Origin of the sequence: Paenibacillus sp. 23TSA30-6, from assembly GCF_014858585.1 — a bacterium.
Classification (GTDB): domain Bacteria; phylum Bacillota; class Bacilli; order Paenibacillales; family Paenibacillaceae; genus Paenibacillus.
The window spans coordinates 57,672-173,014 of record NZ_SLTL01000002.1 but is presented as its reverse complement, the minus strand read 5'-3'; the positions used below and the strand labels follow the sequence as shown (position 1 = coordinate 173,014).

Genomic DNA, 115,343 nt, shown 5'->3' with positions numbered 1-115,343 from the left:
AATAACCTGGAATACGCTCATACCACTTCATGGGGAACAAGCACGCGTCTGATTGGTGCGCTGATTATGGTTCATGGGGATGACCGTGGTTTGGCTTTGCCTCCTAAGGTTGCGCCTACACAGGTCATTATGGTGCCTATCGGGCCACCTAAGAAGCGTGAAGCAGTTATTGCCCGTGCAGATGAACTGTTCGCTGAACTGAAACAGGTGGGCGTACGTGTGAAAATGGACGATCGCAGTGATGTGAGTCCTGGTTGGAAGTTTAACGAATATGAAATGCGCGGTGTACCGGTGCGTCTGGAAATCGGACCTCGTGATATGGAAAATGGTGTTTGCGTGCTCGTATCCCGTATCAGTGGCGAGAAAAAGATTGTACAGCAGGATAACCTTGTTGAGGAAGTCCATGCGATGCTGGCACAGGTACAGCAGGAAATGTTTGATCGTGCCAAGAGCTTTATGGATGAAAACTTCTATTTCGTAGATACGCTGGATGAAATGAAGGCGCTCATGGAAGAGAAACGCGGCTTTACTTTGGCAGGCTGGTGCGGATCTGAAGAATGTGAAGACAAGGTCAAAGAAGTGACAGGCGCTACAAGCCGCAATATACCTTTTAAAACTACTGAGCAAAAGACCACATGTCTGTGCTGCGGCAAACCAGCCAAGCATACTGTAGTGTTCGCACGGGCGTACTAATAAAGAAGTAAAGCTATACCACTATACTCACTTCATTCTCTCCGCCAACGAGCATAACCGAAAGGGGTTGCTATGGTGGAGGATTGAGGGGGTTACGAAAAGCTTTTGCGGTCGGAGATGTTTTAGACGCAGAAGCTTTTCATGTTTTCAGAATTGCAGATTTGGAACCGAGGTACGATTAAAGTTGTTAAGTCAATGGAAAACGGGGGGAGAGCCATGGGCGGAGCTGAAGAAAAGAGAAAACGGCTGGAACTGCTGATGAAGCAGGTGGTGATGCCGGAGGGAGTGGTGGAGCCTTATTTCCTAGACGGTTGGATTGAGCAGGTGGAAATAAGCCGTACCAACAAGGATTGGAATATTATCATCGCCAAGGAAACACTGGTTCCCGCTCAGGTATATCGGGCCTTCTGTATTCAAGTGCAGGAGAAAATGAACCACATCGCTAAAATCACCTTTCGGTTTCGGTATAGTGAGCAAGTTCAGTCTGCGGATATCATCAGTGAATACTGGAAACTTTTTCTGGAATGGGTGCACCGTGAAATCCCATCCGTGAACGGCTGGATGACCCGGGCTGTACATGAGTGGGAGGACGGCCTGTTATTGTTGACGATGAGCGATAGCATGTCACTGGAGCTGGCACGTAAAAAGCAGATTGACCAAGCAATCATCAAATTCTACGATAAATATTTTGGTCTCTCGATGCGTATTAAAATCCAGGTGGGTGAAAGTAATAAGGAGGCTTTGCAGCAGTTTCAAGAGAAAAAGATGCAGGAAGAACGTGAAGTTATTCAGCAGATGATGGAAAGCATGGAATCGGAAATGCCGCCAGTGGATGAAGAAGAGGGAGATGTAAGGCTTCAATTTGGCTATGACATCAAGGAACCGCCTGTTCCGATGCAGGACATTCAGGATGAAGAGAAGAAAGTCACATTACAAGGGACGATCTTCGGTCTGGATAGCAAAGAACTACGTAACGGAAGTACGTTGTTTACGTATTATTTGACTGACTTTAGTGATTCGCTGCAAATGAAAATGTTTGCCAAAACAAAAGAAGATCTAAAAATTCTCAGCTTGCTGGCTAACGGTAAATGGGTTAAAGTCCGTGGTCGCGTCGAATATGATCGTTTTATGCAAATTCCTGAGCTGGTTATGATTCCTTCTGATCTGGTAGAGGTGCAGGCTCCTCCTTCCCGTAAAGATAATGCAGAGGAAAAACGGGTTGAGTTTCATCTTCATACGAAGATGAGCGCGATGGATGCTGTAAGCTCCATTGACCAGTATGTTAAAACAGCCGCCAAGTGGGGGCACAAGGCGATTGCGGTCACCGATCATGGTGGAGTGCAATGTTATCCCGATGCCGCTAAGACCGCCAAGAAAAACGGAATTAAAATGATCTACGGTATCGAGGCCAATGTGGTCAACGATGCGGTTGAGGTTGTAATGCAGTCACAGCCGCTTAATTTGAAAACAGCGACTTATGTCGTTTTTGATATTGAAACCACCGGGCTATCAGTTACACAAAATAGAATTATTGAGATTGCCGCTGTTAAAATGCATGAAGGCAAAGAGGTTGACCGTTATGCTACCTTTGTAAATCCACATGAGCGTATTCCTTACAATATCCAGCAATTGACCAACATTAACGATGAAATGGTCAAGGATGCACCTGATGTGGAGCCCGTTATGAAGGAATTCGTGGCTTTTGCAGGCGATGCTGTATTAGTTGCTCATAATGCGCGATTTGATGTCGGCTTTATCCAGGCTACGCTTAGGAACATGGGATTGCCTGAGATGACGAACCCAGTACTCGATACACTGGAATTGGCTCGCTTGTTGTTCCCGACAATGAAGAATCATCGTCTGAACACACTGACCACCAAATATAAGGTTGCGCTCGAAAGTCATCACCGGGCCATTGATGATACAGTTGCGCTAACGGAAGTGCTGAATGGACTTTTGAATGATGCAGAACAAATTAAAGGCTTAAAAATGCTCGACCGCTTGAACGACTATGTGGGTAAGGATTTATCGACCGTTCGTCCTTTCCACTGCTGCATTTATGCGCTTAATCCGATTGGCAAAAAAAATCTGTACAAGCTGGTTTCAATGTCACATACCGAATATTTTAAGCGTGTCCCTTGTATTCCTAAATCGAAATTGTCAGAGATGAGAGACGGGCTGCTTATTATTTCAGGTTGCGAAAAGGGAGAGTTTTTCGAGGCTGTGCTGAACAAGTCGGAGGAGGAAGCCGAGGAAATCGCCCAGTTTTATGATGTGCTGGAGATCCAGCCTTTAACTATGTACATGCATCTGGTGGAAAAACAACTGGTAAGTGGCCCTGATGCTCTGAAAACGGCAGTTCGTAAAGTATGCGAAATTGGGCGGCGGCTTGATAAGCCCGTTATTGCTACAGGCAATGTTCACTATTTGGAAACGCGTGATAAGCTGTACCGAGATATCACGATACATGGAATTACTGGCTTTAGCCCGTTAAAAGATATCCGGAAACCGGATGCGCATTTGCGCACGACAGACGAAATGCTGGCAGAATTCGAGTTTCTGGGCGAGGAGAAAGCCTATGAAGTCGTTGTGAAGAATACCAGCGAGCTGGCGGATCGGTTTGAGGAATTGGAGCTGTTCCCTGACAAGCTGTTTACACCGTTGCTGGATGGGGCAGACGAGGAAATCCGCAATACTTGCTACGAGACGGCTAAATCCATTTATGGTGAGGAATTGCCCGAGGTGGTCGTAGCCCGTCTGGAGAAAGAACTGGAGCCGATTATTAAATACGGTTTCTCTGCCAACTATCTCATTTCCGAGCGTCTGGTTAAAAAGTCCAATCAGGATGGATACCTGGTAGGTTCACGGGGTTCTGTTGGATCTTCTGTGGTCGCTACCTTCCTCGGTATTTCCGAGGTTAATCCACTGCCTGCCCATTATATTTGCGGTAATCCTGAATGCAGACATAGCGAATGGATTTTGGATGGTAGTGTGCCAAGCGGATTTGACTTGCCTGACAAAAACTGCCCGCAATGCGGTGGCAAGCTGAAGGGTGAAGGACAGGATATTCCGTTTGAAACGTTCCTTGGGTTTAAGGGAGATAAAGTTCCCGATATTGACTTGAACTTCTCCGGGGAATATCAGCCAGTCGCACATAATTATACGAAAGTACTGTTTGGAGAGAAAAGCGTATTCCGTGCTGGAACCATTGGTACGGTTGCCGAGAAAACGGCCTTTGGCTTTGCGAAGAAATTTGAAGAGGCGCATCATAAAAAATGGCGCGGGGCCGAACTGAACAGGCTGGCTTCCGGCTGTACGGGCGTCAAACGCAGCACCGGACAGCATCCGGGCGGGATCGTCGTCGTTCCCGATTATATTGAGGTTGAGGACATTACGCCGGTACAATTCCCGGCTGATGATACAAGCTCGGAATGGAAAACGACGCATTTTGATTATCATGCTTTTGACGCGAACTTGCTCAAGCTCGATATTCTGGGCCATGATGATCCGACCATGATGAGAATGCTTCAGGATTTGACCGGTGTCGACCCAACAACGATTCCGATGAATGATCCGAAGGTCATGAGCATGTTTAATTCCACGGAGGCGCTTGGTGTAACGCCGCAGCAAATCCGTACTCCTGTCGCAACCTATGGGGTACCCGAGATGGGAACCAAGTTTGTACGCCAAATGCTAGTGGAATCACAGCCGACTTCCTTTGCCGATTTGCTGCAAATTTCCGGTTTGTCCCACGGTACGGGCGTATGGCTGGGTAACGCGCAGGATTTGATCAAGAACAATACCTGCAACATCAAGACCGTAATCGGTTGCCGGGATGATATCATGCTATTCCTGATCTACAAGGCGGGGATGGATGCAAGTCTGGCCTTTAAAATTACGGAGAGCGTGCGTAAAGGTAAGGGGCTCAGTGCGGAATGGATCGAGGAAATGAAAAAATGCAAGGTGCCACAATGGTACATTGATTCCTGTCTCAAGATCCAGTATATGTTTCCAAAGGCGCATGCCGCAGCCTATGTTATTTCAGCAGTGCGGACCGCCTATTTCAAGCTGTATTATCCGATTGAATATTATGCGACCTATTTCTCGGTACGCGCAGCCGATTTTGATATTGAGCTGTGTTGTCAGGGGTATGATGCCATCGCGCGGAAAATTGTCGAAATCGAGCAGCTCGGTTTTCAGGCTCCGCCTAAGGAAAAAGGGATGCTTCCGATCCTGGAAATGGCGTTGGAAATGACAGCACGCGGTTTCAGTTTCAAGACGATTGATTTGTATCGTTCTGAAGCTACGCGCTTCAAGGTAGACGGAGATTCGCTCATTCCTCCGTTCGGGGCGCTTCAGGGGATTGGTGACAACGCGGCGCGTAACATCGCAGCCTCCCGTGAGCAGGGTGAATTTTTGTCTGTCGAAGATTTTCAGCAAAAATCGAAGGCCAGTAAAACGATTGTCGAAATGCTGTCCCAGATGGGCTGTTTCCGCGGACTGCCAGAGAGCAATCAGTTGTCTCTGTTTTAAATGTAATCCTAGTAGTCAAGCTCTGGCACTTGTCACATAACTACGGTTATGTTATAATTTTTTTGGTAATCATGGAGATAAAACCGTTGCTTAAAGAGTGGGGAAACCCACTCTTTACTGTTTGATATACAGTTACAACGTGAAAAGACGATTTTTGGGCAGGAACCGGTACGCCGGTTTATTTGCAGTGAGCCCAAAATGAACATTACATCAAATGAAAATGGAAAATGCCGGTGATGGAGAAGCATTGTCCATGGCAATGGGGCGTCTCTTTTTCACCACAGGAAAGTTTACTTTTGGAGGTTATAATCTTTGAGCACACCAAAGATCAAGTCAGTAGTAGAAGAAATAGCCCAACCTTACCTCGATGAGCATGGTTTTGAACTGGTCGATGTCGAGTATGTCAAAGAGGGCAGCAATTGGTTTCTTCGCGTTTTTGTAGACAAAGACGGGGGAATTGATCTGGACGACTGTAGTATGATCAGTGAATACCTGGGTCAAAAGCTGGACGAAAATGACCCTGTTTCTACAGCATATTTTCTGGAAGTGTCTTCACCAGGCGCTGAAAGACCGCTGAAAAAAGCGGAAGACGTAACCAAAGCGGTAGGCAAAAATGTATTCGTTACTACATACGAGCCGATCAACGGTCTGAAGGAATTTGAAGGTCGTTTGCTTTCTTTTGAAGATGGGGAACTTACCGTTCAGAGCGGACAAAAGAAGCACGCCATACCTTATGACAAGGTTGCTGGAGCCAGGCTCGCGATCATATTTTAATTCGGATTTGACCGTTGCTGTTTGACATGTGCTTCATGTTTTTTTGCCTCGTGTGCCGACCAGGACGCAGGTGCATCATTTGAAAGGGGGAGCAGTAATCCATGAGTATGGATTTTATTGAAGCAATGAACGAGTTGGAACGGGAAAAGGGGATCAGCAAGGATGTGCTGTTTGAGGCCATTGAAGCAGCCTTGATTTCCAGCTACAAACGGAATTTCAACACCGCACAAAACGTGCGTGTCGATATGAACCGCAACTCGGGTGTCATTAAGGTATATGCCCGCAAGCTGATCGTTGAGGAGGTATTGGATCCTCGCACCGAGATTTCGTTGCCAGCGGCCCGTGAGATTAACCCGCATTTTCAGCTGGAGGATATTGCTGAAATTGAAGTTACTCCTCGTGATTTTGGACGGATTGCCGCACAAACAGCGAAGCAGGTCGTAACCCAACGTATCCGTGAAGCGGAGCGGGGATTGATCTACAACAAGTTTGTGGACAAGGAAGAGGATATTGTAACAGGGACCGTACAACGTCAGGACCCGCGTAATATTTATATTGACCTGGGTAAGGTGGAGGCGGTTCTCCCGTTGGGCGAGTTGATGCCTAATGAGAAATTCAGCCATCTGGACCGGATTAAGGCTTATATTACCAAGGTAGAGAATACGACCAAAGGGCCGCAAATCATGTTGTCCCGCTCACATCCAGGTCTGCTTAAGCGTTTGTTCGAACTCGAGGTGCCGGAAATTTTTGACGGTGTCGTTGAGATTCGTTCTGTAGCGCGTGAAGCAGGCTTCCGTTCTAAAATCGCAGTTCATTCTCGCAATGCCGAGGTAGATCCGGTCGGTTCTTGTGTAGGACCGAGAGGAACGCGGGTGCAGACGATTGTGAATGAGTTGCGTGGTGAAAAAATCGACATTGTGCGTTATTCCGATAATGTTGACGAGTATGTGGCTAATGCGCTGAGCCCGTCTAAGGTGCTTGAGGTGCAGGTGTTTGAAGAAGAAAAAATGGCGCGTGTCATCGTGCCGGATTATCAGCTTTCTCTGGCCATTGGTATCAAAGGGCAAAATGCCCGCCTTGCTGCCAAGCTTACTGGCTGGAAAATTGATATCAAGAGCGAAACGCAGGCGGAGGAAGAACTCGGCAGACCGAGAACATCCACCGATGAAATGCATCAGGATTCCGTTTCTGTAGATTAAACGGAGTGTAGGGGGGTTAATGCATGAAACAGAGAAAGATACCTTTGCGCAAGTGTGTGGCCTGTCATGAAATGATGCCTAAGAAGCAGTTGATCCGTGTCGTCAAAACCCCTGAAGACGAAGTGCTGATTGACTTGACTGGCAAAAAGTCGGGACGCGGCGCTTACTTGTGCGGCAAAGCCGCCTGCTTCAAGCTTGCTCAAAAAAGCAAGGCACTGGATCGGGCATTGAAGCACTCGGTTCATGCTGATATTTATGAGCAGCTAAGTCGTGATTTTGCTGCCGTCGAGGAAGAATTCCTGGCGGCACAAGGCAGCGTGCAGGATGAATAAGGCGCTGTCTGGATTGGGCCTTGCTATGAGAGCGGGCAAGCTGCTAACAGGTGATGAGATCGTTTATAAAGCGATCAGGTCTTCAGAAGCCAAGCTGGTCATTCTTGCGAAAGATGCTTCAATGAATACTCAAAAGAAATTCCGCGACAAATGCGGGACGTACAAAATCCCCTTATTGATAGGATTTGACCGGGAAAGCTTGGGAAGCAGCATCGGCAAGCCTGAACGGGTTGTGCTGGCTGTGACGGATCAAGGATTCGCGAAATTGATCAAGAAACATGCGGGGATAATGTCGGAGGTGGAGTATATTGAGTAAACAAGAAAGCAAAGACAAAGTGCGGGTATACGAATACGCCAAATCGTTGAACATGAGCAGCAAAGAAATTATCACCATTCTTAAACGGCTGGATATTCCCGTGAACAACCATATGAGCGTCATGGAACACGATGCCGTGGGTAAAGTGGAAAAATTTTTTAAGGATATTAAATCCAATGCTGCGGCCAAGCAAGGCGGAGCAGGCACGGCGCAAGTAAGCTCGAACCAGGCCGGTTCAAGCCAGAATATTAATCATTCAACTGAGCAAACCAAAAATCAACAGGAAAAGCAGGTAAGTATGAATAGGACAAACAACAACCAAAACAGTAACCGAAGCAGCGCTCCAAAAGCGCAAGGCAGTCAGCAGGGCGGTCAAAACCGCAGTCAACAGAGTACAAGCAGACCAAGTGGACAACAAGGCAGCCAGAACCGCAGTGGCGGCCAGCAACAGGGAGGACAACAGCGCCCAAGCACTAACACGGGTTCACGTCCTCAAGGCAGCCAAAGCACCAACTCACGTCCACAAGGGAGCAGTCAAGGTGGTACGGCAGTAAGAACGGCATCATCCACGGGAGGCAGTAATGCAAACCGTAGCGGTGGTGGCAACCGTACAGGCAGCAATTCCAATAACGGCACTAACCGTTCCGGTCAAGGTCGTTTTGACGATAACCGTCAAGGCGGAGGACGCGGAGGTAACGGTGGTCGTGGTGGCAATAACCGCGGTGGTAGCAATCGTGGTGGGAAATTCAACAATCGTGGCAGAGGTCAGCAACAGGAGCGCCGCGAGAAGATCGACAATACGCCTAAGAAGATCATTGTGCGCGGTGAGATGACAGTAGGCGAAACAGCGAAGCTTCTCCACAAGGATGCATCGGAAGTTATCAAAAAGCTGATCACACTCGGAACGATGGCGACCATTAACCAGGAACTGGATATGGATACTATCCTTCTGCTTGCCGGAGATTTCGGTGTAGAAGTAGAAGTGAAAATTCCGGTCGAAGAGGATCGCTTTGAAACAGTGGAAGAAAACGATGATCCAGAGCTTCTGAAAGCACGTCCACCTGTTGTTACCATTATGGGTCACGTCGATCATGGTAAAACAACTTTGTTGGATGCTATTCGCTCCACTAATGTAACGGGCGGCGAAGCTGGTGGTATTACACAGCATATCGGTGCATACCAAGTTGAAATCAACAGCAAAAAAATCACTTTCCTGGATACACCGGGTCACGAAGCATTTACGGCTATGCGTGCTCGTGGTGCTCAAGTTACGGATATGACGATCATTGTTGTTGCGGCTGACGACGGCGTTATGCCACAGACAGTTGAAGCTATTAACCACGCGAAGGCAGCAGGCCTGCCGATTATCGTGGCTGTGAACAAGATCGACAAACCGGATGCAAATCCGGATAAAGTGAAGCAAGAACTGACCGAGTATGAATTGGTTCCTGAAGAGTGGGGCGGCGATACGATTTTCGTTAACGTTTCCGCGAAACAGAGAATGGGACTTGAAGATCTGCTCGAAATGATCCTGCTCGTAGCTGAAGTGAATGAGTACAAAGCGAACCCGGACAAACGGGCACGTGGTACGATAATCGAGGCTGAGCTGGATAAAGGCCGCGGTTCCGTAGCTCGTATCCTTGTTCAGAACGGTACCCTGAAAGTCGGCGATGCTTTCGTAGCAGGTAACTGTTTCGGACGTGTACGTGCCATGGTTAACGACAAAGGCCGCCGTCTTAAGGAAGCGGGCCCTTCCACACCGGTTGAAATCACTGGTTTGACAGAAGTGCCACTTGCTGGTGATCCGTTCATGGTGTTCGAAGATGAGCGCAAAGCTCGTGCTATCGCTGATAGACGTGCGATTACGCAACGTCAGTCCGATCTGGGCAGCAACACCCGCGTAACGCTGGATGACCTGTTCCAGCACATCAAGGATGGCGAGATGAAAGATCTGAACGTCATTATCAAGGGTGATGTGCAAGGTTCCGTCGAAGCGCTGAAAGGTTCCTTGAACAAGATTGAAGTTGAAGGTGTACGCGTTAAAATTCTTCACAGCGGTGCAGGTGCAATTACCGAATCCGATATTATTTTGGCTGCGGCTTCCAATGCCATTGTGATTGGTTTTAACGTTCGTCCGGATAATCAGGCGAAATCTACAGCTGAAGCAGAAAAAGTGGACATTCGTCTGCACCGCGTCATTTACAATGTCATTGAAGAAATCGAGCAAGCCATGAAAGGCATGTTGGATCCTGAATATAAAGAAAATGTAATTGGGCATGCTGAAGTTCGTAACGTGTTTAAAGTAACTAAGGTTGGTACGATTGCCGGTTGTATGGTGACGTCCGGTAAAATTGCCCGTTCAGCAGAAGCACGCCTGATACGTGATGGCATTGTTATTTTTGAAGGTAAAATCGACTCACTGAAACGCTTTAAGGACGACGCAAAAGAAGTTGCCCAAGGTTACGAATGCGGTATTACCCTTGATGGCTATAATGATGTTAAGGAACTCGACATTATTGAAGCGTTCGTCATGGAAACAGTGGAGCGCTAACGGCAGAGAGGTGAGCATCCATGGCTAAAATACGTACAGGTCGGGTTGGCGAGCAGATTAAGAAAGAGCTGAGCCAACTCATACAGACCGAATTAAAAGATCCCCGTATCGGTTTTATTACGGTAACGGGTGTCGATCTGACAAACGATTTGTCCCAAGCGAAAATCTACTTGAGCGTGCTTGGGGATGAGGAGCAAAAAACTTCTTCCCTGAAAGCATTGGACAAAGCGAACGGTTATCTTCGTTCTGAACTTGGCAAACGAATACGGCTCCGCCATATTCCCGAGCTGATCTTCAAAATTGACGAATCTATCGCTTATGGCAGCCGGATTGAAAAGCTGTTAAGTGATATCGACAAGGATGAAAAATAGCAAGAGCCAGTTTATCCGAAGGAACCATGAACTGAATGTAAAGGAGACGGCAATGCATACCTATGAACAGGCGCTTCAACAAGCGAAGGAATTTATTCTGGAGCATGATGATTACCTGATCGTATCGCATGTACAGCCGGACGGAGACGCAGTCAGCTCCACCGTAACGGTGGGCTGGCTTCTCTCATGTCTGGGGAAGAAATTTACCATGCTGAATGAGGGGCCTATCCCGAAGCGCATGGATTTTTTATGGCATGCCGATGAGATTATGGATATGAGCCAGCAACCGCCGGAACGAAAATACAACCGGATTATTTGCGTCGATTGTGCAGATTTCCGTCGTGTTGGTCTGACAGAGCAGTTTTTTGCGGAAGATGCTATCATTTTGAATATTGATCATCATCCAACGAATGATGCGTATGGCACAGTTAATGTGATTAAGTCGGATGCTGCGGCAACAGCAGAAATTCTTTTTGATTTACTGGAAAAGTTTGCGATCAACTGGGACGTTGAAGTGGCGACGGCTGTATATACCGGGCTGCTGACGGACACAGGAGGCTTCAGGTATTCGAACACTTCACCCAAGGTTATGTCTACGGTGTCACGACTGCTCGCTTATGGTGTAGACGGTCCTTATCTCTCCGAGAGTCTGCTGGAAGAAATGACCTTCCCGCAAATGAAGGTGCTGACCAAAGCGTTGCAAACGCTTGAAATTTCGAAGGATGGTAAAATCGCCTGGGTGGTTGTAACCCCTGACGATATGAAGGATTGCGGAGCTGTTAATGAGGATTTGGAAGGTATCGTCAATTATCCGAGAAATATTCGCGGCGTTGAAGTAGGCATTTTCTTTAAAGTGATTAGTGATCAAGCGGTCAAAGCCAGCATGAGATCGGCAGGTAACGTTAACGTAGCTGCGCTTGCCCAGTCATTTGGGGGCGGGGGACATGTACGTGCTGCCGGTTGCCGTCTGGAGGGTAAGTTGGAGGATATTATTGAGATCGTTGTAGGGCGGGTGAAGGCCGAGCTATGAAGCCGATGAAGCAGGAACAGGCAAATTGGGAAGGTGTACTACCCGTTTACAAACCCGCTGGATTCACCTCCCACGATGTGGTGGCCAAGGCTCGCCGTTTGCTGGGAATGAAGCGAATCGGACATACCGGAACACTTGATCCTCAGGTGACGGGCGTGCTGCCGTTGTGTCTGGGACGTGCTACCCGTGTAGTTGAATACATGCAGGAGCTACCTAAGGAATACCATGCAACGTTACGCTTGGGGATTGCCACGGATACGGAGGACCTTACGGGTACGATTACTGAAGAGTGTGACCGTCCGGTAGAGGTTACAGAAGAGGAAGCGAAAGCGGTTCTGGAGCGTTTTGTCGGTACGATTTCCCAAGTGCCGCCAATGTACTCTGCGCTCAAAGTGGATGGAAAACGTCTATACGAGCTGGCCCGTGAAGGCAAAACCGTGGAGCGTAAAAGCCGTGAAGTGACCATTTACGAGCTGGAAATGACGGGATTCGCAGATACGGGATCCCATGTGGATATTTCTTTTCGTGCATTATGCTCCAAAGGAACTTATATTCGCACGCTATGCGTCGATATCGGCCGCACCTTGGGATATCCTTCGACGATGGTCAAGCTGGAACGTACCATGTCTGCGGGGATTCCTGCAGATCGTTGTTTAACATTTGAAGAAATTGAACGCTACGTAGCGGATGGTAGCCTGAGTGAGCGGCTTATTGCCACTGATGAGGCCATTGACTATATGCCTGATCATACGGTAGCCGAAGTGAAGGCTGCTGCTGCTCTTCAAGGTCAGCGTTTGTCACTAAGCATGATTTCACCGCCTGTGACGGACAGCCAGCCCTTCCGTTTGTATAAAGAGGATCGAACGTTTTTGGGCATATATGGACAGGATGAATCAGGGGCTATCGCGCCAATTAAAGTTTTTTTACCTTGAATTGTGCTATAATTTTGACGAAGTTAGTCAAATGATGTGAAATGCAGGTGAAATAATATGATTACCGTATCGTTATCTTATCCATTGAGCGATGAGCTTTTGCACCAATGGGGACGTTCACAGGTCACGGCGATCGGTCAGTTTGACGGTCTTCATCTTGGACACGCAAGTGTCATACGAAAGGCTGTCGAGCTGGCTCGGGAACAGAAAGTGCCGGTATCTGTTATGACATTTCATCCTCACCCGAAGGAAGTCATGAAAAAAGGCGACTATGAAGGCTATTTGACCCCGCTTGTGGACAAGCAGGATATTTTGGCCGATATGGGTGTGGACGTGCTTTATATTTTGAGTTTTGACGAGGACTTTTCCAAAGTTAGCCCTGAGGCGTTTATCACGGACATCCTGCTTCCACTGCAGATTCAAACAGCAGTAGTGGGCTTTGATTTCCGGTTTGGCTACCGGGGAGCCGGACATGAGCATACACTTCGGGAGCTGGGAGGAGAACGAATGTCCGTCCACACCGTACCGCCATTCGAGCTGGATGGGGAAAAAGTGAGTAGCTCCGGCATCCGCCGTGCCTTGCATACAGGAGATTTAACGCATGCCTCTCGCTGGCTGGGACGCCCATATCGCATTCGGGGCACCGTAATGGATGGAGAGAAGCGAGGACGTACCATCGGCTTCCCGACAGCCAATCTCAAGCTGGATGATACTTACGTGATTCCAGTCAAAGGCGTATACGCTGTGAGGGCACTGGTAGGTGATCGTTGGGTATGCGGGGTAATGAATGTAGGAGTTAAGCCTACTTTTCATGAAGGTGTGCTGAATCCGTCGTTTGAGGTTCATCTGTTTGATTTTGATCAGCAGATTTATGGTGAGCCTGTGCTTGTTGAGCTTCATCATTACATTCGTCCTGAGCGCAAATTCTCTTCAGTGGACGAGTTGATTACCCAGATTGGCAATGACGTACAAACGGCTAAAAAGCTGTTAGGCTAATTTATTTACATAAGACAGGTGCTGTGTTATACTGACTTATGTTGTGTAAACAACGATGAACCTTGGCTTGGTTGTCTGCTTTCACCGGCGGCTACGAGGCTAATGGCGATTATAATGAAGGAGGTGAACAGGATGGCATTGACTCAAGAGCGTAAACAGCAATTGATCGAGGAGTACAAAACTCATGAATCCGATACAGGATCTGCTGAGGTACAAATCGCTATCCTTACTGAAAACATCGTTAACTTGCAAAGCCACTTTCGTTCGCATAAGAAAGACCATCACTCCCGCCGCGGGTTGTTGAAAATGGTCGGTCAGCGTCGTAAACTTTTGGCTTACCTGAAGAAGACTGATGTTAAACGTTACAGTGCGTTGATCGAGCGTCTCGGACTGCGTCGTTAATTTTCAGACATGTAATGAGAAAAGAAGCCTGGTTGTTCACCGCTTGTCCCTGCTAAGGCGACGGCGGACAGCAGCCGGGTTCTTTTTTGAAGTAAGGAATTATTTTTGACGTACAGATCCTTTAGAAGTGCGAGTCTAGTAAGGTTCTGGTGCTTATAATGCATAGGGCTTCTTATGAATTAGGCCCGCGCAGGAAATACTGGATATGTATAGAACTTTTACAATGGAATGAAATGGAGGGATACCATGGAGCAACGTGTGGAAATGCAGCTCGGCGGAAGAAAGCTGGTGCTGGAAACAGGACGTCTTGCGAAACAGGCCAATGCGGCAGTTAAAGTAAGCTATGGCGAAACGGTTGTTCTCTGTACCGTGACCGCTTCCAATGCGCCGAAAGATTTGGACTTTTTCCCGCTGACGGTGAACTATGAAGAAAGATTGTATGCTGTGGGAAAAATTCCAGGCGGATTTATTAAACGGGAAGGACGCCCGAGTCAAAAAGCGATTTTGTCCAGCCGTCTGACAGACCGTCCGATTCGCCCATTGTTCCCGGAAGGCTTCCGGAATGATGTACAGGTATTAAACCTGGTGATGAGTGTCGATCAGGATTGTGAGCCGGAAATTGCAGCGATGATCGGAACCTCGGCAGCGCTTAGCATTTCGGATGTACCTTTTAATGGACCGATTGGCGGAGTCGCTGTAGGACGTGTGGACGGACAATTCGTGATTAACCCGGACATTGCGCAGCAGGATGCAAGCGATCTGTACCTGGTTGTAGCCGGAACAAAAGATGCTATCATGATGGTAGAAGCGGAAGGTAACGAAATTCCGGAAGAAGCCATGCTGGAAGCAATCATGTTTGGACATGACGAGATCAAGAACATTGTGGCAGTCATTGAGCAACTGGTTCAAGTGGCAGGTAAAGAAAAAATGCAGGTTAAACTGCATGCTGTCGATGAAAAAGTGAACAGCGAAGTTCGTGCTTATGCAGCCGAACGTTTGGTGGAAGCCGTCAAAATTGTAGAAAAACATGCCCGTCAAGAGGCGATTGATGCAGTCAACGAAGAGACGGTTGCACACTTTGAAGCACAATACATAGAGACGCCTGAGCTTTTGAAAGACGTGAGCGAAGTTCTCTATGATATCGTTAAAGAAGAAGTCCGTCGTCTGATTACGCATGATAAAGTGCGTCCTGACGGTCGTAAGCTTGACGAGATTCGTCCGATCGAAAGCGACACGAGCATTCTGCCGCGTACGCATGGCTCGGGTTTGTTCACACGCGGTCAAACGCAAGCGCTTAGCGTTTGTACACTTGGCGCATTGGGTGATGTACAAATTTTGGACGGCATTGATTTGGAAGAAACGAAGCGTTTCATGCATCATTACAATTTCCCTCCATTCAGTGTAGGCGAGGCTCGTCCTTTGCGTGCGCCGGGTCGTCGTGAAATTGGACATGGTGCTCTTGGTGAGCGTGCGCTTTCCAAAGTCATTCCTTCTGAAACTGAATTTCCATATACGATTCGTCTCGTTTCCGAAGTGCTGGAATCGAATGGCTCGACTTCCCAGGCTAGTATTTGCGCGAGCACACTGGCTATGATGGATGCGGGTGTACCGATCAAGGCTCCGGTTGCAGGTGTAGCGATGGGATTGATCAAGGACGGGGATCATGTTTCTGTGTTGACCGATATCCAGGGCATGGAAGATCACCTGGGTGATATGGACTTTAAAGTGGCTGGTACAGCAAAAGGCGTAACTGCTATTCAAATGGATATCAAGATTAACGGTATCGACCGTAACATTTTGCAGGATGCGCTCAATCAAGCCAGAGAAGGACGTCTGTTCATTCTTAGCAAAATGATGGAAGCCATCCAGACGCCGCGTGAGCAATTGTCTCCGTATGCGCCGAAAATTATGACGATGCACATTAACCCGGATAAAATCCGTGATGTTATTGGTGCGGGTGGTAAAATCATTAACAAAATCATCGAAGAAACCGGCGTAAAAATTGATATCGAACAAGATGGTCGTGTATTCATCGCTTCCACAAACCAAGAGATGAATGAAAAGGCGCGTTCCATTATTGAAGGTATCGTGAAAGAAGTCGTGATCGGAGAGATTTACATCGGCACAGTGAAACGGATTGAAAAATTCGGTGCGTTCGTCGAAATTTTACCGGGCAAGGACGGTCTGGTTCATATTTCCCAACTGTCTACTGAACGTGTAGCCAAAGTTGAGGATGTAGTTGCTATTGGAGATACGATTACGGTGAAAGTAACCGAAATTGATCAACAAGGCCGTGTCAATTTGTCCCGCAAAGCGGTTCTGACGGCTGAGGCTCCTGCAAAGTCCTAGTACCTGCGTACAGCGGATCGCTATAACAGGAGTGCTGTTCGTTTTTTACAGAACACTCGGGATTAGAAATAGCATCGTTTAAGCTTTTGGAAAGAGGCAGAGCTACGTTTCTGGCTCTTTTTTCATACATAATCACAAGCTGTGTCGAAGTGGGCTTTCAGGCGCTTGCTGCGTCATAGTTCTTTTCCTCCCCGCATACAATGTGGACAAACGGGCGGGAGGATGAAGGGATCATGAGAAAGGCAGAGAGAGCAGCGTGGGTTGTAGCCAGTCTGGCCATTACGCTGGTGATTGGACAGTTTAGCGGGGTACGTGAGTATGTAAGCCAACTACGCGCCGGATACAGCACGGAAACGAGTGAGCCCGAGGCTACAACAACGATGGCGGTCGCGGCTTTACCTGATAATGCACTCATGCAGCGACTGCGATCAGAGGCTGCCCGGCAAAGACGGGAGCCGGTTGATGCCAAAGTCGATCGGGTATGGAAGGCTATTCCTGGCTATAACGGCTTGGAGGTTGACCTGGATGCGACTTATCGTAAAGCAATTGCGGCTCCAGATCGACCCATACAGTACGTATATCGGCAGCTTGCGCCCAAAGTACATTTGAATCAGCTTGGTAATGTCCCGATTTACCGGGGAAATCCCGAGAAGCCGATGGTTTCTTTCATGATCAATGTGGCTTGGGGAAACGAGTATATCATGCCTATACTGGATACGCTGGATCAGGAAAAGGTCAAGGCTACGTTTTTTTTCGATGGTAGCTGGCTGAAAAAAAATCCTGAACTCGCTAAAGAAATTCAAAAAAGAGGACATGAGCTTTCGAACCATGCATACTCCCATCCGAATATGAGCCGTCTGAGCAGGGAAAGGGCTACACAGGAAATAGAGAAGACACAAGTGCTTCTTCAGGAAATTTTAGGTGTGAAAAATAGCTGGTTTGCACCGCCGTCTGGCGATTTTAATCAGGAAACTGTCGATTTAGCAGCAGGTATGGGGCTTAAAACAGTTCTGTGGACACTGGATACAGTGGACTGGAGGCATCCTTCACCGGAATCGGTAATTGCTAAAATCAGTAGCAAGGTCGAATCGGGATCACTGATTTTGATGCATCCGACAGATTCTTCATCGGCAGCTCTCAAAGGTATGATTCGTGCCATTCGCAGCAAGGGACTGGTACCTGGAACCGTCAGTCAGACGCTTTCCCCTGATCGGCAGCTACCTGCTCCGGTTGAGTGAACGTCTTTTTTCTGTTAGGATTGAACATTATGGCAAAGTTTGCAATTCAGTTTAGGAGGGCCAATCATGGAAAGAATTCAACTCAAAAACGGCCTAAGAGTGGTCATTGAAAAAATTCCAACCGTGCGTTCCGTTTCTTTCGGCATATGGGTTAAAACCGGCTCCCGAAATGAAACCCCGGACAATAACGGTATTTCTCATTTTATTGAACACATGCTTTTCAAAGGAACAGAGCGTTTTGACGCGAAGGAAATTGCCGAGCAATTTGACGCCATCGGAGGAAATGTTAATGCATTCACTTCGAAGGAATATACGTGCTATTATGCAAAAGTGCTGGATGAGCATCTGCCGATTGCGGTTGATGTACTGTCCGATATGTTTTTTAATTCTAAATTAGATCATGAAGAGCTGGCAAAAGAGAAGAACGTGATCCTGGAGGAAATCTCTATGTACGAGGACACACCGGACGATATGGTGCATGATCTCTTATCACGCGCAGCCTATGGCAACCATCCGCTGGCTTACCCCATTCTCGGTACCGAAAAGCATTTATTAGCTATGGACAGCTCCCATCTCAGCAATTATATGAAAGAACACTATACAATCGACAATACGGTCATCAGTGTGGCTGGTAATATTGATGATAGTCTGGTAGAGCTACTGGAGCGTCACTTTGGGCACTTTGATAACCATGGAACAGCTTTGCCCCTGACGGTGCCTGCGTTTAACGGTGAGCTGTTGTATCATGAAAAGGCAACGGAGCAGAATCATATTTGCTTGTCCCTGCCTGGATTTGCAACAGGTGACGATCTACAGTATGCTATGGTATTGCTGAACAACGCGATCGGCGGCGGTATGAGCTCACGTCTGTTTCAGGAAATTCGGGAAAAGCGCGGGCTGGCTTATTCGGTCTATTCCTACCATAGCTCCCACGCGGACAGTGGTATGTTTACCCTTTATGCCGGTACAGCTCCCAAGCAGACGAAGGATGTGCTGGATCTGACGCTTGAACTGCTACGTGATGTGGCTGTCAAGGGACTGGACGATAACGAGCTTCGTAAGGGCAAGGAGCAGTTAAAAGGAAGCCTGATTTTAAGCCTTGAGGGCACAGGAAGCCGGATGAATCGTCTTGGGAAAAATGAGTTGATGCTAGGGCAGCATTACACGCTGGATCAAATGATCGAACACATTGAGCAAGTGACAGCCGATGATGTGAACAAGGTACTGGACCGGATGTTCTCGGAGCCGTTTGCCCTGTCGATGGTTGGAGCGAGTGATTCAGCGGTTAAGGATATGAGGAGGGACTATTTTGTTAACTTACGTGGAAATTAACAGACTTGGGGGCAATGAGGATATTGAGCTGCCCCGTAAAATGTCAGAGCTTGCATCCGGGTTTGACCTGTATGCTGCGGTGCAAGAGGACTTAGTTCTGGAACCAGGCAAGCGTTGTCTTGTTCCAACCGGATTCGCTATAGCAATGCCGGCAGGACTGGAGGCACAAATCCGTCCGCGCAGCGGACTGGCTCTCAAGCATGGTATTACCTGTCTCAACACACCGGGAACCATTGATGCGGATTATCGTGGGGAGATTAAGGTACTGCTTATCAATTTGGGCGAGGAACCATTCACGATTACGCGTAATGAGCGAATTGCACAAATGGTATTTCAGGCTGTACCTGAGGTAGAGCTGAAGCAGGTAGAACATTTGTCTGAAACGGTGCGTGGTGCTGGAGGCTTTGGTCATACCGGTCGCTAAGTTCACAATTTCTTTTTAAACGGTAGAATGTCACGGTTATTAATCAGCATTTTGTGAATGTAACGGAATTGTCGATTTTAAAGCTGGAGCATAAATAACATATGAAAATGGATACACATGAAAGCCGTCCCGAATAGGGCGGTTTTTTTGTGTTTCTTCACCTATCTATGGGTGTCTGCATAGACTAAAAGCATATCGTGTCTCGGAAAGGAGTGATCCGGATGCTAACAGGAATACGCATCGTTGTCTTGGGTGGCGATGCGAGGCAGCTTGAGGTAATCCGCAAATGTGTAGACATGGATGCTACCGTCAGCGTGGTCGGCTTTGACCAGCTTGAAGAGCCGCTCAGAGGAGCATCACGGGAGTCGTTGTCTGTCAAGCTGCTGGAATCGGCAGATGCGCTAGTGTTGCCAGTGGTGGGATGCGATGAGGAAGGCAATGTGAATGCACTTTTCGGAGCGCAAAAGCTGCAGTTTCTGAATGAGCACGCCGCTGCTCTTCCGCCACACTGCGTCGTATATACGGGGATGGCGCGGACGTACTTAAAAGAAATTTGTGCCAGACATGATTTAAAACTGGTGGAGCTGTTGGAAAGAGACGATGTGGCCATATATAACTCAATACCTACGGCGGAAGGCGCACTGATGATGGCGATTCAGCATACGGATTTTACGATTCATGGTGCAAATTGTGTGGTTCTGGGCATGGGACGGACTGGATTTACCATGGCAAGGGCGCTACAAGGATTGGGAGCCAGAGTGAAGGTCGGGGTGCGTCGGGCGGAGGATGCGGCAAGAGCGGTGGAAATGGGCTGGAAGCCTTTTATGACAAGGGATTTGGCGGATGAGACTCAGGGAGTTGACTTGATTTTTAATACGATACCCTCTATGATTATCACAGCGCAAATCCTGTCTAAATTGCCACAGAGCACCGTGATTATTGACCTTGCTTCCGCCCCGGGCGGATGTGATTTCCGTTTTGCGGAAAAGCGTGGAATCAAGGCAATGCTCGCCCCCGGCCTTCCCGGTATTGTCGCTCCCAAAACTGCTGGTGCCATTATAGCCAATACGCTGGTGCAGTTGTTAATGGAAGATAATCCTGATCGGGGGGATGCGTAATGAGTTGGCAAGGGAAAACGGTAGGTTATGCAATTACAGGCTCACACTGCACATTTGAAGAGGTTATGCCTGTGATACAGCGTTTTGTTGACGAGGGTGCGAAGGTCGTTCCCATTATATCCAATACGGTATTAACAACGGATACCCGCTTCGGTACTTCGCAAAGTTGGCAAAAACAGTTGAAAGATATAACAGGGAATGATATCATTTCTACAATTGTGGAGGCTGAGCCACTGGGTCCCTCCCAAATACTCGATGTACTGGTGATTGCGCCCTTGACGGGGAATTCGATGAGTAAGCTGGCGAACGCCATGACAGACAGTCCGGTTCTGATGGCCGCCAAGGCGCAATTGCGCAACGGTCGTCCGCTTCTTTTGGCCATATCAACCAATGATGGGCTTGGCTTGAATGCTGCGAATATCGCCAAGTTACTGGTAGCCAAAAATATATTTTTTGTGCCGTTCGGACAGGACAATCCAGTTAAAAAGCCCAATTCACTTGTGGCTGACATGGAGCTGATTCCGGAAGCCGCTTACGCTGCTATGCAGGGCAAACAGCTTCAACCGATGATTGTGGAACGCAAGACCCCATGATGTACTATAGTTAACTGCTGAGCATCCCTCGCCTAGAAGATGATTCGATGATGCATCGGGTCTGATTTCTTGTTGGCAGTGGATGCTTTCAGAATAAAAAATGGTTTTTTAGTCGAGAAGGGGAGATACACCAGATGAGCAATAGAAAGTTTAATGTAGCTGTCGTTGGAGCGACAGGCGCTGTAGGAGAACAAATCGTAAGTCTGCTGGAAAAACGGGATTTTCCTGTGGATAAAATTAAATTTCTTTCTTCGCCTCGTTCTGCCGGCACTTTAATTAGCTTTAAAGGTCAGCAAATTCCAGTAGAAATTGCAACCCCCGACAGCTTTGAAGGAATCGACATTGCCTTGTTCAGCGCAGGCGGAGACGTAAGTAAGGAACTGGCACCACATGCTGTTCGTCATGGTGCGGTTTGCATTGACAACACAAACGCCTTCCGCATGGACCCTACAGCTCCTCTTGTCGTTCCTGAGGTGAACAGCGACAAAATTGCCGAGCATCAGGGGATTATTGCCAACCCGAACTGCTCCACCATCCAGATGGTAGCTGCTTTGAAACCATTATATGATCAGTATGGCATTTCCCGTATCATCGTATCCACATATCAAGCGGTGTCCGGGGCTGGAAGTCGTGCCATTGATGAACTGAATCGTCAAAGTGCAGCGATCCTTAACGGTGAAGAAGTACAGCCTGATCTGCTGCCAGTCGGCTCATTGCCGGTGAAGCATCAGATCGCTTTCAATGCTATCCCGCAAATCGACAAATTCCAGGACAACGGCTATACACTGGAAGAAATGAAAATGGTTCGTGAAACGAAAAAAATATTAGATGATGAATCCGTGGACGTAACAGCAACGTGTGTCCGTATTCCTGTCGTATACGGACACTCCGAATCCGTCTATGTAGAGCTTAAAAAAGATTATGATTTGGAAGAAATCCGCAATCTGCTTGCTTCGGCACCGGGTGTAACACTGGTAGACGATCCTGCTGCGCAACTCTATCCGCTGGCATCCGAAGCCGCAGGGAAACCTGATGTATTCGTAGGACGTGTACGCCGTGATTTGGGCAACAGCCGTGGATTGAATCTGTGGGTTGTATCCGACAACCTGCTCAAGGGAGCGGCATGGAACGCGGTGCAAATCGCCGAGATTATTGCTGCAAATGCGGAGTAAAGTTCCTGAAGCAGGGAGTAAGATGGGGGAAAAACAATGAGTATTTTAGTTCAGAAATTTGGGGGCACCTCGCTGTCCACACCCGAAGCGCGTCAACTGGTGTTGGGACATGTCAAGCGGGAGCTGGAACAAAATGTTCAACTGGTTGTCGTTGTGTCGGCCATGGGGCGGAAAGGAGAGCCTTATGCCACCGACACGCTGCTTGATTGGGCTGCGTCTAACGGCGACAGTCTTCCTAGGCGCGAACGGGATTTACTGCTGTGCTGTGGTGAAATCATTTCTGCCGCTACATTATGCAGCCTGATGGAAAATGAAGGTATTCCTGCTACGGTGCTGACCGGGGCACAAGCGGGCTTTATTACGGATAATCAATACGGCAATGCTCGTATTTTGGATATAAAGCCAGACCGTATCGTGGAAGAGCTGAACCAGGGTCGTGTTGTCATTGTGACAGGCTTCCAGGGACAGACTGCAAACGGTGATATGACCACCTTGGGTCGTGGAGGCAGCGATACTTCCGCTACCGCTCTGGGTGCTGCTCTACATGCGGATATGGTAGATATATATACAGATGTGAACGGCATCTTGACCGCCGATCCGCGCATTGTAGAAAATGCAAAGCCGCTTGCCCATGTCAGCTATACGGAGATTTGTAATATGGCTCATCAGGGGGCTAAGGTTATCCACCCCCGTGCCGTTGAAATCGCCATGCAGGCGAATATTCCGGTTCGGGTTCGTTCTACCTTTTCCGAAGGGGAAGGAACGCTGGTCACCCATCCGGAGGGCTTTAAGGACGTACAGGCAGACATCGTTGACCGTTTCGTGACCGGTATTGCGTATGTCGGCAACGTCACACAAATTACCGTAGAATTAAAGCATGGCTCGGAGCATTTGCAATTACAAGTATTCAAATCGATGGCTGAGCATGGAATCAGCGTCGATTTTATTAATGTAACTCCATCCGGGGCAGTTTATACCGTGTTCGATAATGATGGAAGCAAAGCGGTTGAAGTATTGAACGGACTGGGCCTGGAGCCTAAAATTTTGGCAGGATGCGCTAAAGTATCCGTCATAGGCGGCGGTATCAATGGGGTACCGGGCATTATGGCCACGATTGTAGAGGCATTGGCAGAATCAGACGTACAGATTCTTCAATCGGCAGATTCCAACACAACAATTTGGGTACTCGTAAAAAAAGAAGATATGGTGCAGGCTGTACGCGCATTGCATAATAAATTTGAACTCCATCAATAGGCGCAATGTCCGTGCTCGGACTTGCAAAAAAGGAGGCAGCATGGTGAACTTCGGCAGACTGATTACCGCAATGGTGACACCTTTTGATCAGCAAGGAGAGATTGACTGGACTGCATTGTCCTCGTTGATTGATTATTTAATAGAAGAACAACATTCGGAGTCTCTTGTCGTATCAGGAACGACGGGCGAGTCTCCAACCCTGAGCGATGATGAAAAAATCAAGTTGTTTGCATTTACTGTAGAAAAAGCAGCCGGACGATGTAAAATCATTGCCGGTACCGGTAGCAACAATACACGTCACTCCATTCATCTGACCCGTGCTGCGGAGCAGGCGGGGGTAGACGGTATTTTGCTGGTAGTGCCTTATTACAATAAACCGAATCAGGAAGGGATGTATCAGCATTTTGAAAGTATTGCAAATTCCACATCCCTTCCAGTTATACTGTATAATGTACCAAGCCGTACCGCAGCCAGCCTGACCGTAGAAACGACGCTGCGTCTTGCGCAAATCCCTAACATTGTAGGAACCAAAGAATGCGCGTCGCTGGCGCAGGTCACACAGATTGCAGCCGCAGCTCCGGAGGGATTCTTCATTTATTCGGGGGATGACGCTTCCGGGTTGCCTGCTATGGCTGTAGGGGCTTATGGTATTATCAGCGTGGCGAGTCATGTAGTAGGCGCAGAAATGAAGCAGATGATTGATGCACTTGTAGGGGGAAACGCACAGCAGGCAGCAAAATTGCATCAGCAGTTGTTTCCGGTTTTCAAGGGTTTGTTCGGCTGTCCTCATCCGCTGCCTAATCCGGTGGCTGTAAAATATGCGTTGGAGTTACGGAATGTTTCGGTCGGTTCTGTCCGGTTGCCGCTTATTCCTCCGACCGAAGAGGAAGCGGAATTTATTAAAAAGTTATTTGCCCGCTAATCGGCAAAAATGACTTTGAAATATTAAATGAATATGGGAAATCATCCTTGTTAAAGGTAGCCGGGAGTAAAAAAACGGAGGATTTGTATAGTCTGACAAGGTACTTCGGCATGAGGGCGTTCTTATAGGGCGCCCTTTTTGTCGTACCTTTTAACCATGCATAAAGATAATTGAACAGGGAGTAATGGTTTTAGACGGGAGCGGGAAACCTATGCGTAACGAACAGGATGACTTGTTTTTTCTTATTTTAATCATGTATAATGGGGTCAAGTGACTGGGTGCGGTATTCTTTTGAAAATTAAATAAATAAATCAAGGTACGACGTCCAACTACCATAGGAGGTTTAGATTCATTTGTCTAAAAAAACAAACAACGATAAATTGATGATTTTCGCTTTGGGCGGCGTCGGTGAAATCGGGAAAAATATGTATGTCATTCAATACGGCAATGACATTGTCGTGGTGGATTCGGGTCTGAAATTCCCGGAAGAGGACATGCTTGGTATTGATATCGTTATTCCTGATATTTCCTACCTTACGGAGAACCGCGACAAAGTAAGAGGCATAGTGCTGACTCATGGTCATGAGGACCATATCGGCGGTTTGCCTTACGTGCTGAAACATTTGAACGTACCGGTATACGGTACCAAATTGACGCTGGGACTGGTGGAAAACAAGCTGAAGGAAGCGAATCTGCTTGGCGAAACCAAACGTATTTTGATCAATGCTGATTCCGAAATCAAACTGGGTTCCACGCTGAAAGCAACATTCTTCAGAACTAACCACAGTATTCCGGATTCGGTGGGTGTATGTATTGATACTCCTGAGGGCGCTGTTGTTCATACAGGTGACTTCAAGTTTGATCATACTCCGGTTAACGGACAATATGCAGATTTGCAGCGTATGGCTGAAATCGGCACACGTGGCGTACTGGCTCTTTTGTCAGACAGCACCAATGCGGAAAAACCTGGCTTTACTCCATCGGAAAAGAGCGTCGGCATCGTGCTGGAAGACATTTTCCGTAAGTCGAAACAGCGTGTAGTTGTAGCTACTTTTGCTTCCAACGTACACCGTATTCAGCAGGTCATTAATGCTGCGGAATCGACAGGACGTAAAGTGACGGTTATCGGTCGCAGTATGGTTAATGTCGTAGGGATTGCTTCCGATTTAGGCTATTTGGAAATTCCGGATGGAATGCTGATTGAGCCTGAGGAAGTTGGCAAAATGTCAGCGGATCGCGTAGTTATTCTCTGCACAGGTAGCCAAGGCGAACCGATGTCCGCTTTGACAAGAATGGCACGTTCCACACATCGTAAGGTGGATATTCTTCCTGGAGATTCGGTCATCATTGCTGCTACACCGGTACCGGGTAATGAAAAATATGTCGGTCGCACGATTGATGAATTGTTCCGTTTAGGTGCCAATGTTTATTACAGCGCAGCTAATCCGGGAATTCACGTTTCCGGACACGGAAGCCAGGAAGAACTCAAACTGATGCTGAATCTGATGAAACCCAAATTCTTCTTGCCAATTCATGGTGAGTTCAGAATGCAACGTCGTCATGCCCTCCTTGCCGAATCGGTAGGTGTAGAGCCAGACAACATTTTCATCACGGATATCGGTGAAGTTATTGAAATTCAGAACGGTGGAGCACGCAGAGCTGGTAAGGTTACAGCGGGCAACGTGTTAATCGACGGACTGGGTGTAGGAGATGTAGGGAATATCGTATTACGCGACCGTAAATTGCTGTCACAGGACGGTATTTTGGTTGTTGTTGTCACCCTGAGCAAGCAGGACGGCACGATCAAGTCCGGACCGGATATTATTTCCCGCGGTTTCGTATATGTCCGCGAATCGGAAGGATTGCTGGATGAAGCGAATCGCATTGTCTCAAGCACACTGCATAAGCTCATGAGCGAGAATGTAAATGAATGGGCTTCCCTTAAAACAAACGTCAAGGATGCGCTGGGTCGCTTCTTGTATGAGCAAACTCGTCGCAGACCGATGATTTTGCCAATCATTATGGAAGTGTGAGTCAATTGAAATTTGCTCGAAAACCTGAATTAAAAACTTAAGTCACAGGCACACAGTCGCCTCTCTTCCCGCAGGAAATATTGGACGGTTTCCGCGGGAGGGGAGGCTTTTTTGGCTTTTCCGGGTGAGGAAATAAGGGAAGCCATGGGGGCGGGTATAAAATATTCCATTTCCATCCCATACTATAGGGTGAATACGGGTCACAAAGACGCGTAAAGCGAAAGGAAGATTACCCACATGGAACAATACAGCAACCTATCATCCGGCAGACAGGAAACGGAAGCACCGGATCAACCTATGCCTGAAGTCGGGCAAAGACCCATTTCTCCCGCTATGGAGGCCTTGCAGCAACTGGGACAAACCTCCATGCCCGGAAGCGAATCGAATATTTTTTGCATGACAATTATCGGTCAGATTGAAGGACATTTGATTTTGCCACCCCAAAACAAAACGACCAAATACGAGCACATTATTCCCCAACTGGTGGCAGCAGAACAAAACCCCCGTATTGAAGGCTTAATGATACTGCTGAATACAGTAGGCGGGGATGTAGAGGCCGGACTGGCTATTGCTGAAATGATCGCTTCAATGAGTAAACCGACGGTAACGATTGTCATTGGAGGAGGGCATAGCATCGGTGTACCTATCGCTGTCTCTTCCACCTATTCTTATATTGCCGAGAGCGCGACAATGACCATTCACCCGATTCGTATGAACGGCTTGGTCATTGGGGTGCCACAAACGTTTGAATATATGGAAAAAATGCAGGAGCGTGTTGTGCGTTTTGTGGTTTCCCACTCGCGAATTACCGAGGAGCGGTTTAAGGAGCTTATGTTTAAAACCGGTGAACTGAATCGGGATATTGGTACCGCGGTTGGAGGAGCCGATGCAGTGAAGTATGGCTTAATGGACGCCGTTGGTGGCATCGGAGAAGCGTTGAAACAACTGAACACCATTATTGAATCGCGTCGTCAGCAAAACGGAATTACAGGGACTCAGCAGCAGGCTCCGTTCGTACCTTTTCCCCCCAATGCTACAGGGAATCCGACTGGAACGCTCCCAAATGAGCATAATGGGGAGTTGCCCCAATGACATTATATACGGTAATGCCAATGGAAATGGTGTGGGAGGGCATGTGGAAGGAGACGGAGACGTTCGCGGAGGTTCGGGTTGACGGTTTACTCATGCAGGTACAGCCGCTCGAAAGTCGCAGGGGGATTATCGTCCGATTGCTGGACTGTCCACTGGAAACTTACCTTAATCCGCGTTATGAGCCTGGACAAGTCATCGAATGGTCGTAGAAGGTGTCGAGTAGGACGAAAATAGGTCGTTTAATGTCGAAAAAGAACATATGTGCGGATACCCAGTGACGTGGTATAATATTCTTCTGGGGGGTGACCTTGAATGTCCAGAAGAAGGAAAAGGAAAAAGAAAGCCGCGTTTGGCGGAGTTCTAAAATTCGAAATTTACGGCATTGTGCTGATTACATTGGCGGTCATTGCGCTGTCGGGTGAAGCGGCGGTCGGTCGCTCGCTATCCAAGATGTTCGGGCTTGTACTGGGGAAATTTTATTTTGTCTTACCCCTGATCGGCATTTATTACGGTCTGATGGTGATGATTCATCGCAAATGGCCGAACCAGTGGAACTCGCGTAAAACGGGATTGCTACTGCTGGTATTTGCCTTTACGCTCATGAGCTCTATTTCATCTATGGAGCAGCGTTTGGGGCCGATCAATGCACTTCAACCGGGCGGAGTGATGAGCCAGATACATATAGATATGCGTGAGCAGTTGCTGTCACCTGACAAGGAAGGCCATACCTCAATGCTGAACAAGGATATTAGCGGGGGGTACATCGGGGCATTGCAGCTTACTGTGCTGTTGTGGCTGTTTGGTCTTACGGGTGCCAAGCTGATTATGATTGTAATGTTTGTGATTTGCTTTATGTTGCTGACCCAGCTATCTTATGTGGATCTGGTGCGCATTGTTCGGACGAAGCTGCTGGCGGCAGGGGGAAGCGTTCGGAAAAAATGGATTGGTAAAGCCACTCCACTTTCGGCATCCGGCAGAGGTACCGGGAATAAAAAAATCAAGTCCGAGTCGATTCCTGCTTATGAGGAAGATATGGATGATGATTTTGATGAAATGCAGCCTCCGGCGCGTAAGCAGCCGATTTTCTTTCAGCTGTTTGGCCTGAAAAAATCAGCTGGAGAGGACGAGAATGATCGTTCCGTTCATGCTGACGAGGATGATCATGAAGCTGAGGAAGCACAGCCCTTGTGGAGAAATGCCAAGCAAGCAGATGAATTGTCCGATACTGCTGAAAACTTGGATGAGGAAGCTTCTGTTCCGATAAAAAGGTCACCGATTATTCGGGATTTCTTCGAGCAGGTGAAGCAAGAGGAAAGAAGACCTGAGGATGAATCTGAGGCATCCCTGGCTGGGTCAGAGCAGACGGATTCAACTTATGATGAGCCGCTGGATGACAACTTTATGGATGCCGCTGTAAATATAGATGCGGACAGTGCGGGAGCAACAGGTCATAATACACTGGACAGTACAACTGGACAGGCTAAAATGAACCCAACGGGGACATCAGGCGAAGAGGTTGAAGCCACAGTTGCTGCCATTCCTGCTCCACCGCCGCCCAAGCCCTACAAGCTCCCGTCGTTCCGTTTGCTTTCCAAACCACAAAACGTGGGCAAAGGCATCGGGCAAAAGGATTACATGCAAACGGCACGCAAGCTGGAGGCCACATTGGAGAGCTTTGGCGTACGGGCGAAGGTACTTGAGGTGGTCCGTGGACCTGCGGTGACGCGCTATGAAATTCAGCCGGACATTGGTGTGAAGGTTAGCCGCATTGTGAGTCTGACGGATGACATTGCGCTTGCGCTCGCTGCGAAGGATATTCGTATGGAGGCTCCAATTCCGGGTAAATCGGCTATCGGCATTGAGGTTCCGAATAATGAGGTTTCTATTGTAACGATGCGTGAGGTTATGGAGACGACCATTTTCCAGGAGTCTGTATCCAATTTGTCCATTGCCTTTGGACGTGATATTGCAGGACAGACGATTGTTGGTAATTTGGCCAAGATGCCCCATTTGCTTGTAGCAGGAGCTACCGGTTCGGGTAAATCGGTGTGTATCAACGGTATCATCACGAGTATCTTGTACAAGGCGAAGCCGGATGAGGTTAAATTCCTCATGGTCGATCCTAAAATGGTGGAGTTAAACGTGTACAACGGGATTCCGCATTTGTTGGCGCCTGTCGTTACCGATCCGAAGCGCGCTTCACTCGCTTTGAAAAAAATTGTAGTAGAAATGGAAAAACGTTACGAGTTATTTTCCAAATCAGGAACCCGTAACATTGAAGGGTATAATAATTTGATGAAAGACAATCCTGCTGCGTTTCTGCCTTACATCGTCGTCATTGTGGACGAGTTGGCGGATCTGATGATGGTAGCTGCGGGGGATGTGGAGGATGCGATTGCACGACTAGCCCAAATGGCGCGTGCCGCAGGCATTCATCTTATCATTGCAACGCAGAGACCGTCTGTTGATGTAATTACCGGGGTTATCAAAGCCAATATTCCTTCGCGTATTGCCTTTGGTGTGTCCTCGCAGGTGGATTCCCGTACAATACTGGACATGGGAGGAGCCGAGAAACTGCTTGGACGTGGGGATATGCTGTTCATGCCGATGGGCGCTTCCAAGCCGGTTCGCGTTCAGGGAGCGTTTATGAGCGATCAGGAAGTGGAGAACATCGTTAACTATGTGCGTGAGCAGGGTGAAGCGCAATATGATGAAACGCTTGTACCGGAGGTAGAGGAAGTATCGGCTGATGCCGATGAAATGCTGGATGAGCTGTACGATCAGGCCGTCAACATCATTTTGGAGGCCAAGCAGGCATCTGTATCTCTCCTTCAGCGCCGCATGAGGATCGGCTATACGCGTGCGGCCCGACTGATTGACTCTATGGAGGCTCGTGGAGTTATCGGTCCTTACGAGGGGAGCAAGCCCCGTGAGGTGCTTATTTCAATGGAGCAATATCAGCAAAACAAAGTCAGTTCCTGACCATAGGCTTTACCGGAAATCGCATCCAAAATCGTTGTTTGTAAGTATGGTGTTGGTTTAAATTCGACAACACTATGCGTACAGACAGCGTTTTTTTGCTTTTTTTAGGAATAGGAGCAGTCGAATGAAAGAAGATTAAAAGGGTGAATAGCTTTAAGCAGAGCTTGTCATAATAAACGTAGCTATCCTGTTAATCCCACAAAAGAAAGGTAGAGCGCAGCATATGAAAAAGACAATGGTCTGGATTTGCACGGGTATTCTCGCAGCCTCGGCTATCACGTACACAGGACTTATTGCGAACGTCTCTGCGCAGCATGCAGAGCCGCTGAGCACACAGCAGGAAGTACAAGTAACAGAAACAGAGCCTTCTCAAGCGACATTTAGCACGGAGGCGGTTAATTACGGTTCCTATGGCCAGGATGTATATGAACTGCAATCCCGTTTGAAGCTGCTGGGCTTTTTCGGGGCGGAAGTGGACAGTCATTTTGGCAGCAGTACATTGAAGGCGGTTAAGGGCTTTCAAAAAGAGTTTGGCATCACCCCTGACGGAGCGGTCGGAGCAAAAACAAAGCTAAAGCTGGTGAATGCAACTCCTAATTGGAAACCGACGGAAACTCCTTTACATCGTAAAAATCAGGGTTCCGCTCAGGGACAGACAGCGGACAATAATAAACCGGATCAAAAAGATGAAACGATGGGATCGGCTAACACGATGGGGCTGTCTGACAACGATCTCAAAATTATGGCTAATGCAGTCTACGGTGAATCCCGTGGCGAGCCGTTTGAAGGACAGGTTGCCGTAGCGGCGGTCATTTTGAACCGTGTAAAATCACCAAGCTTTCCGAACACTCCGTCGGGAGTCATTTTTCAGCCCGGGGCTTTTACAGCCGTGGCAGACGGTCAGATATGGCTAACGCCAAATGAAACCGCACAGAAGGCGGTACGTCAGGCATTAAATGGCTGGGACCCGAGTGGAGGCTGCCTGTATTATTTTAATCCAAAAACAGCCACCTCCAAATGGATTTGGAGCCGTCCGCAGGTGAAGACCATCGGACAGCACATTTTCTGTATGTAAAACGCCGAAGCAGCCGGGAGCTTGTCTCCGGTTGCTTCTTGGCTTTTGCATCGTTAGAATAAAGATTGGCACACTTTACCTCTTTATAAGGAAGCATGACGGTAGCAGTTGCCCACCAAAGGATAGACGAAATTGACGTCACAAAGGAGTTTTGGACTTGAACAAAACAGGTTTCGAGCGTGGTACGAGCAGACAATTAAGGATTCATATACTGCCCACCAAGCGCTTCAAGACGTTTGCCATATCATTGTATGTAGGAACTCCGCTACGGGAGGAAACCGTAACCCGAGTAGGTCTTGCGCCTTTTGTGCTGCGTCGTGGTACGGAATCATATCCTCAAACCACGCAATTTAGAGAGCAATTGGAGCAATTGTACGGTGCCGGCTTTGGATTCGATGTATATAAACGCGGAGATTATCAGATCGTGCAATTTCGCATGGATACCATTAATGACAGCTTCGTAAACAGCCCGGACAGCTTGCTCGATCGTTCGTTTGCCTTTCTTGGAGAAGTGCTGACGAAGCCTGCCTTGGAGAATGGCGCGTTTCAAACCGGATATGTCCAGCAGGAACGGGAAAATGTACGGAAGAAGCTGGAATCTATAGTCAATGATAAAATCCGTTATGCGGGAGAGCGCTGCATGGAGGAAATGTGCAAAAATGAGCCTTATCGTTTGCATCCCCTCGGTCAGCGGTCTGATCTGGACAGTATAGATGCGAAGGGCTTGTATCAGGCTTATGGAGAATGGCTGAACAACGCCAGCATGGATTTGTATGTGGTTGGAGATACGACGTTGGAGGAAGTGGAGAAGTTCGTAGACCGCTATTTCCAACTGAACCGTTCGGAAGTAAAGGGCTATGCCCCTGAACAACCCAAAGCCGTGGAGCGTGATATACAAACGGTGGTAGAGCGTCTTGATGTAAATCAGGGCAAGCTGAACATGGGATTACGCACCCCGATTACGTATGGTGATGATCGATATGCCTCTGCATTGATGTACAACGGGATTTTAGGCGGTTATCCTCACTCCAAGTTGTTCGTCAACGTGCGTGAGAAGGAAAGCTTGGCGTACTACGCCTCATCACGGTATGACGGGCACAAGGGCATAGGCACGATTCAATCCGGTATCGAAATTCCCAATTATGAAAAAGCGGTTACCATTATCCGCAAGCAATTGGAAGATACGCAAAATGGGGCGATTACCGAGCTGGAGATGACTCAAACACAGGCGATGATCCGCAATTTATTGAAGGAAATGCAGGATTCCGCTTTTGAAATGATTGCTTACGATTTTAACAGACAGCTTTCCGGCAAAGAGCGGACGGTAGATGAGCTGCTGAGCCAGGTGGAGGCCGTCAAGGTGCAGGATGTTCAGGATGCCGCCCGGACGTTCCGACTGGACACCATTTATTTCTTGAGAGACCAGAAGGGGGAATAGCGGGTGGAGCACATACCTTATGAGCATTTGCAGGAAACGCTGTACTATGAAGTGATGGATAACGGATTACACGTCTATGTTTTGCCCAAACCGGGCTTTCAAAAGACATACGCTACATTTGCAACCAAATACGGTTCGGTCGATAATCATTTTCGCGTTGAAGGTCAGCAGCCGGTTAAGGTGCCGGATGGCATCGCCCATTTTTTGGAGCATAAAATGTTTGAAGAGCCTCAAGGCGATATTTTCGCTACTTTTTCCTCCAATGGAGCATCGGCCAATGCATTTACGAGCTTTGATCAAACGGTATATCTATTTTCCGCAACCGAGCACATTCAGGAGAATTTGACCACACTGATCAATTTTGTACAGCATCCTTACTTTACAGATGAGAATGTGGAGAAGGAAAAAGGCATTATCGGCCAGGAAATCAATATGTATGAGGATAACCCGGACTGGCGGAGCTACTTTGGTCTGATCGAAGCGCTATACAAGGTCCATCCGGTGCATATTGATATTGCAGGTACCGTTCAATCCATCAGCACGATTACGAAGGAAACGCTGTATAGCTGCTATGAGGCTTTTTACCACCCGAGCAATATGATCCTTTTTGTGGTAGGCGGAGTGGACCCAGCAGAAGTAATAGAACTGGTGCGTAACAATCAGGCGAAAAAGGATTACAAGCCGCAAGGAGAGATTGAGCGGATTTTTGATGAAGAACCTGCTACTGTGGCAGAGAAGCGTCGTGAGGTAAAGCTGGCGGTTTCTCTGCCTAAGCTGTTGTTCGGATTCAAGGAAGCCAAGGTAGGCCTAACGGGAAAAGAACTGCTCCGTCATGATCTGGAGACCAAGCTGATGCTCGATCTCTTGTTCGGCTCCAGTACGCAACTGTACCAAAAGCTCTACGATGAGGACCTCATTTCAGACAGTTTCGGCCATGAGTACAACAGCACGCCACAGTATGCGTTTTCTGCTATCGGCGGAGATACAAAGGACCCGGATCGGCTGTTGGCGCGGATACGTGAAGAGGTGGAGTCCATCCAAAAACAGGGCTTCACGGCAGAACATTTTGAACGGGCACGTAAAAAGAAAATCGGCGGTTACCTGCGCATGCTCAATTCGCCTGAAAATATTGCGCATGAGTTTACGAGACATCGCTTTCGGGATAGTGATTTTTTCCAACTGCTCCCGGTCTATGAAAGCATTACGCTTGAGGATATTAACCGCCGTCTGAAAGATCATATCCAGTGGGATCAGATGGCTATATCGCTGGTGGTGAGTCCGTAATGTCCAGGGAGAGGGAACCGATAACCACCAAGGACGGGGAATTAAAAGCTATTGGTGATACGACTGTGCTGATCACAGGAGCAAGCGGCGGGATTGGAGCGGCTATTGCTGAGCGTTTTGCGGCTGTTGGGATGAACGTGGTCATTCACTACATGAAATCCCATGAAAAAGCGAATGAAGTTGCCCGTCGCTGTATGGCTTATTCAGGCAAGGTGATGACTGTGTCAGCGGACCTGCGGAGCAAGGAACAGATTGAACGCATGCGCGAGAAGCTGGAGAATCACGGGATGAAGCCAGATATTCTTGTGAATAACGCCGGATTATCTCATTATGGATTGCTGACGGATGTGTCGGAAGAGGAATGGGATGAAGTGATGGCCGTCAATGTGAAGGGAACCTTTCTGTGTACGCAGGTATTTATGCCACATATGATTTCCCAACGCTATGGCCGTATCGTGAATGTGTCATCTGTATGGGGAATATGCGGCGCTTCGTGCGAGGTGCTGTATTCCACAACCAAAGGGGGTATTAACGCATTCACTAAAGCGCTGGCTCAAGAAGTTGCGCCTTCAGGAGTAACGGTCAATGCTGTAGCTCCGGGAGCGGTGGATACGTCGATGCTGGATCATCTGGACGAAGGGGAAATCTCCAGTCTCGAAGAAGAAATTCCTGCCGGTCGATTGGCTCGGCCTGATGAAATTTCGTCACTGGTTTATTTTCTGGCGCTTCCTGAATCGGGTTATATTAACGGGCAGGTCATAAGTCCTAACGGAGGATGGGTAACTTGATGGGAAGTACAGATTTTGGAGGAAACCTTCCAGTATAGTGAGCACCTGAGAAGAGCATATTATAACTGTTGATTTTAAATCTGAATCATCTAAGGAGGATTTAAGTATGTCAACAGTTGTTCAGAATTTCGATACCTGGAAGAAGTTCCTTGGTCAGCGTGTGGAACAGGCGGAGAAGCTAGGAATCAGCCAGGATACCATTTCAGAGCTTGCTTATGAAATCGGTGATTTTCTGGATGAGAAGGTCGATCCGGCTAACCACTCCAACCGCGCACTGAAAGAACTGTGGGGAGTTGCCGATGAGGACGAGCGTCACACTATCGCCCGGCTGATGGTCAAATTAGCCAAAAGCAACGCATAAGCAGGAACCAACATGAAAAGCTCCCTTTTGGGGGCTTTTCTGTAATGGTTACAGAGCTGTTCTTGTAATTCCGTTGTAATTTATATATCATAAACGTGATCGAGGCTTATGCGATTGTGTTGAATACAGGAAGCCTTTGTGGTCTCAATAATTGGTTTTGTCGAATGGTGTTATTTTATGATACAATAAGGCTTTGATTGGAAATGTTGACGGTTTTGAATGTGAATGAGGTGCTAATGTGACGGAAGAAATGAAACAGTGGTACATGGAGTACAAGATACATAAAAATCGTCCCGGATTGCTGGGAGACATTGCTTCCATGCTTGGTATTCTGGGGGTTAATATACTAACGATCAATGGTGTTGAAGGTGAAAGACGGGGGATGCTGCTGGAAACGGACGATGACGAGAAGATACGCATTCTCGGTGATACCTTAAAGAAGGCCAGCAATATTACAGTTACGGCCTTACGTACCCCGAAGCTGGTCGATATATTGGCAGTAAGACACGGACGTTACATTGACCGGGATTCGGATGACCGCAAAACATTCCGCTTTACACGGGAGGAGCTTGGGTTACTGGTCGATTTTTTGGGTGAAGTATTAAAGAGGGATGGCAATCAGGTCATTGGACTTCGAGGAATGCCCCGTGTGGGAAAAACCGAATCCATTATAGCCAGTAGCGTATGCGCCATGAAGCGCTGGACTTTTGTGTCTTCAACGCTGCTACGGCAGACGGTGCGCAGCCAGCTCTCCGAAGAGGAAATGAACCCTAACAATGTTTTTATTATTGACGGCATTGTGAGTACGATTCGGTCAAATGAAAGACATTATCACCTGCTTCAGGAAATTATGAGCATGCCGAGTACAAAGGTTATTGAGCATCCTGACGTTTTTGTACGTGAATCGGGATACAGCTTCGACGATTTTAATATCATTATTGAACTTCGCAATAATCCGGCTGAGGAAATTACTTATGATACCTTTACAGCCAGTTATACTGAAGATCTTTAAATAAGCGTAATTATACAAGGAGATGATGACATGTCAGAACTGGGTCAGCAATTAAAGGAGGCCCGGCTGCAAAAAGGATTGAGCCTTGACGATGTTCAGGAAATGACGAAGATACGCAAACGTTATCTGGAAGCCATTGAGACGGGCGATTACAAAGTGCTGCCGGGAAGCTTTTATGTCAGAGCTTTTATTAAAACGTACGCTGAAACGGTCGGTTTAAACCCCGACGAGATTCTGGAAGGACATAAAAGCAATGTGCCTGAACCGGAGCCGGAAGCTGTCATGGAGCCTGTGACACAGAAACGCTCCAGCCGTCCGGCTTCGATTGGAAATCTCAAATGGTTGCCGACAGCTTTAATGTGGCTTTTTCTGGTTCTTATTGTTGGGGTTATTTATGCTTATTGGGTGAGTAACAACCATACGGCTCCAAAAACAGCCGAGAATACAACACCGATTACGACACCGATTACGCCCGCTCCTGACAGCACTAATAAGGGGACTACGACACCGCCACAAAATACGACAACAACTCCTCCTCAGGGAAGCGGTCAGACGACAACGCCGAATAACGGTCAAACGGCAGCTCCCAATGGTGGCGGCGGACAAACCACTCCTGATACGGGACAAACGGGGCAAACCCAACCGGGAGGGACAGGTACAGGAACGGATACGACCACTCCTGACAGCAGCCAGCAGCCGAACACCACTACTCCGCAACAAGGTGTAACCGTGGCTCAGGATGGCAAGCAAGGTAAAACGACGATTTTCAAAGTTTCCAGTGCAACGGGAGCTACAGTCAAGGTCGATATTAAGGCAACGGGAGAAAGCTGGCTTGAGGTGTACAAGGGACAAAACTCACGTGGCGAAAAGCTGAGCTATGGCATGACCAAAAGCGGAGATGCTATGTCCTTTGACATCGGTCCGGAAGGTTTGTATATCAAATCAGGACGTTCTTCTGCCACGGATATTTCCGTAGCAGGTCAACCGATAACTGATAATAAATCGACGACTCGTGTTTTGATACAGCCAGGAGAGGCTTCTTCGACCGGAACGAGTGCCGGGGTGAGTGGTACTACTATGGATTCGACTACAGGCAGTACGAGTTCAATACAGAGCGGTACAACTTCTTCGACTACTGGCGGTGAATAAACCTTCTATTGCGCGGAAATACTAATGACTGTAATTCATGGGAAGCCAGTCATTTCATTTTCCGCAAAGTGAGGTGTATACATTATGACCGTCAGCTGGATTGTGACAGGGCTTGGTATAATTGTCAGTCTACTTGGCTATTATCTAACCCCAAGTGCATGGGGCTATGGCATACTAGGCTTTGGTCTTGCTCACATTGTGCTCGGACTTCTGGATATGTTCTGGAATCCGACCCGCAGCCACAGTTAGATGTTGACCGTGGAATGAAATAAAGGCGTTTTTGTCAGCTTGACTGGCAAGAGCGCCTTTTTAGTGAGCGGATTATTGGATTTTTGTAAATGACTAGCCTATAATTAGTTATTGAACTTTGTTGTGGAAAGGAAAGTGAAACGATGGCTTCAGAAAATTCATTTGATATCGTCTCCAAAATGGATATGCAGGAATTGACCAATGCGGTTCATCAGACGGAGCGTGAAATTGAAACAAGATTTGATTTTAAGGGGAGCAAAAGTAGCCTTAAGCTTGAAAAGGAAGCTCTTACGATTGCATCGGAAGACGAATACAAGCTCAATGCGGTAATTGATATTTTGCAATCCAAAATGGCCAAGCGCGGTTTATCTCTTAAAAACGTGGAGTACGGTAAGCTGGAACCAGCCTCTTTGGGTTCAGTACGCCAGCGTCTTGCACTCAAGCAGGGGATTGATCAGGATAATGCCAAAAAAATTAACATTCTTATCCGGGACTCCAAGCTGAAAGTGAAAAGTCAGATTCAAGGTGATCAGATCCGCGTGACTGGAAAAAACAGGGATGATTTGCAAGCGGTCATTCAGTTGTTGCGCAAAGCTGATCTGCCATTGGAGCTTCAATTTACGAATATGAAATAAAGCCGTTTTCCCTCATGCAGATTGTAAGAAAAAATGACACTTGATGCGCGGCAGGTTATTTTGACATGCGTTTTACACCATATTATACTTGTAACGAAAATGCAGACGATCAGGTGTATAGCGATAGTCAAAAGCGATTTACATAGGATTGAATTCGATCCGAAAACTGCCATTTTTAATCAAGTACGATAATCAGGGGAGAGTGTGTTGTGAATTTACCCAACAGAATTACAATAACGCGGATTTGCCTCATCCCGGTGATGATGCTGGCCTTGCTGGTGGATTTTGATTTCTATCCGCCGCCGATTGAGATCGGAGCTTTCAAGCTGCCGTATAATCAGTTGATTGCGGCTATTATTTTCCTCATAGCCGCCAGCACGGATGGTCTTGACGGATATTTGGCCCGTAAAAATAACATGGTCACCAACTTGGGAAAATTGCTGGATCCTCTTGCGGATAAGCTTTTGGTAACTGCTATTTTGGTTTCTTTGGTGGAATTGGGCAAGATTGATTCGTGGATTGTTGTTGTCATTGTTAGCCGTGAGTTTGCGGTTACCGGTCTGCGTCAAATTGCTTTACTGGATGGCTCTGTGGTCGCTGCAAGCAACTGGGGCAAAATAAAGACTGTCATCCAGATCGTTGCCATTGTAGCGTTACTCATTAATAACTTCCCGTTTGTTTTTCTGGGTATTCCGTTTGATTTGATAGCGATATGGGCGGCTGCGTTAATTACCATTTACTCGGGCATTGACTATTTTGTAAAGAACAGTCATTTACTCCGCTCCTCTAAGGTTTAACAGGATACGTTTCATAGGAACAGCGATAGGGAGTTTGCTTATTGCTGTTTCTTTGTATAATTCCCCCAACATTCGCTCTACAGGAGGCAGAAACGATGAAAGCTGAAATCATCGCAGTAGGAACTGAATTATTGCTTGGACAAATTGTGAATACAAATGCCCAATATTTGTCACAAGAGTTGGCTACGATTGGGATTGATGTATATTTTCAGACGGTTGTCGGCGATAACATGGATCGACTTCAGGAAGCGGTTCGTCTGGCTCAGAAGCGTGCGGATATTATTTTGTTCTCGGGCGGTTTGGGACCGACTCAGGATGATTTGACAAAAGATGCAATTGCCGCTGTGCTGGGACGTAAATTGCATATAGACCGTCTCGCTATGGATAAGCTGGAACAGTTTTTCCGTAATCGCGGGGTGGAGATGACCGAGAATAACCGCCGTCAGGCGCTTTCTATTGAAGGAGCTAGCCCTCTTGAAAATGAGACAGGGCTGGCTGTGGGCGATGCGATTGCACAGGATGGTAAATATTATGTGGTTTTGCCTGGACCGCCGAAGGAACTCAAACCGATGTTTGAGAATCAGGCGAAACCTTGGTTGCTCCAGCAAGCACTGAGTGGTGAGGAATTGCCGATTTATTCGAAAATGCTAAAGTTTGCAGGAATCGGCGAGTCAGCTCTCGAAACCCGCTTATTGGATCTGATCAAATCACAGACAGACCCGACCATTGCTCCTTATGCCAAGGAGGGAGAGGTCACAATCCGTATATCCACCAAGGCGGTCAGCGAGAGCGAGGCACTGATCAAGCTGGGGGTTACGGAAGCAGAAATTCAGCAGCGTCTTTCGGAATACATGTATGCGAGCGAGGACGTCACGCTGGAGAAGGTTATTGTGGATTTGATGTCTAATCGCGGACTGACTGTTAGCGCGGCGGAAAGCTGCACAGGTGGAATGCTGATGGAGCACATCACTTCCGTTCCTGGCAGCTCAGTTATGTTTCAGGGCGGTATCGTGTGTTATTCCAATGAAATGAAGAAGAAGCTGCTCAACGTGCCTCATGATTATTTGGAGGGGGACAATGCGCCCGGCGCAGTAAGCGAAGAAGTAGCCCTTGTACTTGCGGAGCAGGTAAGAATGGTCACGGACAGTGATTTCGGACTCTCGGTTACAGGTGTAGCTGGACCCGGATATTCTGAGCGGAAGCCGGTTGGTCTGGTTTATATCGGCATTGCCGAGCGTGATAAGGAGACTGAGGTATACGAGCTGAAGCTGGGCGGGAATCGTGAAACGATCCGGTTGCGGTCTGTTAAGGCAATCCTGTACAGATTATGGCGCAGACTGGTGGAAAATGAAAAGCTCTCTTAAGGAGCTGTATACGACGCGAGTTTTCATAGAGTTGTTTTAGATAGACGATTAATGGTATAATCATATTATCGGAAGAACCGTTGCAAAAGCTTTTTTGCCTGCGGTTCTTTTTTTGATTTAAGAGACAGATGGAAGTATAGATGAGAACCGACCAAACAAAAAAAACGAATGTATGTTCGAAAAAATGCTTGGCAAGCGTGTCAAAACAAGGTATTATTAAACTACAAACAATGAAGGATGTGAGTTTATTGTCAGATCGTCGTGCTGCGCTGGATATGGCGCTCCGTCAAATAGAAAAGCAATTCGGTAAAGGTTCCATTATGAAGTTGGGTGAGTCCACCCATATGCAAGTGGAAACTATTACCAGTGGTTCGATTGCTTTGGATATTGCGTTAGGAACGGGCGGCTTCCCGAGAGGCCGAATTATTGAGGTATATGGACCAGAATCATCCGGTAAAACAACGGTAGCTCTTCACGCTATAGCAGAGGTACAAAAAACAGGCGGACAAGCCGCTTTTATCGACGCCGAGCATGCTCTTGATCCGTCGTATGCCAGCAAGCTGGGTGTCAATATTGATGAGTTGTTGCTATCGCAGCCAGATACAGGAGAGCAAGCACTTGAGATTGCCGAAGCGCTTGTACGTAGTGGAGCGGTAGACATTGTTGTTGTTGACTCTGTAGCGGCACTCGTGCCAAAAGCGGAGATTGAAGGTGAAATGGGAGATTCCCATGTTGGTCTTCAAGCCCGTTTAATGTCACAGGCATTGCGTAAGCTGTCCGGTGCTATTAACAAGTCGAACACCATTGCTATCTTTATTAACCAATTACGTGAAAAAATAGGTGTTATGTTCGGTAACCCTGAAACTACACCAGGTGGACGTGCTCTGAAATTTTATTCTACAGTTCGTTTGGATGTCCGCCGCATTGAAAGCTTGAAAAACGGTAATGATGTTGTTGGTAACCGCACACGTATTAAAGTGGTGAAGAACAAAGTCGCACCTCCTTTCCGTCAGGCGGAAGTGGACATTATGTACGGCGAAGGCATCTCCAAGACAGGCAGTTTGATCGACATTGGTACGGAGTATGACATTGTCGATAAGAGCGGAGCTTGGTATTCCTATGAAGGTGAACGACTAGGTCAGGGACGTGAAAATGCGAAGCAATTTTTGAAGGAAAATCCGAACATTGCTAGCACGATCGAACAAAAAATTCGGGTGGCCAGCAATTTGATTACGACGGTAGCTCCGCCGACAGAAGAAGAGTTGGCACAGCAAGCCAAGGAAGAACAGGAATTGCTGGAGCTTGAATAAAGCTTGGTGAATCCTGGTTTGTGAACTGGAGCCAGGGGTTATGGCACAGCCGTTTGAATAGCATGATTCTGATGCCCTGCACAGTTGTGCAGGGCATTTTTGCATCGAATGTGGCCTGCGTGTCAGCTACATTTTACTTTTGCGTGGCGGGCGTTCTCAGCTTGCTTTCGTGAATATCAAAGTGAGGGAAGCACATTGCAATTGGAAGATGAAGGTGAACACACTTCGAAGGAAAATGAGCAGCAAGGCATTTCCCTTTTTCCTGATCATGAGGAATTGATGATTACGAGGGTGGAACAGGGGCAGGGTAGGAAACGCGGAAGATACACGATTCATTTTGGCCCGTATTCATTGTCCATATTGGAAGATGTAATGATCAAGTACAATATGTTCAAAGGAACGACTTTCGTCAAAAAGGAACTGGAAGAAATCGTTCTGGCGGACGAAAAGCAACAGGCATACGTGCACGCGCTTCGTTATTTGGGACGAAAGCCGCGTACACGTCAGGAGATTGAGCAGCGTTTGACGCTAAAGGAAATGGGTCAAGCTGTTATTGACGAAGTGTTGAACCGTCTGGAGCGAGAGCGACTTGTGGATGACGATCTATACGCCCGTCAGTGGGCAAGACAGCGCATAACGAGCCAGCGGAAGGGGAAGATGTGGGTAAGGCAGGAACTGCGTCAAAAGGGCATCTCTAAAGCCTCTATCGGGGAAGCTTTAGGTGAGGTCAGCGATCAGGAGGAATGGGAGAGCGCTTTGGTTGTCGGACGCAAGAAATGGAATCAGGTGCGTGGAGATATAATGGAGAAAAAACGCAAAACGTATCCCTTTCTCATGAGGCGCGGATATTCGGGAGATATGACACGCCGCGTAGTTAATCATCTCACGATGGCCGAACAAGATGGGACTTCCGATGACGAGGGATTATCGCAGTGGGATGAATAGTTGTTAAACAGCCGGGTATCCATTAGCTGGCACAAGTGAACAGAATGAGCTGGCTATCGTATGGAAAGCCACATGGTAATCTACTAAAGTTTGCATTCCCTTGACAATGCCATTTGTCAAATAATAAAATATATATGAAACGATGCTTGTGGAACACCCTTTTTCCTTCCAAAAAAGCGGAGTCCATGGGTACGTTCTCATCGCCAAATAACAAGTGATGCCGCTATGCCAGGCGGAATTGTACATGTGAAAGCATGTGCATATGAAATGAAACGGCCGCGTGCCGTTATCTTAGTTTGACGATCAAAGCTAATGTGACAATTGCAAAAAGTCCCAAGGAATGCCTTGGAGGAACCAACGAGGAGGTGAACAGTATGATGATAACTGCGATCTGGTTCGTTCTCGTTGCTGTAGCCGCGTTATTCTTTGGGTTCGGGATTGGTTATTTTATTCGCAAATCTATTGCAGAAGCTAAAATCTCCAGTGCGGAAGAAGCTGCCGCGCAAATCGTGGAGAACGCGAAAAAAGAGGCAGAAGCGCTGAAGAAGGAAACGGTATTGGAAGCGAAAGATGAAATTCACCGCATCCGTGCCGAAGCTGAAAAGGAAACTCGTGAGCGTCGTAATGAAATTCAACGGCAGGAACGAAGACTGCTGCAAAAAGAAGAGTCGCTGGATAAAAAATTGGAATCGCTGGAACGTAAAGAAGAACAAGTGGCCAACAAAGAGAAACGAATCGATGAAACCCAGCAGCAGATTGATTTGATTTACAAGAGTCAGGTAACTGAGCTGGAGCGTATTTCCAATCTGACGACGGAAGATGCGAGAAGTATTATTCTGTCCAACGTAGAACAGGAAGTTCGTCATGAGACCGCTCAGATGATTAAGGAAATTGAGCAACAGGCCAAAGAGGAAGCGGACAAAAAGTCTCGTGAAATCATCACACTGGCCATCCAACGCTGTGCAGCGGACCATGTGGCGGAAACGACGGTTTCCGTTGTCACGTTGCCGAACGAAGAAATGAAAGGCCGGATTATCGGACGTGAAGGCCGTAATATCCGTGCGCTTGAAACCCTTACGGGAATTGACCTCATTATTGATGATACGCCGGAAGCGGTTATTTTGTCCGGATTTGATCCGATTCGCAGAGAGATTGCGCGTACTGCGCTTGAGAAACTCGTAGCGGACGGACGGATACATCCGGCTCGTATTGAAGAAATGGTGGAAAAATCCCGTAAAGAAGTGGATGAACGAATCCGCGAGTATGGCGAACAGGCCACCTTCGAGGTGGGTGTGCATAGCCTGCATCCGGATTTAATCAAGATCCTGGGACGTCTCAAGTTCCGTACAAGCTACGGACAGAACGTATTGAAGCACTCGATGGAAGTTGCATACTTGACAGGTCTGATGGCCGGAGAACTGGGCGAGGACGTTACACTGGCAAGACGGGCAGGGTTGCTGCATGACATCGGGAAGGCGCTGGATCACGAAGTGGAAGGATCACACGTTGAAATTGGCGTGGAACTAGCGAAGAAGTACAAGGAACACCCGGTCGTCATCAACAGTATTGCTTCACATCACGGCGACTGCGAAGCGACTTCAGTGATTGCTATGCTGGTTGGGGCGGCAGATGCCCTGTCGGCAGCAAGACCGGGAGCGCGGCGCGAAACACTGGAGACGTACATCCGTCGTCTTGAGAAGCTGGAGCGCATTTCCGAATCTTTTGAAGGCGTGGAAAAATCGTACGCCATTCAAGCTGGACGCGAAGTCCGCGTCATGGTGCAGCCAGAGAAAATTGATGATGCGGAAGCATTCCGACTGGCTCGTGATATAACGAAAACGATTGAAAATGAACTGGATTATCCAGGGCATATCAAGGTTACCGTCATTCGCGAGACCCGCGCGGTAGAATACGCAAAATAAAAGCAATTTAACGAAAAGTGGCCGCTGTTTGTAGGGCCACTTTTCATTATGTAAGGCATACCAGGGAGGGTTTTCTATCAACGTACTATTTATTGGAGATATTTTCGGTAGTGTAGGCAGAAAGGCATTAAGGGAAAATCTCCCTTCGCTAAAATCAAAATACAACCCGCATATTATTATCGTGAACGGGGAAAATTCAGCTTCAGGAAGAGGTATTACTCCAGCCATCGCCAGAGAATTTTTTGATTGGGGCGTACATGGTATTACAATGGGTAATCATACTTGGGACAATAAGGATATATTTGATTTTATAGATGATGAGCCGCGTATCATACGTCCGGCAAACTTCCCGCCAGGAACGCCGGGGCGAGGCTATACCGTGGTGAAAGGTGGAGGCAAGGAGCTGGCGATCGTTAACTTGCAGGGCAGAACCTTTCTGCCACCCATCGATTGCCCGTTCCGTGCAGCAGATGAGATCGTAGATGAATTGCGCAAGAAGCATAAGCACATTCTGGTTGATTTTCATGCCGAAGCGACATCGGAAAAAATCGCTATGGGTTGGCATCTAGATGGCCGTGCTTCAATTGTTGTTGGTACACACACCCATGTGCAGAGCAACGATGATACGATTTTACCGCAAGGAACTGCGTATCAGACAGATGTGGGCATGGTAGGTCCCTATGAAGGAGTACTTGGCATGCAGAGAGACGCCGTGTTGCAGAAATTTCAGACTCAGCTTCCGGTACGTTTTCAACCGGACAACGGAAAATGGCATTTTCACGCAGTTAGCGTAGAGTTGAATGACACCGACGGTATGGCGCGTAAAATTCAGAAAATTAGACTCAAAGAAGATGAATGGCGGATGGATTAACCTTTTTTGGAAACTGCTTAAGGAAAGAATAAGGAAAACTGTCACCAAAAAGCAGGAATTTTTTGCTGACCCTCGAATAACATCTAATAGTGGAATCAAACCATCATCATTCCCAGGGGAGGTACTTACTATGGATGTATTAAAAGTATCAGCAAAATCCAATCCTAATTCAGTTGCAGGCGCACTCGCAGGAGTACTGCGTGAACGCGGAAATGCCGAATTGCAGGCGATTGGAGCAGGTGCACTGAACCAAGCCATTAAAGCTGTCGCCATTGCCCGGGGATTTGTCGCACCAAGCGGAGTGGATTTGATTTGTATTCCTGCTTTTACGGATATTGTTATTGACGGAGAAGACCGGACTGCAATGAAGCTGATTGTAGAGCCAAGATAATAAATGCTAGTTGTTGAGCCTGTTTACGATGGTGTAAACGGGCTTTTTTGCATGGAAGTCGCCTTTTATTACATAGATTGTAAGACAACTTCATCACGCTGTAATCTATGAATGGAGGTAAGATGTATGAACAGTAAACCACACATGAAATGGTCGGTTGCCGATTTGCATTGTGATGTGTTGTGTAAGATGCAGCTTAACCCGCAGGTGGATTTCAGTCATCCGTCGCTTGATGTTACAAGAGAGCGTTTGTTAGAAGGCCATGTACAGTTGCAGACATTCGCTATATATATTTCCCAGGTGCTGGGTACGCCAAGATTTGAGCATGTAATTCGTCAGGTTGAACTGTTCAGACAGCATATGATATCCCCATCTGTCGGGTTGAAGCCACTATTGTGGAAGGAAGACTTGGAAGAACGTAAGGATACATCAGTGGGACATCTGGAAGGGAATGAAATAAAACAACATCAAGGATCACCGTGGGCTCTGCTATCGCTGGAGGGAGTGGAAGCGCTGGAAGGAAATCCGTTTTATGCTGAACTGTGCTATGCCTTGGGAATCCGATTGATCGGGCTGACGTGGAATTATGCAAATTGGGCGGCTGACGGCATTATGGAGCAGAGGGGTGGCGGCCTGACGCGCAAGGGGCATGAGTTGGTCAAGCGCTGTAATGAATTAGGTTTGCTACTAGATGTATCGCATTTGTCTGTACAAGGCTTCTGGGAGGTGCTGGAGGAGGCAGTTCAACCGCCGATTGCTTCGCACTCTAACTCCTTCGCGATATGTCCTCACCCACGTAATCTTCGGGATGAACAGATTCGTGCGCTGATCGCGCGTAACGGACGGATCGGCTTGACTTTCGTCACGATGTTTCTCAAAGAGCAGGGTACGGTGACCGCTGAGGATTTGTTGCCACACATTGAACATATTTGTTCACTAGGCGGCGAACGTCATTTGATGTTCGGATCTGATTTTGACGGTATCGAGCATCATGTGCAAGGGCTGGAGCATCCGGGGAAATATCCGGGTTTTGCAGAACTGCTGCTGAAGCATTATCCTGGGGAACTGGTCAAGGGGTGGCTAGGAGGACATGCGCTGGAATATTTGCAAACGAATCTGCCTTCCAAAATGTCTTCTTAAATAGCTATTTATACCCGTTATTTTTGGCTACGCACACCCTTGACAAAGCGAGATAAATTACGAAATAATTGGAGCATCCTAGAATGGCATGGTGCTAAAATAACGCTTGCCGAAATATGACATACGTTGGAGCGAGCCTGACGGGTCACCATGCTATACTGCCATATCAGAGGGGAGCTCCATTACATAATGTTGATAAAAAAGGTTACCTGGCTTGAACTCTTTTATGACTTATTGTTCGTAGCCGCTGTCTCCAAGGCCACTCATGTTTTACTACATGTTGAGCATGGTAGTATTTCTTGGGAGCATCTGGAAAAGTTTATTTTGATTTTTATTCCGATATGGTGGGCTTGGGTGGGACAAACTGTCTACAACAACCGTTTTGGTCAAGACAGTATAACGCATCGAATCTTTATGATCCTTCAATTGTTTTTCGTGTTAATCATGACTGCTAGCCTTAATATAGATTTTGACGCGTATTATGTCTCTTTTTTTGTTGGCTATATTGGTTTAAGAGGCTTGACTGCCGTTCAATATTTACTTTCGGCACCCAAAGAAACGGCTCATAAACAGGAAACAGCTCGTTTTTTCGGTACCTATTTTTGGATCGGAATAGTCATTTCCAGTTGCTCCCTCTTCTTTGACTCTTGGGTTCGATATTTGATTTTATATGCCGGCATTGCTGTTGATATCCTCGTTCCTTTGATTGGTCGTAAAAAATTGGTGATCACACCTATCCATACGGAGCATCTATTAGAGCGCTTTGCACAGTTCACTTTAATTCTGCTTGGCGAATCGGTGATCAGTATGCTTTCTGTTTTACAATCCGATCATTTTACGCTCTCTTCCGTTGTATTTGCTGCCTTGGCTTTTGTATTAGTCATTGCAATCTGGTGGCAATATTTTGAGAATATGGAGAAGCGGGTAGATAAATCAAAACAATCAGCAGGACAGACTATTATTTATGGTCATTTGTTTATTTATTGTTCACTTAGCATGCTGGCAGCTTCGATACAGCTCTTGTTTTTGGGACAGGTAGCCTATATCTTTGCACTTTGCTTTACCTTTGCTTCTGTTCTTATTTACTTTTTGTCGGTTCTGCTGGTATTTCATCGTTACAGATTAAGTCATCTTAAACCAAGTCTTAGAGTCATTCTTTTCTTAACTGGAGTCCTCTGTGTCTTGTTTATCCTTAATGTATTTATTGTTGTTCCCTCTCATCTCATCGTAGCTGAAATCATGCTGTTCTTTCTCCTGTTTGCTAAAACGACGGTTTGAACTGTCAAGGATGTAGTGTTAATCTGGCGAGTGGGACGATATTAAAGGCTGATTAGGGCGAAAAACTGAACTTTGTCCCGCTCTCCTTTTCTTTCTTGGCAAAGTAGGAGTATAATAGCATAGATGTGTAAAGTATTGTATAGAGAAAAAGGAGTGACCATACGATGAGTAAAATCGTACCTGTCGGCGTTTCCGCACGCCATATTCACCTGACTCAAGAGCATATTGAAATTTTGTTTGGAGCAGGCTATCAACTGACTGAATTTAAACCATTGTCCCAATCAGGACAATTTGCCGCAAATGAAACGGTAGCTGTAATTGGTTCTAAGGGCCAATTTGATAAGGTTCGTATTTTGGGACCCGCTCGTCCGGCTTCCCAGCTTGAAATCTCTCGCACAGATTCCTTTGCTATTGGGGTAAAAGCGCCTGTACGCGAATCTGGCAGCATTGACGGTACACCAGGAATCACAGTAAAAGGACCAGCCGGAGAAGTGGAACTGCAAGAGGGTGTAATCGTAGCTGCCCGTCATATTCATTTCCATACATCTGATGCAGCGAAATGGGACATTAAGGACAAGCAGTTGCTGAAAGTACGTGTCGGCGGCGAACGTGGTCTTGTATTTGAAAATGTTCTTGCACGTGTGTCCGATTCTTTTGCTTTGGATATGCACATTGATACAGATGAAGCGAACGGAGCCGGTGTGAAAAACGGTGACAACGCTGAAATCGTAGACTAATATACGTATATAATGCCGAAAGGCTAAGGGTCCGATTCTTGCTAAAGAGTCGGGCTTTTTTACATACTAAGGATTCTAAAAATGGTTACCTATAAAATTATGGACATTAGATTCACTGCGTAACCAATTGGCGTTCACGGGGATATATGGCGATGGCTTATAAATCATGCTATAATTTAGTGTAATGCCTTTTTCAAAGGAGTTTTTACGGGCTTAAAAGAGATTTATCCATATGCTAAGATACGGTAAAAGCGTAATTGGTGTGAAATAGATGGTGTAAGGAGTGACCAAAGGAATGGCCAAGGAAACGAAAGATTACTCCAAATATTTTGATTTCTCGGATGCAAAGATCATTTCTCAGGATGAGCACAGCAAGAAGATCCGCATTCGCGGACGTGAGATCAATATTATGGCGGAGCCGAATCATAGAAAAGAAAAGCAACGCGGTAAAGAGGATGTACAGGTACTGTACGATAATGCAGTTCCGGATGAGCTGAAGCATATCGGCGAGGGAAAGCATTACATCGTGTACACATTCGGTTGCCAGATGAACGAGCATGATTCAGAAACGATTAAAGGATTGCTGGAGCAAATGGGTTATCAGGCGACAGAGGATCGTAAGGAAGCGGACATCATCTTGCTGAATACATGTGCGATCCGCGAAAATGCGGAGGACAAAGTATTTGGTGAACTGGGTCACCTCAAGCATCTCAAAACGGAGAAGCCAGGTATGCTGCTTGGCGTGTGTGGATGCATGTCGCAGGAAGAAAGTGTCGTCAACCGGATTTTGCAAAAGCACGGTTTTGTCGACATGATTTTTGGTACCCATAATATTCACCGCTTGCCGCAGCTCGTCAAGGAAGCACTCTTCAGCAAAGAAATGGTGGTCGAAGTGTGGTCCAAGGAAGGCGACATTATCGAAAACCTGCCGAAGAAGCGCGAGGGTATGCGGGCTTGGGTAAATATTATGTACGGCTGTGATAAATTTTGCACCTATTGCATTGTTCCCTTCACACGCGGTAAGGAAAGAAGCCGTCGGCCCGAGGATGTCATTGCTGAGGTACGGGATTTGGCACGCCAGGGATTTAAGGAAATTACTTTGCTGGGTCAGAACGTCAATGCCTATGGTAAGGATTTGAAGGATATGAATTACAGATTCGGGGATCTGATGGACGATATGCGTAAGATTGATATTCCGCGTGTACGTTTTACAACATCACATCCGCGTGATTTTGATGACCACTTGGTTGAAGTGCTCGGTAAGGGCGGCAATTTGGTGGAGCATATCCATCTGCCTGTTCAATCCGGCAATACGGATATATTGAAGAAAATGAACCGAAAATATACACGTGAGCGCGTTCTGGAGCTGGCGGCGAAGATCAAAGCGGCTGTTCCGCATGCTTCGCTGACAACGGATATTATCGTAGGTTTTCCGGGCGAAACGGACGAACAGTTTGAAGATACCATTTCTCTCGTACGTGAGGTCGGTTACGACTTTGCCTACACCTTTATTTATTCGCCACGTGAAGGTACACCGGCGGCGTCCATGGAAGACAATGTGCCTATGTCGGTCAAAAAGGAGCGTCTCCAGCGTTTAAACAATGTGGTGAACGAAAACAGCCTCCGCTTTAACGGTAGACTGCGTGGCGAGGTGGTTGAGGTGCTGGTGGAAGGCGAGAGCAAAAATAACAGCGAGGTGCTTGCCGGCCGGACCCGTTCCAATAAGCTGGTGCATTTTGAAGGCTCCAAGGATCTGATCGGTACCTTTGTGCAGGTGAAAATTACGGAGCCTATGACCTTTTACATCCAGGGTGATTTGGTTCAAACTGCCGTGGCGGTCAACGGTTAACAAAATAGCGCAGCAAGGTTTGCATGTGGATCAAATATGAGTTGTATGTACGACCGTATAAGTGAGAGAAGGAGCGATGGACAGTGACAGAGGAGCGGTTGCAACAGTCAGAGCATCAACCGGCGGCGCGCCAGCATGATCATTTGGTCAATCGCGATATGATATTGGCGAAAGCCCAAGAGTTGGCGGGTATTTTGGGCAACAGTGAGGAAGTGCAGGTATTTCGGAAAGCAGAAGACAAAATCCGTGATCATGAGCGCATCCAGCATCTGATTGCAGCGATGAAGAAAAAGCAAAAGGAAATTGTGGCCTTCGAATCCTTGAAGAATCAGACGATGATTGCCAAAATAGAGGCCGAGCTTCAGGAGCTTCAAGAAGAGCTTGACGGCATTCCGATTGTAACGGAGTTTCAACAAAGCCAGGTAGAGATTAATGAGCTGCTGCAAATGGTTATCATGGCAATTCGTGATACAGTTGCCGAAAAGGTGAATGTAGAAGAGGGAAAAAGTACTTCTTCCTCCAATTGCAGTGACTAGAATGATGTATGGTGTGGAGGCTCAGCCTCCACGCCTTTTTTTCAGGAGTAACTTGTTATGATACGTACTGTGCCAGACTTCAAGAGTAAATAGGACATCATAGAAAGGATGAAGGCTAGGAAATGGATATTTTGCGTAGTTTGGTAGAGGGTGAAGTAAATACATTTTGGGAGTATTTGGGCTGTGAATTGATCGAAGCTGATGCAAAAGAGGTACATATCGCTTTACAGGCCGGACCACAACATACCAACGTAGTGGGTATTGTTCATGGGGGCGTACTCACAACATTGATGGATCAGGCGATGGGGATGGTTAGTATGGTTTCACGCAATATGGAATTATGTGTGACGACGAATCTGAACGTTCATTTTTTGTCAGCGATGAAACAAGGACGATTGGAGGTTAAGGCACGAATTCTCCATCAAGGAGGGCGTACCATAACGACTGAGGCGGAAGTGAAGGATAGTGAAGGAACGCTCGGCTGCATGGCTACGGCGACATTCCGGGTATTGCGTAAACAAACAGATCATTTGATAAGGCCTGACGCTTGACAAAACTTTTTATTATGTCATAATGAATTTATCAAAACGATATAATGTGGTGATGCCAATGGATAACGAACGTATAAACGAAGAGACGCAGAAGGCGTCGTATAACATTAAGAAATATCGCACCCCGGATGGTGCTCCGGCAGATATCGTCATGTTCACCTTAACCAAGCGGGAGCGCAAGACGGTGACAAAGACGTTGCCGATCCGTGAGCTGAAGGTAATGCTTATCAAGCGTCGTAGTTGGCCGTTTGCCGGACGTTGGGCGTTGCCTGGGGGCTTTTGTCAGGAAGATGAATCCATTTACGGTGCTGCCAAGCGCGAGCTGTTAGAGGAAACCGGCGTGGACGGCGGTCATCTGGAGTACCTAGGTGTGTATAGTGGACCTGGGCGTGATCCGCGGGGGTGGATTATATCGCATGCGTTTTTTGCACTGGTAGAGGAATGGATGCTGGAGCAGCGGCAAGCGGCGGATGATGCTTCCGAGGTTGGGCTGTTCACGATCCGTGAAGCGCTGGAGGAATTAGAGCTGGCGTTTGACCACCGGGACATTATTGTGGATGCCTACCGGAAGATTCAGTTGCAAATGCTCCAGACGACGATAGCCAAGCAGTTTTTGCCTCTGCATTTTACATTGGGCGAGCTGTATCAGGTCATTCAAAGTGTCGTACCGGATTTCGAAGAGCCGAACTTTATTCGCAAAATAACATCGACTCGCAGCAGACAGGGAATATTGGAAGAGGTACGGGACGAGAACGGCAAACCGCTCAGCTCCAATCAGTATTCACAGAGACCTGCACAGCTTTATCGTTTTAGTGACAGGGTGCCGCGGTTGTCTATCTACACCTAATGTATTGTAGTAGGTCACGTAAAGAACGCACACTCCCCAACTTGAGGATGAAGGAGCTGACTGAACGATGAAGGCATTGATTGTTATTGATTACACGAATGATTTTGTGGACGGCAGTCTGCCTGTTGGACAACCGGCAATAGAGCTGGATGAACGGATGGCAGCCATTACGCAGGCCTATGTGGATCAAGGGGACTTTGTCGTAATGGCAGTGGACCTGCATGAGGAAAATGATGTTTATCACCCGGAAAGCAAGCTGTTTCCTCCACATAATATTCGTGGAACCGGGGGACGAGATTTGTATGGCAAGCTCCATAACCTCTATGCTACACAGAGTGATTTCATCTATTGGATGGATAAAACACGATACAGCGCCTTCGCTGGCACGGATCTGGAACTCAGGTTGCGTGAACGAGGTATTACGGAAGTTCATTTGATCGGTGTGTGTACGGATATATGTGTACTGCATACGGCTGTAGACGCTTATAACAAAGGTTTTGCTATTACGGTATACAAGGACGCTGTGGCGAGCTTTAATCAGGCCGGACATGATTGGGCTTTGGGTCATTTTCAGGGCAGTCTCGGAGCCGACGTATGGTCGGCTGAGGATACGATTTTACGCCAGAAGAAGTAAATAACTTAACGATTGTGCACCATTATCCGATAACAGAATGGAGTCGGATATTGCTGACGGATGGACAAGGCGGTACGCCGCTGCAAAACCGGGGACAGTCAGAGAGGATGATTACGATGCAGTCAACGAGCCTCGCATTACATACAGATAAATATCAAATTAATATGATGTACGCCCACTGGGTGAACGGAAGTCACCAGCGCAAAGCTGTGTTTGAGGCATATTTTCGCAAGCTGCCTTTTGGCAATGGATATGCGGTGTTCGCAGGTCTGGAACGCATTGTGAATTATATTGCAAATCTGCGCTTTACAGAAGAGGATATCCGTTACCTGTCAGAGCAAGAGGAGAAGTATGATCCTATGTTTCTGGAGGCATTACGCCAGTTTAGGTTTGGCGGAACCGTTCATTCGATGAAAGAAGGGGCGCTTGTTTTTCCGAATGAGCCTCTGGTACGCGTCGAAGGAACGATTATGGAAACACAACTGGTTGAGACAGCATTGTTGAATTTTATGAACTACCAAACGCTGATTGCGACGAAGGCGTCGCGCATCAAGCAGGTTGCAAGCGGAGATACGCTGCTGGAATTTGGAACACGGCGGGCGCAGGAAGCAGATGCAGCGATTTGGGGAGCACGGGCAGCTTATGTAGCGGGTTTTGACGCAACATCTAATATGCTGGCAGGTGAGCACTTTGGTATTCCGACGAAGGGAACACATGCTCATTCCTGGGTGCAGACCTTTATGAGTGAGCAGGAGGCTTTTGACGTGTATGCGAAGGTTTTACCGGATCAGGTCACACTGTTGGTGGACACCTTTGATACGCTGGAGAGCGGCGTTCCCCATGCGATTCGGACAGCGAAGATGCTGGAGAGCCAGGGCAAACGCATGAATTCGATCCGTTTGGATAGTGGTGACTTAGCTTATTTGTCCATTCAGGCGCGGGAAATGCTGGATGCCGAAGGCTTGGATTACGTACAAATTGTAGCCTCCAATGATTTGGATGAAAATACGATTTTTAACTTAAAGGCCCAAGGTGCGCGTATCGATGTATGGGGTGTGGGGACACAGCTCATTACAGCTTCGGATCAACCTTCATTGGGCGGGGTGTACAAGCTGGTCGAACGGGAAGTAGAAGGCGAAATGCTGCCGACGATTAAAATTTCGGGTAACCCGGAAAAGGTTTCCACACCGGGCAAGAAGGATGTATATCGTATTATAGATAAGAAGAAAGGGAGAGCTGTCGCCGATTATATTTCTTTTCCGGACGAAGATCGTCCGCGCAATGGAAAGCGGCTGAAACTCTTTAACCCGCTGCATCCGTATATGAAGAAGTTTGTGGAAAATTACGAGGCAGTTCCGATGCTGGAGCCTATTTTCGTAAATGGGCAGAAAGTGTATGAGCTTCCCGGGCTGGATGAAATTCGCGCATACCATACTTCCCAGCTGCAACTGTTTTGGCCGGAATATTTGCGGAAGCTGAACCCGGAAATTTACCGTGTAAATCTCAGTGAAAAGGTATGGGGGCTGAAACAAAAGCTGATCGACAGCTATATGCAGCCAGAAGTGGAAGAAAAGGAATAGTTTTAAGAGGCACCCTGCGAATGATGGGGTGCCTCTTTGTGTTTCAGAGCGTGAGAGGGAAATCTGTGTGTTATTTGTAAATCTCCCTCATGACATGCCGCAGCTCAGGTATAATAATGCGCTCCATCGCCAAACGGACGGCTCCACGCGAGCCTGGCATAGAAAATACGGCTGTCCGGCCCACGGTGCCAGCCACAGCACGACTCAATATCGCTGCTGAACCTATATCCTCAGCAAAGCTTAAATAACGGAAGATTTCCCCGAATCCGGGCAGTTCCTTATCCAGCAGAGAGGATACGGCTTCAAATGTGGTATCACGCGGGGAAATACCGGTGCCGCCTGTCAAAAGTACGGCCTCAATGTCATCGCGTTCAGCGGCTTCGGATACGAGCTGCCGGATGCCGTCATAGTCGTCTTTGACGATAACATATCGGACTACCTGATAGCCGTTCGTTTCCAGCAAATCCATCAGTAGGCGTCCTCCGGTATCTGTCTCTACGGTACGGGTGTCGGAGACGGTTACAACCATGCAGCTAACCTGCTGCGGGGCCTCCAGTCGATGCTCCTCTACAGAAGATATATTCATTGCAATGCTCACTCCTCAATCTATGGTTAGACATACTCTTTTTTTACAATAGAGGAACGATCGCGGGTATGCAAGTCAATAGTGGACACGAGGAAGCGGTGTGATTTATTCCCTTGCACGGATGGGTTGGAATATAGTACACTTCCTTACATAAGTCAGGATTTTTTGTTTGGTCATTGATGAAAGCGTGAACAACGGTTGATTAATCTCAATTGTCGGCGGGTAATAATACAGCAGGGTCAACAACAGGGAGGTAATGTATTATGAAACATTCATACCAACAATGCGTGGATGCTTGCCTGGAATGTATGAACGCTTGCAACGTCAGTTATGTGGCGAGCTTGAAGGAATATGATTTGGCTATGCTGCGCGAGTGTATTCGAGTGAGCCGGGAATGTGCAGAAATATGCGGGTTTGCCGCTCAAATGCTGGAACGCGGAACGGAATTTGCCGAGCAAATTTGTGAGCTGTGTGCCAGAGCCTGTGAAGTATGTGCTGCTGAATGCGGTAAGCACGCCCATGAGCATTGCAAGCAATGTGCAGAAGCCTGCCGCCGTTGTGTTCAGGCATGCCGCCAAATGGTGGCTGTGTAATTACATATCATCGAGTCAGCGCCTGAACAGAAAATAAAACATTGCTTTCTACAGGATAGGTTTGTATAATGATGGGAATTAACGTCTTGGAACGGGAGAGTAGCAGGGGAGCCATATCATTACAGCGAGCCGGAAAAGGTGGAAGCCGGTATGAGGCCCAACGTGAAGCGCACCCGGGAGACGGTTGTTCCAACACGGAGTTCCGTTAGTAGTTCAGCCCGGCAGACACCGTTATTTGTCATTGGAGTGAAATCGGCGATTATGCATAGTTCATTGCACAATCCGATTTACGAAGAGTGGTACCGCGGGGATATTGAAGTTCTCGTCTCTTGAATAATTCAAGAGGCGGGAGCTTTTTTTGTTAGATTCTAATGAAAAAAAGGAGAGAAAACCATGCTGTTATCGATCGCTACTCAGGCTATTTCCGCCCATACGGACTTGGAGAAAAAGGAGATTTCCTCTTTATTGGAGGTACCGCCACAACCGGAATGGGGGGATGTAGCGTTTCCCTGTTTTTTGCTGGCTAAAAAGTTTCGGAAGTCTCCACAGCAAATCGCACTGGAACTGGCGGAGGCCATAACCCGTAAGGAAGGACTGACTGCTTCGACATCAGGAGCCTATGTCAATATAACACTGGGGCGTTCCGTTCATATTCCACTGATGCTGGCTGAATTAAACAAACCAGAATTTTTCAAGCCAGTTCTCGGACACGGACAGCGGGTAGTGATTGATATGTCTTCACCCAATATTGCCAAACCGTTTGGTATCGGTCATCTTCGCTCTACTGTCATCGGCGCTGCACTGTACCGCATTCTCGGGGAAACGGGGTATGTTCCGGTTAGTGTGAATCATCTGGGGGATTGGGGAACACAGTTTGGTAAGCAAATTGCGGCTTATAAAAGATGGGGAAGTGAGGAGCAGCTACAGCAGGATCCGATTGGGGAATCGCTGAAGCTGTACGTGCGTTTTCATGAGGAAGTCGAGCATGACCCGTCTTTGGAGGACGAAGGTCGAGAATGGTTCCGCCGTCTGGAGCATGGAGATACCGAGGCTCAGCGGCTATGGGAGTTTTTTGTTGAAGTCAGCCTGCGTGAATTTGATCGCATGTATCAGCGTCTGAACATTACATTCGACCATGTGCTGGGAGAGAGCTTTTACAATGATAAAATGCAGGCGGTTGTTGCCCAATTAAGGACGAAAGGTTTGCTGGAAGAAAGTGAAGGTGCGCTTGTGGTGCGTTTGGAGGATAAAGGACTGCCGCCTTGTCTGATCTTGAAAAAGGATGGGACTACCATCTACCCGACACGTGATTTGGCTACGGCGATCTATCGTCATGAGGTTATGAAAGCTGATCGGTTGCTGTACGTGGTAGGTGGAGAGCAGCAGTTGCATTTCCGGCAGGTGTTTGCGGTGCTAAAGCGTGCAGGGGAGACATGGGCGGAGCAGTGTGAGCACGTACCGTTTGGTCTGATGCGCTTTGCAGGTAAAAAAATGTCCACAAGACGCGGCAAAGTCGTGAAGCTGGAAGAGGTACTGGATGAAGCGGTAGCCCGCGCTCTATCTATCATCACTCAGAAGAATCCCGATTTACAGGATCAACAGGAAATAGCCGAGGATGTCGGCATCGGGGCGATCATTTTTGGCGACTTAAAAAATAACCGCCTGAACGAAGTGGATTTCTCATTGGAAGATGCATTAACCTTTGAAGGTGAGACAGGGCCTTATGTACAGTATACCCATGCTCGTATACGCAGTCTTTTGGAAAAAGCTCATGCTGGCACTGGTACGTTGGCTGGTTCTAGTATAGATGTTCCCGCGGGGGAACGTCATGCACCTGATTCAACGTATACATCAGATGAAATGCTGGGGGATGCAGGCTGGGCGCTGCTTAAGCAACTGGTTCGTTATCAGGGTCAACTGGTGCGTGCGGCTCGGCAACTGGAACCTTCGGTTATCGCGAGGTTTGCGCTGGATACGGCGCAGGCGTTCAACCGCTTTTACGCCAAGGAACGGATTGTCGATGGTGGGCCGTGGCGCATTCAGTTGGCTGAACAAACTGCTGATATTTTGGCACATACGCTGCAAATTCTTGGTCTGAAAGCACCCTATCGGATGTAGCCAAATGGCCTGAGGAAAAATGCCCGCAAAGTGAGTATCCTTAGAATGTAGCCTAGGACGTGAGCAGAAAAGAGTTAAACGGGTTACACTAACTGTAAGTATCGTAAGCTTTTTTTACAATCAATTTTTGAGTATCTGAAACATTTGTTGATAGTATTGCGTCGATAAGTATAGAAGAAATATAGTAAATATGGAGGTGCATCTCATGAAAAAAAACAAAAGCGTGACAGCAGCTTTGCTGGTGATCTGTTCGTTGGCAGTGGCTACGTCAGCTTCTGCATTTCGTGATATAAAAGGAACAGAGCAGGAGAAGATTGTAAGTTCGCTTCAGAACAAAGGTATTATTCAGGGCATCACGAAGGATAAGTTTGCGCCTGATCAATCACTTACGTATGCACAAGGAGTGCATATGGTTGTTAATGCGATGGATCTTCAAGTTATGCCGGATTTCACGACGGGTTCCTTCGCAAATATTCCGTCTTCGGCATGGTATGCCAAGTCTTACCGGATTGCGGCTCAACACCAAATTCCTTTATCACCGGATATTGATCCAAGCACGCAGATGACAAGAGAACAATTCGCGAATATACTGTACAAAGCGGTTAGTGCGACCGGAGAATATCCAACAGTCCGCATGTACATTAATGTGGCGGATGGCAAGAAGCTGGACCAAGATTCAAGCGAAGCGGTTCAGTTCCTGCTGTTGACCAAAATTGCTAAATTAGATGAAAAGAGCAACTTTAATCCGGAACGTAAAGTAACCCGAATGGAGGCAGCAGAGATGGTCTATAATGCATCCGAATTTGTGCAAAATCATAAACCGATTGAATCCACTCCAGAAAATCCGGCTGAGCCTTCAGATCCGGGCCAGCAAAATGGTATTAGTATGAGTGTAGAGAAGGTGAATGACCAGCAGAACAAGGTAACATTAACCCGTTTGCAGGCACCCAATCCCGGTTACGGCATTGAAGTGGATCATATCGACTATGTAGATGACGCCAATGCAGTGATTTACTACAAGCTGACAAGTCCAAAGCCGGGGGAAATGAATATCCAGGTCATTACGGATACCCACACCAGTACCCTGGTGGACAGCAAGTATAAAGTTACGATAAAGGCAGTAGAGGGAACCGTTTTTCCTCCTACAGGATCAGGCACCTCGGTAGCCCAATAATAGTTGTAGCCTACACACGAAGCATGTGTTTAGAAAAAAGTAAAACAGCAAGCCTCCATTGTATTTATCCGGAGACTTGCTGTTTTTTTATGCATGCTTTGTGGGCTTGCTTTATGCGCTTCCTCCAGCCAAGCCAGGTCCGTTTTGACCTGTGCCCGGTTTTTGCAAGGAGCTGGTACCTGCTCGGGTATCGGCTTTTCCAGAAGTCGCAGCTCCTGCTGCAACAACAGTTTGCTCTGCAAGCAAAGCTTTCTGTTCCGACGATGCAGTAGAGGATGCATTTGTATCTGTTCCCGCTGTTCCTGACTGGAGCTGATACATCTGGAAGTAACGACCGCCCTGAGCCATGAGTTCGTCATGGTTACCGCGTTCGACAATCTCACCCCGATGCAGCACCAGAATTTGGTCCGCACTGCGGATGGTCGACAGACGGTGAGCAATGATGAAGGTAGTACGCCCTTTCTTGAGCACCTCCAGCGCAGATTGGATAAGCGCCTCGGTTTCAGTGTCAATATTGGCAGTAGCTTCATCGAGAATCAGAATCGCCGGATCAAAGGCCAACGCGCGGGCGAAGGAAATGAGCTGACGCTGCCCGGCTGATAAAGTACTTCCTTTTTCGATCACTGGCTCGTCAAAGCCTTGTGGCAAGTGGGCCAGCAGTTTGTCAGCCCCAACATCACACAGTGCTTTGTTCACCTGTTCTCTGGTAATCCGGCTATCTCCCAGACTGACATTGGAGGCTACTGTACCTGTAAACAAATATGGATCTTGAAGAACGATTCCCATATGATGGCGTAGCCACTGCTTCGGAATGTCCTTGACAGAGGTTCCGTCAATGGTGATCGTTCCTTTTTGCGGATCATAAAACCGGAACAGCAGGTTAATAATCGAGCTTTTGCCTGATCCGGTATGTCCGACGAGAGCAACCGTTTGGCCGGGATGTGCAGTAAAGGAAATATGTTTAAGGACAGCATCCTTTTTGTAGGCAAAGGTTACGTCGTCGAACTCCACCAGACCTTTGTAACGCGGCATCGTGCCGTCTGTTACCTGTTCTCCGGTTTCATCCATCAGTTCAAATACCCGTCCCGAGGATACGATTGAAGCATCCAGCACCGCAAGCTGGTTGACCATACCAGTCATCGGTTGGAACAGTCGTCCCAGTACATCGACGAAGGCGTATAGTACGCCTAGTGATACAGCACTGCCAGTCGTGCCAAGCGCCTCGGCTCCGAAATACCACAACACGACGGCAAAGGCAAGATTTCTCAGCACATTAACCAGATTGTGTGAAGTGAAGGCGTTCAAATTCAGCATTTTATTCTGATGCTTCATATAATCATCGTTCAGTTCTTCAAACTCATGTTGCGTTTGTTTCTGGTGCCGGAACACGCGAATAATGGACATCCCTTGAATAGATTCATTGATAATCGCATTAATCTCACTGAGCCGGGACCGAATGATCGTATTAAAGCGGGTGGCGACCTTGCGGTACAGCACAATCCACAAGATCAGCAGCGGTACAATGAACAGAGAGATCAGACCCAGTCTGAAGTCCAGCAAAAAGAGTGCGACATATACACCGGCCATCGTCACAATACCTGAAGTGAAGTTCGACAGTACGGCGACGAATAAATCTTTTACCGCTTCTGTGTCATTCGTAACACGGGATACGACCTTACCTGCGGGCAGATTGTCAAAAAAGTAAACTGGCAACCGTTGAATGTGTGCGTAGAGGTCAAGCCGAAGCTTTTGAATAACCTTGTTGGCCGAGGATTGCAGCCAGTAGGTTTTGCCAAATTCAGCAAAGATCGAAATGACCAGAAAAAAGCAATACCAGCCAATCAGTTGAAAGATACCGGGCATTTCCGGCTTGTAAAAGCTATATAGCTCATCGGCTGTCAAAGCCTTGGCATCATAGCGAAAGGTGTCGGAGCCGCGTGTCACCGTCAGCGTGCCGTTCGCAAAGGAGCGGTTACCGTCAGCCACCTGCACCGAGCCATCAATAAATACGAAGGATTTCCCAACTTGTAAAATCCTTGCTTCGCGCCCTTTGGGCTCCCCGGCCTCAAAGCGGTCTTCACGCTTAAAATGGGTTCCGGCATAACTTACGGTACCGTCCACACTAGTTGTCTCGTAAAACGGTTTTTCAATAGCGAGCATATGGTCGTCGATCATCGTTTTGGCGATGAAGGGTCCGGCCAGCTCAGCGGCTACCCCGATAGCCAACGCGATGAGTGCGGCGATAAAGCCCGCTTTGCTCGTCAGGGCATACTGGAATAGCCTTTTGCCGATATTAGGTTTCATTAGGATACCTCCCCTGAGGTCAGAACAGATTCCACTTGCTGTCGTTCATACTGTTGACGGTACCATCCGTCCGTCTGAAGCAGCTCGTTGTGGGTTCCTTCCTCAATAATGCGTCCTTGCTCCAGCACGACGATCCGGTCTGCATGTTCTACAGCCGAGAGACGGTGAGTGGAGATCAGAGTTGTTTTACCCGAGCGTTTACGCCGGACATTATCAATAATACGTGCTTCTGTTCGAGCATCAACCGCGGACAGTGCATCGTCTAGCACCAGAATATCAGGATCGCCGATAAAGGCGCGTGCCAGCGAAACACGTTGCTTCTGGCCGCCGGACAGGGCAATGCCTTTTTCTCCGACGAGTGTATCCAGTCCATCAGACAAGGTGCCTAAATCCTGATCGAAGGCTGCGGTACGGATTGCTTCCATGATGTCGTCATCACCTGCACGCGGTTTACCGAACTGAATGTTCTCACGCACTGATTTGGAGAACAGAATTTGCTCCTGTGGCACGTAGCCGATCCAGCTGTGCAGTTGTTCAACAGCGATGTCCTCCAGCCGAGTGCCAGAGATTAAAATGTCACCGCTACCCGTCGGGTATTCATGCAGTAGCTGTTTGAGCAGGGTGGATTTCCCGCTGCCTGTTCGGCCGACGACACCTAGCGTTTCTCCACGTTTCAGCTCCAAATTCACATGTAACAGATTGTCAACAGATGAGGTTGGATAGCGGAAGGTAACATCTTTCATCGTAATGGACTCGGGGTGGTTAACCGTTACAGGCTGAGCTGCATCTTGTACGTCCGGCTCCACATGGAGAGTTTCGTTCACCCGATCGAGGGAAGCGCTACCGCGCTGCATAATGTTGATCAGCTCGCCAATGGCAAACATCGGCCAAATCATCATCCCCAGATACATGTTAAAGGATACCAGTTCACCCAGCGTGATATCGTTATGAAATACCAGATAAATACCATAGCCAAGTCCGATCACATAGCTAAGTCCTACGCATAAGCGGATCGTCGGTTCGAAGAGAGCATCCATTCGGGCGACCGCCAGATTTTTGCGAAATACGTCATCGGTAATATCGGCGAACCGTTTTTCATCCATTCGTTCCTGTACATAGGCGCGAATGACCCGGATACCTGCCACGGATTCCAGCACTTGGTCGTTCATATCGCCAAATGCATCCTGTGCCAGCGTGTAACGCTCGTGAACGGCTTTACCGTAAATACTCATTGCCAGCGCGATAAAAGGAAGGGGCAGAACCGCCGCCAGCGTCAGCTTCCAGCTAATCAGGGTGCCCATGGCGACCAGCACGACGCTCAGGTAAACTGTAGAGTCAGTTAACGTCAGCATACCAAAGCCCGCAGTACTAGCGACGGAGCGAAGGTCGTTCGTAGCACGAGCCATCAGGTCACCAGTACGATTGCGTTCAAAGAATGGAGGTGTCATCCGCAGCAGATGGTTCATAAAGCGTGTGCGCAACAGGCGCTCCACCAGATTGGCACCACCAAACAGCTTGTGCATCCATATGTACGTAATGTAGTAGATGACGGCAAGAATGCCTAAAATATAAAAAATATAATGCCAGAGCGAGGACCATGAAATTGAACCGCGTACGATCTCATCAATAGCGCTACCTAGCAGCCGAGGCGGAGCAAGCTCCAGCACGCCAACGGCTATCAGCAAAAACAGCCCAATCGAGTACCGGCTTCGTTCTCTTTTAAAAAACCAGCTTAAATTTTTGAGTACCGAAAACAAGAGGAATCCCATCCTTTCATGAAAAGCTCATGCGAGAGTTGTCGTACCATTTTGAATAAACAATAACGGCTTGCTACCACTAGCTTCAATCCGCTAACAGGCGCAAAAAAGGCATACCGTCCGCAGACGATATGCCTTAAATCTCAATATCATATGGCGCGCAGGTATTTTCAGCACACTCACCACTGAAAAACTGCTCAAACGCAGGCAGCCACTCGTATTAGACCATACAACGTGAATGGCCTAATTCCGAAGGATGCGTCAAGGGAGATGCTCCGGTATGAAGTTGTTGTGTTTGTAGGGTTGGGTAAAAGGCGAGATGAATGTTTAGCACCGGTAACACTCCTTTCTTCTTCGAATTGGATTCATTCTGAACATGAGTAATCGTTTCAAATTGGTAATTAATTTCAAAATGGATCTCGTATGGTTGAATCTTAACACCGTCTTTTGCGAATTGTCAAACCTTTTTCAAAAAAATGTATATCGCTCGCTGGAGATTTTCATTTGAGCAAGGGGCCGTTGGTGGTCATTCTAAACAATGCTATGATATAGTTAACAGGACAGAATTGTACAAGGAGATGAGCATAACGCATGAGCATACAGGTAACTGAACCAGCGGCACAGTGGTACATCAAGGAGCTTGGTCTGAACCGTGGAGATACCATCCGTTTTTTTGCCCGCTATAGTTCTGGCGGTGGGTTACATCCAGGCTTCTCTCTGGGAATTGCCGTAGAGCCTCCGCAGCACCCTGTACTACAACATGAAGCGGCTGGCATCACGTTTTATATGGAGGACCAGGATTATTGGTATTTGAAGGGTCATCATCTGGAAGTAAAGTATCTGGAGGAACATGACGACATTATTTACACGTATGCCGAGGAAGAGCAGTCTTAATGCTCTAACGTTAGAAATAGCGAGCAGGTGAACCGTTTAGGGTCATGAAAAAACGGCGGAATATCGCATGACAGGGGATTAAACCTGTGTGTGATACTCCGCCGTTTTGTTGTCCTTGGGGCGCGTGTGCTGTATGTTAAGGGTTGTTAAGCATCGGACCATCCACCGCAAAATCAAAATCGTCAATGTCGTACACATGTACAGGTACGGAAGCTTCAATAATGCGATGAATCCAGTCCAGTTGATCTGTCAAAATGGGTAATTCTTCACGCTGGGCTGTTAGCACCAGTTCGGTCTCGATTGGATCAAAATATTCTCCGTAATGCGCAGTATCGACGGCATTAATGACGATCAGTGTGGTGTTAGCGTCGAACAGGATAGGCAAACTTTTGGCCCAGGGCATCTGAAGCGCGCGCCGGATTTTTTTCTGATTCAAAGGTTCCTCAAAATAGCTGATCAGTTCGCTTACCTTTCGCTTCACATGCTGATCGTCCGCAGGATTATCCATGAGCGGTTCCGTGCTATCCTGAAATTCGTATAGCTCCAGCAGCGACGTGTAAGGCACTATATATTCCACAGGGGCGGGAGTTGTAAGCAGTTGGCCATATATGGCAACCATTACAGCTTCCGTTACAAATTGTCGGGACATCGGTCAAGCCTCCTGCATTTACCAAATTATGCGATAAGAGTATAACACAAAGCGGGACTGAATTCAGTCCGTCATGCAGATTGCTCAGGTTCATTCGTCTTTTGCGTTGACTGCCTTTTTCAATCTTATGTCTGCTGCTGGTCAAATACGTTTTTTTATAGACAGCATCTGCCAGCGCCAGACGAAGGATAAGCGAGGAAGTCTAGGTGCGTCCGATTAACAGCGATAGCAGCCCGGCGGCGATGAGCGGTCCTACAGGAACGCCTTTGAAGAAGGCCACACCAATCACGGTTCCAATAAGCAAACCCGTCACAATGATGGGCTGTCCGGACATCAGGGTTACTCCGCGGCCGCCAAGGTAGGCTACCAGGATGCCAATAGCAATAGCGAGCAGCGACTTCCAGTGAAGGAAGGACTCCATCACCTGGCTAATGCTGATTTTACCGCTGGCCAGTGGGGTCATCACACCAATGGTTAGAATGATGATCCCGATCGTCAATCCATACTTTTCAAGCCAGGGGAAAGCAGTATGAAAATGGGTTACCCGAAGTAGCAGTAGTACGACCATGGCAATGGTGACGGTGGAGTTGCCGCTGACAATTCCAAGACCAGCCAGTACCAGCAGGATGAGTGAACTGTAATCCATATATGTGTTCTCCTTAGTTCATTTAGCTTTGAATATGTTCAGCGATTTGGCGACCGTGCCAGCGGCCTGTTTCAATGAACACCTCATTGGCATTGCTGCCAGAAGCGATGACACCCGCCACATATATACCCGGTATATTGGTCTCCATCGTGGAAGGGTCATATTCCGGTTTGTCCAGACCCTCAGCCATGTGGACCCCTACAGACTCCAGTAGCTTCCGTTCCGGGTGAAACCCGGTCAGTGCCAGTACAAAATCATTTTCGAGCCGGAAAGCTTCTGCCTCCAACGGGGTGACCACTACATAATCCGGATGAACTTCAGTGATGCGCGCGCCCAGATGGAGCGTAATTTTTCCTTTTTGTACCATGCTGTCGAACAGTGGGCGAACCCACGGCTTAATGTATTCAGACAGTTCGGTTCGGCGATACACCATGTCAATGGTAGCCCCGACACGTACGAGTTCCATCGCTGCATCCACCGCAGAATTGCTGCCGCCGATGATTGCGACCCGCGTGCCGGTATAGGGATGGGCTTCACTGAAATAGTGAGTAACTTTATCTAATTGTTCCCCGGGAATGCCCAAATAGTTCGGATGATCAAAATATCCTGTAGCCACGACGACATAGCGTGACGAATACGTTTTGGCTATTCCCTGCTTGCTCACCGTATGTACAGTAAATGTAGTATCATTCTGTCGTGTGATCGTTTTTGCTTCCTCATAATGACGGATGTTCAGGTTATAACGTGCAGCTACCTTGCGGTAATACGCCAGTGCTTCATGACGGTAAGGCTTGTCATTAGGCGTACTGAACGGAACATCGCCAATTTCCAGCAGTTCAGCCGTGCTGAAAAACTGCATGTTCGTCGGGTACAGAAAAATAGAGTGAACAATGTTACTTTTTTCGATAATGACGGTTTGCAAGCCTCTGCGGCTGCATTCGATTGCAGCGGACAGCCCGCAAGGCCCGCCTCCGATAATGACTACGTCGTGCATCTCGATGAACCTCCCGTTATATTGGTCTGTTGCGCCTGTTTTGCAGTAGTATGGTAGACGTTTCAAAGCGCTAATTCATAAAAATTTGAAAAGGCGAAACAATTGAATATATGCAATCTCTGCACAAAAGTCAAGTAATATCATCCTACCGCAATGCGTACACAATATCCAGCCGTTTTCAGAAAGAAGTAAAAGAATGATACGATTGACAGCTATTTTTAACAATCATATAATTAGATATATATCTATTGTTATGTGTAGAATTTAATTTTTCACGCAAAGTATATGGAGAGTAGTTAGTGATGAAAAGAGGCGTTAACGTTGCAACTGGATAAAATGGTCAACTATCATAAAGCGCTTGCTGATCCTACGCGTATGCGTATATTACTGCTCTTGTCACGTGGAGAGATGCATGGTCAGGCGTTGGCGGAAAAACTGAATTTATCCCAACCGACTGTCACGCATCATGCTTCCAAGCTTCGTGTAGCGGGGTTAATCAAGGAGCGGCGTGATAAGAATACGGTATATTTCACACTGAATCCTGAACTGATCAGGCAGCATGCCGAAGCGACAGTGCGGTTTATTTTTGAAAAAGGAGAGGGGGAGGAAGAAATGTCAGAGGTTAATGAAACGCTGGAAGCGACAGTCTTGCGCAATTTTTTTTCCAAGGACGGCAAGCTGCGTCAAATTCCCTCGCAATACAAGAAAAAGCTGATCGTGCTTCAAATGCTGGCAGAAAAGCTGGAGCCGGGCCGCGTGTATCCTGAACGTGAGCTAAACGAGTGGATTAAGCAGTATCATGAGGATTTTGCGACAATTCGGCGTGAGCTGATTATGCATCAGTTTATGTACAGGGAACGTGAAATGTATGAATTGAATCCACGTGAGATGTGGACGCGTTGGGATCAAGTGCGCTAAAAGAAACTTGAAAAGATTTTAAAAAAAGGTTTGCGGCAGACTTGACAGACGAATTGTGGACTTGTATGATTAAGGAAATTTTAGGAGGAGGCGATGTTATATGCGTACGAACATGAATGGATTGGTTCAGCAGCAGTATGACGTTGTCTCCCGCACGGATGATGCATAGTTGAAGACTATATGAAATAAGTATAGTTTTTACATGGCATTCGGTTGAGCAGTAGAACCGATGAAATCCGCAGGGAGTCATTCCCTGCGGATTTTTTTATGATTAGGGTCTTGGGATAGCCTCGGCCTGAATCATACACCCTCCGCAGGGGTTTCCCTGCGGATTTTTTGCGTTGTTTGCTCGCGGGAGAGAACATTTATAAACACCGAATAGCACGAAAATAAAAAACACATCAACTTTAAACATCAGCAATAAACGATGATTCACAGGAGGAAAACAATGAGTATACATGAATACGGCTGGTCTGATTACTGGAACGGCTTTTGGGATCAATGGAAACAAAGCTTTGAAGAACGAGCAGAAAATACACAGGTACGCCCTGCCCGTCTGATTGCCGATTATGGTCAAAAAGTAAAGCTTATGACTATGGATGGAGAACGCTGGGGAGCTGCTTCCGGCAAGCTGAGACATGCTATCGTCGATCCGGCAGAAATGCCGGCTGTGGGGGATTGGGTGGCTGTCACCGTGCCAGATGGAGTCTCTGATGCAGTCATTCATGCCGTGCTGCCACGTAAAAGTCGGATATCCCGGCAGGCTGCGGGCTTTGAGACGAAGGAGCAATTGATTGCGACAAATGTAGATACGCTCTTTCTCGTCAATGCGCTGAATCACGATTTTAATGTGCGCAGGCTGGAACGGTATCTAATTATGGCGTGGAACAGTGGGGTCGATCCGGTCGTTGTGTTGAGCAAAAGCGATCTTTGTCCCGATGTGGAAGAGCGGGTGGCCGAAGCGGAGGGGGTGGCCCCTGGTGTGCCAGTCATCGTTATTTCTGCCTTGCAGAACGAAGGGAGAGAGCAACTGGAGGCGTTTCTTCAACCCGGGCGTACAGTTGCCTTAACAGGCTCATCCGGCAGCGGCAAATCAACGATTGTGAACTGGCTGTCTGGGGTCGAAGTTCAGCTTACACAGGATGTGAGGGAAGAGGACAGTCGAGGGCGTCATACGACCACCCACCGACAGTTGTTCCCCATATTGAAGCAAGCCGTTCTGCTGGATACGCCGGGAATGCGTGAATTGAATCTGTGGGATGATTCCACCGGAGTCGCCAATACCTTCGCGGATATTACTGAAATGGCACAAAATTGCCGTTTTGCAGATTGCAAGCATCAGGGAGAAGCGGGATGTGCGGTAGAGGAAGCTGTGCAGCGTGGTGAGCTATCTGAATCCAGAGTGAACAACTATCGCAAAATGCAGCGGGAGCTGGAGTATCAGGCACGTAAAGAAGCAGATCGGCGGAAAAAGGATCAACGTTCAAGCACAAATCAAGGCCGAGTCGGTAATCGAAGTGGCTGGAGACGTGATGTGGAGTGGTGAGATGAAGAAAGGTTATTTGTAAAAGTCACAGGAGAATCTGCGGTGTGGTCGGCATATCCTGTAGAGGGGTGAGTATATGCCGAATTATAGTATCGTGGTGAGTTTGTCGGATCGTCGTCTGTATTTAAAAGATGGCGATCAGACTGTACTTAGTTATCCGGTCGGTATCGGTAAAATCGCTACACAGACACCGCACGGACAATTTACCATCATCAATAAACAGCCCAATCCCGGCGGCCCCTTTGGAGCGTTCTGGATGGGGCTGTCCAAGCCGCATTATGGCATCCACGGCACCAATGCGCCTTGGTCCATTGGCAAGCTGGTGTCGCATGGTTGCATACGTATGCAGAACAAGGATGTGCTGGAGCTTCAGGAAAAGGTGAGCATCGGCACGCCGGTCACCATACTGCCTTAGTGACCGACAAGTTACACTACCCTGCAAGCCATGTGCTGTCCAATTATGATTTGGGTTGAATAGGGATACGGGCTTCAATCCGTTTGGAGCCCTCTTTGTCGTCTGCGGATTTAACTAGCGTGCCGGAAAGATGCTCTCCGCTTGCTCCATACACTCGTTTCGCATTCGCCCACATGTCTTCATTAGGCTCGAAAATGATAACCATGGTGTAACGATTAGCCAGGCTCGGTTTTTTGACCCTCATGCTGAAAGAGCCGTCAGGCATGACTCTGGTTTGATCATCATAGCCGAACTGCCAGCGTCCCGGGAAATCAATAGTGAGCTTGACATCTGATCCTTCCAGCAAATTACTGCGCGCATATACATGATAATAGTTGCCTTCCTGCTTCACATCCGGCTTGATCCACACTTTGGGGCCACCGTAATCCTTTGGTTTGTTCCAGACAGGCTTAACCAGCGGGGTGCTTTGTTCCTGCTCAGGATCAAACTCCGCGCCAATTCGGACTTCTTGCCGAAGCTGTTCCTTTTCTTCGTATTGATATACGTAGGGGCCTTCCAATTTCTCACCACTGCTGCCGTAAAGATTGCGTATCGGGTCGTCTTGGTCAGCCGGACGGAACAAAACCGTCAGATCCATGCTGCCCTGTATGCCTGGCCGTTGCACACGAAGTACAAAGCTTCCGTCCTTTTGAACAGTTGCTTCGTCCGTGTACCCGGTGAGCAGGGAGTTTTTGACCGCGAGATTACCCTTAATCCGCGCTCCGGCGGGGAGGTTGGAGCGCCCTGTGACCTTTACGGTTTTTCTGTCTATATTTACGTCGCCTGATATTTCGACATAACTGCTGCCTTGTTGGTGTACAGGGGTGCGATTGGCAGCTCGTTCATCCAGGGAGGACGTATTCTGGTTTGGGTTGCCGGTAACAGTGTAGGCGCGGGCCTCAGCCTCATGCTGGGCCATACTGCGGGTAGAGGCTTTTTCCCTGCTACATGCAGACAGAATTGTCAGCAACAACAAAGTGTATAAAAATATCCAGCCTATTTTAGCCAATCTGTGCTTTTCCATAGTTTCTGCTCGCTCCTTGTTCATAGCTTCCAGATTTAAAGCGGTCAATCCTTTGAAACTTTATGTATTTACCCTTTTTAAAGGTTATGTAATCCAGCCTGTTTTATCCAACAGGGTGCCTATTTGTTTAAACTACAAGCAGAATGGTTAAAAATGGATAGCCTGATCATCCCCTTGGAAAGCAGGGGCAGCATGTTGTAAAGGAGCCTGAGTCATATGTCCATTGACCGTTTTATCCTGAAAAAGCTGGACAACTGCCGGGAAGAGCATACACGCGCTAATTTACTGGAACTGTTTAGAATACGAATTGAGAAGGCGCAGAAGTTGGAACGAGGCGGCAAAAAAGGTTATCGCAAAAGAAATATAAGCAGATTGTTATAAAATGATAGGCTCGGCTAGTTACATGTATCATGTTTCAAAGCTGCTAATACGGAGAGAGTGCTTAGTCACTCTCTCTTTTTTGCTATGATTTCGGAACAAAAAAAGTCCCTCTTAGTAGAGGGACAGTGCCAATGAATCATTTTCACTAACGCTATGCAGGATGGCTTCACAACCGACAATTTCTATACTGATCAAAGAGTTAAGACATTTTTGAAGGGCACGCTTGCCTCTGGAGATTTTGTTCTCCAAAGTGTTGCTTAGAAGTTTTAATGTTTTTTGTACAGGTTGTTTGTTTTCTTGGTTGAAGTATACGGGAATACGTTTGTTTTGAAATGTAATTAATGTTCTCACAAAAATCACCTCGCTTGAGTTATTTCATGGCTTTATTGTAGTGCCCGTTTCTTAAAATTACCTTAAAAACACCTTATAAAAACATAAAGGTCTGAAAAATTTACAAAGTGTTCACAATACTCTACAAACAATCAAATTTGCTTCTAATCCATCGACAAAATGGCGTATATGCGAATACTGCAAAACTATGAAAGTATAACATATTGATTCATATGACTCTTTTAAGATATAAAAATACAACTAAAGTCGTGATTTGATAGCTCGAGTGGGTAGTTTGTAACAAATTGACAGTCTAATAGGCGGATGCTACAGTTACGATAGCCATATTTCCATAGAAAATAGGCTGTTTGTGTGAGCTTTACTGTATATATTAAGGATCGGGAGGGATGACAGATGATCCTGACCGTGCTTTCGGGACGACAGGAAACAGAGTGGTTTGACATCGAGGTGGCTGATGAATACTTGGTGGATCATTTGAAGCTGATGCTGGGTGTGCGTATTTTTGGTGAGCCTCCTGCGGAAGGAATGCAATATATTATGGAAGCAAAATTCCCGGAGGGTCTTTGGTTCAGAGTGGATGACGACCAACTGCTGATAGGAGCGGGTCTGCGGGAAGGCTGTACGGTGCGTATTCAGCGCGCTTTTTCGACAACCCGGGACGAAGCTCCTGTATATGGACGTCGTTCGCTGTTTCAAAGTGAAAAAAATGGGTAAATACACACATGAAATTATATGAAACCTTGGTAAAATGAAATAGTAAGCGAAAAGGGGGACTTTTGTCTTGAATGTATTATACCAGCGCTCCCCGAGATTAAGACCGGCGCTCCGAGAGGAGAAGCTGGAGATTTTACGGCCTCCGGCTGAGCCGAGCAAGCCGTCTTTTTCCATTATATCTATACTTATTCCGTTAATGATGACGTTGGTAACGATTGGTTTTTACGTATATATGAGCAAAACAGGCAAGATGGGCAACAGTAACTATCTGATGTTTCAGATGGTTACTGTGGTCATGATGCTTACATCCTATACCATTCCTTTTTTCGTATATTTGAACAATAAGAAGGAATACAAGCGCAAGCTGGAAGAACGTGACCGGATGTACCGGGAACAGCTTCAGAAGCATCGGGAAGAGCTTGAATTGAAACGCGAAGAGCAAATTCGCACGCTGTATGAAATTCACGGTGACCCGCAAATTTGCGCTCAAATCGTCAAAAACCGTAACAGCTCTCTCTGGGAGCGTTCGCCGGAGGACGAGGATTTTTTGCAAGTGCGTATTGGAACCGGACAAGTTCCGTTTCATATCAAGCTGCAAATCCCGCGTCCGGACGGCTATGACCGAGACCCATTGTTAGGGGCTGCAGATGAACTTGGGGAAGAGTTTCGTCTGGTGGACGCTGCGTCCATTGCATTACCGCTGTTCCAATCCAAGGTGGTTGGGCTGGTTGGAGAGCGAGAGCACACTCTGGCAGCATTAAGAGTGATTCTGGCACAGGTGGCTGTTCGTCACTCGCCGGATGAAGTGAAAATAGCTTCCTTTTATGATGAGCGGGAAGAAAATGAATGGAATTGGATGCGTTGGCTTCCGCATGTGTGGGACGATGACAGAACCGGACGGATGATGTCAGACCGCAGCAGCAGTGCCCATCAATTGGCCGACTTTCTGTTTGCCAGATTGAACCGCCGTAAAAACAACCGCAACGAACGTAATGGAAAAGGGATGGAAATCCCGTGTTATGTGGTTGTTTTATCAGATAGCCAGCTAATTGAGGAAGAGCCGCTGCTTCCGTTGCTGTTGGAGGACGGACGGGCAATTGATGCGTGTACCATCGTGCTGGCTTCCCGCAAGGAAGCTTTGCCGATGCAGTGTCAGCTTATCGTGGAGGCTTCCAAGGAGCAGGGCGTATATGCTCGCAAATCGGAGTCACCGGAGGTTGAACAGCAAAGTTTTAAACCGGATCGTCTGTCGAGAGAGGAAGCAGATGCATTGGCGCGGTATATGGCTCCTATTCGCTTGAAGCGTTCCTCGGCTTCCGATATTCCCTCTGTGCTGCCTCTGTTCGATATGATGAGCGTAGCGGGTGTGGAAGAACTGGACGTGACAGAACGGTGGCGGCGCAATCGCCATCCTGATACCTTACCTGTACCCATGGGTGTGCGGGCAGGCGGCAAGAAGATCATGATTAATCTGCATGATAAAATCGAGCGTCAGGGACACGGTCCCCACGGCTTGATCGCGGGTACGACAGGTTCAGGGAAGAGTGAGGTTATTCAGTCCATCGTAGCCTCCTTTGCCGCTGAGTTTCACCCGCATGATCTTGCGTTTATGCTGATTGACTACAAGGGTGGCGGTATGTCCAATACGTTCGTTAATTTGCCGCATGTAGTAGGCACGATTACGAATTTGGACAATAACCTGATCGAACGCGCCAAAATTTCATTAAAAGCAGAACTGGTTCGCCGACAGAAAATATTAAACGATGCGGGCAATTTACAGCATATTGATGAATATTACAGATTGCTTCGGCAGCGGCACGCACAGCCGCTGCCTCATCTGGTTATTATTATTGATGAATTTGCACAATTAAAACGGGATCAGCCCGAGTTCATGGATGAGCTGATCAGTATTGCCGCCATTGGGCGGACATTGGGTGTCCATCTGATTTTGGCGACTCAAAAGCCTGCCGGCGTGGTGGACGATAAAATCTGGAGTAACTCCAGGTTCCGTATCTGCTTACGGGTGCAGAGCGAAGGCGACAGCCGTGATATGTTGAAAATACCGAATGCCGCGTGGATCACGAAGCCGGGACGAGGGTATTTTCAGGTCGGTAGTGATGAGGTGTTTGAAGAGATGCAGTTTGCCTGGAGCGGTGCGCCGTATGTAGGCAACAGCGATATTTCTTCCGCACTTCCTGTACATGAGGTTAGACTGAACGGCAAGCGTGAAGCGCTGCTGACTGGCGGCGAACGGGCAAGCTCAGGCTTAAAAGGAGAAGAAGCTCCCAAACAGCTCCAGATATTCATTGATTATATTGCAGAAGAAGCTGCCAAGGCAGGGATCGAACGGCTTCAGGGACCGTGGCTTCCGCCGCTGCCTGAATTGCTGGATTTAACTGATTTGTCTCCATGCGCCGAAACGGACAGTACAACAGCGCCTCAAGAGCTGAAGGCGGTCATGGGTCTGGTTGATGATTTGCCGAACCAGCGACAAGAGCCGATTTATGCATCACTGGATCATGGTCATTGGGCAGTGTACGGTATGCCGGGCATGGGTAAAACGACCTTTTTGCAGACAATGCTGATGTCGATGGCTCAACGCTTTCATGCCAACCGTTGGAACGGTTATATCATTGATATGGGTCGAACGATGCGTGACTTTGGGGAACTCCCCCAGATCGGTGCTGTTATGATGGCAGAGGAGGACGACCGGATCAAGCGGTTGTTCCGTTATCTGTTCAAGCTGGTGGCTGTACGCAAGGACATGATCTCCGAAGCTGGTGTCAAAACGATAAGCTCTTATCGACATTCTGCTGTTGAGGATGTGCCGCAAATTATCGTAGTCATTGACGGCTACCTTAATTTCCGTAATGCTTATCCAGATGAAAATGAGCTGCTGGAATCTCTTTTGCGTGAAGGTGGCAGTCTCGGCATTACATTTATCATTACAGCGAATCGGATTACTGATGTGTTTGAGAAGTTCCGCAGTAATATTCCGAACGCCGTTTCTTTTGAAATGTCTGACCCGAGTGATTATTATTATGCGGTAGGACGACCAGCCAAAACACCAGGGCCTCTAATCCCGGGCCGGGCTTTGGTTAAAGGGCATATCCCGCCGCTGGAGTTCCAGGCGGCGTTGCCTTCACCCGGAGAAGATGAAACGGAACGTTCAGCACGGTTGCGCCGCAATATCGCGGGCATCGTACAGGAATGGAAGGGCAAAAACGCCCCAGCCATTCTTCCGTTGCCCGAGCGAATCCCGTTGGCGGAACTGCTTCAGCAGTGGGACGGGACGAGTGGGCCTTCGGGCGCGCTTCCTTATGAGGTGCCTGTAGGGCTACAGAGCGACGATCTGGAGCCTTTCTTACTGAATCTCAAGGAAGGTCCTAATTTTATCGTGGGCAGTCCTATGGAGGGAGGGAAAACCTCTTTCCTCATGAGCTGGATCATTTCGCTGGCTTATTACACATCGCCGAGTCAATTGGAAGTCTATACGGTTGATACCCGCTATGGAGGCGGGGGATTATCCCGATTGCGACATCTTCCTCATGTCAAGGCTGCTGCTGAAAGCGAGGAAGAGCTTGGACCTTTGGTACAGCAAATGTATGATATCGTTCAACAGAGGAACAAGGACGGAAATGATCCCGAATTGCTGCTGGTCATTGATGATGCGGATATGCTAAGCAAGCAATTGAACGATTTTACGATAAAGGATCAGCTTTCTGCCATTGTGCGGTTGGGACGTGATCGCAATGTGCATGTCGTGCTGTCGGGCGTGCCATCTGATTTCCCAACCTTTGGCGTGGACTGGTTTAATGATGTTAAGGCAAGTCAAAGCGGCATGCTTTTCGGAACACTGGATTCGAATGATTTATCGTTCTTTCGTATCCCCTATTCAGAAGCGAATGCCGCCGCTGGTGGCCTAAAAGTCCTGCCCCCTGGGCAGGGATACTACGTACGACGCAAATTTACCAGGGTAAAAGCGGCAATTCCCTTCTCAGAGCAAGTGAGCTGTGAGGATTGGATAACGAAAATTCGTGACCGATGGCATGTTGTAGTTTGAAGGGAGGTGGCTCATAATGTTAACGTTTCAAGCTTCCAAGCAGAAGTTAATAACCCTCAAGTCGAAGGAACTGTTTTTCCTGGCAGGCGTGTTGGGTTCTGACAGGCTGCTTGGAGTGGAAGATCCGTTTAAGGGCTATCTGGCAGAAGAGTTGGCGGAAGAGTGGGAGCAGGTAAAAGCCTCTCTTCTGGAAAAGGGTTATCTAAAGCGAGTAGATGAGGGTACTGAGTTGGCAATGCCCCCTACCGTTTTTTCGAGGGTTGCTATCGCGGGATTATCTAACCGGGCTTGCCGCATACGCTATGCGCGGGGCGGCAAGCAGTTCGAAGGTTACCTCCATTGCACGAACGAGCGTGTCGTGGAGCTAGTAAAATCCGTTGATGAACCCGATGAGTACCGCCTGTATGATCTGGGTAATGTGGAGAAGGCTTGCGAGACATTGATTGATAAAATGGGCTGGGTAGATCGGCTCGTGCCTGAATCTCCCGCACTTATGTTCTCCAAGCAGGCATTTAATGAAATTTACAAGCAATCTGCAGGAGACAGTGTTTCTCAGCTTAACAGCAAACTGACCGAGGCGAGCGGAGATGCAGAAGGTTCTGCGAGACTTGCCCAGTCATTGAGTTCCCGTATAGCCGAAGGAGAACTGCAATTACTGGTCTGGAACGGCAGGGAGTGGGAATCACAGCGGGTTGCCTTTGTCCTGTGTCCAACGATGAACTGGATATTTCGTATGAGCTCTAATGGCAACGGAGATTGGCTTATTGCAGCCATGGCATCAAGAGATCAGTTTGTGGATTTATTATTGAATTGGTTGAGACAGTCGGCAGTGACAGAAGAAGTGACAGAAGAAGGGTGATGGATATGCGCATTCGAGTTGAACCGGATGTGCTTCGGGGGCTTAGCGGGCAGCTACAGCATGCGGCGGAGCAAATTCAACAGTTAACAGCAGGGTTGGAGCAGGCGTTACAATCGCTTGATTGGGATGTATCTGCGCGTGAGTCGGTCTTGAATCATTGGATGCAGGCCAAACGGATGTCGGAGCAGATTCATGCTTATCTCCATACATCAGGTACACAACTGAATCGAAAGGCAGAACAGTTTCAGTCTGTTGACCACAACTATCATACGATTCTGTCATTTGCCAGCCAACCATTAGGACGGCCAGTTACGATGCTGGATTGGTCGAATCAGCAGTCACCGTCTATTTTGCCCGGGCAACCTTCGGAAGGAAGCGGTCCGATTTCGGACCCGCTGTCTGTCGTGCATGCCATTGCTGGTGTACAGTCGTCGGATGCAGGTACACTGAATCAGGATATTTTGAAGCAGGCAACTTCCAGCAACCCTCAGGAATGGTATTTTGCTGACCCGGCTATAGTTAGGGATCAGCCTGTCGCTTAGCAGATTCCCGGGACTCTCATGTTTAGATGTGAGGTTCCTATACATTCAGTTCATAGAATCCTGATTTCTTGGGACTTATTGGGTGCTGCTTCTATTGATATCATGCTGTTAGGTGCTGTTTTATAGTCAAAAAGTGGGGCTAATACAATTAGGACCTTCGCCTTTTGTAGGAAACTAAATAAACATAGTACAATTTGAACCAGTTAAACAAAACATTTAGTTATCATCAAGGAGGATTCATAATATGGCAGGACGTATTTTAATTACCCCGGAACAGGTCGATCAGGTGGCTAACCAATTTAAACAAAGCGGTGAACAAAGCCAGCAGATCGTTTCCAGCTTGACACAATCCATCTCAGGTATGGAAGGTCAATGGGAAGGTATGACCAAACAACGCTTCTTTCAAGAGTTTCAGGAAGCCAGCAAACAAATGCAAGCTTTCGTAACGACTTTGAACAGCATCAGCCAGGAACTGACGGCTATCGCTAACAAATTCCGTACTGTTGACCAAACGAAGTAAGATGCGTGATAAGCATCACCTTATAATATACCACTCTATGAAGAAGCAATATGGTTGAACCATTTCTTATGGTCTGTACATTGGTATAGTGGTTATCAGGAAAAACCGGGTGATCTTCGGACACCCGGTTTTCTTGCCATCCATAGATTGTATATAATAGGGTGAGGAAACTAGCATACTGAACGATGTAAGGAGAGGGATGTTCCATGTCTTTTCAACCGAATCCGGGAGACGAATTGATCATAAACGGCACAGCCTATGTGATTGGGCGACATCCTGTTGCACCCGGTTTGGCTTATGCTCAAGCAGGGCGGCAGGGGATCGTATACCAGCTCAATGCCAAAAGCGGAGCGCCGCATGAGGCTAAAGCCCTTAAAGTGTTTTTTCCAAAGTTCCGTATCCCGGCTATGGTTTATCAATCTGAGCATATGGAAGCGTACGGGGATATTCCCGGTTTGCAGGTATGCAAGCGTGATGTGCTCACTCCAGAAAGAAACGGAAGTCTGATCGCCGAGCAGCCTGATTTGTTGTATGCAGTGCTGATGCCATGGATTCATGGGACGACATGGTTCGATTGTCTCACAGCTCAGCAGCAGCTTGAGGCTTCCGATAGTCTGGCTTTGGCCCGGGCGCTGGCAGGGATCGGTTCAGCTATGGAGCAAAAAGGACTAGCGCACTGTGATTTATCTGCGCCGAATGTCATGCTTCCGTTTTTTTCTGAAGTGGAACTGCCTGAAGGCACATCAGCTGTAGAATTGGTCGATGTGGAACAAATGTACAGTACCAAAATGGATCGTCCGGATGCTCTACTGGCGGGTTCGCCGGGGTATGCTGCGCACCGTACCGTTCACAGCGGATTATGGAGCGCGTATGCGGATCGTTTTGCAGGAGCCATTATTATCGGCGAAATGCTGGGATGGTCAGACCGTGTGGTGGTCGATAAAGCGTGGGGCGAAAGTTATTTTGACCAGAATGAAATGCAGACGCCTTGCGAACGTTATTATATTTTACGCAAGTCGCTGGAAGCCCGTTGGGGAAGCAAAGTAGTGGAGCTGTTTAGCCGTGCCTGGGATAGTCAGGATCTGAGCAGTTGCCCTACCTTTGGTGAATGGCTGGTTGTACTCAATGCACTTACCGAGCAAGAGATTCCTGTTGAAGTAAAGACGGTGGAACCCGAGGCGACAGAGGCAGCAGCATTAGCTACTGGCGAGTCCGGGGAAGCTGCACCCTCCTTGGTTGCACCGCTCCAAGCGGAACAAGCTGCGATACTGAACCAGGCGGCCCGGGAGCAAGGAGAGCGTGGGGTGACGGACAAGCTGTTCCGGCAGGCGCGTGAACTGGAGAAGCAAAACAAGCCTGCCGCGGCCCTGGAGGTATATCGGTCGTTGTATCATTTTGTAGAAGACGGCAGCCCTCTGCATGTGGAGGTATCGGCTGCCATTATGGGGCTAGAGGAGCAGTTGAATCCCAAGCCGCCTGAGCAGCCGGAAAAATCAGCAGCATGGTACCGCTCCAAAAAGTTCATTGTGACAACGGCGGCGGCTGTCGTTCTGCTGGCTGTTGGCATCCCAGCCGTGAATATTCTGGCGGATCAGTCCAATCAGCGGCAAATCGAGGCAGCCAAGCAGGAAGAAGCCGCAAAGGCGGCGGAAGCGAAGCTGGCTGCCGAGCAGGAGGCTTCTCAAAAGGCACTGACGGAGAAGCAACGGCAGGAAGCTGGGCAGCAGGCCAAACAACAGGCTCTTGCTGCCCAAAAGCAGCAGGAAGAGCAGAAAAAACAACAGGCCCTTGTAGCTCAGCAGGTCAAATATGAAGCCTACCTTGCTCAAAAGGAACAAAACAAGCAGGCGGCCGCCAAGCTGGCAAAGCAGAAAGCGTATGATCAGCAGGCGAAGTACGAAACATATTTGGCTTGGAAAAAGAACCGGGCTGCCCGCGCAGCGCAGGAAGAGGCAGCACGTAAGGCGGCGGCAGAGACGGAGCAAAAGCAAAAAGCATCAATTCATGCAAGTAACAAACAGAATGTTCTCCAGCTTATTTCCCTGTATAACAAGGCTTATGCCTCTCAGGAGGGCGGAAGCACGGCGAAGGCGAAGGGTTTTGCCAATCGTTTTAGAGCATTGTACGAAAGTAATTCTTCCTATTATCGTTCGGTAGGCGAAGTCGGGTATCGGGCTTCCTCTATCTATAACTTTTTAAGCGATACGAATTTTAGACTGCCTAAAATTTAATTTTTTCATATTTTCATATCTTGAATGAAGTGGCACAAGATGATAAAAGGTAACTGAGGGGAGCGTGTGCAAACGATGAATTATACCATACAGGCTTCTCAGCGTACCCCCGCCCTGATCATTTACCTGATTGACATTAGCGCGTCAATGAACATGCTCATGGAGGGGCGGCGGCGAATTGATGTTGTCTATGAAGCCATATCACTGGCGATCCGGCAGATGGTTTTCCGTTCGACTAAAGGAAATCGGCTGACTGCACGCTACCGGATTGCGATTTTGGCCTATAGTGACGACGTATATGATCTGCTCAACGGTGTGAAGGGGATTGATGAAATTGCGGCGATTGGTTCGTTGCCCGATTTGACACCCAAACGGTTTTCAGATTCGGCAAAAGCTTTCTTGCAAGCCGAACGTATTTTACAGGCGGAGCTGCCGGGGATGCAGGATTGTCCTGCGCCTTTGGTTTGTCATATGACAGATGGGGTTTCCACAGGTGATGATCCGGAACCGATTGCGAAGCGTATTATGAGCATGAGTGTACCGGACGGCAATGTACTGGTGGAAAATATATTTTTATCGGACAGACTTTTGGAAACGCCTATTCAGGACCCCCGCCGCTGGAAAGGTCTTACGCATAATACGCCGTTACAGGATGAACATGCTGTGAAATTGCGTAATATGTCTTCTGTACTTCCTGAAAGCTATCGGGAAATGCTGTTTGAGGCAGATTATCAGCTAGGTGAGGGAGCAGTTATGATGCTGCCCGGAACCTGTCCGGAACTGGTGTCCATTGGTTTTCAAATGTCGGCCGCAACGCCTGTACGGTAAGGAGGTAAACGCATGAATCCACTGCTGTCTCTGCTCCCCACGAGCAAAAGGAAGGGAATGAATGCACGGCTGGCGCAGCATTTTTCCTACATAAGCTCTCAGACGGGCGATCAGCCACTATCGACGCATCATAGCCGCTTTATGTGCCGTTATGGTTACGGAAGATCTGCTGAATCTGCCAGTATGGGTGAAAGCGGACAGGATTTCGCCGCAGTGCGTATTCATAAATCCGTCTGTTGTTTTGTTCTGTGTGATGGTGTCGGGCTTAGTTACCAGGGAGATTTTGCAGCCCGCTATTTGGGTTCCTCTTTGCTGGATTGGATGGAACAGGGGCAGGATCTGTCTGCCGATAAACTGGGGCTGTACCTCGAACGCTTGGCGGGTACAGCTGCGGAGGAACTGGATCGGCAGCCTTTACACCATGAATCGGGCTTGATGCGTTCGGTGCTGGAGGATAAACGTCGTCAGGGAAGCCAGTCGATGTATATTTGCGGTAAAATCGAGCTACCGAAGCGCGGCACCCGCGGGCGTCTCAGACTTGCCTGGCAAGGAGATTCACGATTGCGGCTATGGAACGGTTCGGAGGAGATCAGCCAATTATTTGATCATACCTTCTCTACAGCGGAACGCTGGTCCACAAGCCGTGGTTCGATTGGAGGTAAGCCTCATTGGTACGAAAGAAGCATACCCGCAGATATGTCGATGAGATTACAGGTATACAGTGACGGGTTATCCGATTTGGACCCTATTCGTGAGCCTGTCCCTGATGAGCAGATACAGATCTTGCTGGACGCCTCCCATACCGGAGGGCTTGATGATGATGCTGCATTTATTGAATTGCAGTGGTAAACGGAATAAGGAAAGGACGTATGCATCCATACTGATGGCTGCATAACGTCCTTTTTTGATGAATACATAGAAAGAAACTAACGGTCAACAAGAAAGTAGAAGAAAAGGTGCGACAATGGGTGTATGATTGGTCCTTTTCTCGAATATCGCAAAGAAATAACAAAAAATGCGCAAAAATGGTGATTATAAAGTATACCTTTTTGGGTAATCTTGTGATTATACAGGATACTGAAAGGGAGCGGTACATATGAGCTATACACTGGCAGGAGGCGCACGCTTTGAAGGCAAAACGGCTCTGATCACGGGGGCTGGTTCTGGTATTGGCAAGGCAACGGCTATTCAAATGGCCAGAGAGGGAGCGAATGTTGCACTTTTTGATGTCAGTAATGAACGGATTGTTGAGACGGAGAGAGAGATTAATGCTATACGTGAAGGTGCGGCTCGGGCTTTTGACGTGGATATTGCCGATCCGATGCGTGTGGAAAAAGCCGTTTTGGAAGCGGTTGAACTGTTTGGCGGGCTGCATATCATTTTTGCCAATGCGGGGATTAATGGGGTTGTCGGACCGATTGAGGATTTGAGTATCGAGGATTGGCGGCAGACGCTGTCTACGAATCTGGATGGTACTTTCCTGACGGTGAAGTATACCGTGCCGCATTTGAAAAAAAACGGTGGCGGCAGCATTATCATTACCAGCTCCATTAATGGAAATCAGCGCTTTACCAGCTTTGGAATGTCAGCCTACAGTACGTCCAAGGCAGGCCAAACCGGGTTTGCTAAAATGGCTGCGCTGGAGCTGGCCAAGTTCCGTATTCGTGTCAATGTCATCTATCCTGGAGCGATTTCGACGAATATTGACGAAACTACGGAGAAATCGGAAAGGTTAAAGCAGATTACTATCCCTGTCCAGTTTCCCGAAGGAGGGCAGCCGTTGGCTGATGGACCCGGTCAACCCGAGCAGGTAGCTGATTTGGTAACGTTCCTGGCTTCCGATCATTCGCGTCATATTACCGGTGCCCAAATTGTGATTGATGGGGCAGAGTCCTTATTGTTTTAGCACTAAAGAATTCTCTGTGAGGGAAAAATGTTTTGTGGTATCCTGAGTGTAACGTCTTGGTTAAGGTGCGAATGTGAAGCTCACATAAAAACCCCGGATCCTTCGCACCTCGAAATTTGTCGAAAAGGATTAGAATCCACTTTCTTCGGTAGAAGTCAATGGTTGATTCAAGCTTTTTTAGCATCGTTTTTTTCGAAAATGTATGGAATTGATATCATTAGGGTATCAATTTCTGTATTTTCGCGGTCGCACTCTGTATGAGTGCGTGGATTGAAATCATCGTGCCAGTAGGCAATAATTTCGCCCCATTCCGTCGCACTCTGTATGAGTGCGTGGATTGAAATACCGTTACGGTATTGTCTACCAGCCCACAGGTTGCCGTCGCACTCTGTATGAGTGCGTGGATTGAAATTGTGTCCACATAGTCGCGTGCGCTGCCATAGCCCGGTCGCACTCTGTATGAGTGCGTGGATTGAAATCTATTTTCGATAACGTTCTTGGTGCGCTCGGCCTCGGTCGCACTCTGTATGAGTGCGTGGATTGAAATCGCCAAGCAACACTTGCACTTGACCAAGATGCGGTCGCACTCTGTATGAGTGCGTGGATTGAAATTTATGTGTGTATTCGGCGTCCGTTCGATGCGTCCGTCGCACTCTGTATGAGTGCGTGGATTGAAATTTTCGGGGACTCATATCGTTGTAGTTGACCATAAGCGCGTCGCACTCTGTATGAGTGCGTGGATTGAAATGTTTTCCAAATACTTAATGCGGGATCGGATTTTGTCGCACTCTGTATGAGTGCGTGGATTGAAATCAAAGCGTCCGTATACTTTTGATTATAGTATTGTCGTCGCACTCTGTATGAGTGCGTGGATTGAAATCCCATCGTCTTCCCGGAATCCCCATCATTGTCGTCCCGTCGCACTCTGTATGAGTGCGTGGATTGAAATGACTTTTGCCATGTAAGCAAAACAGTCGACATGTCTTGTCGCACTCTGTATGAGTGCGTGGATTGAAATCTATGACGGATTACTTGAAATTATGGAGCAGGATGCGTCGCACTCTGTATGAGTGCGTGGATTGAAATCTTGACCAGCGTTTCATAGTCCAGCTTGCCAGGGCTGTCGCACCCTGTATGAGTGCGTGGATTGAAATCTTACCGTTTACCGTAGCTTTGATTATCATGATCGTTGTCGCACTTTGTATGAGTGCGTGGATTGAAATATCCATTGTGTCTTGGATCAGACCGATATAGAGCATGTCGCACTCTGTATGAATGCGTGGATTGAAATAATTTCCCCGCCGATATGATCGGACAATACCATTTCGTCGCACTCTATATGAGTGCGTGGATTGAAATTGTGATACCGGCTTAGGAGCACCGTCTGGTTTTAGGTCGCACTCTATATGAGTGCGTGGATTGAAATATATGAATGTTGGATCGGCTACACTTAATTGGACAGAAAAATTAAGGGCTAGTAGAATGGAAATTTCATAATCAGGAGCGGGTCTACTATGCCCAAACAACGACGTACTTTTACAGCGGATTTCAAGAGACAAATGGTTCGGCTATACGAGAATGGAAAATCGAGGGCAGATATTGTGGATGAATACGAATTCAGTGCATCTGCACTGGACCGCTGGATTAAACAGGCTCAAACGACAGGTTCGTTCTCAGAGAAGGACAATCGTACTGCCGAAGAGAATGAGCTTATTGCCTTACGCCAAGAAAATCAACGTCTTAGAATGGAAGTCGACATTTTAAAGCACATGGGACGAAAGTAAAGGCCATTCAGCAAAATTGTGACAAATACTTGGTATCAGCGCGGATCGAGGAAGTGAGCTTAAGAATAAATGGATCGACGAAACCCTTGAAACCTTTCAAATTAGCCGATCGCTTATGCATGAGAGGCTGTCCTTATGATAACAGTGAACTTGATAGGAAGTTGATAAAAGGAGTTGGAGAAAAACGGACAGGAACTAAGTGTAAAATAATTTCGCGAAGAGGCACAGAGGATTAGGAGGAAAGACGGGAGTTATGTTTTAAAAAGAATGAGAAAACCCGCTATGGGCGGGCTCTACAATATAATTCTATAGTTTTCAATCCACGCCTTTCAGCGACATGCCGAGTGTATCATAAATCGTTAGTTTAAAGCAATTTTTTTAATTAAAGGATACGCTGCAAAACATAAATTCTTTTGATCTTTTGAGAGGTGTATTACTGTGATTTATATAAATTTCCTATAAAATTATATTGTATATACTTTCAACATGTTTATTAGGGTATATAAGGAGGCGCCTAAAGATGGATAAAAGCATTCCAAAAACAGAAAAAATTTTGGGTAAATTTAGTGTTTTGTTACAAGTTGATAGATTTAATTATGATGAGTTATTAGATTATTGCCGCACAAAAGGGTTGCTTGTAGACGAAATTAAAACTTGGATTAATGTTTCTGAGCAACCTAATGAAATAAGAATTAAACAGTTGAAAGAAGAACTTAGAGCTACAAAGCAGAAATTGAAGGCTTTGACTAATGAGATGAAACAAAAAAATTATGCATTAGCAGACATTACAACAGCAATAATTTTACGAGAAAAAAATCTAAAAAACCTTAATTTTTTATAATTACTTTATACGTTAGCACCAACGATTTAAGGAAGCTAATTCTTACGTTTCCAATAGCTATTAGCTAGGGAGGATTCCTCTCTCGGATTTAGCAGGCTGTTGTTACTATTCAAACTGCTTTTGGGAAAATATCCACAAATCTAAGTGTGGTAATATTGAGGGGATTCGTTACTGCTAACAATGGAATAAGTGCTAAAAAGGGTAGTGACAAGGCTTATAATGGGATACTGGTTTATATTAAAGAAATGAACAGAACGTATACAAAAGATAATGCATGAGCATGAATTGAATTTTATTGGTGTTTACTTGGAAAAAGGTTATTCTCGAAGGGGAATTATAAAATTAAAGGAGATTAAAACATGCAATATATTGCCCACATACGGGAAAGTGACCAAGAGATTCAGACGGTAGCAGATCACCTGTTGGAAACTCAACAGCTAGCAGAATCTTATGGAGACAAAATAGGTATCCGACATATTACCGGACTCGCTGGTATGCTGCATGATTTGGGCAAATACACAGAAAAGTTTCAAGATTACATACGTTTGGCGGTGCAAAATCCTGACAATCCACCGAAACGAGGAAGCGTAGATCATTCTACCGCTGGTGGAAAGTTATTATACAATCTTTTTCACATTCAACCTCAAGGGACATTTGATAAGCAGGATTTCATGAACAAAGCTTTATTATCCGAAGTTGTAGGGAATGCGATTATTTCACACCATGCATATCTGCAGGATTTTTTAGACCCCGACCTGGAATCAAAATTTTTGGATCGGGTGCGTGATCGAGAGCTGGAAGGATTTGATCATGCAGTCGGCCTTTTTTATGAGCAGGTGATGGAGAAATCTGCATTTTACCATTATGTGAATCAAGCAGGGACCGAATTGGCTCATTATATGAAACGGGATCATAATCCAGACGTTGAACTCAAAATGATGTTCTTATCCAAGTTTGTTTTTAGCGCTTTGATTGATGCGGATCGCACGAATACCCGTTGTTTTGAAGAAATTAATATTAAAGGCGAAAAGAATGACAATAAACCGATGAATCGCCAACAGCTATTTCAAACGTATTACGAAAGATTAATGGAGCGTATTAACGCTCTGCAATCAGGAGAGGCTGCGGACACAACCATTAATTTGCTTAGAAAACAAATGGGCGAGCAATGTGAGCAATTTGCAGACAAGCCTTCCGGGATACATACACTCTCCATACCCACTGGGGGTGGAAAAACGCTGGCAAGTTTGCGTTATGCCCTAAAACATGCAGTTACATTTGAAAAAAAGCATATCATCTACGTCGTTCCATTCACGACGATTATTGAACAAAACGCGCAGGAGGTTCGCAAAATTATACGGGATGACGCTAACATTCTGGAGCATCACTCGAATGTGGTCATGAACGAGGTAGAAGATATAGATCGTGAGGAGCATGAGCTTGAAGATGTTGTTGTGAATACACATCAAAAATTAAAGCTGGCTAAGGATAATTGGGATTCGCCCATCATTTTCACGACCATGGTGCAATTTTTAAATGTACTTTACGCAGATGGCAGCAGAAATGTCCGCAGACTTCACAATTTGAGTGAGTCTGTCATCATTTTTGATGAGGTCCAAAAAGTCCCCACTCACTGCATTTCATTGTTTAATCAAGCGCTGAATTTTTTGAAAACGTATGCCAGTTCAAGTATTGTTCTTTGCACTGCTACCCAACCGGAATTGGATTTTGTACATAACAAGCTGGACATCGAGCCGGATGCGGAAATAGTGCATGATCTCGATCATGTCATAGAGAAGTTTAAGCGGGTTGAAATTGTTGACAAGGCGACGAACGGCACTGTAAATACGGAAAAGCTTGCCGATTTTGTTGAGCAAAAGCTCGCTGATGAGCCAAGCGTACTCGTTATTCTCAATACAAAAGCGGTGGTCAAAAATTTATATCTTCGACTAACAGAAGGAAACAGTGCAATCCCGGTTTACCACCTAAGTACTTCCATGTGTCCGGCTCATCGCAATCGCATATTGGAGAAAGTAAAACAACATTTAAATGATAAGGAACCTGTCGTTTGTATCAGCACACAGCTCATCGAGGCAGGAGTGGATATTAGCTTTACCTGTGTCATTCGATCCTTGGCTGGTCTGGATTCGATTGCACAAGCGGCAGGCCGATGTAATCGCCACGGAAGAGATGAAACAAAGCAGGTGTATGTCATTGATCATGAAGAAGAGAATCTCAAGCGGCTCAAAGAAATTAAAATCGGCAAAGAAATTACCAAAAAAATGTTCATTGACTTAAAACGTGACAAAATCTGCTACGGTGGTAACGTATTATCCGCACAGGCTATGGAAATATATTTCCAAAAATATTATGCCGAGCTGGCAACCGACTTGAACTATTTTATACCTAAGCTAAGAAAAAACATGACTGAGCTATTAACTGTTAGTCGCAGTGAAAATACGTACTATCGCTCTTATTACGATGAAAAGGGCACGATTCTTCCTTTATTTTTAGCGAATAGCTATAAGACCGCAGCAGAATACTTTCAGGTCATTAAAGATCATACAACAGCAGTTATCGTTCCATATGGAGATGGAGAGAAGGAAGGAAAAGAGATTATCGCTGATCTCAACGGACAGCAAAGCATAGAGGATCTCAGTAGTCTGCTGCGCAAAGCACAGCAATTCACCATTAATATATTGCACCATGAGAAAGAAGAACTGGATCACAATAAGGCGCTGATTCCTTATTTGGATGGAAAGATATGGGCTTTGACTGAGGGGGCCTATGATGATTTATTTGGGCTGAATCTTCACAATGATAGTTTGCATGATGGTTTTATTCTCTAAGAATGCCTTTATGGGAGATAAAGAGCCTATATTCTGCATTGACTGACCATGCCAAAAGTAATATTCTGGTACTATGTTTAGATAAAAAGGCCTAGAAAGGAGGAAGCTTCCAGTTGAGAAACGCAATCGAATTTAGAGTGTATGGCGATTATGCACTGTTCACTGACCCGCTAACCAAATTGGGTGGTGAGAAACTAACATACAGTGTCCCTACCTATCAGGCATTAAAAGGGATCGTAGAAAGTATTTATTGGAAGCCTACGATTACGATAGTTATAGACAAGGTCCGTGTTCTAAACGCTATCCGAATGGAATCCAAGGGGATTCGGCCTATGGAATATGGCGGCGGTAATACGCTTGCTAATTATACTTATCTCAAAGATCCTTGCTATGAGGTTCAGGCTCGTTTTGTTTTTAATCTCCATCGTCCTGAACTGGAATATGACCGCAATGAGAACAAGCATCATAACATTCTCAAACGCTCGCTGCTGGCGGGTGGACGCAGAGATATTTTCCTGGGCACACGGGAATGCCAAGCTTATGTAGAGCCATGTGTTTTTGGTGAATCCCCCGGTTTCTATGATAATTATGGAGACATTCATTTGGGAAATATGGTGCATGGAATTAACTACCCGGATGAGACAGGCAGGAATCAGTTGGAGGTGCGCTTGTGGAAGCCCGTGATGAAGAACGGGGTCATTGAATTTATTCCACCGGAGAAATGCCCACAAGTTCGTATCATAGGCGAAATGCATTCCAAACAATTTGGTGAGAATAACGTTCAATCCGCAGATGAGCTGCTTGCAGAGTGGGAGGGGTGGGGCATGAAATGAGCTGGCTGCTAAATCTATATGAAACGTATGAATCCAATATTAAATGTGTCGGTGTGTTTGAGAAAAAGTATAATGATCGCGAATACACGCTGCTGCCCATCTCTCATACAACTCAAAATGCACAAATTGAAGTGGAAATTACGGAACAAGGCGATTTTCATTCAGCCCGAGTGCTGGACAAAGATGAATTTAGCACATTGATTCCTTGCACGGAGAAATCGGCCAGCCGGGCTGGCTCTGTCGTAGCACCTTATCCACTGCATGATAAATTAAGTTATGTTGCTGGAGATTTTGTCACCTATGGTGGAAAGATCAAAAAAGAAGAGCCTTTTGCCGCTTATATTCAGCAGTTAGAAGGGTGGGCTAATTCAGAATATGCGACTCCTAAGCTGAAAAGCATCTATCGTTACTTGAGCAAGCGTCGACTGATTAAAGACTTGTCAGACCAGTCTGTTTTATACCTTGATGAGAATCAAAAACTGATAAGCAAATGGGACAAGAAGTATGAGCATTTAGCTGCGGAAAAACCACGTATATTTACGGCAGTTCCCGGTGAACTGGAGAGCGTATTTATCCGTTTTAATGTGTATTCACCAAATCAAGCGTTAACTAAAGTTTGGCAGGATAAAGAGCTATTTGATTCATTTGTTGATTATTACAGTAAATTGCTGGGCGAAGAAGACATTTGTTATGTAACCGGGGAGAAACTCCCGAGCACGGATAAACATGCGAATAAAATTAGAAATTCTGGAGATAAAGCAAAGCTGATTTCGGCAAATGACACGAGCGGTTTCACGTTCAGAGGACGTTTTGCTCACAGTCATGAAGCAGCAAGCATCAGCTACGAGGTATCGCAAAAAGCTCATAATGCTTTAAAGTGGCTGATTCATCGTCAAGGGAAAATCATGGAGAATCGTGTTTTTCTCGTCTGGGGTAATGATTCCACGAATGTGCCGAGTCTTACGGATAATGACAACATCTTTGCAATGGATTTTGGCTCTGAATCATCGCGGCCGATAGCAATCAAAGGTCATACTAACGAGGAGTTTGCTTTTGATCTGGCCAAAGCACTATCGGGTTATCGTAATAAACTGGCTATCAAATCGGCTTCCAAGGCCAAAGTCAATATTCTTGTGCTGGATTCAGCAACAACGGGACGGATGGCTGTACTGTATTATCGGAATTTGGATAAACCATTGTATTTTGACAAGCTGATAGACTGGCATTCTACATGCGCCTGGCTGCACCGTTATCAGAAGGACGAGCAAGGTGAGTTGCTACAATTTTGGGGAGCGCCGGCGACGAAGGACATTGCTTTTGCGGCCTACGGTCCGAAGGCGAATGACAAGCTCGTTAAAGGTCTTATGGAACGAATGCTTCCATGTATCGTAGATGGTCGAAAAATTCCGCAGGATATTGTAAGGAGTGCTACTCACCGTGCCTCTAATCCGGTAGCTATGGATAAATGGGAATGGGAGAAGACACTGAGTATAGCATGTGCATTGATTAACCAACGGGAGGGATACAATGTGGCATTAGATAAAGAAAATATGGATCGCAGTTATTTATTTGGCAGACTGTTGGCGATAGCTGATGTGATGGAACGAAGCGCATTAGACAAGGATGAGAAGCGATCCACTAATGCAATTCGATATATGAGTGCTTTCTCACAACATCCAGAAAGAACCTGGAGGACCATACAGAATGCCTTGCAGCCACATCAGGCCAGACTTGGCAAACGCTTAAACTATTATTCCAATATGATTGATGAAGTAGCCTCAAAAATACCCATGGATGAATTTAATAACAAACCGCTAACCGGCAAGTATTTGCTCGGCTTGTATAGTCAACGCTATGAAATCTATCATAACACGGATAAAAAGAATCATGAGGGCAATAACACAGGGAATGACGACGACCAAGACAGCAACATCGCAAATGTGAAAAAATAATACTGATCATAAGAAATGTTAAAAATATAGAGTTTACATTCAAAGGAGAATAATAACATGACTATTTTAGATCATAAAATTGATTTTGCAGTTGTATTGTCTGTCACGAAAGCAAATCCCAATGGTGATCCTCTGAATGGTAATCGTCCCCGGCAAAATTACGATGGCTATGGCGAGATTTCTGATGTGGCGCTGAAACGGAAAATAAGAAATCGTCTGCAAGATATGGGAGAGTCTATTTTTGTTCAATCTAATGATCGGAAATTGGATTCTTTTAGTAGTTTAAGAGAACGTGCAGATGCAAATCCTGAGTTGGAAAAATTCTTTAAGGGCAAGGAAGGTTCCAGCGATGAATTTGCCAGAATCGCCTGCCGGGAATGGATGGATGTTCGTAGCTTCGGTCAAGTTTTTGCATTCAAAGCGGCTAGTAAAGGCGCAGGAGTATCCGTCGGGGTAAGAGGTCCTGTATCTATACATACGGCTACCAGTGTTGATCCCATTGATATTACAAGTATGCAAATCACTAAAAGTGTAAACTCCGAACCGGGGAAAGAAAGAGGTTCCGATACGATGGGGATGAAGCATCGGGTGGATTTTGGTGTGTACGTATTTAAGGGAAGTATCAATACGCAACTAGCTGAAAAAACAGGATTTACCTATGAGGATGCCGCAAAGATCAAGGAAGCGCTAATTTCCTTGTTTGAAAATGACGTATCATCCGCTCGTCCTGACGGTAGTATGGAAGTCCATAAAGTATATTGGTGGGAGCATCATTCCAAACTTGGACAATATTCATCGGCTAAGGTGCACCGTTCTTTAAAGGTGAAATTGAAAGAAAATACAGACGAACTCAACAGATCTTTTGATGATCATTATGAATGCATACTCACACCACTGGAAGGCTTAATGCCCCTTGAATATCCAGAACTATAACGAAGAGGATTATTTGCTGCTATCCGGTATTCAGCATTTTAATTTCTGTAGAAGACAATGGGCGCTTATTCATATCGAGCAGCAATGGGAAGAAAACGTGCGGACGATCGAGGGGGATCATTTACACCGAAAAGCGGATCAGCCGATGATTCGTGAGAAAAGAGGCGATAAACTCATCGTACGCGCGTTGCCTATACATTCCAGAGAGCTTGGTATTACCGGAATCTGTGACGTCGTAGAGTTTGTACGGGATGCTCATGGGGTTCCGCTGGCAGGGGAGGAAGGGATGTACCTTCCTTTTCCTGTTGAATACAAGCGTGGCAAACCCAAACGAAATGATTCGGACCATTCCCAGTTGGTCGCGCAAGTGATGTGTCTTGAAGAAATGCTCGTATGTGATATTGCAAAAGGCTACTTTTATTACGATGAGATCAAGCATCGGGTAGAGGTCGTGATCACTGCTGCTGACCGTGAACGGGTGCGAACAAGTCTGCAGGAAATGCGGCATTATTTTGAGCGAAACCATACACCTAAAGCCAAAGCAGGGCCACATTGCCAAAGTTGCTCGCTTCAACACATTTGTGTGCCGGAAATTTTGAATAAAAGGTCTGTTTCCAGTTTCATTGAAAGCAGGATAGCTGAATGAAAAAATTACTAAATACGTTGTTTGTTACCTTGCCGGATACGTACTTGTCACTGGATGGGGACAATATCGTTATCAAACAAGAAGAGGCCATTCTTGCACGCTACCCTTTGCATAACTTGGAAGCTGTATGTACTTTTGGCTATGCAGGGGTAAGTCCGGGTCTGATGGGTGCTTGTGCATCACGCAATATAGATTTAACCTTTATGACGCGAACTGGACGTTTCCTGGCACGTGTGATCGGAGAGAGCCATGGAAATGTGGTACTCCGAAAAGAACAGTATCGGATTTCCGATGATGACAAAAGAAGTGCTCTTGTAGCCAGAAATATGATTATAGGCAAGATATATAATAATAAATGGATTTTGGAGCGAGCGACAAGGGACTATCCCCTACGTATTGACGCTGATCGAATGAAAAAGGTGACTGCTTCTTTAGCAGGGGCCATGCAGCAAGTCCGTGAAGTGGAGGACCTGGACATTTTGCGTGGTTTGGAGGGTGCGGCGGCTGTACAGTACAATTCGGTTTTTGATGAGCTGATTTTGCAGCAAAAGAAGGATTTTTACTTCCATGGACGCAATAAACGCCCGCCGTTGGATAATGTCAATGCTTTATTATCTTTTGCCTACACACTTCTGTCCAACGATATGAAATCTGCACTGGAAGCTGTCGGCTTGGATGCTTATGTAGGTTTTCTGCATAGAGATCGTCCGGGGCGAGCTTCATTGGCACTGGATGTTATGGAAGAGCTTCGTGGAGTATATGCAGATCGTTTTGTCCTTACATTGATTAACAAAAAGTTGATTCATGGCAAAGGATTTTACAGGAAAGAAAATGGCGCTGTGATTATGGACGATGACACGAGAAAAATAGTATTGAAGGCATGGCAGGAACGCAAACAGGAAAAGATTATTCATCCTTATTTGAATGAGAAAATGTCTTGGGGGCTTGTGCCCTATTCACAGGCTTTGCTCTTGGCTAGACATATTCGAGGAGATTTGGACGAGTACCCTCCATTTTTGTGGAAGTAGGTGTGATCTTGTTAATCCTAATTACTTATGATGTAAGTACAGTAGACAGAGAAGGCAGAAAAAGACTGGCCAAGGTTGCGAAAAAGTGTGTAGATCACGGACAAAGGGTGCAAAATTCCGTGTTTGAGTGTATTTTGGATTCGACCCAGTTTCGCCGTTTGAAGTATGAATTAGAAGAATTGATAGACAAAAAAGAAGACAGCCTGCGTTTCTACAATTTAGGAGATAACTATAAAAAGAAAGTAGAGCATATGGGTGCAAAAGAAGCTTACGATATGGAAAGCCCGCTGATTCTGTAAGGTGCGAATGTAAAGCTCACATAAAAACCCCGGATCCTTCGCACCTCGAAATTTGTCGAAAAGGATTAGAATCCACTTTCTATAATAGAAGTCAAGGGTGGATTCAAACTTTTTTAGCATCGTTTTTTGCGAAAATGTATGGAATTGATATCATTAGGGTATCAATTTCTGTATTTTCGCTGTCGCACTCTGTATGGAGTGCGTGGATTGAAATCAACACGCCAGAAGTTAAATCGCCGCCACTCGACAAGTCGCACTCTGTATGGAGTGCGTGGATTGAAATATTAAGGCAATGGACGAGTATGAAAAAGCCCTTGGTCGCACTCTGTATGGAGTGCGTGGATTGAAATGGTGGTCTCCTGGTTCTGAGTCAGCAGCAAGCCTACAGTCGCACTCTGTATGGAGTGCGTGGATTGAAATATGTGGTCAGCCCCTTTACGATTGATTGCATTTGAGTCGCACTCTGTATGGAGTGCGTGGATTGAAATGGAATCTGACAGACGCCAGTGAGGGCCAAGCCTTGCAGTCGCACTCTGTATGGAGTGCGTGGATTGAAATTTGTTGTCCGCTTTTTGCGTGATGGTCGGACGCTGGTCGCACTCTGTATGGAGTGCGTGGATTGAAATCAAAATATGGTATTATCATTGCTTTAAGAATTTAGTGTCGCACTCTATATGGAGTGCGACCTTTCCATCACACACGGCGTCCATTTTAAACAAACTAGAAAACAACGCAAATCCTTTTATCTACTCAAAATATATTTTACAAATATCTTTATGATTCTTAAAAACATAAAGGTATCTACTGATCAATGTAGAATATATATCGCTGTACTCCAATTCCAGAGAGGGGCAGATGAGGATGAAAAGGCGGGTTGCAGCAAATGGAATCAAGAGAGGTTTTTTAATAACGTTAGCATTATTACTAATGATTGCAGGGTCTTCATTGGGAATGAGTGACGCTTCCGCTGCACTATCTGAGCAGAAGGATAAGCAGGATGCGCCCGTTTTTTCCGAGGTATCCGTTCATGATCCTTCCATCGTCAAAGACGGCGATACTTATTATGTGTTTGGTTCACATATTTCGGCGGCGAAGAGCAAGGATCTTAAAAACTGGACTTCTTTTGCAAACGGTTACACAACTCCGGGAAACACGCTTTTTGGGGATTTATCGAAGAATCTCGCAGGTTCCTTTGCTTGGGCAGGGGAAAATGATTCGGACAGCAAGGGAGGATTCTCGGTCTGGGCGCCGGATGTATTTTGGAATGAGCATTATGTCAATGACGATGGGACAAAAGGGGCCTATATGATTTATTATAGTGCATCTTCTACCTACATTCGTTCCGCGATCGGTGTTGCTGTTGCACCCCAAATCGAAGGTCCTTATCAATATGTGGATACAATTGTATATACTGGTTTCACGAAGGAGAGCGCCTACGACAAGGACAGCAAAGTGGATAAAAAATGGACCAACACGCCGATCCAACAGTTGGTTGATCAAGGCAAACTGCAAGGTCCAAGAGCGGGATGGTTCAACGCAGATGGTTCTTACGCAAATAAAATGTTTCCGAATGCGATTGATCCAGCTATCTTTTATGATACAGAAGGGCGTTTATGGATGACATATGGATCATGGTCTGGGGGGATTTTTTTACTAGAGCTGGATAAAGCAACAGGAAAGCCTATCTATCCAGGTCGAGACGGAACGACGAAAGATGGTCGGCTGATTGATCGTTATTTTGGCACCAAAATTGCTGGCGGATATGGGGAATCAGGAGAGGGCCCTTACATTGAATACAATAAAGAGACAGGCTACTACTATTTATTTGTAACCTATGGCGGACTTGCCTCGGACGGTGGATATAACATGAGGTTATTCCGTTCCAAAAATCCGGCAGGACCTTATAAGGATGCCAAGGCGCAGAACGCCGTATTACCTGCTAACACCAAGAATGCCGCTTTTGGCAACAAACTGATAGGCAACTTTTTGTTCAACAGTAAAATAGGTGATCCAGGCGAAGGAATTGGCTATGGCTACGTATCCCCTGGCCACAACTCTGCTTATACCGATCCTGATAACGGGCAAATGTTTGTTGTCTTTCATACCCGCTTTCCTCAGCAGGGAGAGAAGCATGAATTGCGCATACACCAGATGTTCATGAACCAGGAAGGCTGGCCTGCAGTTGCTCCTTACCGTTATGGTGGTGAGACTCTTACAGAGCTGGATGAGGATCAAGTCGTTGGAGATTATCAGTATATCAATCATGGCAGTGATACGTCGGCGGCGATCAAGCAAGCGCAGTTTATTCAGCTAAAAGCAGATCATACCGTCACAGGTGATCTACAAGGGACGTGGCGTAAGGAGGGAGACGCGAATGTCCGGCTGACGCTGGAAGGCGCTGTATATGACGGAGTTTTCATTAGACAATGGGATGACTATACCAAGCAATATGTTATGACATTTACGGCTGTATCCAACGCGGGGGAAATGGCCTGGGGAAGTCGGCTCGCTGCTTCGACCAATGCCACAGTGGTTGAAAATGTATATGGTGAGTTGGACCTTGGTGATACAAGTGGGGTGGTAGCCAATGTATCCCTTCCAAAGGAAGGAAGTCGGCAAACTTCGATTACTTGGCAAACCTCGGACCCGGACGTCATTTCTGCGACAGGCGAGGTTAAACGTCCTGAAATCGGAGAAAAGGCTGTATCAACCACTCTGACCGCTACGATTTCCAAAGGGGAGAGCAGTAAGAGCAAAGCCTTTAACATCACAGTATCTCCTTATGAGATGGCAACGCTGACCGCACAATATAAATTTGAAAATAATCTTGAGGACAGTGAAGCTGCTTTTGCGAATGGTGAGGTCATCGGTGACCGGATTGATCGTGAAGGAGGAACTGTCACCTACACGGAGGGTACAAGTGGTCAAGCGGTCTTGCTGGATGGAAAATCTGGAATTAAGCTGCCCCAAGGGATTATATCCAGTTCTGCATATTCCGTGTCCCTGTGGGTTCATCCGAGTGAGCTGACGCTATATACCCCCACTTTTTTCGGAGCTATGGATAGTAATCACTGGATTAGCTTGCTGCCCAAAGGTCCCGAGGGAGACAACACGATGCTTTGGTCCGGTAGCTCGCCTTGGTATACCGGCAGCACCGGTATGAAAATCAAAACCAATGAGTGGACACATCTCGCCTTCACTGTAGACAATGGAGTGTTATCCATGTACGTGAACGGCAAACCCCAGTTTGCAGGAACAGGATTTCCAGAAGTATTTACATCCAAAGCAGGAACGTTCAGCTTGGGTGTTAACTGGTGGGACCCTGCCTTTAAAGGCGCTATTGATGAGTTAAGTATATTCGCAGGGGCGCTTCCTCCATCTCAAGTGGCAGGGCTGGCCAAGGTGAAATGAACCTAGGCTGATAGATATGAGAGGTTGAGAAGAAGCATCTCCAGTGAGAGATTACTGTGTATGCTTCTTCTTTTTGTGCAGCATACTCAGTGCGAATGTGAAGCTCACATGAATTCCCCGGGTCCTTCGCACCTCAGATTTTGTCGAAATTCTGTCGAATGTGAATGATGAATTGATTACAAGGAACCAAAGTAATAATGGATGTAATTTGGTCGGAATAACGGTAAAATGATACTTAATGGTGGGAATTTGACCCATTTTCGCTGTCGCACTCTATATGAGTGCGTGGATTGAAATCCCACACGCGGCAGTCCCAAAGCCCTATTTTGAAACGTATCCTCAAATGGACCAAAACCAAGATATACATGAAAAACTATGAGGAACGCTGGTTTGCTACGGCCCGGACAGCAACCAAGCCCGAAAATATGCAAGGGTTCCATGAAGATTATATGTTATTCATCGTAGATCAGACATCTGGTGTAGACGATAGGATAATGGCGGCTATATTTTCTTTCAGGCGATTGCAACAAACTTTTTATGTGTGGAAACCTGATCAAAACGAGCGGGTTCTTTTTTGATTCTCATAATCGAGATCGAGCGATATATAGGACTCATCAGGTCTCATGCTTGGATAGTCCGCGTACGAGTAAAGAGAATATCGAAATGCTTAAGCGAAAGTACGGCGAGGGCAGTGATGTATATCGTGTCCGCGTTCAAGGGCAGTTCCCACGGGGAGAGGCCGGAACATTCATTACTTTGGAAGCTACGGAGCATGCAGCAAAAGAAGTTAAGATTGAGCCTACGGGAACAACGCTTGTTATAGGCGTTGACGTTGCACGATATGGAGACGATGAAACATCCATGTACGCTGGTATAGGTAAAAAAACGGTTGGACAGCACAGCCACTTCAAAGAAAGCACAATGGTTACTGTTGGTAATGCCATACGCTTAGCCAAAGATATGCTGCTTAAACATCCAGAAGTTGAACATGTAAAGTTTAATGTTGATGATACAGGAGTCGGCGGTGGTGTCACGGATCGGTTGATTGAGTTTATCAACGAAGAAGGTTATGGCTGGGAGGTAGTTCCTGTCAACAACGGCTCATCGTCTCTTGACGAATATTGCGCTAACCTGGTCACAGAGATGTGGTAGTCTATTAGAACAGATTTAGAAACAAACTTAACAAACTTCATCAATGGAGATCCGGGAGTCATGCAACTACCTGATGATGACACCTTGATTTCTCAGTTAGCCACAAGAAAGTGGAGAATGACCTCAAAAGGGAAGATGATCCTAGAGAGTAAAGATGATATGAAAAAACGTGGGCTCAAGTCTCCTGACAGAGCTGATGCTTTTGTTTTGACTTTCGGAGAATTTTTAGTTGAAGTACCAGAACATATTATGCTTCCTTCAATAGGTAGTGTGACAGTAAAAAGATAATAAAATGGTAAGTAATACATCTCGTTGTGGAAGGATATTTGGAGATAGTTCGGCAGTATCGGCAGATTGGTTTTGTACGGCGCGAGGCGGCGATTACGCAGGCGTATACCTGTAGAGAGCATCAATCGACCAATGCGATTAGCAAGCAAACCGAAGAGATTGCTACGTACAACGTGGATAAGGAGGCAGAGCTTCAGGCAAAAGACTGCCTGCTGGAACTGACGATGAGCAAATTGTTCAGTATTCAGCGAGAAGTCATACAGCGAAGTTATTTAGACAATGAAGGTGAGTTTGGTGAGTTTGATTACATCTGTTGCGGGGAAATGGGGATTAGCGAGAGTTCTTTTAGACGGATTAAGTCTGAAGCAATTGGAATTTTAGCATCTGCTTTAAAGCTAGAAGTATTTGAAAGTGAATAATTTTTAAAAAAAGGTAATTTTTTATTTTAGTGCTTTAGTCTTATGGAAAATATTAGAATTTCTGTTTACAATATATTTGATTAAAATGAAAAAGGAGGAAACAAGATGTTGAGACTTAAGAAAATGTTGCTTTCTATACTTATGCTAGTTCTGTCTTTAAGTTTGCCTGTAGGGGCTTTTGCAGATCCAATTGAAATTCAATCAAGTAATCCTCCAAGCGAACAAGGATCTAAGTTAGAACATATTAAACTACCAGTTTCTCTTGAAATTCCTGATAGCCCAACTGTTAGTGATTCTGTATATAACTCCGTATATGATTCGGTTACCACTCAAAAAACAAAAATAATATTTGCAACTTTGGATTTCTGGGTAGATACTGAAGGAAATACAGCTTGGGCAAACTTCAGTATTACACCAGATGACTCTAAAGCTATAATTACCTATGTGTATATAACTCTACATTGGTCTAATGGGGAGGCCGTTAAATTTCAATATAAGACGAGAGCCAAGTACGCCCAAGATCAAGATTCGACAACCTATTCTAGTAAAGGAAGTCATACTGCAAAATTATATGGATATGTAACATCAAACTTAGGGACGTACAGTCTACCTCAAGAGGGAGTTAAGGTTACTTTTACAACAAATTAATATTTGTAATTTTAGCTAGGGAGCTGAGTAGGTTTTTTACTATACCGCTCCCTTTCTTTTTGTAATTCAAATATGAAATAGGTGGTGATAGAATGGGATTATTTGAAGAAGTACTCGCTGCGGCTCCAGTAGAAGGCGAAATTAAAATTAATCGAAATTTATCGAAAGTCGATAGACCTATATTTGAGATAGTTGACGTACAAAAATTCAAAGGGGAAACACTCACGCCTCTAATGCAATTTTATATTGCCCCTTTTATAACATATGATCCTAACTTCGTGTGTGACATACCTGTATCAAAGTCAGAAATTTTTAAAATAGCTCTTAATGAAATTGCACCCCATTTTGAGAAAGTAAGAGTAGTTAGAAGGGGGGAAGAAACTTCGCTTGTGGTAAGGAATCTAAAGGAGGAATCCAAGCTGATTTTTGATGAACTTCTTAAAGAGGGAGCATTAAATGAGCTTGTAAGTGATTTATACGGGAGTAAACACGACGATTCGCAAGATGATAATTTTACAGAGTACAAAGTAAATCTTGCTGAGATTTCTACAATGAAACATAACGATTCAGATTCCATAATTGATTTTCTAAAAGAATCTACTCAAGATATTCTCTTATCTCCCCACAATTGGTTATTTGAAAATGATTTTAAAGAACATATAGCAACTCGAATATTGGCAAATGTGTGCAATTCCATGAAAGTTACGGTCAATTCTCAAAAGAATAAAATTGTTTGGATTGAAGTAGGCGGATTACATGTTTAACAGTGCTAAAATTAAATTGAATGAAAATTGAACGCTTTATGCCCCTGCACTGGACTTTTGATATGGTAAATTTATATTATAGAAAATAAAGTAAGGAATACACCGTAGCTTCCGAGCCACGGTATCGGGTCGGCCAAGGCGCCGGCTTTTTTTGATTTTTCGCGTGCCCAGAGACGCGCATTATCTAGTTGGTGAAAGTCCAACCAGAGGAGGGACCAAGCCACCTTTGTAGCTAGGATACTTGCACATGGCGAAATCTGTGTGTAAAAGCGTATCGACATAAGTACCTGTCGGAGACAGGGCGAGCAACAACCCAGGCCGCAACATGAAGTGAATCCTGCCGCGTCGTCAAAAAGGCCCTGCAAAGGGGAAAAGAGGGAGCCGAGTCTCGGAAAAATGGACGAAGGCCAAGGAAACTGTGCAGAACTTGGGTCAACAGTGAAGAACCCTCCGGCGTATAGGGAACGGCATGGGTTTGAGAGATAATGCAGTGAACTGGGGAGGCCCTCCCCTGCATGGTTTTTTTTTAAGAACCCCATAAAGAGACATTCTATAAGCCCGAAAGGCGAAGTGAAACGTCTGCAGGAAGGGAGTCCGAGGGGCTCATAGTACCGAAGAACCTAAGGACAACATAACCTTAGGGAGGGAAGGAGCCCTGCTTTGTTTACGCTTTTGGAGGAGGTACGAGTGAGTGAATGCCAAACGGCTAACGACACCTAAGGAAAAAGTTCAACAACTCCAAGAAAAGCTAAGTCATGCGGCCAAGGAGAACAAGAAGCGTAAATTCCATGCGCTATATGACAAGATCTATCGGTGGGATGTACTGTGTGAAGCGTGGAGACGAGTAAAATCCAACAAAGGAGCCGCAGGAGTAGATGCCGTGACGCTAGCAGATATTGAGGAACAAGGAGAAACGGCGTTTCTCAAGGCATGTGAGCGAGAACTAAAAGAAGGCAACTACCACCCGCAGCTCGTACGGCGACACTATATCCCGAAGAAGGATGGCAAGCAACGGCCGCTGGGTATACCCACCGTACACGATCGAGTCATACAGATGGCAACCAAATTAGTGATTGAGCCCATCTTTGAAGCAGATTTTGAGGAAGCATCCTTCGGGTTTCGTCCGAAGCGAAGTGCGAAAGGGGCGTTAGAACGTATTCGTAAAGGCTGTAACCGCAAAGGAAATTGGGTAGTCGACGTCGATATCCAAGGCTACTTCGACAACATTAATCAAGAGAAGCTCATGAAATTGGTGCAGATGCGTATCAATGACAGGCGGGTACTGAAATTAATGAGAAAGTGGCTACAAGCGGGAGTCATGGAAGAAGGAACGGTAAGACGCTCGGATTTAGGGACTCCGCAAGGAGGAGTGATTTCACCGCTCCTTGCGAATATCTATCTAAATTACTTCGACCAATTGTGGGAGAAACATGGAAAAGGAGTAGGTGAGCTCACGAGGTATGCAGACGACTTTGTAGTGGTCTGCAAAACCAAGAAGGACGCTGAACACACGTATGAGCTCATACGCAAAATGATGGAACGTCTGGAGCTAACGCTACACCCGACCAAAACCCGCATTGTAGGACTATGGACAGGAGACGAAGGATTCGACTTTCTAGGGATGCATCACCGGAAAACCAAAGCAGAAACGTCCCAAGGCAAGGTGTATTACACCACGCAACAGTGGCTGACCCCAAAGGCGGAGGAACGCATTCGTGAGGTGGTCAAAGAAAGATTGGCTCCCCCGAGTATGCGTTCGAGATCGTTTGTGGAACAGGTAGAATGGCTCAATCCAAAGATACAAGGATGGAGAAATTATTACTACACGAACTACAGCCAAAAGAGATTAGCCAAACTGGATTGGTACATTTTGGGGCGGCTAACACGGTGGTACGTGAAGAAGAGACAACGTAGAAGATGGATGAGTTCGCTATCTGAGGTTAGATATATCGCCAACCAATATGGATTAAAAACGCTATTGTAATCTGCATGCCCATGAATGACAAACATCGGAAAGCCGTATGAGGGAAAACCTCACGTACGGTTTGATGAGGAGGGGCTGAATTTATTCAGCCCTTTACTCTAGAATAAACCATATAACCTCGCTGTTGGATGACGAGAGCGGCTTCCCGATTGTTGAGGGTCAAGGCGTTGTTTTCACTATGCTCGTGAAGACAAGGCTTATTTGAAAGGTAATATGAATGACAGCCAGCTCATTGCAACGCCGCCAGTGCTTAAGCGGCTCGCAGCAGAACTTCTGTAGATAATCTAAATGTGGTGGTGGAAGAGAGACGCTACAACGTAGGATGATACCTGCATGCTAAAGGCTGATAGCTAAGTGACTCCAGCAAGGGGATATAGGACATACTGCTCAATGGCTTTGACCAGTGCGCGCAAGGGAAGGCCCACCAAAACAGCCGAAGAAATGCAAAGGTTGTGCATGGGGGAGGTACGACGGGGTCAAACAGTTTTGCTCTCGACCTACTTGTACTAAAGAGGTAAAATCATCCTGAAATCGAATTTCGAATAGCAGGAGGATGAAATGGATAACAAACAGGTACCTATAGAATTGTTCAACACATTTGTTATTGGCAGTTTTAAGTTTCTTGGAATATATTTATTAATTACAATTGTTTCGTGGTATTTCTTCAAAGTAAGAATGGGTTTATAAGGAAGGCTGAATCAAAAAGAATTGCAATTTTGTGAGGGCAATTCATTAGTCACAGATAACGCCTTTATTTTAATATTGAATAAAGTGAAAAATAACCTATTATGGATTAAAAAGTAGTGACATCTTCAATTAATTCATTATTTTTCATTCCCCACGTGCTTTCTAAAGCATTCAAACCACGTGTGAAATTTTTCCATGGTCTATTAAATTCCACTCCTCTCGTTCGTGTCACCATGTCCTTTTTGGACAAATTATGCCAAACGTAGTTTTTCCGCATGAGTTGCAAAAAAAATGTTGACAGTTGTTAATTTTTGGACAAAAATAGAAATTGATCTTTAAAATTATGGAATTTTTATGTGAAGGGTGGTTATGACTTGAAGCATACACCTACGATTTTAGCGGAGTTTGAAGAGTATCTAAAACAAAACGACTTGACTTTGGCTCAATTTGCGGAATATTCAGGTGTTTATCAAAGAACACTCAGTAATTGGATTACTCAACATCGTCCTGTTTCTGTACAACAGCTTGACCGAATCACGTTGGCCATGGGATTACCGGAGGGCTATTTTTACGAATTATACATAGAAAATTACATCATCGACCTTCCCCCGAATTGGCGGCGAATCGAGCCACTATTATATCGTTGTGGAGAGCTGGACAAGCTGGATGCGATCCGTCGAATGGTTGGACATATTATGGACAATCCGTTGTATGCTCCGAAACTCTTTGACGTAGCAGAGACTCTATTCGCACAGGGACGACACGCGGCTACGCAGATACTTTATGAGAGTGTTGCAGAAGTAGAAAAGTACCAGCATTCTGAACGCCTAGCTATCTGCCAGTATCGTCTGTTTACGATTCAGATTGGAGACGATCAGAACCGAAATCTCAAGGCAGCTACTCTATTTGAACCCTTTGTCGAACGTTTGGATGAAATAGATCAACTTGATGCGTTGAAAGATCTGGCGAATGTGTATCGTTCTTTGCGTCAGTGGGACAAGCTTGATGCAACAGCTCGAAAAATGAGAGATAAAGCGGAAATTCAATATACGATGAAGCATCGGCAGAAGAAACGAAAACGTGAGGAGTCTAAAAAGAAAACAAGAAACCCGCTATTCGGATACATTGCTTATGCTGATTTATTGTGTGCCAGTGTCTGTGAAGCTCAAGGCGATTACCAACAAGCTCTACAATTTACATACGCCTACGCAGATTTGGATTGGGTCATAGAGACGGACGAGGGTACTCAACACTGGGTTAACTTGTTCAAGCATTGGTCACAAGCTAATGCTAGAGTGAATAAGCTTTTATCCGGAGATATCAATGTGTTAAATGATTATGTTAAATATATGAGTGCATCGTCAAATACAACTGTAGAAGATAGGGTTACCCAACTACTGAACATTATGATGGTGGCTAACCGATATCAGGTCGATGTGGATGACATACTCCAGCGTTTCGAAATCGAGATTGAGTCTTTTTCACAGCAACCGTCATCTGCTGATATGTATACTCAACAAGTAATCCCAGAGCAGTCCGCACGTTTGAGCTATGAGTTGGCCTATTATTTTTTGTATCGGGGTATGTATAATGATGGATTTAAACATTTGTGGTATTCCATTCTAAAGTGTCATACACTAAATAATGAGACTTATATTATAAACTGCATGGGTCTGTTCTTGCATTTCAGAATGAACTTAGCTCTTGAAGGAAAGGCACAATTCCTAAATTTTATTGAAAAGGTGTGGTTAGACAATGTTGAAAAAAATGCTCCTTTTGATTGTCGCAACTAGCTTTTTGTTTATTCTGATTGTGCCGGATCAAGCTCATAACCACTACCTTAGTATTCAGCCTAATGACCAACATGGAGGTTATTAAACGGAAGAATAACAAACAACACCCGCTAACCTTACGGCTGGCGGGTTTGTTTGTTGAGGGAGTTTCGTACCTTTACAAAATGAACATAGATCGACATAAAGTGCCTCTGGAGTGTTCCGGAAGCATTTTTTTTGTTGAGCGTATGATTAAATAATCCAAAAGTTTACGTTTTGCATTAGGATATGACACAGAAGGGGGAATCATGCTGATGATGAATCAAGGTGTGACTTTACTTCGTGTCGAGAGAGCCAGAAAAAGACTGTACCAAGTCCAGAAAAAATACGGATTTTTAACACATCCCAAAGTGATTGAACAATCCAGGAAACTGGATGATCTTTTGAATCAATACCAAACGTGCAAATCAAAATCTTAGCGAACTTATAATTAGAGCAAAATTTAACCTGGAGGTAATAAAGTTGAATAAACGCAATGCTGTAACCCCTTTTGGGTGGAAAATCAAACAAAAGCTGGTTGAGAAACAAATTGACCAGAAAACATTTTGTGAGACATATCATATACCCCCTAGCCGATTGTCCAATCTCATTCACGGAACACGTAGGGCCAAGAAACATAGAACACAAGTATCCCAATTGCTTGGAATAGAAGAGTAATCCCTCCCTCTTTTCCCCATGAATGCAGGACATCTTCTGGAGATTTATGCTACAGTGACGAAGGACCCATTTTTATGATCCAATATGGTTGTACATATGCTTATACGGAGTTGAGTTGATCTATGGGAATGTTCTCCAGAATGGCCGAGCAAAAAATTACCGAAGCCATGGCGAAAGGCGAGTTTGATAATCTGGCAGGAGCAGGAAAACCGCTGATTATTGAGGATTTATCACATGTTCCAGAGGAGCTGCGTATGTCGTACAAGCTACTGAAAAATGCGGGCATTTTACCGGAGGAGCTTCAATTGCAGAAGGAGTGCGTCCAGCTACGCGATTTGCTCCATGCTTGTCGTGAGGCGGGAGAGCAACAGCGCATTAGTCGCAAGCTGACTGAAAAATCGCTTCGTCTACGCATGCTGCTGGAGGAAAGAGGGCTGAACGCTTCGTCCGTATTTTATGAATATGAGCCGGCTGTGCGTAAGCGATTGGAGGGATAGAAGCGGAGCTTCGTCATTCAAACCATGATAATTACAGGTAGTGAAAAATTCACAATAATGAAGCAAATTCGTTGCTTATATAGAAACAACACTTAGATTCTACGCATCTGCGTATCATTGGAGAGATTTCATTGACAGATAAACAACTGCCTATCATTCAAATTATACCCGAGCTTAAAAATGCGCTGCAATCCCATCCGGCTGCCGTATTGATTGCACAGCCGGGCGCGGGCAAGACGACGGTTACGCCGCTGGAACTGCTGCACGAGCCGTGGCTGGCGGGGCAAAAAATATTGATGTTGGAGCCAAGGCGCTTGGCGGCACGTGCAGCAGCGGCACAAATGGCGAAGGCGCTAGGAGAACAAACCGGGCAGACGGTGGGCTACCGGGTTCGCATGGATACAAAAGTAGGGCCGAATACGCAGATTGAAGTGGTTACGGAGGGCGTGCTGACCCGGATGCTGCAAAATGATCAGGCTTTGGAGGGGATCGGCCTGATCATTTTTGATGAGTTTCATGAACGTAGCCTGCACGCAGATTTAGGCTTGGCGCTTGCCCTGCAAAGTCAGGCACTGTTGCGGCCTGATTTAAAAATATTGATCATGTCCGCGACACTGGAGGCTGAGCCTGTATGCCGTCTATTGGGGGACGCTCCATTGCTGGAATGTCCGGGCACGGTATTTCCGGTAGAGACGTTTCATTTGTCCAAGCCTTCATCGGTCACATTAGAATCCTTTATGGCAGAGACGGTAGACAAGGCCCTTCATGCTCATGAAGGCGATTTGCTGGTATTTCTCCCGGGGGCCAGAGAAATTCATAGAACGGAACGTGAGCTGGCGTCAAGGAATTTGCCTGCACACGTCAAGGTTATTCCGCTGTACGGCAGTATGAAGCTGGAGCAGCAGGATGAGGCGATACGACTGTCGGCTTTGGGTAGCCGCAAGGTCGTATTGGCAACCTCTATTGCCGAGTCCAGCTTGACAATAGCCGGGATTACAGTAGTGATAGACAGCGGGCTGTCGCGGGAATCCGTATTTTCCGCGCGAACCGGCATGAGCCGTTTGACCACCGTTAAGGTGTCCAAGGCCTCCGCCGATCAGCGGCGCGGCCGGGCAGGCCGCCTTCAGCCGGGCGTGTGCTACCGGCTGTGGAGCGCGCAGGAACATGCCGCGCTCCCTGATGCCAGCCGCCCGGAAATCGCGGCGGCGGATCTGGCCCCGCTCGCGCTGGAGCTGGCCGCCTGGGGCGTCCGTGAGCCAGCCGAGCTGGCCTGGCTGGATGCCCCGCCTGAGGCGGCGTACCACCAGGCCACGGGCCTGCTGCGCCAGCTCGGCTGCATGGATGCCGCAGCTGATGGCACGGCAGGCGGCATTACCGCGCACGGGCGCGAGGTGTCCGCCCTGGGCGCGCATCCGCGCCTCGGGCACATGCTGCTGCGCGCGGCCGCCCTCGGCCTGGCGCCGACCGCCAGCCGCCTTGCTGCGCTGCTGCAAGAGCGGGACCCGTTCCGCGCCCATGGCGGAACGGATTTACGCCCGCGGCTGGACGCCATGCGCGAGGCGGCTCACGCCCGCAGCACGCACAGCCTGCTGCGGGCGGCAGACGATACGGTGATTCGCCGTATCGTGCAGGAGAGTCGGCAGCTACTTGCTACGCTGCCGAAAGCAGCCGCAGGGCAGGACGAGCCTGACGGCTCCGGGGCCTGCGGGCTGCTACTGGCCTTTGCGTATCCGGACCGGATCGCGCAGGGCCGGGGAGATGGCCGCTTTCTGCTTAGCGGCGGCCGGGGAGCGCGACTCCGACAGGTGGAGTGGATGTCGCGTTCGTCCTACCTCGTCGCCGCCGAAGTGGACGACGAGGGAGTGGACGGTGCCATTCAGTTGGCGGCCCCGATTGAACTGCAAGAGCTGATCGAGCATTGCAGCGAATTGCTGCTGGAGAAAGCGAACGTATACTGGGACAGCTCAGCGTCAGCAGTAAGAGCCCGTAAGGTATTACAATTGGGCTCGCTCGTTTTAAAGGAAACGTCCTATGAGCGTCCTCCGACAGAGGAAATCGCTGCCGCCTTGATGCAGGGTGTCCGTGAACGCGGTCTAAAGCTGCTGTCCTGGAATCGGCAAACCCTCCAGTTGCAGGCGCGTTTGATTTTTATGCACTTTTCGGCACCTGAGGATTGGCCAGACAGCACGGAGCCAGCGCTGCTGGATTCACTGGACTCGTGGCTGCTGCCCTTTGCCCTTGGAGCCAAAAATGTATCCGATCTGCAACGGCTGGACGGTGCCGCCCTGCTGCTGAGCCGACTGGATTGGGAACAAAGGCAGCAGCTTGAGCAGGAAGCGCCGACGCATATCCGTGTGCCCAGCGGCTCCCGTATTCCTGTCGATTATTCGAATCCCGAGGCGCCTGCACTGGCAGTGCGGTTACAAGAGTTGTTTGGTATGCGTGATACGCCGCGTATTGGACGCGGACGCGTGCCAATCGTGCTGCATCTGCTGTCACCTGCACAGCGACCTGTGCAAGTGACCTCCGACTTGTCCAGCTTCTGGAGCGAGGCTTATTTTGAGGTCAAAAAGGATCTAAAGGGCAGATATCCCAAGCATTATTGGCCGGATGATCCGTTGGAAGCCGTGGCGACCAACAGAGCAAAGCCAAAGCGTTAAACAGCAGCTGTTTTGTCCAAATCAACACTGAACTCGAAAAATTCACATAAAAATGGAGTAGGCAGAATGGTGCAGTAACGTTCATTCAGGAAATCCGGGGATAACAGCGATGGGAAGCACCATCTGACTGCGTAGTGGCTCCATATGTAACTTTCCAGTATAGCTTATAGAATGGTTTGAAATGAAGCTCTGTTTTCGTTCATCGGCTTTTTGAATTTTCGTAAAATCGTTTAAACGTCAGAACAGCGGGGTAATGAAGGGCGAACCACTCAACACCAAAATATTGGGAGGTAACTACCATGGCTAATAACTTAAACGATTATAACGAAAAGAAAATTGTCGGTGTTTTTGATACAGAGCAAGAAGCATCTCGTGCGATTGGACAATTGCAAAGCAGAGGCATTCCAAGCAGTGAAATTTCTGTCATCACACGTGACCGGGACGAGCTGAGGACGATTAGTGAAGAGACAGGCACCAAAGCACCGGAGGGTGTGGCGACAGGCGCGGCTACAGGCGGTGTTGTAGGCGGGGTCGCTGGCTTGCTGGCAGGCATCGGGGCTTTGGCTATTCCGGGCATCGGACCTATTCTCGTGGCTGGACCTATCGCGGCTACCCTTACTGGAGCGGCTGTTGGAGCGGGAGCAGGTGGCTTGGTCGGTGGACTGGTCGGGCTGGGCATTCCGGAAGATGATGCGCGTCAATACGAGACCTACGTCGATCAGGGCAAGATTTTAGTGCTGGTGGATTCCGCTGATCATCACAGGGATGTATATGATATTTTCCGCACCAACCGTTCTCTGAATGCGGATCGTTACAGAACGTATGATGATACGGTAGCGGATATCCGGACAGATGCGTACACAGATACCAGAAGGAACCTGTAACTTTATAGCTTACGCTTACAGCAGCAGTCTCCCCGAAAGGGAAGGCTGCTGCTTTTCAATATGTACACTCGTTAAATAAACTAGAGAACATTGAAGCTTTGCTTGCCACTGGCACGTTTATCCTTCTATATATTTTTACAGAATTGTCGTTATAATAGACTTATATATTTCTAGACATAACAGGAGAGTGACATGAGTCAAAAAGAGAGAATTTCCGAAGTCGCTTTGCTGAGAGGGCTGGCGTTTGCCGCCGTTGTTCTTCAGCATTCCGTCGCACATTATGCGGTTGCGCAGGGGGCGCGCATCCAGGACGGAGTTTTAATGACACTTTTACTGCTGTGTTCCAAATTTGCAGTTCCCGTGTTTGTGTTTATCACCGGGATGGTGTTATTTTACAATTATGATGGAGCTTTAAAGTACGGAACGTTTTTACGTAAAAGGTTCATGGATATCATTGTTCCTTATATCATATGGTCTCTTTTATACGAATTGGGAAATCAGCTAGTCCAAAGTGGAGGGCATCTTCACCCGCTAGATTTTTTCCAGAAGCTTTTAAATGGGAAAAGCAGCTATCATCTGTGGTATATCGTGATGATTATCCAGTGTTATGTGCTATTCCCAGTGTTTCGTTATGCTGTCCGCCGTTTGTCAGCGTTACTACCGTCAACATGGCGACCCGCTGCATTGGCTGGAGTCGGCGTGGTGTACATCATGCTCATGTTCGCGGTGGGGCCGATGTACCGATTGATGGATGGGCTCCAGCTTCCGGTGGTTACTTCCTGGTTCACCATTTACGCTGATCGGAATGTGATTTATTTTTTCTTTTATTTTGTGTTAGGGGCAGCAGCCGGGATGAACGTCAAGCGCTGGAATGCTTGGGTAACCAAGGCGCAGATCGTATATTGGCCGCTATTTATTGTGATTACAGGCTACTTGCTGTATGAGATGATTGGTCTGTTTCAGACGCCGAGAGGCACGGTTTTTTCCTTTAACTATTTGTCTCTGCTGCGTCCAGTCATGGCTGTATATTGTGTCACGTCTATTTTTGTGGCTTATCGTGTAGCGACGTGGATTGCTCATAAGGGCGGACGTGCGGCGGGGTTGCTGACTGCCATCGGAACCTTGTCCTATGGAGCGTATCTGATGCACGCCTTTATGCTGCGTGTGACGTACTATTTTGACGAGACATTGTTTGCAGACTGGAGCCACGTTCTTCGTACGCTGGCTTCGTTCGTTCTCTGTATGGCCTTTTCCGTTGCCGGCACATGGCTGCTGGCTCGTTTGCCTCTGGGAAAATGGATAGTCGGGCTTCGAGTTCGTCCCCGCCCGGCCGAAGGCCCGCCAGCCTTGCAAAAGCAAGCCTGATTTGGTAGTCCCAATCACATATTTTCACAAAAAGTATCCCGAAGCCCATGTAACAAGGCCGAGGGATACTTTTATTTTCTCCATTTGTTTAATGGTATGCATACTGTTAGACTTGGACGTGCCTTTTCATTTAAGGTGAATCTATAACATTATAGGGGTGTTGCTAAATGAGTGGTCCAGATCCAGGAAGCGTTTTCCCGATGAAAAATATTAGAAGTCTGTGTTTTTTGAAAAATGTAGTGGTTAATCCACATATCGAAATTGGGGATTATACCTATTATGACGACCAACATCATCCTCTGGATTTTGAAAAAAACGTCCTTTACCATTTTGATTTTATAGGGGACAAACTAAAGATCGGTAAGTTTTGCGCAATTGCAACCCAGACCAAATTTATTATGAATGGCGCAAATCACAATACAAATGCGTTTACCACTTTTCCTTTTGGGGCGTTTGGTGGAGAGTGGGCAGTTGGTTTACCCAATTTAAGTGGAGGTTTCAAAGGGGATACCGTGGTTGGGAACGATGTTTGGATAGGTTACAATGCTACCATTATGCCTGGAGTTCATATAGGAGATGGAGCGATCATTGCGTCAAATGCCGTGGTGACTAAAGATGTCTTGCCTTATTCTATTGTAGGGGGAAATCCAGCCCAATTAATTCGTTATCGGTTTGACGAGGAAACTATTGAACTACTCAAAACACTAGAATGGTGGAATTGGGATATCCAAAAAATAACAGAATGTATTCCCGTTTTGACAAGTAACGATACGGCGGCCTTAAAGAAATTAAGAAAGTCTTCGTAATCTGTAACTCTATTTTTTTAGTCTTTATTATATTATTTCAGTATATGAAAAATTCATAATAGTAAAAGAAAAACTACAGACCACCACTTCGCCGACTATCTCACAACGCTTCATTTTATATCTCCACCTAACTTCAAACAGGTCACAAGGGAGAGATTGAAAATCCCACCTATCATTAGTGTATGGGCGCTGAGTGGTTTATAATGGAAGGTAAGATATAAGACTATGGTATGGAGAGGAGGCCGTGAAATGGCGTTTATGATATCCCAGCGGGCTTTTATCAAAATTTATCTGATCACAATGGTGGAGAAGCATCGTGGTTATGGATATCAGATGCTCGAATCGATGAAGGATGAGTTTAGTGGTTTTGGATATGTTCCGCCTCAGAGTGAGGTCTATCGGGCGCTGCACGAGCTGGTGCAGGAGGGCGTTTTTTACCGTACCAAACGGTTAAAAGGAACAGATCCCCGCGTAGATTTTCAGGAAATTGTACTCTATCATTTTACAGATGATGGGGAGGAGAAAGCGCGACTATACAAGAAGCAGGTCAAAACCGATTTGGACCGTTGCTTAGGTATGCTGCACAAAGCGGAGCAAGACAACTATTCCTGACCACGAAAGGATGAGAATGATGGGTAGAAAGCTGAAATGGGGAATTTTAGGCACTGCCGAGATTGCCAAAATTGCTGTAATTCCGGCGATTCAGCAATCCGAGCGCGGAGAAGTACTTGGAATTGCTAGTCGCAATGCGGATAAAGCCGCTGAGGCCGCCCAGGAGTTCGATATTCCGAAAAGCTATGGAAGCTACGAGGAATTGTTGGCTGATCCCGAAATCGGGGCGGTGTACATCCCGTTGCCGAACCATCTGCATGAAGAGTGGACGATCCGGGCCGCGGAAGCGGGGAAGCACGTTTTGTGCGAAAAACCATCCTCTCTTAGCTCAGCCGGGACAAGTCGCATGATTGAAGCATGTAAAAGCGCAGGAGTCATCTTCGCAGAAGCCTTCATGTATCGCTATCATCCAAAACATCGGCGTATTAAGGAAATTATCAATAGCGGAGAAATCGGTGACATTCGCGGCATGCATTGCACATTTACATTCAACAATACCGATCAGGCAGATAATGTGCGTTTCAATAAAAGCATGGGCGGCGGCTCCTTATACGATGTGGGCGTATACCCGATTTCGGCAGCCCGCATGTATTTGGATCGGGAGCCTGAGGCTGTGACGGTGCATGCCTTGTATTCGCCCGAGCACGACAACGTTGATATGATGGCATCCGGCTTGCTGGAGTTTCCTGGCGGGGTGAACCTCACCTTCGATTGCGGCATGTGGGCAGCGAACCGTTCCAATATGGAGGTACTGGGTAGTAAAGGCACGATTGCGATGCCCAAAATGTTTGGCTGGGAAAGATCGTCTGTCGTACCACAAATTTTCGTTCATGTCGGTTCGGTTACACGGGAGGAACGACTTAAAGGCTTCAATTCCTTTGAGCTGCAAGCGGATGCTTTTGCCAAAGCGGTGCTTGATGGTGCTCCGTTGCCGTATGAACCCGAAGATGCGGTAAGCAATATGAAGGTGATCGACGCTTGTATCGAGTCAGCACGCAGCCGGAAACGGGTAGAAATCGGATAAACCGGATAAGCGTGTTCTCGGAAAGCATAAAAAAAGCAGCCTGTCACAGGGACAAGCTGCTTTTTTAGATGAAATGAATACATAGACATACAGAGAAGCGTGAAGTCTTCAACGATTACATATTTTCATCGTAGTCAGCAACATCGCGTTTGGCGGCTGTGGCAGGCGAGTTGGACGTACCGTATTCTTCCACCGCGTCCCACGCGCCCGCATCGTCAAACCGTCCTGCATTCCGCTGGCGAACCTCACCAGCACCCTTGGGCGGGGAAGTCATGACCTGCTCCTCAACAGGGCGGTCATTAGATAACTCGCGATTGGGAGTATGCTCGACCGTATAGGCCGTGTGCGGAATCGCCTGAAGGCGTTCAAAAGGAATTTCTTCGCCGCTTTTCACACATATGCCGTATGTCCCGTCCTTCATCCGTTGAAGGGCGGCATTGACCTGATCCAGCTCGCTTTCCAGCGAATCGTTAATGGCCAGATCACGGGACCGTTCAAAGGTTTCTGTCCCTACATCTGCCGGATGGTTATCATACGAAGATAGCTCCCCGATGGAATCCGTCAGCGTTTCTCCCAACAAGGAGTTTTCCTGATCGTTTTGTTTAAAATGTCTTTCCAAATCCTTTTTCTGCTCCAGCAACATATGCTTCAGCTCAGCAAGCTGTGAATCGCTCAATTGGCTCATGATCATATCTCCCCTTCGTGGTCTGAATGAATCTTTACATACTGTGCGTATGCTCTTTTATACCCGTTCATCGGGGGAGGCAATCAGCAGAGACTTTTATTCCCAGCCTAGAATGTGATATAAAAAGAATAGTGTGTTAAGGAGGGAATAACCGATGGATGAACATATGAAGCGTCGTCTGGATAAGCAAAAGCAGTTGTTTAAGCAACTGGGGATTCAACTGGACGCGCTCTCCATTCATGAAAAACAGTTTAAAAATAAAATGCGTGGCTATGATCCGGACGAGGTGGACGCCTTTCTGGATGAAGTGATAAAGGATTATGAACGATTCTATGCGAATATAGCCGACCTGATGGACAAGTGGCAGGAG

The 115,343-nt window shown here is 46.9% G+C and carries 104 protein-coding genes, 2 CRISPR repeat arrays and 1 other annotated feature (2 of these 107 cut by a window edge); of the genes, 94 read left to right on the top strand and 10 right to left on the bottom strand.

Annotated features, from left to right (window positions below; all coding sequences use genetic code 11):
- The 50 genes from proS to E0698_RS02370 form a co-directional block, all read left to right on the top strand.
- Window positions 1-693, top strand: the 3' portion of a protein-coding gene (gene proS / locus E0698_RS02615; RefSeq protein ID WP_192510518.1) for a proline--tRNA ligase. It extends 756 nt beyond the left edge of the window; only the last 693 of its 1,449 coding nucleotides appear in the window; its start codon lies off the left edge, out of view; it ends in the stop codon at window positions 691-693.
- A gap of 216 nt (window positions 694-909) precedes the next feature.
- Window positions 910-5,226, top strand: a complete 4,317-nt coding sequence (locus E0698_RS02610) for a PolC-type DNA polymerase III (RefSeq protein WP_192510517.1) — start codon at window positions 910-912, stop codon at window positions 5,224-5,226.
- A 312-nt stretch (window positions 5,227-5,538) separates the two neighbouring features.
- Window positions 5,539-6,000: a ribosome maturation factor RimP gene (gene rimP / locus E0698_RS02605; RefSeq protein ID WP_192510516.1), complete on the top strand. Its 462-nt coding sequence runs from the start codon at window positions 5,539-5,541 to the stop codon at window positions 5,998-6,000.
- Window positions 6,001-6,101: 101 nt separating this feature from the next.
- Entirely contained in the window at window positions 6,102-7,199 is a 1,098-nt protein-coding gene (gene nusA / locus E0698_RS02600) for a transcription termination factor NusA (RefSeq protein WP_013309927.1), read from the top strand.
- 23 nt (window positions 7,200-7,222) lie between these two features.
- On the top strand, window positions 7,223-7,531 hold the full coding sequence (gene rnpM / locus E0698_RS02595; RefSeq protein WP_149095840.1) for an RNase P modulator RnpM: 309 nt from the start codon (window positions 7,223-7,225) through the stop codon (window positions 7,529-7,531).
- Window positions 7,524-7,847: a L7Ae/L30e/S12e/Gadd45 family ribosomal protein gene (locus E0698_RS02590; RefSeq protein WP_013309928.1), complete on the top strand. Its 324-nt coding sequence runs from the start codon at window positions 7,524-7,526 to the stop codon at window positions 7,845-7,847. The genes rnpM and E0698_RS02590 overlap by 8 nt, the downstream gene beginning before the upstream one ends.
- Window positions 7,840-10,398 carry a translation initiation factor IF-2 gene (infB, locus tag E0698_RS02585; protein WP_192510515.1) on the top strand — a complete coding sequence of 853 codons (2,559 nt, stop codon included), beginning with the start codon at window positions 7,840-7,842 and terminating at the stop codon, window positions 10,396-10,398. The genes E0698_RS02590 and infB overlap by 8 nt, the downstream gene beginning before the upstream one ends.
- A gap of 20 nt (window positions 10,399-10,418) precedes the next feature.
- Window positions 10,419-10,769: a 30S ribosome-binding factor RbfA gene (gene rbfA, locus E0698_RS02580; RefSeq protein ID WP_014281122.1), complete on the top strand. Its 351-nt coding sequence runs from the start codon at window positions 10,419-10,421 to the stop codon at window positions 10,767-10,769.
- Between the two features lie 52 nt (window positions 10,770-10,821).
- A complete protein-coding gene (locus E0698_RS02575) occupies window positions 10,822-11,799 on the top strand; it encodes a DHH family phosphoesterase (RefSeq protein ID WP_149095842.1) in 978 nt (325 codons plus the stop codon).
- On the top strand, window positions 11,796-12,731 hold the full coding sequence (gene truB, locus E0698_RS02570) for a tRNA pseudouridine(55) synthase TruB (protein WP_192510514.1): 936 nt from the start codon (window positions 11,796-11,798) through the stop codon (window positions 12,729-12,731). Before E0698_RS02575 ends, truB begins: the two co-directional genes overlap by 4 nt.
- A 57-nt stretch (window positions 12,732-12,788) precedes the next feature.
- Window positions 12,789-13,727, top strand: a complete 939-nt coding sequence (locus E0698_RS02565) for a bifunctional riboflavin kinase/FAD synthetase (protein WP_192510513.1) — start codon at window positions 12,789-12,791, stop codon at window positions 13,725-13,727.
- A 132-nt stretch (window positions 13,728-13,859) separates the two neighbouring features.
- Window positions 13,860-14,129: a 30S ribosomal protein S15 gene (rpsO, locus tag E0698_RS02560; protein ID WP_025684966.1), complete on the top strand. Its 270-nt coding sequence runs from the start codon at window positions 13,860-13,862 to the stop codon at window positions 14,127-14,129.
- A 246-nt stretch (window positions 14,130-14,375) separates the two neighbouring features.
- A complete protein-coding gene (gene pnp / locus E0698_RS02555; RefSeq protein WP_134910080.1) occupies window positions 14,376-16,478 on the top strand; it encodes a polyribonucleotide nucleotidyltransferase in 2,103 nt (700 codons plus the stop codon).
- 233 nt (window positions 16,479-16,711) lie between these two features.
- Complete coding sequence (locus E0698_RS02550) at window positions 16,712-17,716, top strand: polysaccharide deacetylase family protein (RefSeq protein ID WP_192510512.1); 1,005 nt, start codon at window positions 16,712-16,714, stop codon at window positions 17,714-17,716.
- Between the two features lie 66 nt (window positions 17,717-17,782).
- Entirely contained in the window at window positions 17,783-19,048 is a 1,266-nt protein-coding gene (locus tag E0698_RS02545) for a M16 family metallopeptidase (protein WP_192510511.1), read from the top strand.
- A complete protein-coding gene (gene dut, locus E0698_RS02540; RefSeq protein ID WP_134910076.1) occupies window positions 19,026-19,472 on the top strand; it encodes a dUTP diphosphatase in 447 nt (148 codons plus the stop codon). Before E0698_RS02545 ends, dut begins: the two co-directional genes overlap by 23 nt.
- Window positions 19,473-19,693: 221 nt before the next feature.
- Window positions 19,694-20,590 (top strand): dipicolinate synthase subunit DpsA, encoded by an 897-nt coding sequence (dpsA, locus tag E0698_RS02535; protein ID WP_192510510.1) that lies wholly within the window; start codon window positions 19,694-19,696, stop codon window positions 20,588-20,590.
- Complete coding sequence (locus E0698_RS02530) at window positions 20,590-21,183, top strand: dipicolinate synthase subunit B (protein ID WP_044644831.1); 594 nt, start codon at window positions 20,590-20,592, stop codon at window positions 21,181-21,183. The genes dpsA and E0698_RS02530 overlap by 1 nt, the downstream gene beginning before the upstream one ends.
- 134 nt (window positions 21,184-21,317) lie before the next feature.
- Window positions 21,318-22,355 (top strand): aspartate-semialdehyde dehydrogenase, encoded by a 1,038-nt coding sequence (locus tag E0698_RS02525; protein ID WP_134910072.1) that lies wholly within the window; start codon window positions 21,318-21,320, stop codon window positions 22,353-22,355.
- A gap of 36 nt (window positions 22,356-22,391) precedes the next feature.
- Entirely contained in the window at window positions 22,392-23,609 is a 1,218-nt protein-coding gene (gene dapG / locus E0698_RS02520; protein WP_134910070.1) for an aspartate kinase, read from the top strand.
- Between the two features lie 40 nt (window positions 23,610-23,649).
- Window positions 23,650-24,531 carry a 4-hydroxy-tetrahydrodipicolinate synthase gene (dapA, locus tag E0698_RS02515; RefSeq protein WP_149095848.1) on the top strand — a complete coding sequence of 294 codons (882 nt, stop codon included), beginning with the start codon at window positions 23,650-23,652 and terminating at the stop codon, window positions 24,529-24,531.
- Window positions 24,532-24,884: 353 nt separating this feature from the next.
- Entirely contained in the window at window positions 24,885-26,564 is a 1,680-nt protein-coding gene (locus tag E0698_RS02510; RefSeq protein WP_134910066.1) for a ribonuclease J, read from the top strand.
- A 237-nt stretch (window positions 26,565-26,801) separates the two neighbouring features.
- Window positions 26,802-27,656, top strand: coding sequence for a ClpP family protease (locus E0698_RS02505; RefSeq protein WP_134910064.1), 855 nt, complete (start codon window positions 26,802-26,804; stop codon window positions 27,654-27,656).
- Entirely contained in the window at window positions 27,653-27,865 is a 213-nt protein-coding gene (locus E0698_RS02500; protein WP_134910062.1) for a YlzJ-like family protein, read from the top strand. Before E0698_RS02505 ends, E0698_RS02500 begins: the two co-directional genes overlap by 4 nt.
- A gap of 103 nt (window positions 27,866-27,968) precedes the next feature.
- The gene (locus tag E0698_RS02495; RefSeq protein WP_192510509.1) at window positions 27,969-30,638 is read left to right on the top strand and encodes an FtsK/SpoIIIE family DNA translocase; all 2,670 of its coding nucleotides are present in this window, start codon (window positions 27,969-27,971) and stop codon (window positions 30,636-30,638) included.
- A gap of 223 nt (window positions 30,639-30,861) precedes the next feature.
- Window positions 30,862-31,713 carry a spore cortex-lytic enzyme gene (sleB, locus tag E0698_RS02490; RefSeq protein WP_134910057.1) on the top strand — a complete coding sequence of 284 codons (852 nt, stop codon included), beginning with the start codon at window positions 30,862-30,864 and terminating at the stop codon, window positions 31,711-31,713.
- Window positions 31,714-31,870: 157 nt separating this feature from the next.
- Entirely contained in the window at window positions 31,871-33,151 is a 1,281-nt protein-coding gene (gene yfmF, locus E0698_RS02485) for an EF-P 5-aminopentanol modification-associated protein YfmF (protein ID WP_192510508.1), read from the top strand.
- Window positions 33,152-33,154: 3 nt separating this feature from the next.
- Window positions 33,155-34,435, top strand: a complete 1,281-nt coding sequence (yfmH, locus tag E0698_RS02480; protein ID WP_134910053.1) for an EF-P 5-aminopentanol modification-associated protein YfmH — start codon at window positions 33,155-33,157, stop codon at window positions 34,433-34,435.
- On the top strand, window positions 34,435-35,223 hold the full coding sequence (gene ymfI / locus E0698_RS02475) for an elongation factor P 5-aminopentanone reductase (protein ID WP_049827447.1): 789 nt from the start codon (window positions 34,435-34,437) through the stop codon (window positions 35,221-35,223). Before yfmH ends, ymfI begins: the two co-directional genes overlap by 1 nt.
- A 106-nt stretch (window positions 35,224-35,329) precedes the next feature.
- On the top strand, window positions 35,330-35,584 hold the full coding sequence (locus E0698_RS02470; protein ID WP_014281144.1) for a DUF3243 domain-containing protein: 255 nt from the start codon (window positions 35,330-35,332) through the stop codon (window positions 35,582-35,584).
- A gap of 265 nt (window positions 35,585-35,849) precedes the next feature.
- Window positions 35,850-36,596, top strand: coding sequence for a DUF3388 domain-containing protein (locus tag E0698_RS02465; protein ID WP_187644931.1), 747 nt, complete (start codon window positions 35,850-35,852; stop codon window positions 36,594-36,596).
- Between the two features lie 30 nt (window positions 36,597-36,626).
- Window positions 36,627-37,745, top strand: coding sequence for a helix-turn-helix domain-containing protein (locus E0698_RS02460; RefSeq protein ID WP_192510507.1), 1,119 nt, complete (start codon window positions 36,627-36,629; stop codon window positions 37,743-37,745).
- Window positions 37,746-37,829: 84 nt separating this feature from the next.
- Window positions 37,830-37,994, top strand: coding sequence for a hypothetical protein (locus E0698_RS02455; RefSeq protein ID WP_192510506.1), 165 nt, complete (start codon window positions 37,830-37,832; stop codon window positions 37,992-37,994).
- Window positions 37,995-38,137: 143 nt separating this feature from the next.
- Window positions 38,138-38,629: a YajQ family cyclic di-GMP-binding protein gene (locus tag E0698_RS02450; protein ID WP_025685003.1), complete on the top strand. Its 492-nt coding sequence runs from the start codon at window positions 38,138-38,140 to the stop codon at window positions 38,627-38,629.
- A gap of 209 nt (window positions 38,630-38,838) precedes the next feature.
- Window positions 38,839-39,426, top strand: coding sequence for a CDP-diacylglycerol--glycerol-3-phosphate 3-phosphatidyltransferase (pgsA, locus tag E0698_RS02445; RefSeq protein WP_025685004.1), 588 nt, complete (start codon window positions 38,839-38,841; stop codon window positions 39,424-39,426).
- Between the two features lie 95 nt (window positions 39,427-39,521).
- Window positions 39,522-40,790, top strand: a complete 1,269-nt coding sequence (locus E0698_RS02440) for a competence/damage-inducible protein A (RefSeq protein ID WP_192510505.1) — start codon at window positions 39,522-39,524, stop codon at window positions 40,788-40,790.
- Between the two features lie 248 nt (window positions 40,791-41,038).
- Window positions 41,039-42,100, top strand: coding sequence for a recombinase RecA (gene recA, locus E0698_RS02435; RefSeq protein ID WP_134910046.1), 1,062 nt, complete (start codon window positions 41,039-41,041; stop codon window positions 42,098-42,100).
- Between the two features lie 195 nt (window positions 42,101-42,295).
- Window positions 42,296-43,045, top strand: coding sequence for a regulatory protein RecX (locus tag E0698_RS02430; RefSeq protein WP_192510504.1), 750 nt, complete (start codon window positions 42,296-42,298; stop codon window positions 43,043-43,045).
- A 377-nt stretch (window positions 43,046-43,422) separates the two neighbouring features.
- Window positions 43,423-44,967 (top strand): ribonuclease Y, encoded by a 1,545-nt coding sequence (gene rny, locus E0698_RS02425; protein ID WP_149095874.1) that lies wholly within the window; start codon window positions 43,423-43,425, stop codon window positions 44,965-44,967.
- Window positions 44,968-45,043: 76 nt separating this feature from the next.
- Window positions 45,044-45,838, top strand: coding sequence for a TIGR00282 family metallophosphoesterase (locus E0698_RS02420; protein WP_044644815.1), 795 nt, complete (start codon window positions 45,044-45,046; stop codon window positions 45,836-45,838).
- 130 nt (window positions 45,839-45,968) lie between these two features.
- Window positions 45,969-46,229 carry a stage V sporulation protein S gene (locus tag E0698_RS02415; RefSeq protein WP_127191716.1) on the top strand — a complete coding sequence of 87 codons (261 nt, stop codon included), beginning with the start codon at window positions 45,969-45,971 and terminating at the stop codon, window positions 46,227-46,229.
- Window positions 46,230-46,355: 126 nt separating this feature from the next.
- Window positions 46,356-47,369, top strand: a complete 1,014-nt coding sequence (locus E0698_RS02410) for a dipeptidase (RefSeq protein ID WP_192510503.1) — start codon at window positions 46,356-46,358, stop codon at window positions 47,367-47,369.
- 189 nt (window positions 47,370-47,558) lie between these two features.
- On the top strand, window positions 47,559-48,647 hold the full coding sequence (locus E0698_RS02405) for a low temperature requirement protein A (RefSeq protein WP_192510502.1): 1,089 nt from the start codon (window positions 47,559-47,561) through the stop codon (window positions 48,645-48,647).
- Window positions 48,648-48,811: 164 nt separating this feature from the next.
- Entirely contained in the window at window positions 48,812-49,384 is a 573-nt protein-coding gene (gene pduL, locus E0698_RS02400) for a phosphate propanoyltransferase (RefSeq protein WP_134910038.1), read from the top strand.
- A 295-nt stretch (window positions 49,385-49,679) separates the two neighbouring features.
- Complete coding sequence (miaB, locus tag E0698_RS02395; protein ID WP_134910036.1) at window positions 49,680-51,233, top strand: tRNA (N6-isopentenyl adenosine(37)-C2)-methylthiotransferase MiaB; 1,554 nt, start codon at window positions 49,680-49,682, stop codon at window positions 51,231-51,233.
- An 83-nt stretch (window positions 51,234-51,316) separates the two neighbouring features.
- Complete coding sequence (locus tag E0698_RS02390; RefSeq protein ID WP_134910034.1) at window positions 51,317-51,769, top strand: RicAFT regulatory complex protein RicA family protein; 453 nt, start codon at window positions 51,317-51,319, stop codon at window positions 51,767-51,769.
- A gap of 122 nt (window positions 51,770-51,891) precedes the next feature.
- On the top strand, window positions 51,892-52,320 hold the full coding sequence (locus E0698_RS02385) for a PaaI family thioesterase (protein ID WP_192510501.1): 429 nt from the start codon (window positions 51,892-51,894) through the stop codon (window positions 52,318-52,320).
- Between the two features lie 58 nt (window positions 52,321-52,378).
- Window positions 52,379-53,167, top strand: coding sequence for an NUDIX domain-containing protein (locus E0698_RS02380; protein WP_134910030.1), 789 nt, complete (start codon window positions 52,379-52,381; stop codon window positions 53,165-53,167).
- Window positions 53,168-53,234: 67 nt separating this feature from the next.
- Window positions 53,235-53,801 carry a cysteine hydrolase family protein gene (locus tag E0698_RS02375; protein ID WP_192510500.1) on the top strand — a complete coding sequence of 189 codons (567 nt, stop codon included), beginning with the start codon at window positions 53,235-53,237 and terminating at the stop codon, window positions 53,799-53,801.
- Between the two features lie 116 nt (window positions 53,802-53,917).
- On the top strand, window positions 53,918-55,381 hold the full coding sequence (locus tag E0698_RS02370; RefSeq protein ID WP_134914330.1) for a nicotinate phosphoribosyltransferase: 1,464 nt from the start codon (window positions 53,918-53,920) through the stop codon (window positions 55,379-55,381).
- 70 nt (window positions 55,382-55,451) lie between these two features.
- On the opposite strand, the gene E0698_RS02365 is transcribed toward E0698_RS02370, so the two are convergent.
- The gene (locus E0698_RS02365; RefSeq protein WP_134910027.1) at window positions 55,452-55,967 is read right to left on the bottom strand and encodes a MogA/MoaB family molybdenum cofactor biosynthesis protein; all 516 of its coding nucleotides are present in this window, start codon (window positions 55,965-55,967) and stop codon (window positions 55,452-55,454) included.
- Between the two features lie 263 nt (window positions 55,968-56,230).
- Here E0698_RS02365 and E0698_RS02360 point away from each other — a divergent pair, with 263 nt between their 5' ends.
- From E0698_RS02360 to E0698_RS02350, 3 genes are all read left to right on the top strand, one after another.
- On the top strand, window positions 56,231-56,560 hold the full coding sequence (locus E0698_RS02360) for a four-helix bundle copper-binding protein (RefSeq protein WP_134910024.1): 330 nt from the start codon (window positions 56,231-56,233) through the stop codon (window positions 56,558-56,560).
- Between the two features lie 78 nt (window positions 56,561-56,638).
- Window positions 56,639-56,893 (top strand) — a binding site (T-box leader).
- A gap of 60 nt (window positions 56,894-56,953) precedes the next feature.
- On the top strand, window positions 56,954-58,678 hold the full coding sequence (gene argS / locus E0698_RS02355; protein WP_192510499.1) for an arginine--tRNA ligase: 1,725 nt from the start codon (window positions 56,954-56,956) through the stop codon (window positions 58,676-58,678).
- A gap of 205 nt (window positions 58,679-58,883) precedes the next feature.
- A complete protein-coding gene (locus tag E0698_RS02350) occupies window positions 58,884-59,852 on the top strand; it encodes an S-layer homology domain-containing protein (protein ID WP_044644803.1) in 969 nt (322 codons plus the stop codon).
- Between the two features lie 111 nt (window positions 59,853-59,963).
- Here the strand turns inward: E0698_RS02350 and E0698_RS02345 are convergent, their stop codons facing one another.
- Both E0698_RS02345 and E0698_RS02340 read right to left on the bottom strand, forming a co-directional pair.
- On the bottom strand, window positions 59,964-62,156 hold the full coding sequence (locus E0698_RS02345; protein WP_192510498.1) for an ABC transporter ATP-binding protein: 2,193 nt from the start codon (window positions 62,154-62,156) through the stop codon (window positions 59,964-59,966).
- Window positions 62,156-63,913, bottom strand: a complete 1,758-nt coding sequence (locus E0698_RS02340; protein WP_192510497.1) for an ABC transporter ATP-binding protein — start codon at window positions 63,911-63,913, stop codon at window positions 62,156-62,158. The genes E0698_RS02345 and E0698_RS02340 overlap by 1 nt, the downstream gene beginning before the upstream one ends.
- Before the next feature lie 591 nt (window positions 63,914-64,504).
- Here E0698_RS02340 and E0698_RS02335 point away from each other — a divergent pair.
- A complete protein-coding gene (locus E0698_RS02335) occupies window positions 64,505-64,807 on the top strand; it encodes a HesB/YadR/YfhF family protein (protein ID WP_014281172.1) in 303 nt (100 codons plus the stop codon).
- A 136-nt stretch (window positions 64,808-64,943) separates the two neighbouring features.
- Here the strand turns inward: E0698_RS02335 and E0698_RS02330 are convergent, their stop codons facing one another.
- The 3 genes from E0698_RS02330 to E0698_RS02320 form a co-directional block, all read right to left on the bottom strand.
- A complete protein-coding gene (locus E0698_RS02330) occupies window positions 64,944-65,456 on the bottom strand; it encodes a hypothetical protein (RefSeq protein ID WP_044644800.1) in 513 nt (170 codons plus the stop codon).
- A gap of 202 nt (window positions 65,457-65,658) precedes the next feature.
- Window positions 65,659-66,102, bottom strand: a complete 444-nt coding sequence (locus tag E0698_RS02325; protein ID WP_134910013.1) for a DUF441 domain-containing protein — start codon at window positions 66,100-66,102, stop codon at window positions 65,659-65,661.
- Between the two features lie 22 nt (window positions 66,103-66,124).
- The gene (locus tag E0698_RS02320) at window positions 66,125-67,096 is read right to left on the bottom strand and encodes a YpdA family putative bacillithiol disulfide reductase (protein WP_192510496.1); all 972 of its coding nucleotides are present in this window, start codon (window positions 67,094-67,096) and stop codon (window positions 66,125-66,127) included.
- A gap of 321 nt (window positions 67,097-67,417) precedes the next feature.
- Here E0698_RS02320 and E0698_RS02315 point away from each other — a divergent pair, with 321 nt between their 5' ends.
- The 3 genes from E0698_RS02315 (at window position 67,418) to E0698_RS02305 (ending at window position 69,975) form a co-directional block, all read left to right on the top strand.
- Complete coding sequence (locus E0698_RS02315; protein ID WP_192510495.1) at window positions 67,418-68,014, top strand: DUF2087 domain-containing protein; 597 nt, start codon at window positions 67,418-67,420, stop codon at window positions 68,012-68,014.
- Window positions 68,015-68,462: 448 nt separating this feature from the next.
- Window positions 68,463-69,560, top strand: a complete 1,098-nt coding sequence (rsgA, locus tag E0698_RS02310) for a ribosome small subunit-dependent GTPase A (protein ID WP_192510494.1) — start codon at window positions 68,463-68,465, stop codon at window positions 69,558-69,560.
- 76 nt (window positions 69,561-69,636) lie between these two features.
- On the top strand, window positions 69,637-69,975 hold the full coding sequence (locus E0698_RS02305; RefSeq protein WP_134910006.1) for a L,D-transpeptidase: 339 nt from the start codon (window positions 69,637-69,639) through the stop codon (window positions 69,973-69,975).
- A 43-nt stretch (window positions 69,976-70,018) separates the two neighbouring features.
- On the opposite strand, the gene E0698_RS02300 is transcribed toward E0698_RS02305, so the two are convergent.
- Window positions 70,019-71,038 carry a flagellar motor protein MotB gene (locus E0698_RS02300; protein ID WP_238353837.1) on the bottom strand — a complete coding sequence of 340 codons (1,020 nt, stop codon included), beginning with the start codon at window positions 71,036-71,038 and terminating at the stop codon, window positions 70,019-70,021.
- 216 nt (window positions 71,039-71,254) lie between these two features.
- Here E0698_RS02300 and E0698_RS02295 point away from each other — a divergent pair, with 216 nt between their 5' ends.
- Window positions 71,255-71,419, top strand: a complete 165-nt coding sequence (locus E0698_RS02295; RefSeq protein ID WP_187644933.1) for a hypothetical protein — start codon at window positions 71,255-71,257, stop codon at window positions 71,417-71,419.
- Window positions 71,420-71,530: 111 nt separating this feature from the next.
- On the opposite strand, the gene E0698_RS26575 is transcribed toward E0698_RS02295, so the two are convergent.
- A complete protein-coding gene (locus E0698_RS26575) occupies window positions 71,531-71,770 on the bottom strand; it encodes a hypothetical protein (protein ID WP_081473730.1) in 240 nt (79 codons plus the stop codon).
- Window positions 71,771-72,163: 393 nt separating this feature from the next.
- On the opposite strand from E0698_RS26575, the gene E0698_RS02290 reads away from it, so the two are divergent.
- From E0698_RS02290 to ltrA, 25 genes are all read left to right on the top strand, one after another.
- On the top strand, window positions 72,164-72,484 hold the full coding sequence (locus E0698_RS02290) for a hypothetical protein (protein ID WP_134910005.1): 321 nt from the start codon (window positions 72,164-72,166) through the stop codon (window positions 72,482-72,484).
- Between the two features lie 67 nt (window positions 72,485-72,551).
- Complete coding sequence (gene essC / locus E0698_RS02285) at window positions 72,552-76,547, top strand: type VII secretion protein EssC (protein ID WP_192510493.1); 3,996 nt, start codon at window positions 72,552-72,554, stop codon at window positions 76,545-76,547.
- Between the two features lie 16 nt (window positions 76,548-76,563).
- Window positions 76,564-77,406 carry a hypothetical protein gene (locus tag E0698_RS02280; protein ID WP_134910001.1) on the top strand — a complete coding sequence of 281 codons (843 nt, stop codon included), beginning with the start codon at window positions 76,564-76,566 and terminating at the stop codon, window positions 77,404-77,406.
- A 5-nt stretch (window positions 77,407-77,411) separates the two neighbouring features.
- Window positions 77,412-77,948 (top strand): WXG100 family type VII secretion target, encoded by a 537-nt coding sequence (locus E0698_RS02275; RefSeq protein WP_192510492.1) that lies wholly within the window; start codon window positions 77,412-77,414, stop codon window positions 77,946-77,948.
- A 244-nt stretch (window positions 77,949-78,192) separates the two neighbouring features.
- Window positions 78,193-78,468: a WXG100 family type VII secretion target gene (locus E0698_RS02270; protein ID WP_013309990.1), complete on the top strand. Its 276-nt coding sequence runs from the start codon at window positions 78,193-78,195 to the stop codon at window positions 78,466-78,468.
- Window positions 78,469-78,674: 206 nt separating this feature from the next.
- Window positions 78,675-80,699, top strand: coding sequence for a hypothetical protein (locus E0698_RS02265; RefSeq protein WP_192510491.1), 2,025 nt, complete (start codon window positions 78,675-78,677; stop codon window positions 80,697-80,699).
- Window positions 80,700-80,774: 75 nt separating this feature from the next.
- Window positions 80,775-81,527, top strand: coding sequence for a vWA domain-containing protein (locus E0698_RS02260; RefSeq protein WP_025685035.1), 753 nt, complete (start codon window positions 80,775-80,777; stop codon window positions 81,525-81,527).
- 12 nt (window positions 81,528-81,539) lie between these two features.
- Entirely contained in the window at window positions 81,540-82,376 is an 837-nt protein-coding gene (locus E0698_RS02255) for a hypothetical protein (RefSeq protein ID WP_192510490.1), read from the top strand.
- 247 nt (window positions 82,377-82,623) lie between these two features.
- Window positions 82,624-83,433 (top strand): SDR family oxidoreductase, encoded by an 810-nt coding sequence (locus tag E0698_RS02250; protein ID WP_192510489.1) that lies wholly within the window; start codon window positions 82,624-82,626, stop codon window positions 83,431-83,433.
- Window positions 83,434-83,678: 245 nt separating this feature from the next.
- Window positions 83,679-84,859: direct repeats of the CRISPR family, unit length 32 nt; unit sequence GTCGCACTCTGTATGAGTGCGTGGATTGAAAT.
- Window positions 84,860-84,947: 88 nt separating this feature from the next.
- A complete protein-coding gene (locus E0698_RS02245; RefSeq protein ID WP_192510488.1) occupies window positions 84,948-85,217 on the top strand; it encodes a transposase in 270 nt (89 codons plus the stop codon).
- 520 nt (window positions 85,218-85,737) lie between these two features.
- On the top strand, window positions 85,738-86,058 hold the full coding sequence (locus E0698_RS02240) for a hypothetical protein (RefSeq protein WP_192510487.1): 321 nt from the start codon (window positions 85,738-85,740) through the stop codon (window positions 86,056-86,058).
- Between the two features lie 359 nt (window positions 86,059-86,417).
- Complete coding sequence (cas3, locus tag E0698_RS02235; protein WP_192510486.1) at window positions 86,418-88,907, top strand: CRISPR-associated helicase Cas3'; 2,490 nt, start codon at window positions 86,418-86,420, stop codon at window positions 88,905-88,907.
- 113 nt (window positions 88,908-89,020) lie between these two features.
- Window positions 89,021-89,740: a type I-C CRISPR-associated protein Cas5c gene (gene cas5c / locus E0698_RS02230; RefSeq protein WP_149094180.1), complete on the top strand. Its 720-nt coding sequence runs from the start codon at window positions 89,021-89,023 to the stop codon at window positions 89,738-89,740.
- Window positions 89,737-91,692, top strand: coding sequence for a type I-C CRISPR-associated protein Cas8c/Csd1 (gene cas8c, locus E0698_RS02225; protein ID WP_192510485.1), 1,956 nt, complete (start codon window positions 89,737-89,739; stop codon window positions 91,690-91,692). Before cas5c ends, cas8c begins: the two co-directional genes overlap by 4 nt.
- A 57-nt stretch (window positions 91,693-91,749) precedes the next feature.
- Window positions 91,750-92,625: a type I-C CRISPR-associated protein Cas7/Csd2 gene (gene cas7c / locus E0698_RS02220; RefSeq protein WP_192510484.1), complete on the top strand. Its 876-nt coding sequence runs from the start codon at window positions 91,750-91,752 to the stop codon at window positions 92,623-92,625.
- Entirely contained in the window at window positions 92,612-93,271 is a 660-nt protein-coding gene (gene cas4 / locus E0698_RS02215; protein ID WP_192510577.1) for a CRISPR-associated protein Cas4, read from the top strand. Before cas7c ends, cas4 begins: the two co-directional genes overlap by 14 nt.
- Complete coding sequence (gene cas1c, locus E0698_RS02210; RefSeq protein WP_192510483.1) at window positions 93,268-94,299, top strand: type I-C CRISPR-associated endonuclease Cas1c; 1,032 nt, start codon at window positions 93,268-93,270, stop codon at window positions 94,297-94,299. Before cas4 ends, cas1c begins: the two co-directional genes overlap by 4 nt.
- A gap of 8 nt (window positions 94,300-94,307) precedes the next feature.
- A complete protein-coding gene (gene cas2 / locus E0698_RS02205) occupies window positions 94,308-94,598 on the top strand; it encodes a CRISPR-associated endonuclease Cas2 (RefSeq protein ID WP_014281197.1) in 291 nt (96 codons plus the stop codon).
- A 181-nt stretch (window positions 94,599-94,779) separates the two neighbouring features.
- A CRISPR array of direct repeats spans window positions 94,780-95,224; the repeat unit is 33 nt; unit sequence GTCGCACTCTGTATGGAGTGCGTGGATTGAAAT.
- A 235-nt stretch (window positions 95,225-95,459) separates the two neighbouring features.
- Entirely contained in the window at window positions 95,460-98,009 is a 2,550-nt protein-coding gene (locus E0698_RS02200; protein WP_192510482.1) for a LamG-like jellyroll fold domain-containing protein, read from the top strand.
- A gap of 663 nt (window positions 98,010-98,672) precedes the next feature.
- The gene (locus E0698_RS26570) at window positions 98,673-99,161 is read left to right on the top strand and encodes a hypothetical protein (RefSeq protein ID WP_238353836.1); all 489 of its coding nucleotides are present in this window, start codon (window positions 98,673-98,675) and stop codon (window positions 99,159-99,161) included.
- 60 nt (window positions 99,162-99,221) lie between these two features.
- Window positions 99,222-99,449, top strand: coding sequence for a hypothetical protein (locus tag E0698_RS26565; RefSeq protein ID WP_238353835.1), 228 nt, complete (start codon window positions 99,222-99,224; stop codon window positions 99,447-99,449).
- A 38-nt stretch (window positions 99,450-99,487) separates the two neighbouring features.
- A complete protein-coding gene (locus E0698_RS02190; protein WP_202894727.1) occupies window positions 99,488-99,868 on the top strand; it encodes an ArpU family phage packaging/lysis transcriptional regulator in 381 nt (126 codons plus the stop codon).
- A gap of 105 nt (window positions 99,869-99,973) precedes the next feature.
- Window positions 99,974-100,516 carry a hypothetical protein gene (locus E0698_RS02185; protein WP_192510481.1) on the top strand — a complete coding sequence of 181 codons (543 nt, stop codon included), beginning with the start codon at window positions 99,974-99,976 and terminating at the stop codon, window positions 100,514-100,516.
- 92 nt (window positions 100,517-100,608) lie between these two features.
- Entirely contained in the window at window positions 100,609-101,280 is a 672-nt protein-coding gene (locus E0698_RS02180; RefSeq protein ID WP_192510480.1) for a hypothetical protein, read from the top strand.
- 691 nt (window positions 101,281-101,971) lie between these two features.
- Window positions 101,972-103,264, top strand: coding sequence for a group II intron reverse transcriptase/maturase (ltrA, locus tag E0698_RS02175; protein ID WP_192510479.1), 1,293 nt, complete (start codon window positions 101,972-101,974; stop codon window positions 103,262-103,264).
- Between the two features lie 793 nt (window positions 103,265-104,057).
- Here ltrA and E0698_RS27285 read toward each other — a convergent pair.
- Window positions 104,058-104,186 carry a hypothetical protein gene (locus tag E0698_RS27285; protein ID WP_273041338.1) on the bottom strand — a complete coding sequence of 43 codons (129 nt, stop codon included), beginning with the start codon at window positions 104,184-104,186 and terminating at the stop codon, window positions 104,058-104,060.
- Between the two features lie 139 nt (window positions 104,187-104,325).
- Here E0698_RS27285 and E0698_RS02170 point away from each other — a divergent pair, with 139 nt between their 5' ends.
- The 10 genes from E0698_RS02170 to E0698_RS02130 all read left to right on the top strand — a co-directional run bounded on the left by E0698_RS02170 (window position 104,326) and on the right by E0698_RS02130 (window position 114,288).
- Window positions 104,326-105,744 (top strand): helix-turn-helix domain-containing protein, encoded by a 1,419-nt coding sequence (locus E0698_RS02170; protein ID WP_192510478.1) that lies wholly within the window; start codon window positions 104,326-104,328, stop codon window positions 105,742-105,744.
- Between the two features lie 296 nt (window positions 105,745-106,040).
- The gene (locus E0698_RS02165) at window positions 106,041-106,202 is read left to right on the top strand and encodes an aspartyl-phosphate phosphatase Spo0E family protein (protein WP_192510575.1); all 162 of its coding nucleotides are present in this window, start codon (window positions 106,041-106,043) and stop codon (window positions 106,200-106,202) included.
- 43 nt (window positions 106,203-106,245) lie between these two features.
- Complete coding sequence (locus E0698_RS26560) at window positions 106,246-106,440, top strand: hypothetical protein (RefSeq protein ID WP_044649082.1); 195 nt, start codon at window positions 106,246-106,248, stop codon at window positions 106,438-106,440.
- Window positions 106,441-106,562: 122 nt separating this feature from the next.
- A complete protein-coding gene (locus E0698_RS02160) occupies window positions 106,563-106,937 on the top strand; it encodes a DnaJ family domain-containing protein (protein WP_192510477.1) in 375 nt (124 codons plus the stop codon).
- A gap of 131 nt (window positions 106,938-107,068) precedes the next feature.
- Window positions 107,069-109,597 (top strand): ATP-dependent helicase HrpB, encoded by a 2,529-nt coding sequence (gene hrpB / locus E0698_RS02155; protein WP_192510476.1) that lies wholly within the window; start codon window positions 107,069-107,071, stop codon window positions 109,595-109,597.
- 299 nt (window positions 109,598-109,896) lie between these two features.
- Window positions 109,897-110,481: a general stress protein gene (locus tag E0698_RS02150; protein ID WP_192510475.1), complete on the top strand. Its 585-nt coding sequence runs from the start codon at window positions 109,897-109,899 to the stop codon at window positions 110,479-110,481.
- A gap of 192 nt (window positions 110,482-110,673) precedes the next feature.
- On the top strand, window positions 110,674-111,846 hold the full coding sequence (locus E0698_RS02145; RefSeq protein ID WP_192510474.1) for an acyltransferase: 1,173 nt from the start codon (window positions 110,674-110,676) through the stop codon (window positions 111,844-111,846).
- 167 nt (window positions 111,847-112,013) lie between these two features.
- Complete coding sequence (locus E0698_RS02140) at window positions 112,014-112,652, top strand: CatB-related O-acetyltransferase (RefSeq protein WP_192510473.1); 639 nt, start codon at window positions 112,014-112,016, stop codon at window positions 112,650-112,652.
- A gap of 249 nt (window positions 112,653-112,901) precedes the next feature.
- Window positions 112,902-113,264: a helix-turn-helix transcriptional regulator gene (locus E0698_RS02135; RefSeq protein ID WP_014281229.1), complete on the top strand. Its 363-nt coding sequence runs from the start codon at window positions 112,902-112,904 to the stop codon at window positions 113,262-113,264.
- A 19-nt stretch (window positions 113,265-113,283) separates the two neighbouring features.
- The gene (locus tag E0698_RS02130; RefSeq protein WP_192510472.1) at window positions 113,284-114,288 is read left to right on the top strand and encodes a Gfo/Idh/MocA family protein; all 1,005 of its coding nucleotides are present in this window, start codon (window positions 113,284-113,286) and stop codon (window positions 114,286-114,288) included.
- A gap of 115 nt (window positions 114,289-114,403) precedes the next feature.
- Here E0698_RS02130 and E0698_RS02125 read toward each other — a convergent pair whose 3' ends face one another.
- The gene (locus E0698_RS02125) at window positions 114,404-114,973 is read right to left on the bottom strand and encodes a TraR/DksA C4-type zinc finger protein (RefSeq protein WP_134909971.1); all 570 of its coding nucleotides are present in this window, start codon (window positions 114,971-114,973) and stop codon (window positions 114,404-114,406) included.
- Window positions 114,974-115,127: 154 nt separating this feature from the next.
- Here E0698_RS02125 and E0698_RS02120 point away from each other — a divergent pair, with 154 nt between their 5' ends.
- A protein-coding gene (locus tag E0698_RS02120) for a DivIVA domain-containing protein (RefSeq protein ID WP_014281231.1) crosses the window boundary here: on the top strand, window positions 115,128-115,343 show its 5' portion. The gene runs 162 nt beyond the window's last position; 216 of the gene's 378 nt are visible here — the first part of the coding sequence; its start codon is at window positions 115,128-115,130; its stop codon lies off the right edge, out of view.

Coding starts and splice junctions, on each gene's coding strand:
- E0698_RS02610 (WP_192510517.1), top strand. CDS start 910: ATGGGCGGAGCTGAAGAAAAGAGAAAACGGCTGGAACTGCTGATGAAG.
- nusA (WP_013309927.1), top strand. CDS start 6,102: ATGAGTATGGATTTTATTGAAGCAATGAACGAGTTGGAACGGGAAAAG.
- rnpM (WP_149095840.1), top strand. CDS start 7,223: ATGAAACAGAGAAAGATACCTTTGCGCAAGTGTGTGGCCTGTCATGAA.
- E0698_RS02590 (WP_013309928.1), top strand. CDS start 7,524: ATGAATAAGGCGCTGTCTGGATTGGGCCTTGCTATGAGAGCGGGCAAG.
- rbfA (WP_014281122.1), top strand. CDS start 10,419: ATGGCTAAAATACGTACAGGTCGGGTTGGCGAGCAGATTAAGAAAGAG.
- E0698_RS02575 (WP_149095842.1), top strand. CDS start 10,822: ATGCATACCTATGAACAGGCGCTTCAACAAGCGAAGGAATTTATTCTG.
- truB (WP_192510514.1), top strand. CDS start 11,796: ATGAAGCCGATGAAGCAGGAACAGGCAAATTGGGAAGGTGTACTACCC.
- E0698_RS02565 (WP_192510513.1), top strand. CDS start 12,789: ATGATTACCGTATCGTTATCTTATCCATTGAGCGATGAGCTTTTGCAC.
- rpsO (WP_025684966.1), top strand. CDS start 13,860: ATGGCATTGACTCAAGAGCGTAAACAGCAATTGATCGAGGAGTACAAA.
- pnp (WP_134910080.1), top strand. CDS start 14,376: ATGGAGCAACGTGTGGAAATGCAGCTCGGCGGAAGAAAGCTGGTGCTG.
- E0698_RS02550 (WP_192510512.1), top strand. CDS start 16,712: ATGAGAAAGGCAGAGAGAGCAGCGTGGGTTGTAGCCAGTCTGGCCATT.
- E0698_RS02545 (WP_192510511.1), top strand. CDS start 17,783: ATGGAAAGAATTCAACTCAAAAACGGCCTAAGAGTGGTCATTGAAAAA.
- dpsA (WP_192510510.1), top strand. CDS start 19,694: ATGCTAACAGGAATACGCATCGTTGTCTTGGGTGGCGATGCGAGGCAG.
- E0698_RS02530 (WP_044644831.1), top strand. CDS start 20,590: ATGAGTTGGCAAGGGAAAACGGTAGGTTATGCAATTACAGGCTCACAC.
- E0698_RS02525 (WP_134910072.1), top strand. CDS start 21,318: ATGAGCAATAGAAAGTTTAATGTAGCTGTCGTTGGAGCGACAGGCGCT.
- dapG (WP_134910070.1), top strand. CDS start 22,392: ATGAGTATTTTAGTTCAGAAATTTGGGGGCACCTCGCTGTCCACACCC.
- dapA (WP_149095848.1), top strand. CDS start 23,650: ATGGTGAACTTCGGCAGACTGATTACCGCAATGGTGACACCTTTTGAT.
- E0698_RS02505 (WP_134910064.1), top strand. CDS start 26,802: ATGGAACAATACAGCAACCTATCATCCGGCAGACAGGAAACGGAAGCA.
- E0698_RS02500 (WP_134910062.1), top strand. CDS start 27,653: ATGACATTATATACGGTAATGCCAATGGAAATGGTGTGGGAGGGCATG.
- E0698_RS02495 (WP_192510509.1), top strand. CDS start 27,969: ATGTCCAGAAGAAGGAAAAGGAAAAAGAAAGCCGCGTTTGGCGGAGTT.
- sleB (WP_134910057.1), top strand. CDS start 30,862: ATGAAAAAGACAATGGTCTGGATTTGCACGGGTATTCTCGCAGCCTCG.
- ymfI (WP_049827447.1), top strand. CDS start 34,435: ATGTCCAGGGAGAGGGAACCGATAACCACCAAGGACGGGGAATTAAAA.
- E0698_RS02470 (WP_014281144.1), top strand. CDS start 35,330: ATGTCAACAGTTGTTCAGAATTTCGATACCTGGAAGAAGTTCCTTGGT.
- E0698_RS02465 (WP_187644931.1), top strand. CDS start 35,850: ATGGAGTACAAGATACATAAAAATCGTCCCGGATTGCTGGGAGACATT.
- E0698_RS02460 (WP_192510507.1), top strand. CDS start 36,627: ATGTCAGAACTGGGTCAGCAATTAAAGGAGGCCCGGCTGCAAAAAGGA.
- E0698_RS02455 (WP_192510506.1), top strand. CDS start 37,830: ATGACCGTCAGCTGGATTGTGACAGGGCTTGGTATAATTGTCAGTCTA.
- E0698_RS02450 (WP_025685003.1), top strand. CDS start 38,138: ATGGCTTCAGAAAATTCATTTGATATCGTCTCCAAAATGGATATGCAG.
- E0698_RS02440 (WP_192510505.1), top strand. CDS start 39,522: ATGAAAGCTGAAATCATCGCAGTAGGAACTGAATTATTGCTTGGACAA.
- rny (WP_149095874.1), top strand. CDS start 43,423: ATGATAACTGCGATCTGGTTCGTTCTCGTTGCTGTAGCCGCGTTATTC.
- E0698_RS02415 (WP_127191716.1), top strand. CDS start 45,969: ATGGATGTATTAAAAGTATCAGCAAAATCCAATCCTAATTCAGTTGCA.
- E0698_RS02410 (WP_192510503.1), top strand. CDS start 46,356: ATGAACAGTAAACCACACATGAAATGGTCGGTTGCCGATTTGCATTGT.
- E0698_RS02405 (WP_192510502.1), top strand. CDS start 47,559: ATGTTGATAAAAAAGGTTACCTGGCTTGAACTCTTTTATGACTTATTG.
- pduL (WP_134910038.1), top strand. CDS start 48,812: ATGAGTAAAATCGTACCTGTCGGCGTTTCCGCACGCCATATTCACCTG.
- miaB (WP_134910036.1), top strand. CDS start 49,680: ATGGCCAAGGAAACGAAAGATTACTCCAAATATTTTGATTTCTCGGAT.
- E0698_RS02385 (WP_192510501.1), top strand. CDS start 51,892: ATGGATATTTTGCGTAGTTTGGTAGAGGGTGAAGTAAATACATTTTGG.
- E0698_RS02380 (WP_134910030.1), top strand. CDS start 52,379: ATGGATAACGAACGTATAAACGAAGAGACGCAGAAGGCGTCGTATAAC.
- E0698_RS02375 (WP_192510500.1), top strand. CDS start 53,235: ATGAAGGCATTGATTGTTATTGATTACACGAATGATTTTGTGGACGGC.
- E0698_RS02370 (WP_134914330.1), top strand. CDS start 53,918: ATGCAGTCAACGAGCCTCGCATTACATACAGATAAATATCAAATTAAT.
- E0698_RS02365 (WP_134910027.1), bottom strand. CDS start 55,967: ATGAATATATCTTCTGTAGAGGAGCATCGACTGGAGGCCCCGCAGCAG.
- E0698_RS02360 (WP_134910024.1), top strand. CDS start 56,231: ATGAAACATTCATACCAACAATGCGTGGATGCTTGCCTGGAATGTATG.
- argS (WP_192510499.1), top strand. CDS start 56,954: ATGCTGTTATCGATCGCTACTCAGGCTATTTCCGCCCATACGGACTTG.
- E0698_RS02350 (WP_044644803.1), top strand. CDS start 58,884: ATGAAAAAAAACAAAAGCGTGACAGCAGCTTTGCTGGTGATCTGTTCG.
- E0698_RS02345 (WP_192510498.1), bottom strand. CDS start 62,156: ATGAAACCTAATATCGGCAAAAGGCTATTCCAGTATGCCCTGACGAGC.
- E0698_RS02335 (WP_014281172.1), top strand. CDS start 64,505: ATGAGCATACAGGTAACTGAACCAGCGGCACAGTGGTACATCAAGGAG.
- E0698_RS02330 (WP_044644800.1), bottom strand. CDS start 65,456: ATGTCCCGACAATTTGTAACGGAAGCTGTAATGGTTGCCATATATGGC.
- E0698_RS02325 (WP_134910013.1), bottom strand. CDS start 66,102: ATGGATTACAGTTCACTCATCCTGCTGGTACTGGCTGGTCTTGGAATT.
- E0698_RS02320 (WP_192510496.1), bottom strand. CDS start 67,096: ATGCACGACGTAGTCATTATCGGAGGCGGGCCTTGCGGGCTGTCCGCT.
- rsgA (WP_192510494.1), top strand. CDS start 68,463: ATGAGTATACATGAATACGGCTGGTCTGATTACTGGAACGGCTTTTGG.
- E0698_RS02305 (WP_134910006.1), top strand. CDS start 69,637: ATGCCGAATTATAGTATCGTGGTGAGTTTGTCGGATCGTCGTCTGTAT.
- E0698_RS02300 (WP_238353837.1), bottom strand. CDS start 71,038: ATGGAAAAGCACAGATTGGCTAAAATAGGCTGGATATTTTTATACACT.
- E0698_RS02295 (WP_187644933.1), top strand. CDS start 71,255: ATGTCCATTGACCGTTTTATCCTGAAAAAGCTGGACAACTGCCGGGAA.
- E0698_RS02290 (WP_134910005.1), top strand. CDS start 72,164: ATGATCCTGACCGTGCTTTCGGGACGACAGGAAACAGAGTGGTTTGAC.
- E0698_RS02280 (WP_134910001.1), top strand. CDS start 76,564: ATGTTAACGTTTCAAGCTTCCAAGCAGAAGTTAATAACCCTCAAGTCG.
- E0698_RS02275 (WP_192510492.1), top strand. CDS start 77,412: ATGCGCATTCGAGTTGAACCGGATGTGCTTCGGGGGCTTAGCGGGCAG.
- E0698_RS02270 (WP_013309990.1), top strand. CDS start 78,193: ATGGCAGGACGTATTTTAATTACCCCGGAACAGGTCGATCAGGTGGCT.
- E0698_RS02265 (WP_192510491.1), top strand. CDS start 78,675: ATGTCTTTTCAACCGAATCCGGGAGACGAATTGATCATAAACGGCACA.
- E0698_RS02260 (WP_025685035.1), top strand. CDS start 80,775: ATGAATTATACCATACAGGCTTCTCAGCGTACCCCCGCCCTGATCATT.
- E0698_RS02255 (WP_192510490.1), top strand. CDS start 81,540: ATGAATCCACTGCTGTCTCTGCTCCCCACGAGCAAAAGGAAGGGAATG.
- E0698_RS02250 (WP_192510489.1), top strand. CDS start 82,624: ATGAGCTATACACTGGCAGGAGGCGCACGCTTTGAAGGCAAAACGGCT.
- E0698_RS02245 (WP_192510488.1), top strand. CDS start 84,948: ATGCCCAAACAACGACGTACTTTTACAGCGGATTTCAAGAGACAAATG.
- E0698_RS02240 (WP_192510487.1), top strand. CDS start 85,738: ATGGATAAAAGCATTCCAAAAACAGAAAAAATTTTGGGTAAATTTAGT.
- cas3 (WP_192510486.1), top strand. CDS start 86,418: ATGCAATATATTGCCCACATACGGGAAAGTGACCAAGAGATTCAGACG.
- cas8c (WP_192510485.1), top strand. CDS start 89,737: ATGAGCTGGCTGCTAAATCTATATGAAACGTATGAATCCAATATTAAA.
- cas7c (WP_192510484.1), top strand. CDS start 91,750: ATGACTATTTTAGATCATAAAATTGATTTTGCAGTTGTATTGTCTGTC.
- cas1c (WP_192510483.1), top strand. CDS start 93,268: ATGAAAAAATTACTAAATACGTTGTTTGTTACCTTGCCGGATACGTAC.
- E0698_RS02200 (WP_192510482.1), top strand. CDS start 95,460: ATGAAAAGGCGGGTTGCAGCAAATGGAATCAAGAGAGGTTTTTTAATA.
- E0698_RS26570 (WP_238353836.1), top strand. CDS start 98,673: ATGCTTAAGCGAAAGTACGGCGAGGGCAGTGATGTATATCGTGTCCGC.
- E0698_RS26565 (WP_238353835.1), top strand. CDS start 99,222: ATGCAACTACCTGATGATGACACCTTGATTTCTCAGTTAGCCACAAGA.
- E0698_RS02185 (WP_192510481.1), top strand. CDS start 99,974: ATGTTGAGACTTAAGAAAATGTTGCTTTCTATACTTATGCTAGTTCTG.
- E0698_RS02180 (WP_192510480.1), top strand. CDS start 100,609: ATGGGATTATTTGAAGAAGTACTCGCTGCGGCTCCAGTAGAAGGCGAA.
- E0698_RS27285 (WP_273041338.1), bottom strand. CDS start 104,186: ATGGTGACACGAACGAGAGGAGTGGAATTTAATAGACCATGGAAAAAT.
- E0698_RS02165 (WP_192510575.1), top strand. CDS start 106,041: ATGAATCAAGGTGTGACTTTACTTCGTGTCGAGAGAGCCAGAAAAAGA.
- E0698_RS02160 (WP_192510477.1), top strand. CDS start 106,563: ATGGGAATGTTCTCCAGAATGGCCGAGCAAAAAATTACCGAAGCCATG.
- E0698_RS02150 (WP_192510475.1), top strand. CDS start 109,897: ATGGCTAATAACTTAAACGATTATAACGAAAAGAAAATTGTCGGTGTT.
- E0698_RS02145 (WP_192510474.1), top strand. CDS start 110,674: ATGAGTCAAAAAGAGAGAATTTCCGAAGTCGCTTTGCTGAGAGGGCTG.
- E0698_RS02140 (WP_192510473.1), top strand. CDS start 112,014: ATGAGTGGTCCAGATCCAGGAAGCGTTTTCCCGATGAAAAATATTAGA.
- E0698_RS02135 (WP_014281229.1), top strand. CDS start 112,902: ATGGCGTTTATGATATCCCAGCGGGCTTTTATCAAAATTTATCTGATC.
- E0698_RS02130 (WP_192510472.1), top strand. CDS start 113,284: ATGGGTAGAAAGCTGAAATGGGGAATTTTAGGCACTGCCGAGATTGCC.
- E0698_RS02125 (WP_134909971.1), bottom strand. CDS start 114,973: ATGAGCCAATTGAGCGATTCACAGCTTGCTGAGCTGAAGCATATGTTG.